Origin of the sequence: Cupriavidus sp. D384 (genome assembly GCF_001652915.1) — a bacterium.
In the GTDB taxonomy this organism is placed as follows: domain Bacteria; phylum Pseudomonadota; class Gammaproteobacteria; order Burkholderiales; family Burkholderiaceae; genus Cupriavidus.
On record NZ_BBQI01000024.1, the window covers coordinates 1 to 114,952 of the forward strand.

Annotated in this window: 100 protein-coding genes, 1 tRNA gene and 2 pseudogenes (1 of these 103 cut by a window edge); 56 read left to right on the forward strand and 47 right to left on the reverse strand. The window is 65.9% G+C overall.

All coding sequences use genetic code 11. The annotated features are described in order from the left end of the window. Positions 1-175 precede the first annotated feature (175 nt). The 3 genes from rarD (at position 176) to A9J21_RS09330 (ending at position 3,708) form a co-directional block, all read left to right on the forward strand. Positions 176-1,081: an EamA family transporter RarD gene (gene rarD / locus A9J21_RS09320; RefSeq protein ID WP_066734428.1), complete on the forward strand. Its 906-nt coding sequence runs from the start codon at positions 176-178 to the stop codon at positions 1,079-1,081. 116 nt (positions 1,082-1,197) lie between these two features. Further along, positions 1,198-2,370, forward strand: coding sequence for a DNA polymerase IV (gene dinB, locus A9J21_RS09325; RefSeq protein WP_066734431.1), 1,173 nt, complete (start codon positions 1,198-1,200; stop codon positions 2,368-2,370). A 141-nt stretch (positions 2,371-2,511) separates the two neighbouring features. Further along, entirely contained in the window at positions 2,512-3,708 is a 1,197-nt protein-coding gene (locus tag A9J21_RS09330; RefSeq protein WP_066734434.1) for an MFS transporter, read from the forward strand. A gap of 62 nt (positions 3,709-3,770) precedes the next feature. On the opposite strand, the gene A9J21_RS09335 is transcribed toward A9J21_RS09330, so the two are convergent. Further along, positions 3,771-4,463: an aspartate/glutamate racemase family protein gene (locus A9J21_RS09335; protein WP_066734437.1), complete on the reverse strand. Its 693-nt coding sequence runs from the start codon at positions 4,461-4,463 to the stop codon at positions 3,771-3,773. Between the two features lie 167 nt (positions 4,464-4,630). Between A9J21_RS09335 and A9J21_RS09340 the strand changes: the two genes are divergently transcribed. After that, positions 4,631-6,463, forward strand: a complete 1,833-nt coding sequence (locus A9J21_RS09340; RefSeq protein ID WP_066734439.1) for a diguanylate cyclase — start codon at positions 4,631-4,633, stop codon at positions 6,461-6,463. A gap of 33 nt (positions 6,464-6,496) precedes the next feature. On the opposite strand, the gene A9J21_RS09345 is transcribed toward A9J21_RS09340, so the two are convergent. Then, positions 6,497-6,991, reverse strand: a complete 495-nt coding sequence (locus A9J21_RS09345; RefSeq protein ID WP_066734440.1) for a hypothetical protein — start codon at positions 6,989-6,991, stop codon at positions 6,497-6,499. A 472-nt stretch (positions 6,992-7,463) separates the two neighbouring features. Between A9J21_RS09345 and A9J21_RS09350 the strand changes: the two genes are divergently transcribed. The 6 genes from A9J21_RS09350 (at position 7,464) to A9J21_RS09375 (ending at position 13,773) form a co-directional block, all read left to right on the forward strand. Continuing rightward, positions 7,464-8,432 (forward strand): tripartite tricarboxylate transporter substrate binding protein, encoded by a 969-nt coding sequence (locus A9J21_RS09350; protein WP_066734443.1) that lies wholly within the window; start codon positions 7,464-7,466, stop codon positions 8,430-8,432. A gap of 339 nt (positions 8,433-8,771) precedes the next feature. Beyond that, a complete protein-coding gene (locus A9J21_RS09355) occupies positions 8,772-9,245 on the forward strand; it encodes a tripartite tricarboxylate transporter TctB family protein (RefSeq protein WP_066734446.1) in 474 nt (157 codons plus the stop codon). 27 nt (positions 9,246-9,272) lie between these two features. Beyond that, complete coding sequence (locus A9J21_RS09360; protein ID WP_066734448.1) at positions 9,273-10,787, forward strand: tripartite tricarboxylate transporter permease; 1,515 nt, start codon at positions 9,273-9,275, stop codon at positions 10,785-10,787. A gap of 111 nt (positions 10,788-10,898) precedes the next feature. Next, positions 10,899-11,312, forward strand: a complete 414-nt coding sequence (locus A9J21_RS09365; protein ID WP_066734450.1) for a PaaI family thioesterase — start codon at positions 10,899-10,901, stop codon at positions 11,310-11,312. A gap of 14 nt (positions 11,313-11,326) precedes the next feature. Continuing rightward, positions 11,327-12,220 (forward strand): patatin-like phospholipase family protein, encoded by an 894-nt coding sequence (locus A9J21_RS09370; RefSeq protein ID WP_066734453.1) that lies wholly within the window; start codon positions 11,327-11,329, stop codon positions 12,218-12,220. 71 nt (positions 12,221-12,291) lie between these two features. Beyond that, on the forward strand, positions 12,292-13,773 hold the full coding sequence (locus A9J21_RS09375) for an NAD(P)/FAD-dependent oxidoreductase (RefSeq protein ID WP_066734455.1): 1,482 nt from the start codon (positions 12,292-12,294) through the stop codon (positions 13,771-13,773). Between the two features lie 10 nt (positions 13,774-13,783). Here the strand turns inward: A9J21_RS09375 and A9J21_RS32265 are convergent. From A9J21_RS32265 to def, 9 genes and pseudogenes are all read right to left on the reverse strand, one after another. Then, positions 13,784-13,939, reverse strand: a pseudogene (locus tag A9J21_RS32265) (helix-turn-helix domain-containing protein); the annotation flags it as partial. A 132-nt stretch (positions 13,940-14,071) separates the two neighbouring features. Next, positions 14,072-14,147 (reverse strand) — tRNA-Phe (locus A9J21_RS09380). A 59-nt stretch (positions 14,148-14,206) separates the two neighbouring features. Continuing rightward, a complete protein-coding gene (locus A9J21_RS09385; protein ID WP_066734457.1) occupies positions 14,207-14,923 on the reverse strand; it encodes a response regulator in 717 nt (238 codons plus the stop codon). A 54-nt stretch (positions 14,924-14,977) separates the two neighbouring features. Next, positions 14,978-17,455 carry a PAS domain-containing sensor histidine kinase gene (locus A9J21_RS09390; protein WP_066734459.1) on the reverse strand — a complete coding sequence of 826 codons (2,478 nt, stop codon included), beginning with the start codon at positions 17,453-17,455 and terminating at the stop codon, positions 14,978-14,980. Beyond that, complete coding sequence (locus A9J21_RS09395; RefSeq protein ID WP_066734461.1) at positions 17,452-18,279, reverse strand: DUF4390 domain-containing protein; 828 nt, start codon at positions 18,277-18,279, stop codon at positions 17,452-17,454. Before A9J21_RS09395 ends, A9J21_RS09390 begins: the two co-directional genes overlap by 4 nt. Positions 18,280-18,290: 11 nt before the next feature. Continuing rightward, the gene (rsmB, locus tag A9J21_RS09400; RefSeq protein WP_066734464.1) at positions 18,291-19,664 is read right to left on the reverse strand and encodes a 16S rRNA (cytosine(967)-C(5))-methyltransferase RsmB; all 1,374 of its coding nucleotides are present in this window, start codon (positions 19,662-19,664) and stop codon (positions 18,291-18,293) included. Positions 19,665-19,827: 163 nt separating this feature from the next. Next, on the reverse strand, positions 19,828-20,688 hold the full coding sequence (gene htpX, locus A9J21_RS09405) for a zinc metalloprotease HtpX (protein ID WP_066734467.1): 861 nt from the start codon (positions 20,686-20,688) through the stop codon (positions 19,828-19,830). Between the two features lie 154 nt (positions 20,689-20,842). Next, positions 20,843-21,847 carry a methionyl-tRNA formyltransferase gene (gene fmt, locus A9J21_RS09410; protein WP_066734470.1) on the reverse strand — a complete coding sequence of 335 codons (1,005 nt, stop codon included), beginning with the start codon at positions 21,845-21,847 and terminating at the stop codon, positions 20,843-20,845. Positions 21,848-21,961: 114 nt separating this feature from the next. Then, positions 21,962-22,468, reverse strand: coding sequence for a peptide deformylase (gene def / locus A9J21_RS09415; protein WP_066734478.1), 507 nt, complete (start codon positions 22,466-22,468; stop codon positions 21,962-21,964). 164 nt (positions 22,469-22,632) lie between these two features. Here def and A9J21_RS09420 point away from each other — a divergent pair, with 164 nt between their 5' ends. The 4 genes from A9J21_RS09420 (at position 22,633) to A9J21_RS09435 (ending at position 28,303) form a co-directional block, all read left to right on the forward strand. Beyond that, positions 22,633-23,808: a LysM peptidoglycan-binding domain-containing protein gene (locus A9J21_RS09420; protein ID WP_066734481.1), complete on the forward strand. Its 1,176-nt coding sequence runs from the start codon at positions 22,633-22,635 to the stop codon at positions 23,806-23,808. A gap of 41 nt (positions 23,809-23,849) precedes the next feature. Beyond that, positions 23,850-25,007 carry a DNA-processing protein DprA gene (dprA, locus tag A9J21_RS09425; protein ID WP_066734484.1) on the forward strand — a complete coding sequence of 386 codons (1,158 nt, stop codon included), beginning with the start codon at positions 23,850-23,852 and terminating at the stop codon, positions 25,005-25,007. A gap of 36 nt (positions 25,008-25,043) precedes the next feature. Next, entirely contained in the window at positions 25,044-25,451 is a 408-nt protein-coding gene (locus A9J21_RS09430; RefSeq protein ID WP_066734486.1) for a thioredoxin family protein, read from the forward strand. 158 nt (positions 25,452-25,609) lie between these two features. After that, on the forward strand, positions 25,610-28,303 hold the full coding sequence (locus tag A9J21_RS09435) for a DNA topoisomerase III (RefSeq protein ID WP_066734488.1): 2,694 nt from the start codon (positions 25,610-25,612) through the stop codon (positions 28,301-28,303). Positions 28,304-28,360: 57 nt separating this feature from the next. Here the strand turns inward: A9J21_RS09435 and A9J21_RS09440 are convergent, their stop codons facing one another. Beyond that, the gene (locus tag A9J21_RS09440) at positions 28,361-29,284 is read right to left on the reverse strand and encodes a LysR family transcriptional regulator (protein WP_066734490.1); all 924 of its coding nucleotides are present in this window, start codon (positions 29,282-29,284) and stop codon (positions 28,361-28,363) included. 189 nt (positions 29,285-29,473) lie between these two features. Here A9J21_RS09440 and A9J21_RS09445 point away from each other — a divergent pair, with 189 nt between their 5' ends. Then, positions 29,474-29,722 carry a hypothetical protein gene (locus tag A9J21_RS09445; protein ID WP_066734493.1) on the forward strand — a complete coding sequence of 83 codons (249 nt, stop codon included), beginning with the start codon at positions 29,474-29,476 and terminating at the stop codon, positions 29,720-29,722. Between the two features lie 131 nt (positions 29,723-29,853). Here the strand turns inward: A9J21_RS09445 and A9J21_RS09450 are convergent, their stop codons facing one another. From A9J21_RS09450 to A9J21_RS09460, 3 genes are all read right to left on the reverse strand, one after another. Further along, entirely contained in the window at positions 29,854-30,291 is a 438-nt protein-coding gene (locus A9J21_RS09450; protein ID WP_066734496.1) for a hypothetical protein, read from the reverse strand. Between the two features lie 235 nt (positions 30,292-30,526). Beyond that, positions 30,527-30,721, reverse strand: a complete 195-nt coding sequence (locus A9J21_RS09455) for a YbdD/YjiX family protein (RefSeq protein WP_066734504.1) — start codon at positions 30,719-30,721, stop codon at positions 30,527-30,529. A gap of 17 nt (positions 30,722-30,738) precedes the next feature. Next, positions 30,739-32,814, reverse strand: coding sequence for a carbon starvation CstA family protein (locus A9J21_RS09460; RefSeq protein ID WP_066734506.1), 2,076 nt, complete (start codon positions 32,812-32,814; stop codon positions 30,739-30,741). A 381-nt stretch (positions 32,815-33,195) separates the two neighbouring features. On the opposite strand from A9J21_RS09460, the gene A9J21_RS09465 reads away from it, so the two are divergent. Both A9J21_RS09465 and A9J21_RS09470 read left to right on the forward strand, forming a co-directional pair. Further along, entirely contained in the window at positions 33,196-34,578 is a 1,383-nt protein-coding gene (locus A9J21_RS09465) for a cache domain-containing protein (RefSeq protein ID WP_066734508.1), read from the forward strand. A 5-nt stretch (positions 34,579-34,583) separates the two neighbouring features. Next, entirely contained in the window at positions 34,584-35,273 is a 690-nt protein-coding gene (locus A9J21_RS09470) for a response regulator transcription factor (protein WP_066734934.1), read from the forward strand. Between the two features lie 127 nt (positions 35,274-35,400). On the opposite strand, the gene A9J21_RS09475 is transcribed toward A9J21_RS09470, so the two are convergent. Further along, a complete protein-coding gene (locus A9J21_RS09475; protein WP_066734509.1) occupies positions 35,401-37,254 on the reverse strand; it encodes a phosphoenolpyruvate carboxykinase (GTP) in 1,854 nt (617 codons plus the stop codon). Positions 37,255-37,774: 520 nt separating this feature from the next. On the opposite strand from A9J21_RS09475, the gene A9J21_RS09480 reads away from it, so the two are divergent. From A9J21_RS09480 to A9J21_RS09510, 7 genes are all read left to right on the forward strand, one after another. Next, positions 37,775-38,788: a D-2-hydroxyacid dehydrogenase family protein gene (locus tag A9J21_RS09480; protein WP_066734512.1), complete on the forward strand. Its 1,014-nt coding sequence runs from the start codon at positions 37,775-37,777 to the stop codon at positions 38,786-38,788. 198 nt (positions 38,789-38,986) lie between these two features. Continuing rightward, on the forward strand, positions 38,987-39,631 hold the full coding sequence (locus A9J21_RS09485; RefSeq protein WP_066734514.1) for an MOSC domain-containing protein: 645 nt from the start codon (positions 38,987-38,989) through the stop codon (positions 39,629-39,631). A gap of 280 nt (positions 39,632-39,911) precedes the next feature. Then, on the forward strand, positions 39,912-41,162 hold the full coding sequence (locus A9J21_RS09490; RefSeq protein ID WP_066734516.1) for an efflux RND transporter periplasmic adaptor subunit: 1,251 nt from the start codon (positions 39,912-39,914) through the stop codon (positions 41,160-41,162). Between the two features lie 4 nt (positions 41,163-41,166). Then, positions 41,167-44,364 (forward strand): efflux RND transporter permease subunit, encoded by a 3,198-nt coding sequence (locus A9J21_RS09495; RefSeq protein ID WP_066734937.1) that lies wholly within the window; start codon positions 41,167-41,169, stop codon positions 44,362-44,364. Between the two features lie 278 nt (positions 44,365-44,642). Then, positions 44,643-45,152 carry a MotA/TolQ/ExbB proton channel family protein gene (locus tag A9J21_RS09500; protein WP_066734518.1) on the forward strand — a complete coding sequence of 170 codons (510 nt, stop codon included), beginning with the start codon at positions 44,643-44,645 and terminating at the stop codon, positions 45,150-45,152. Then, the gene (locus tag A9J21_RS09505; RefSeq protein ID WP_082926321.1) at positions 45,149-45,529 is read left to right on the forward strand and encodes a DUF2149 domain-containing protein; all 381 of its coding nucleotides are present in this window, start codon (positions 45,149-45,151) and stop codon (positions 45,527-45,529) included. Before A9J21_RS09500 ends, A9J21_RS09505 begins: the two co-directional genes overlap by 4 nt. Then, positions 45,526-46,383 (forward strand): ChaN family lipoprotein, encoded by an 858-nt coding sequence (locus tag A9J21_RS09510; protein WP_197497479.1) that lies wholly within the window; start codon positions 45,526-45,528, stop codon positions 46,381-46,383. Before A9J21_RS09505 ends, A9J21_RS09510 begins: the two co-directional genes overlap by 4 nt. Before the next feature lie 55 nt (positions 46,384-46,438). Here the strand turns inward: A9J21_RS09510 and A9J21_RS09515 are convergent, their stop codons facing one another. Together A9J21_RS09515 and A9J21_RS09520 are read right to left on the reverse strand one after the other, a co-directional pair. Further along, positions 46,439-47,917 (reverse strand): sensor histidine kinase, encoded by a 1,479-nt coding sequence (locus A9J21_RS09515; RefSeq protein WP_066734521.1) that lies wholly within the window; start codon positions 47,915-47,917, stop codon positions 46,439-46,441. 1 nt (position 47,918) lies between these two features. Next, positions 47,919-48,611 (reverse strand): response regulator, encoded by a 693-nt coding sequence (locus A9J21_RS09520; protein WP_066734524.1) that lies wholly within the window; start codon positions 48,609-48,611, stop codon positions 47,919-47,921. A gap of 233 nt (positions 48,612-48,844) precedes the next feature. On the opposite strand from A9J21_RS09520, the gene A9J21_RS09525 reads away from it, so the two are divergent. Continuing rightward, on the forward strand, positions 48,845-49,936 hold the full coding sequence (locus tag A9J21_RS09525) for an ABC transporter substrate-binding protein (protein ID WP_231906871.1): 1,092 nt from the start codon (positions 48,845-48,847) through the stop codon (positions 49,934-49,936). Positions 49,937-49,958: 22 nt separating this feature from the next. On the opposite strand, the gene A9J21_RS09530 is transcribed toward A9J21_RS09525, so the two are convergent. Further along, on the reverse strand, positions 49,959-50,672 hold the full coding sequence (locus A9J21_RS09530) for a TetR family transcriptional regulator (protein WP_066734526.1): 714 nt from the start codon (positions 50,670-50,672) through the stop codon (positions 49,959-49,961). 431 nt (positions 50,673-51,103) lie between these two features. Here A9J21_RS09530 and A9J21_RS09535 point away from each other — a divergent pair, with 431 nt between their 5' ends. From A9J21_RS09535 to A9J21_RS09545, 3 genes are read left to right on the forward strand one after another with little or no spacing between them, the layout of a single operon-like run. Continuing rightward, the gene (locus A9J21_RS09535) at positions 51,104-52,363 is read left to right on the forward strand and encodes an efflux RND transporter periplasmic adaptor subunit (protein ID WP_066734528.1); all 1,260 of its coding nucleotides are present in this window, start codon (positions 51,104-51,106) and stop codon (positions 52,361-52,363) included. A gap of 39 nt (positions 52,364-52,402) precedes the next feature. Further along, positions 52,403-55,558 carry an efflux RND transporter permease subunit gene (locus tag A9J21_RS09540; protein ID WP_066734530.1) on the forward strand — a complete coding sequence of 1,052 codons (3,156 nt, stop codon included), beginning with the start codon at positions 52,403-52,405 and terminating at the stop codon, positions 55,556-55,558. Between the two features lie 2 nt (positions 55,559-55,560). After that, positions 55,561-57,039, forward strand: a complete 1,479-nt coding sequence (locus A9J21_RS09545) for an efflux transporter outer membrane subunit (RefSeq protein ID WP_066734532.1) — start codon at positions 55,561-55,563, stop codon at positions 57,037-57,039. A 78-nt stretch (positions 57,040-57,117) separates the two neighbouring features. Here A9J21_RS09545 and A9J21_RS09550 read toward each other — a convergent pair whose 3' ends face one another. The 7 genes from A9J21_RS09550 to A9J21_RS09580 form a co-directional block, all read right to left on the reverse strand. Then, the gene (locus tag A9J21_RS09550; protein WP_066734539.1) at positions 57,118-57,969 is read right to left on the reverse strand and encodes an OmpW family protein; all 852 of its coding nucleotides are present in this window, start codon (positions 57,967-57,969) and stop codon (positions 57,118-57,120) included. A gap of 21 nt (positions 57,970-57,990) precedes the next feature. Then, entirely contained in the window at positions 57,991-59,274 is a 1,284-nt protein-coding gene (locus tag A9J21_RS09555) for a DUF2957 domain-containing protein (protein WP_066734540.1), read from the reverse strand. Between the two features lie 61 nt (positions 59,275-59,335). Further along, positions 59,336-60,724: a DUF2957 domain-containing protein gene (locus A9J21_RS09560; protein WP_066734541.1), complete on the reverse strand. Its 1,389-nt coding sequence runs from the start codon at positions 60,722-60,724 to the stop codon at positions 59,336-59,338. Between the two features lie 226 nt (positions 60,725-60,950). Continuing rightward, positions 60,951-61,847 carry a DUF1571 domain-containing protein gene (locus tag A9J21_RS09565; RefSeq protein ID WP_066734542.1) on the reverse strand — a complete coding sequence of 299 codons (897 nt, stop codon included), beginning with the start codon at positions 61,845-61,847 and terminating at the stop codon, positions 60,951-60,953. Positions 61,848-62,068: 221 nt separating this feature from the next. Next, positions 62,069-63,010: a TetR/AcrR family transcriptional regulator gene (locus A9J21_RS09570; RefSeq protein WP_066734549.1), complete on the reverse strand. Its 942-nt coding sequence runs from the start codon at positions 63,008-63,010 to the stop codon at positions 62,069-62,071. Between the two features lie 213 nt (positions 63,011-63,223). Next, positions 63,224-64,819, reverse strand: coding sequence for a GMC family oxidoreductase (locus tag A9J21_RS09575; RefSeq protein WP_066734552.1), 1,596 nt, complete (start codon positions 64,817-64,819; stop codon positions 63,224-63,226). A 19-nt stretch (positions 64,820-64,838) separates the two neighbouring features. Beyond that, entirely contained in the window at positions 64,839-65,441 is a 603-nt protein-coding gene (locus tag A9J21_RS09580) for a hypothetical protein (protein WP_066734556.1), read from the reverse strand. 371 nt (positions 65,442-65,812) lie between these two features. Between A9J21_RS09580 and A9J21_RS09585 the strand changes: the two genes are divergently transcribed. The 4 genes from A9J21_RS09585 to A9J21_RS09600 all read left to right on the forward strand — a co-directional run bounded on the left by A9J21_RS09585 (position 65,813) and on the right by A9J21_RS09600 (position 70,249). Next, positions 65,813-67,378: an NAD(P)/FAD-dependent oxidoreductase gene (locus A9J21_RS09585; protein ID WP_066734574.1), complete on the forward strand. Its 1,566-nt coding sequence runs from the start codon at positions 65,813-65,815 to the stop codon at positions 67,376-67,378. A gap of 110 nt (positions 67,379-67,488) precedes the next feature. After that, on the forward strand, positions 67,489-68,382 hold the full coding sequence (locus A9J21_RS09590) for an SDR family oxidoreductase (RefSeq protein WP_066734577.1): 894 nt from the start codon (positions 67,489-67,491) through the stop codon (positions 68,380-68,382). Next, positions 68,379-69,380: an alpha/beta fold hydrolase gene (locus A9J21_RS09595; protein WP_066734578.1), complete on the forward strand. Its 1,002-nt coding sequence runs from the start codon at positions 68,379-68,381 to the stop codon at positions 69,378-69,380. Before A9J21_RS09590 ends, A9J21_RS09595 begins: the two co-directional genes overlap by 4 nt. Then, positions 69,377-70,249 carry a metal-dependent hydrolase gene (locus A9J21_RS09600; RefSeq protein ID WP_066734581.1) on the forward strand — a complete coding sequence of 291 codons (873 nt, stop codon included), beginning with the start codon at positions 69,377-69,379 and terminating at the stop codon, positions 70,247-70,249. Before A9J21_RS09595 ends, A9J21_RS09600 begins: the two co-directional genes overlap by 4 nt. A gap of 67 nt (positions 70,250-70,316) precedes the next feature. Here A9J21_RS09600 and A9J21_RS09605 read toward each other — a convergent pair whose 3' ends face one another. Next, positions 70,317-71,147, reverse strand: coding sequence for a MerR family transcriptional regulator (locus tag A9J21_RS09605; protein ID WP_066734584.1), 831 nt, complete (start codon positions 71,145-71,147; stop codon positions 70,317-70,319). Positions 71,148-71,253: 106 nt separating this feature from the next. Between A9J21_RS09605 and A9J21_RS09610 the strand changes: the two genes are divergently transcribed. From A9J21_RS09610 to A9J21_RS09625, 4 genes are all read left to right on the forward strand, one after another. Continuing rightward, positions 71,254-72,189, forward strand: a complete 936-nt coding sequence (locus tag A9J21_RS09610; protein ID WP_066734587.1) for a LysR family transcriptional regulator — start codon at positions 71,254-71,256, stop codon at positions 72,187-72,189. A 132-nt stretch (positions 72,190-72,321) separates the two neighbouring features. Next, positions 72,322-73,302 carry a tripartite tricarboxylate transporter substrate binding protein gene (locus A9J21_RS09615; protein ID WP_066734588.1) on the forward strand — a complete coding sequence of 327 codons (981 nt, stop codon included), beginning with the start codon at positions 72,322-72,324 and terminating at the stop codon, positions 73,300-73,302. Between the two features lie 87 nt (positions 73,303-73,389). Next, positions 73,390-74,364, forward strand: a complete 975-nt coding sequence (locus A9J21_RS09620; protein ID WP_066734589.1) for a M14 family metallopeptidase — start codon at positions 73,390-73,392, stop codon at positions 74,362-74,364. Positions 74,365-74,645: 281 nt separating this feature from the next. Next, entirely contained in the window at positions 74,646-76,658 is a 2,013-nt protein-coding gene (locus A9J21_RS09625) for a methyl-accepting chemotaxis protein (RefSeq protein ID WP_231906867.1), read from the forward strand. A 30-nt stretch (positions 76,659-76,688) separates the two neighbouring features. Here the strand turns inward: A9J21_RS09625 and A9J21_RS09630 are convergent, their stop codons facing one another. The 11 genes from A9J21_RS09630 to rpmH form a co-directional block, all read right to left on the reverse strand. After that, on the reverse strand, positions 76,689-77,270 hold the full coding sequence (locus tag A9J21_RS09630) for an Sbal_3080 family lipoprotein (protein ID WP_066734592.1): 582 nt from the start codon (positions 77,268-77,270) through the stop codon (positions 76,689-76,691). A gap of 222 nt (positions 77,271-77,492) precedes the next feature. Beyond that, positions 77,493-78,053: an OB-fold protein gene (locus tag A9J21_RS09635; protein WP_066734594.1), complete on the reverse strand. Its 561-nt coding sequence runs from the start codon at positions 78,051-78,053 to the stop codon at positions 77,493-77,495. Positions 78,054-78,145: 92 nt separating this feature from the next. Then, positions 78,146-78,733 carry a TetR/AcrR family transcriptional regulator gene (locus A9J21_RS09640; protein WP_066734953.1) on the reverse strand — a complete coding sequence of 196 codons (588 nt, stop codon included), beginning with the start codon at positions 78,731-78,733 and terminating at the stop codon, positions 78,146-78,148. A 101-nt stretch (positions 78,734-78,834) separates the two neighbouring features. After that, the gene (locus A9J21_RS09645) at positions 78,835-79,344 is read right to left on the reverse strand and encodes a hypothetical protein (RefSeq protein WP_231906868.1); all 510 of its coding nucleotides are present in this window, start codon (positions 79,342-79,344) and stop codon (positions 78,835-78,837) included. Then, complete coding sequence (mnmE, locus tag A9J21_RS09650) at positions 79,341-80,768, reverse strand: tRNA uridine-5-carboxymethylaminomethyl(34) synthesis GTPase MnmE (RefSeq protein WP_066734597.1); 1,428 nt, start codon at positions 80,766-80,768, stop codon at positions 79,341-79,343. The genes A9J21_RS09645 and mnmE overlap by 4 nt, the downstream gene beginning before the upstream one ends. Positions 80,769-80,814: 46 nt before the next feature. Further along, positions 80,815-81,588: a CHAD domain-containing protein gene (locus A9J21_RS09655; protein ID WP_066734599.1), complete on the reverse strand. Its 774-nt coding sequence runs from the start codon at positions 81,586-81,588 to the stop codon at positions 80,815-80,817. Positions 81,589-81,682: 94 nt separating this feature from the next. Then, positions 81,683-82,453 (reverse strand): trans-aconitate 2-methyltransferase, encoded by a 771-nt coding sequence (tam, locus tag A9J21_RS09660; RefSeq protein ID WP_066734606.1) that lies wholly within the window; start codon positions 82,451-82,453, stop codon positions 81,683-81,685. Between the two features lie 127 nt (positions 82,454-82,580). Next, entirely contained in the window at positions 82,581-84,257 is a 1,677-nt protein-coding gene (gene yidC / locus A9J21_RS09665; protein ID WP_066734609.1) for a membrane protein insertase YidC, read from the reverse strand. Positions 84,258-84,279: 22 nt separating this feature from the next. Then, positions 84,280-84,579: a membrane protein insertion efficiency factor YidD gene (gene yidD / locus A9J21_RS30850; protein ID WP_082926323.1), complete on the reverse strand. Its 300-nt coding sequence runs from the start codon at positions 84,577-84,579 to the stop codon at positions 84,280-84,282. A gap of 8 nt (positions 84,580-84,587) precedes the next feature. Next, positions 84,588-85,034 carry a ribonuclease P protein component gene (gene rnpA / locus A9J21_RS09670; RefSeq protein WP_156545761.1) on the reverse strand — a complete coding sequence of 149 codons (447 nt, stop codon included), beginning with the start codon at positions 85,032-85,034 and terminating at the stop codon, positions 84,588-84,590. 142 nt (positions 85,035-85,176) lie between these two features. Further along, on the reverse strand, positions 85,177-85,311 hold the full coding sequence (gene rpmH / locus A9J21_RS09675; protein WP_008650850.1) for a 50S ribosomal protein L34: 135 nt from the start codon (positions 85,309-85,311) through the stop codon (positions 85,177-85,179). A gap of 860 nt (positions 85,312-86,171) precedes the next feature. On the opposite strand from rpmH, the gene dnaA reads away from it, so the two are divergent. From dnaA to gyrB, 3 genes are all read left to right on the forward strand, one after another. After that, on the forward strand, positions 86,172-87,905 hold the full coding sequence (dnaA, locus tag A9J21_RS09680) for a chromosomal replication initiator protein DnaA (RefSeq protein WP_066734614.1): 1,734 nt from the start codon (positions 86,172-86,174) through the stop codon (positions 87,903-87,905). 330 nt (positions 87,906-88,235) lie between these two features. Further along, a complete protein-coding gene (gene dnaN, locus A9J21_RS09685) occupies positions 88,236-89,351 on the forward strand; it encodes a DNA polymerase III subunit beta (RefSeq protein WP_066734617.1) in 1,116 nt (371 codons plus the stop codon). A gap of 184 nt (positions 89,352-89,535) precedes the next feature. Further along, the gene (gene gyrB, locus A9J21_RS09690) at positions 89,536-92,061 is read left to right on the forward strand and encodes a DNA topoisomerase (ATP-hydrolyzing) subunit B (protein WP_066734620.1); all 2,526 of its coding nucleotides are present in this window, start codon (positions 89,536-89,538) and stop codon (positions 92,059-92,061) included. Between the two features lie 136 nt (positions 92,062-92,197). On the opposite strand, the gene A9J21_RS09695 is transcribed toward gyrB, so the two are convergent. Then, the gene (locus A9J21_RS09695; RefSeq protein ID WP_066734623.1) at positions 92,198-92,857 is read right to left on the reverse strand and encodes an isoprenylcysteine carboxylmethyltransferase family protein; all 660 of its coding nucleotides are present in this window, start codon (positions 92,855-92,857) and stop codon (positions 92,198-92,200) included. 126 nt (positions 92,858-92,983) lie between these two features. Between A9J21_RS09695 and A9J21_RS09700 the strand changes: the two genes are divergently transcribed. The 7 genes and pseudogenes from A9J21_RS09700 (at position 92,984) to A9J21_RS09730 (ending at position 99,372) form a co-directional block, all read left to right on the forward strand. Continuing rightward, positions 92,984-93,316: a nucleotide pyrophosphohydrolase gene (locus tag A9J21_RS09700; RefSeq protein ID WP_066734625.1), complete on the forward strand. Its 333-nt coding sequence runs from the start codon at positions 92,984-92,986 to the stop codon at positions 93,314-93,316. Positions 93,317-93,427: 111 nt separating this feature from the next. After that, a pseudogene (locus A9J21_RS09705) lies at positions 93,428-94,255 on the forward strand (DUF72 domain-containing protein); the annotation flags it as partial. A gap of 295 nt (positions 94,256-94,550) precedes the next feature. Continuing rightward, entirely contained in the window at positions 94,551-95,249 is a 699-nt protein-coding gene (locus A9J21_RS09710) for a DEAD/DEAH box helicase (RefSeq protein WP_066734627.1), read from the forward strand. A 185-nt stretch (positions 95,250-95,434) separates the two neighbouring features. Beyond that, on the forward strand, positions 95,435-95,875 hold the full coding sequence (locus tag A9J21_RS09715; RefSeq protein WP_066734629.1) for a CBS domain-containing protein: 441 nt from the start codon (positions 95,435-95,437) through the stop codon (positions 95,873-95,875). 327 nt (positions 95,876-96,202) lie between these two features. Then, positions 96,203-97,693: an MDR family MFS transporter gene (locus tag A9J21_RS09720; RefSeq protein WP_066734960.1), complete on the forward strand. Its 1,491-nt coding sequence runs from the start codon at positions 96,203-96,205 to the stop codon at positions 97,691-97,693. Between the two features lie 107 nt (positions 97,694-97,800). Then, the gene (locus A9J21_RS09725; RefSeq protein ID WP_066734634.1) at positions 97,801-98,454 is read left to right on the forward strand and encodes a glutathione peroxidase; all 654 of its coding nucleotides are present in this window, start codon (positions 97,801-97,803) and stop codon (positions 98,452-98,454) included. 132 nt (positions 98,455-98,586) lie between these two features. After that, complete coding sequence (locus A9J21_RS09730) at positions 98,587-99,372, forward strand: MBL fold metallo-hydrolase (protein WP_066734637.1); 786 nt, start codon at positions 98,587-98,589, stop codon at positions 99,370-99,372. Between the two features lie 19 nt (positions 99,373-99,391). Here the strand turns inward: A9J21_RS09730 and gstA are convergent, their stop codons facing one another. Next, positions 99,392-100,018, reverse strand: coding sequence for a glutathione transferase GstA (gene gstA, locus A9J21_RS09735; protein WP_066734640.1), 627 nt, complete (start codon positions 100,016-100,018; stop codon positions 99,392-99,394). A 226-nt stretch (positions 100,019-100,244) separates the two neighbouring features. Here gstA and A9J21_RS09740 point away from each other — a divergent pair, with 226 nt between their 5' ends. Further along, on the forward strand, positions 100,245-101,093 hold the full coding sequence (locus tag A9J21_RS09740) for a fumarylacetoacetate hydrolase family protein (protein ID WP_066734641.1): 849 nt from the start codon (positions 100,245-100,247) through the stop codon (positions 101,091-101,093). Between the two features lie 224 nt (positions 101,094-101,317). Beyond that, positions 101,318-102,565: a M20 aminoacylase family protein gene (locus A9J21_RS09745; RefSeq protein ID WP_066734644.1), complete on the forward strand. Its 1,248-nt coding sequence runs from the start codon at positions 101,318-101,320 to the stop codon at positions 102,563-102,565. 42 nt (positions 102,566-102,607) lie between these two features. On the opposite strand, the gene A9J21_RS09750 is transcribed toward A9J21_RS09745, so the two are convergent. After that, the gene (locus tag A9J21_RS09750) at positions 102,608-103,426 is read right to left on the reverse strand and encodes a helix-turn-helix domain-containing protein (protein WP_066734963.1); all 819 of its coding nucleotides are present in this window, start codon (positions 103,424-103,426) and stop codon (positions 102,608-102,610) included. Between the two features lie 249 nt (positions 103,427-103,675). On the opposite strand from A9J21_RS09750, the gene A9J21_RS09755 reads away from it, so the two are divergent. Beyond that, positions 103,676-104,893 (forward strand): MFS transporter, encoded by a 1,218-nt coding sequence (locus A9J21_RS09755; RefSeq protein ID WP_066734647.1) that lies wholly within the window; start codon positions 103,676-103,678, stop codon positions 104,891-104,893. Positions 104,894-104,957: 64 nt separating this feature from the next. On the opposite strand, the gene A9J21_RS09760 is transcribed toward A9J21_RS09755, so the two are convergent. Continuing rightward, complete coding sequence (locus A9J21_RS09760; RefSeq protein WP_082926326.1) at positions 104,958-106,301, reverse strand: M20/M25/M40 family metallo-hydrolase; 1,344 nt, start codon at positions 106,299-106,301, stop codon at positions 104,958-104,960. Between the two features lie 63 nt (positions 106,302-106,364). Between A9J21_RS09760 and A9J21_RS09765 the strand changes: the two genes are divergently transcribed. After that, on the forward strand, positions 106,365-106,643 hold the full coding sequence (locus A9J21_RS09765; RefSeq protein WP_404851360.1) for a hypothetical protein: 279 nt from the start codon (positions 106,365-106,367) through the stop codon (positions 106,641-106,643). A 176-nt stretch (positions 106,644-106,819) separates the two neighbouring features. Beyond that, positions 106,820-107,809: a tripartite tricarboxylate transporter substrate binding protein gene (locus A9J21_RS09770; RefSeq protein WP_066734654.1), complete on the forward strand. Its 990-nt coding sequence runs from the start codon at positions 106,820-106,822 to the stop codon at positions 107,807-107,809. A gap of 92 nt (positions 107,810-107,901) precedes the next feature. Here A9J21_RS09770 and A9J21_RS09775 read toward each other — a convergent pair whose 3' ends face one another. Continuing rightward, on the reverse strand, positions 107,902-108,657 hold the full coding sequence (locus A9J21_RS09775; protein WP_307188107.1) for a response regulator transcription factor: 756 nt from the start codon (positions 108,655-108,657) through the stop codon (positions 107,902-107,904). Between the two features lie 159 nt (positions 108,658-108,816). Between A9J21_RS09775 and A9J21_RS09780 the strand changes: the two genes are divergently transcribed. Further along, positions 108,817-109,623, forward strand: coding sequence for a response regulator transcription factor (locus tag A9J21_RS09780; RefSeq protein WP_066734656.1), 807 nt, complete (start codon positions 108,817-108,819; stop codon positions 109,621-109,623). A gap of 12 nt (positions 109,624-109,635) precedes the next feature. Here A9J21_RS09780 and A9J21_RS09785 read toward each other — a convergent pair whose 3' ends face one another. From A9J21_RS09785 to minC, 4 genes are all read right to left on the reverse strand, one after another. Further along, on the reverse strand, positions 109,636-110,763 hold the full coding sequence (locus A9J21_RS09785; RefSeq protein ID WP_066734658.1) for a porin: 1,128 nt from the start codon (positions 110,761-110,763) through the stop codon (positions 109,636-109,638). A 389-nt stretch (positions 110,764-111,152) separates the two neighbouring features. Beyond that, positions 111,153-111,407, reverse strand: coding sequence for a cell division topological specificity factor MinE (gene minE, locus A9J21_RS09790; protein WP_008645119.1), 255 nt, complete (start codon positions 111,405-111,407; stop codon positions 111,153-111,155). Between the two features lie 17 nt (positions 111,408-111,424). After that, on the reverse strand, positions 111,425-112,237 hold the full coding sequence (gene minD, locus A9J21_RS09795; protein ID WP_066734666.1) for a septum site-determining protein MinD: 813 nt from the start codon (positions 112,235-112,237) through the stop codon (positions 111,425-111,427). A gap of 50 nt (positions 112,238-112,287) precedes the next feature. Then, positions 112,288-113,136: a septum site-determining protein MinC gene (minC, locus tag A9J21_RS09800; protein WP_066734668.1), complete on the reverse strand. Its 849-nt coding sequence runs from the start codon at positions 113,134-113,136 to the stop codon at positions 112,288-112,290. Between the two features lie 261 nt (positions 113,137-113,397). Between minC and A9J21_RS09805 the strand changes: the two genes are divergently transcribed. The 4 genes from A9J21_RS09805 to kdpA all read left to right on the forward strand — a co-directional run. Continuing rightward, positions 113,398-114,369: a magnesium and cobalt transport protein CorA gene (locus A9J21_RS09805; protein ID WP_066734671.1), complete on the forward strand. Its 972-nt coding sequence runs from the start codon at positions 113,398-113,400 to the stop codon at positions 114,367-114,369. 193 nt (positions 114,370-114,562) lie between these two features. Then, positions 114,563-114,733: a hypothetical protein gene (locus A9J21_RS31915; protein ID WP_197497480.1), complete on the forward strand. Its 171-nt coding sequence runs from the start codon at positions 114,563-114,565 to the stop codon at positions 114,731-114,733. Further along, positions 114,733-114,822, forward strand: coding sequence for a K(+)-transporting ATPase subunit F (gene kdpF / locus A9J21_RS09810; protein ID WP_066734673.1), 90 nt, complete (start codon positions 114,733-114,735; stop codon positions 114,820-114,822). Before A9J21_RS31915 ends, kdpF begins: the two co-directional genes overlap by 1 nt. Beyond that, positions 114,822-114,952 carry the start of a potassium-transporting ATPase subunit KdpA gene (gene kdpA / locus A9J21_RS09815; RefSeq protein WP_066734676.1) on the forward strand. 1,714 nt of this gene lie beyond the right edge of the window, so 131 of the gene's 1,845 nt are visible here — the first part of the coding sequence; its start codon is at positions 114,822-114,824; its stop codon lies off the right edge, out of view. The genes kdpF and kdpA overlap by 1 nt, the downstream gene beginning before the upstream one ends.

Below are 114,952 nucleotides of genomic sequence, written 5' to 3' on the forward strand. Positions count from 1 at the left end.
GCTCATGCGACCGGGTCGTTAAGTCCCGCCCTTCACGCTATCCCGTTCGATTCCTCAATCGAGACCTTAACTGAACGGCATTACGGCTTCGGCCGGGTTTTTTCATGGCGCCACGCGTTGGTCCACACCCCGGTAGAATCCGCCCCACAACCGGACTTCTACCCGGGACATTCCCATGCAACTCGGCATTTTCTACGCCCTGCTGGCGTACATCGTCTGGGGCCTGCTGCCCCTCTACATCAAGTCCCTGCACGGCGTGGCGCCGCTGGAAATCCTGCTGCACCGCATGGTGTGGTCGCTGGTATTCCTGGGCGCAATATTGCTGTGGCGCCGGCACTTCGGCTGGCTGCGCGAAGTGGCGGCAAATCCGCGCCTGATCCTGAACTTCGCGGCCAGTGCCGGGCTGCTGTGCTGCAACTGGTTCCTCTATATCTGGGCGGTGTCGGCCGACCGCGTGGTGGATGCCAGCCTTGGATACTTCATCAACCCGCTGTTCAGCGTGCTGCTGGGCGTACTGCTGCTGCACGAGCGGCTGCGTCCGGTGCAGTGGCTGTCGATCGCCATTGCGGCCGCTGGCGTGCTCTGGCTGACATGGTCGGCGGGACAACTGCCGTGGATCGCGCTGGGGCTGGCGGCATCGTTTGGTGGCTATGGCCTGCTGCGCAAGACCGGTGCGCTAGGCGCGCTGGAAGGCCTGTCGCTGGAAACGTTGATCCTGTTCCCGCTGGCAGCGGCGGCCCTGGGTTTCCTGGTACTGACCGGGCACGACACCACACGCAGCGCAGCGACGGGTACGCAGATCCTGCTGCTGCTGGCCGGTCCTGTCACGGCGGTGCCGCTGCTGTTCTTTGCCGCCGGCGCCCGCCGCATTCCGCTGTCGCTGCTTGGCCTGCTGCAGTATGCGGGGCCGACGATCCAGCTGGGGCTGGGCATCTGGCTCTACCACGAACCGTTTCCGGCGCAGAAGCAGATTGGCTATGCGCTGATCTGGATCTCGCTGGCGATCTACGCGAGCGAGGGTCTGCTGGTCAGCCGGTTCACCAGCAAGAGATCCATCGATACGAAAAATGAGCCTGCATAAAAATATGCAGCAATCATCTGTCATGTGAATAACTGTGGTGGCCGGCCCCTATTCCGGAAACAAGGTCGCCACACTATACTGTACGTTTATACAGTATCGATTCCCTTTCCTCAGCCATGCCCCCGAACGCCTCCCGGCGCATTGCCCATCTCGATATGGACGCGTTCTACGCTTCGGTGGAACTGCTGCGCTATCCGGACCTGCGCGGGCAGGCAGTGGTGATCGGCGGCGGCCGCAATGCGGTGCCGGAGGTGCTGCCAGACGGATCGCGCCGCTATGCGCGCCTGCGCGACTATGTGGGCCGGGGCGTGGTCACCACATCCACCTACGAGGCCCGTGCCCTGGGCGTTTTTTCGGCCATGGGCATGATGAAGGCCGCGAAGCTGGCACCCGACGCGATTCTGTTGCCCACAGACTTCGACGCCTACCGTCGCTACTCCGGACTGTTCAAGGCGGCAGTCAGAGCATTCACCGGACAAATAGAAGATCGCGGAATCGATGAGATATATATCGATCTGACTGATATAGAAGGCGCGCCGCACGACGTGGCCGGCCGTATCAAGGCCGCCGTTCACGACGCCACGGGTTTGACCTGCTCGATCTGCGTGGCACCGAACAAGCTGCTGGCCAAGATCGGCTCCGAACTCGACAAGCCCGACGGGCTGACCATCCTGACGCCTGCCGATATCCCCACGCGCATCTGGCCGCTGGCCGCGCGCAAGGTCAACGGCATCGGGCCCAAGGCGGCCGAGAAGCTGCAGGGCCTCGGCATCGACACGGTGGGAGACCTGGCCGAAGCCGATCTCGCGCTGCTGCAGGCCCATTTCGGCCGCAACTACGCAGGCTGGCTGGTGGAAGTGGCCCATGGCCGCGACGATCGCCAGGTGGTGGTCAGTTCCGAGCCCAAGTCGATGAGCCGCGAAACCACGTTCGAACGTGACCTGCATCCCCGTACCGACCGCCCCGTGCTGTCGGAACAGTTCACCAGGCTGTGCATGCGGGTGGCCGACGACCTGCGGCGCAAGGGATATGTGGGGCGCACGGTGGGCATCAAGCTGCGCTTTGACGATTTCCACACCGTCACGCGCGACCTGACGATGACAGCCCACACTGCCGATGGCGCGATGATCCGGCGCGGTGCCACCGAGTGCCTGAAGCGCATTCCGCTGGAGCGACGCATCCGGCTGCTGGGCGTGCGCGTCAGCGCCCTGCTGCCGGCCGCCGAGCAGGGCGACGATCCGGCTCCGGTGCAGGAAGAATTCCGCTTCGACGACGAGGCGGAGGGCTGAGCGGCACGCTGCCGCCCAAAGCCCCCACGTCATACGGCCCTATCTATCTCCCGGTAGAATCGGCGGCTTCGACGGGCGCAGGGAGAGTGCCCCTCAGCTCTTCGCCCTGCTTCCGCCCCAGATTTGCCACACGCGCGCCCCATGAGCACATCCGCCGCCACCGCCCAACGTACCGCCGCCCCTGCCGCCTGGATCACGCCCTTGCTGGCCGTGGCCTGCGGCATGATCGTCGCCAACCTGTACTACGCGCAGCCGCTGGTCGGGCCGATTGCGCGCGCGCTGCAGCTGTCGCCGGAAATCGCCGGCCTGATCGTGACGCTGATCCAGATCGGCTACTGCGTTGGCCTGCTGCTGCTGGTGCCGCTGGGCGATATCGTCGAGAACCGCAAGCTTGTGCTGACGCTGGTGGGCGGCTGCGCGGTGGCCCTGCTGGCGGCTGCGCTGGCCACGCATGCTGGCGTGTTCCTGGTGGCGGGCTGCGCGATCGGGCTGTGCTCGGTGGCGGTGCAGGTGCTGGTGCCGTTTGCGGCGCACCTGGCACCCGAACATGCGCGCGGCCGGGCGGTCGGCAATGTCACCAGCGGACTGCTGATGGGCATCATGCTGGCGCGTCCGGTATCGAGCCTGGTGTCGGACCTGTTCGGCTGGCACACGATCTTCGCGGCGTCGGCCGTGGCGATGGTGCTGCTTGGCATCGTGCTGGCGCGCAAGCTGCCGCAGCGCCAGCCTGCGCCGGGCGTCAACTACATCCAGATGCTTGGCTCGATGCGCCATCTGCTGCGTACCCAGCCGGTGCTGCGCCGCCGCGCCGCCTACCAGGCCGCCATGTTCGGCGTGTTCAGCCTGTTCTGGACCACCACGCCGCTGTACCTGGCCGGGCCAGCCTTCCACATGTCGCAAACCGGCATCGCCATCTTTGCGCTGGTGGGCGTGGCCGGGGCGATTGCCGCGCCCATGGCGGGCCGCTACGCCGACCGTGGCCACAGCCGGCAGATGACCGCGCTGGCGCTTGCGCTGGGTGCGGGATCGTTCCTGCTGAGCCGGGTCGGTGCGGAAGGCTCGCTACTGTCGTTGCTGTCGCTGACGGTGGCCGCCGTGCTGCTCGACTTCGCGGTGTCGACCAACCTGGTGATCGGCCAGCGCGCAATTTTTTCGCTGTCCGACGAACATCGCAGCCGCCTGAATGGCCTCTACATGGCCATCTTCTTCGTGGGCGGTGCCATCGGCTCGTCGGTGGGCGCCTGGGCCTATGCGCGCGCGGGCTGGCCGCTGGCAAGCTGGATTGGCTTTGCCCTGCCCGCCGCCGCGCTGCTGTACTTCCGTACGGAACGTCGTTGATCGGCCAATTCTGACGGCCTGGCCTGGCCTGCCTGTCGCGGCCGCAAAGATTGAAGTTTCGGCTATGACGCTACCGCGCGGCGCAATGCCGCGCGCGCCAGCAGGCGCGTGGAGTCGAGCGTCGGCAATGACGAATTGCCATCGTCAATGATCAGTGGAATCTCGGTGCAGCCCAGCACCACTGCGTCGCAACCGCTGTCGCGCAGGCCGTCGATCACGCGCTGGAACGTGGCTACCCCTTCCGGCGTGGCGATACCAGGCACCAGCTGGTTCATGATCACGTGGTCGATCACCGCGCGGTCTTCCACCGGGGGCCGCACCGCTGCAAGCCCGCGTTCGGCCAGCGCCGCCGGATAGACCTCGCTGTCCACCAGCCATCGCGTGCCGGTGATGCCCAGCCGATGGAAGCCGCGTTCCAGGGCGGCGTCGGCCACCACGTCGGCGATGGAAAGCCATGGCAGCGGCGACGTCGGCAGCACCAGGCCCATCGCCGCATGGATCGTGTTGTCGGGGCAGATCACGAAATCGGCGCCGGCTGCCGCCAGCTTGTACGCCGAGCGCAGCATCAGGTTCGCCACGCCCTGGAGGTCGCCACGATCGAGGCATGCCACATAGGCGGAAAGCGACGGCGTATGCATCGTAATTTCCGGATGTCCGTGCGCGCCGAGGTGGCCGGCGCCTTCCATGCAGATCGTGCGATAGCACAGTGCCGCCCCTTCGGCGGAACAGGCCGCGATGCCGATGTGCTGTGGCATGAGAACGCTCCTTGATGATTGGCAGGCTTTCATGATGGCACGCGCCACGCGGCTGCACTACACTGAGCCGGCGCGCCACACCGTGGCGTGTCCCGCCGTCGATATTGCAGGCGAAAGTCGCCGTTTCACTACCCGCCTCTGGGCGGGCCTTGCCGGGGAGACGTTCGATGTCATGGCGCAAACTGCTGCCGCGGCCGCGCTGGCTGCCGCGCGCGGCGCTGATGCACCCGCAGCGCGTGGTGATCGTCGGCTTCGGCCTGGCGATGCTGCTGATGCTGATCGTCGGCGCGCGCGACCTGTACCTGTTGCGCGACCGTGTCCTGTCATCGCGCCAGCACGACCTGACATTGCGCGCACTGGGGGGCGAAGCGGTATTTGCCGCCGAACGCTCCAAGCTGGTCTTTGTGCGCGACTACGCGCAGCAATTGATCACCCTCTACGACAGTGGCGTGGCACCGACCGATCCGGCCGTGGAGCGCGCCTTTGCCCAGCGCAATGACCCCGTCTGGCAAATGGAGGTGCCGCTCGGCGATGCACCGGTGGTCGGTGCGGCGCCAGCGCTGCTCGACGAACTTGAAGGTTTCGATCGCCGCGATGCCGATCTGCGCGCCGACCTCTACGCCGCGCGGCAACTGAGCCATGTGCTCGGCCTGAGCCTGCGCCTGCGCGATGGCAAGGATGCCGACGGCACGGTGAGCTATATCTCCAGCAACGGGCTTTACGTCACCTATCCCCCGCTCCCGCCGGACAAGGCGCCGGCACTCTTCAGGCGGTTCAGCGATATCTCGTATTACCGCGACGTGCTGCCCGAGCGCGACAGCTCCCGCGAGATTCGCTGGACGCGTGTGTACACGCAGTTCGAAAGCACGCAACTGCGCACCACGCTGAGCATTCCGGTCTACGTGGCCGACCGCTTTCGCGGCGTGGTAGCCGTCGACGTGGAACTTTGGCGCCTGCGCGATCTTATCGGCGTGCCGGACGACGCCGGCACCACGCGGTATCTGATGGACTATCGCGGCGGCATCATCGCGTCGAGCCAGCACACCGTCCGCATCGATATGCGCTGGCCCGATGATGTGGACCCCGCCTGGCGCAGCCTTCCAGTGCAGGAACTGTTTGGCACAGGGGCCGGTATCCGGCACGTGGATGGACAATATCTGATCTATCAGCCGGTGGGGCAGCGCGGTACGTGGCTGCTGGTGGAGTCTTTCAGCGACGGCGATGTGTGGCGCGCGGTCCTGCAACGTACCAGCGCGCCGCTGTTGTCTATCTGGCTGGCCCTGCCGCTTCTGATGTTTGTAACGCTGCGGGTGGTGACCCTGCTTTTCCGGCATTACGTGGAGGCCGGCGAGATGCTGCAGCGGCTCGCCGAGACCGACCCGCTCACCGGGCTGGCGAATCGCCGGCACTTCGGCGAGGCGTTCGGCAGGGAATCGGCACGGCGACGGCGCGAGTCGGGGTCAGGCGGGGGGAACGGCGACGGAGCCATTGGCGACCCCAATGCCGCCCCGCCGGATGCCTCTTCAGGCGCGCCGTTTTCGATGCTGATGCTCGACATCGATTACTTCAAGCGCGTCAACGACCGATGGGGCCATGCCAGCGGCGACAACGTGCTGGTGGCGGTGGCCGGCGTGCTGCGCCGGAACCTGCGCGAGGCAGACCTGCCCGCCCGCCTTGGCGGCGAGGAATTCGCGGTGCTAATGCCGCAGACCACGCTGGCCGATGCCGTGGCAACGGCCGAACGGCTGCGTGCCGCCGTGCAGGACACGCCGGTGGCACCGGCACCCGATGCGCCGCCGTCTGGCGAGGGCGACGGACGCATTCACTTCACTGTATCGATTGGCGTCGCAGAAGCCGTGAGCGACGATTGCCAGACACTCGATGCCATGTTGGCGATGGCCGACCGCCGTCTATATGCCGCCAAGCAGGCGGGCCGTAACCAGGTATGCGCGGCTGATGCGCCGGCCGGCAATACTGTGGCGCAAACTGTCCAGGGATAAGGCAGTTCATGGACGTCTCCTCCGATGACGCGGTCAGCGCAACAGGAAAGCGATGTCGTCGGCCGTGATGACCGACACTGGAATGCCTTTGCGACGCTGGAACAGGATGTGCTGCTGCACACGGCTGCGCTGCTCGGCGAATGTGGCGGGGTCGATCGGCGTGCCGGCACGCGCGTAGTGTTGCACCAGCAGTTTGTAGGCGCGATGCCGGATCTGCAGCGTCTCGTTGTCGGCGCGCAGGCGCTGCCATTCGGCAGGGCTCAGGTCCAGTGTGTGATTGAGTTCGTCGACAGTACGCGCATGCAGGTCGCGATACATGTCGCGCTCGGCCTCGGCGCGATGCAGTTCGTCGCGCAGCGCCATGATCTTGTGTTGCAGCTTGAGCGTCTGCCCTACGGCCGCCTGCATCCCCTTGGCGGCTTCCAGCGCCTGGTTGGCGGCGGCAACCGTGCTTTTCCACAGGCCGCGATCGGCGCCCGCGTCGAGTTCCGGCGGCCAGGCGTCGGCCGCCTTGATCGTTGTATCCATGATTGACCCCTGAGACTTCTTTTTTGTCACTTCACCCGAAAACCGAAAAAAAACCGGATATCCCGAATCGGCCAGCGCCTCGTTGTGCGCGGGTCCATGTCATCTGTTCTTCATTGTTTCTGGCTGCCGTGCCGCGGCTGCTGCGCGAAGCTGTCAGTGCGGCAGGCAACTGAATCAAATCGTAGTGAGATGTCCGACCTGAGCCAAGTCAAAGATGTGCAGATCTGATCTGGCAGATGCAACGATGCCAAAAAACGACAGGCGAGGCGCTCGGGCGGGCCATAAGACAACGCAGACAAAGCAGACAACACCACGTAAACCCCGAGCTTCAGGCAGACGTTTTGACAGGGTTTTGACAGTTTCCCGCTTCTAGAATTCGGGCCATGGCTACTGCTCTGTCTTCAAGGGACTGCAGTCAATGGCCAGACACTTAAAAGCACAACCAACATTCCAATAAGACAGGAGACACGCGATGCCTCGCACGCTTGCCCGCTTTACCCATGTCTTCGCCGCATCGGCCGCGCTGGCTGCTGCCGTGGTGGCCGCTCCGGCCTATGCCGTCGACAACCTCAAGGTGATGATCGGCGCCAACCCCGGCGGCGGCTACGACCAGACCGGCCGCTCGATCGGCGCGGCCATGGTGGCAGCTGGTACGGCCAAGTCGGCTTCGTATGACAACAAGGGCGGCGCGGGCGGCACCATCGGCCTGACGCAGTTTGTGAACAGCGACAAGGGCAACCCGAACGCGCTGGTCGTGACGGGCGCCGTGATGGTTGGTGCCATCGAGACCAATCACCCGCCGGTAACGCTCAAGAACGCCACGCCGATCGCGCGCCTGTTCGCCGATACCATGGTGATCACGGTGCCGGCCAGCTCGCCGATCAAGTCCATGAAGGACCTGACCACGCAGCTCAAGGCCAATCCGGGCAGCGTCAGCTGGGGCGGCGGCTCGAAAGGTTCGATCGACCACATCCTGGCCGGCCTGATCGCCAAGGATATCGGCGTCGATCCGAAGAAGATCAACTACGTGCCGTTCCAGGGCGGTGGCGAGGCCTCGGCGTCGATCCTGGGTGGTCACGTGACCGTGGGCATTGCCGGCGTGTCGGAATTCCTGCCGTTCATCAAGACGGGCAAGATGCGCGCGCTGGCCGTGACGTCGAAGGACCGCACCGCCGATATCCCGACCCTGAAGGAACAGGGCGTGAACGTCGAGATCTACAACTGGCGCGGTGTGTACGGCGCGCCCGGCATCAGTGCCGAGCAGCGCAAGGCCCTGATCGACGCCGTGGTGAAGGGCACCGAGAACCAGGTCTGGAAGGACGCGCTGCAGAAGAATGACTGGACGCCGTTCCTGCTGACCGGCGACGAGTTCGGCAAGTTCGTGGAAGCCGAATCCACGCGCCTGGGCGCCACGCTGCGTGAACTGGGCGTAGCCAAGTAAGACGCCGCCAGGGACCGGGCGCAGGCCACGCCGTATATCGGCCATGCAGCGCCGGTCCCGCCTTTCGGCAGCCGGTGGTAGTCGCCGCCGATGCAGTGGAAGAATTAGTAGAAGTACGAGAGCGTAGTACGAGACAGCAGTACGGAAAGTCGTAACCCGAGTCGCGGAAGTTTGCTTCACCCTGTCGTTCCCGCCCGGCTGCCGATCCATGATCGGCGCGCACGGAGGACGGCGCGGGGCCCCGGTGCCGCCATCACCTGCGCAACACCGAAAACGAGACCAATAACGTCACCGGGCCCCGTGACCGCGCGGGTGGCAGGACCATCCGAGAGCCCCACCATGAAACCATCCCACGTATCGATCGGCGTCGCCATCCTGGCGTTGTCCGTGTTCTTCTTCGCCGGCATACCGGGCATTTCCGGCGACGAGGGCTATGCCGGCCTGTCGCCGCGCTTCGTGCCCACGCTGGTGGCCATCGGCCTGGCTGTCTGCGGCGTGCTGCTGCTGTGGCAGGGCGTGCGCGGCGGCTTCAGGAACATGCCCGAGGAGGATGCCGAGCTGCCGTCGGCACCGCACAACTTCAAGGGCTTCCTGTGGGTGGCCGCCGGCCTGGTTGCCAATATGGCGCTGATCGGCACGCTGGGCTTCGTGTTCTCGTCCACGCTGATGATGGTGTGCGTGGCGCGCGGCTACGGCAGCCGCCGCATCGTGCGCGATGCGCTGATCGGCCTGGCGCTGACGCTGCCGATGTGGGCGCTGTTCGATTTCCTGCTCGGCATCAACCTGCCGCTGCTGCCCGTCGCGGGCTTCTGATCCACGCCCTACGGGAGAGACACTGACATGGATACCCTGAACCAGCTGATGCACGGCTTTGCCGTTGCCATCACGCCGCTGAACCTGATGTGGGCCCTCGTGGGCTGCTTCCTGGGCACCGCCATCGGCGTGCTGCCCGGTATCGGCCCGGCCCTGACCGTGGCGATGCTGTTGCCGCTGACGGCCAAGGTGGAACCCACCGCCGCGCTGATCATGTTCGCCGGCATCTACTATGGCGCCATGTACGGCGGGTCGACCACGTCGATCCTGATGAATACGCCGGGCGAATCGTCGACGATGGTTACCGCGATGGAAGGCAACCTGATGGCCAAGAATGGCCGTGCGGGCCCCGCGCTGGCAACCGCCGCGATTGGCTCGTTCGTGGCCGGCACGATCGCCACGGTGCTGCTGTCGATGTTCGCCCCGGTGGCGGCCGACGTCGCGCTGCAGTTCGGGCCGGGCGAGTACTTCATGATCATGCTGCTGGCCTTCACCACGGTGTCGGCCGTGCTGGGTTCGTCGCTGCTGCGCGGCATGACCAGCCTGTTCCTGGGCCTGGGCATCGGCCTGATCGGCATGGACTCGCTGTCGGGCCAGACGCGCTATTCGATGAACATCCAGGAGCTGTACGACGGCGTGGATATCGTCGTGGTGGCCGTGGGCCTGTTCGCGGTGGGCGAGGCGCTGTTCAACGCGTTCTTCCCCCAGCCGGAGGGCTCGTTCAACAAGCTCAGCTCGGTGCACATGAACAAGTCGGACTGGAAGCGGTCGGTGCCGGCGTGGATTCGCGGCACGGTCATCGGCTTTCCGTTCGGGCTGATCCCGGCCGGCGGCGCCGAGATCCCGACGTTCCTGTCATATGCCACCGAGAAGAAGTTCTCGAACCACAAGGAAGAATTCGGCAAGGTGGGTGCCATCGAAGGCGTGGCCGGCCCCGAAGCCGCCAACAACGCGGCCGTGACCGCCACGCTGGCCCCGCTGCTGACGCTGGGCATCCCCACGTCGAACACCACGGCCATCCTGCTGGCGGCGTTCCAGAACTACAACCTGCAGCCGGGCCCGATGCTGTTCCAGACCTCGGGCGACCTGGTGTGGGGCCTGCTTGCGTCGCTGTACATCGGCAACGTGATGCTGCTGGTGCTGAACCTGCCGGCCATCGGCCTGTGGGTGCGCATGCTGCGCGTGCCCACCCCGCTGCTGTACGGCGGCATCCTGATCTTCGCGGGCCTGGGTGCGTACGGCATCCGCCAGTCGTGGTTCGACCTGCTCCTGCTGTTCGTGATCGGCTTGCTGGGCATGGCGATGCGCCGTTTTGACTTCCCGACCGCGCCGGTGATCGTTGGCCTGATCCTGGGGCCGATGGCCGAGAAGCAGCTGCGCAACGCGCTGTCGATTGGACAGGGCGACTGGAGCCTGTTCATCAAGCAACCGATCTCGGCCACGATCCTGGCCATGACGGTGGCCGTGGTGGTGGTGCCGCGCGTGCTGCGCTGGCACGCCAACCGATCGACGGCACGCGCCGAGGCGGACAACGCGGCATAAGGCCATGGCTGGCTTCTCCCCTCGCCCACTTCCTGGGAGAGGGGAGCCACATCTCCCGGCCCCCTGTATCATTGGCGCAAACAACATGCCGCGCGCCGAGGAGACCGGGACGTGCCTGCCACTTTCACCATCGCGGATATCGATGCCACGCTCGAACGCGTGCTGGCGCCCTGGGTGCGCCAGCTTGGCCTGCGGGCCGAGGCCGTGGATGCCTCGGGCGTGACGCTGCGCCTGCCCTTCCAGCCAGCGTTTCGCCATGCAGGCGGTGTGGTCTGCGGACAGGTGCTGATGTCCGCTGCCGATACCGCGATGATCGTCGCCATCTCCGCCGCCCTGGGCGAATTCCGCCCGATGACCACAGTCACACTGACCACCAACTTCATGCGCCCCGTGATCGACGGCGATGTGCTGGTGCGCGCCAATGTGCTGCGCCTGGGAAAGACCGTGGTCTTCGGCGAGATCGAACTGGCCGGCCAGGACGGCAGGCTCGCGGTGCAGGCCACCACTACCTACGCACTGCTTTGAAATCCGCGACCACGATGCCGGCGTCCCATCCCCAACCGTTCGACCAGATCGTCTTTGCCGGCGGCGGCAACCGCTGCTGGTGGCAGGCCGGATGGTGGGACACCGTGGCGCCAGAACTGCACCTGCGCCCGCGCATCATTGCCGGCATCTCGGCAGGCGCCGCCACGGCGTGCATGGTCTACGCGCACGATTCGCACCAGACCATGGCCTACTACCGCGACGTGCTGGCGAACAATTCACGCAACGCGTACTGGGGCAACCTGCTGCGGCGTGAACGCGTGTTTCCGCACTACGGCATCTATCGCAACGCCCTGCTCTCGCTGTTTGGCGATAACCGCCTGCACCGGCTGCAGCAGGCGCCCGAGATCCGTATCGGCGTGGCCCATATCCCGCGCTGGACCGGCCCGCGCCTGGCCGTGGCGGCGGGCTTGCTGGCGTACAACATCGACAAGCACCTGCTGAAGACGCTGCATCCGCGGTTGGGCCGCAAGCTGGGCTTCCATCCCGAATTCGTGCTGGCGCAGGACTGCGGATCGCCCGAGGATCTGGCCGATCTGCTATTGCAATCGGCGTCGACGCCGCCCTTTACGCCGGTGTTGCGCCGCAATGGTCACGCGGTGCTCGACGGCGGCCTGGTCGACAACGTGCCGGTCGACGCGCTCGATACCACGCCGGGCAATGTTCTGGTGCTGGTGACGCGGCTATATCCGCGGCCGCGCCGCTTCATCATTGATACGGGCGGCCAGCGCCGCCTGTATCTGCAACCGTCACAACGCGTGCCGATTTCGAGCTGGGACTACACCAAGCCCGAGGCCATGACGCATGCGTACGACCTGGGCCGGCGCGACGCGGAGCAATTCCTGCGCGACTGGCCCGCGATCCAGCAGGACCTGTTGCCGGCGTCATAGCAAAAGCGCCACGCGGCGCCGGTCGATTGTTTGGCATGCGGCGATATTGCCGCGCAGGCAAGGAGGATTGAATGACAAAGCGTCAGGCATCAACCGAGACCGCGACCCAGGCAAGGACCGTGAAGACACGGCGGCGCGCCAGCGAGGCCAGCGCCGAACCCGTTGTCGAGCGCGTGCCGCGCAAGCGTGATGTGCGGCCCAAGGCGCGCGAAGTCGACTTCGTGGTGATTGGCGCGGGCTCGGGTGGCGTGGCTGCCGCGCGCCGTGCCGCGTCACACGGCGCCCGCGTGATCCTGGTGGAGCGCGATGCCATTGGCGGCACCTGTGTCAATCGCGGTTGCGTGCCCAAGAAAATGCTGTCGTATGGCGCAGGATGGGCGTCGATCCTTTCCACGTGCCTGTCGCACACGGGCGGCAAGGAAGACTGGCGCGATGCCATCGTGCGCGTGAATGCCGAGGTGGCGCGGCTCAATGCGTCGTACAAGCAGCGGCTCAACGAGGCCGGCGTGGAAATCTGGCACGGCGAGGCGCAATTCAACGAGCGCGGCGATGTCGTCGTGGGCAATGAAGTCATTCGCGCCGGCAAGACGCTGATCGCCACGGGCGCCAGCCCCATCGACCTGCCGGTACCGGGCGGCGAACTGGTCAGTTCTTCGGACGACGTGTTCACGTGGCAGACCTTGCCCGCTTCGATTGTGGTGATCGGCGGCGGCTATATCGCCGTGGAGATGGCGTCGATCCTGTCACGTTATGGCGTAAAGGTGGATCTGCTGGTGCGCGAAGACCGGCTGCTGCCGAAATTCGACCACGATATCGCCGGCGCGCTTGCTCAAGCGCTGATTGCCAAGGGTATACGCATACATTTCCGCACAGAGGTCACAATGGTGTCGCAGTCGAATGGAGCGTTCGACGTTTGCTACACGCAGGAAGACAATCGTGGCCGCACGCAGACCGTGCGCACGCAGGCGGTGCTGGCGGCAATCGGCCGCAAGCCGAATGTCGATGGACTGGGTCTTGATGAACTTGGCGTAAAGCGCGACGACAAGGGCGGCATCAAGGTGGACAGGCAGTTCCGCAGCAACGTGCGATCGATTCACGCCATCGGCGATTGCATGGCCGACAACGTACACCTGACGCCGGTAGCCATTGCACAAGGCCGCTGGCTGGCCGATCGGCTATTCGGCAGGCGCGGGGACATGGCGGACTTCGATTTCCTGCCCACGGCTGTGTTCTGCGAGCCCGCAATTGGCGCGGTGGGACTGACCGAGGCCCAGGCCGTCGAGGAAGCCGGCGGCAAGGCCGACCGCATCCGCACCGAGATCAAACGCTTTGTCTCGCTGGAAAGCCGCTTCGGCGGCGTGCCGCAGCAGTCGGTGTTCAAACTCGTGTTCAACGCACGCAGCGGCCGCGTGCTTGGCGTGCATCTGATGGATGGGGCGGCACCGGAAATCGTCCAGACGATGGCTCTGGCGCTGCGCCTCGGTGCGAAGGCATCGCACCTGAAGACCACCATGCCGTTGCATCCAACCGTGGCCGAGGAGTTGTTCGGCTGACTAGAGGACGCAGGTGGGTGGCCACCTTCTCGCGTGACGCCTTGCGCAGCGTCGCGCGGTCCTCCTGTTGCGCATACGCGGATTGCGAAATGCCCAGCCGTTCCGCCATGGCGGCCTGCGTCAGGCCAAGATGCTCGCGCCAGGCGCGTACCGGCGGATGCGGGATGCCTGGAAGGCAGTGGTCGCTGGCAGCATGCGTGCTGCAGCTTTTGAGGGGAGATGACGGCGGAAGGCGAGCATGCCGAAAACCGGCGCCAGAAAGCAAAAACGGACGCAGAAGCGTCCGTTTTCTTGAATCTGGTGGCCTGGGACGGAATCGAACCGCCGACACAAGGATTTTCAATCCTCTGCTCTACCGACTGAGCTACCGGGCCAAAGAAGCGAAACTATAACTGGGGGATTGGCCCTCGTCAAGCGTTTTCTGTGCCACTGCTTACTGTTCGGTCGGTTCCGGCTTGTTGCGGCCCAGTTCCACGCCCAGCTGCTTGAGCTTGCGATACAGGTGGGTACGCTCCAGGCCGGTCTTTTCCGCCACGCGGGTCATGCTGCCGTGCTCGCGCACCAGGTGGTACTCGAAATACGCGCGTTCGAACAGGTCGCGCGCCTCGCGCAGCGGCATGTCGAACGAGAACTGCATTTCGCCCTCGGGTACGCCGCGCGACGGATTGCCATTGGTGGCAGCCTCGGCCGGTGCCTCGGCCGGAGCAACAGTCGCGGTGGCCGCTTCGGGTGTGCCTGCGGCGGTCAGCGGCGCGGCCGTGGCGGGCGCGGAGCGTGGGCGCTCGATGCCGCGGGCCAGGCCGGCTTCCACGGCAGACAGCAGCTTCTGCAGCGCGATAGGCTTTTCAAGGAAATTCAGCGCGCCGATCTTCGTGGCTTCCACGGCGGTATCGATCGTGGCGTGCCCCGACATCATGATGACCGGCATCGTCAGATAGCCCTGCGCGGACCATTCCTTGAGCAGCGTTACGCCATCGGTATCCGGCATCCAGATATCGAGCAGCACCAGGTCAGGCGTGGCGTTCGCACGGAAATCACGCGCCTTCTGGGCGTTTTCCGCAAGTTCGACCACATGTCCTTCGTCACTGAGAATTTCCGAGAGCAGTTCCCGGATTCCCATTTCGTCATCGACTACGAGGATGGTTGCCATACTTCCCCTCTTAACCCCACCGCAGCGCTAACCGGAGGCGCCGGCGCGCAAGATTTAAGCCAGTTTAACGAACAGGATCGAGATCTGTGCTCCCGTGATCTCGGTACCGTTCATGCGATTGCGCAATTCAATGCGCGCGCCATGTTCGTCAATGATCTTCTTCACCATCGCAAGCCCGAGACCCGTACCCTTGGCTTTCGTGGTCACATACGGTTCGAACGCACGACTCAGGATGCGTGGCGCGAATCCAGGACCATTGTCCGTAATGGACAACTTGACGGCTTGCCGGTCTTCGCCGGCGGAATCTTTGTATTCTACAGTCTCGGTGTGCAGAGTGATATGGGGCGCCGCCCTACCGGCCGCCACGTTGTCTGCCGCCGCATCCTGCGCATTCTGCAGGAGGTTGTGGATCACCTGACGCAACTGTGTCGGATCGCCCTTTATTTCAGGCAGATCCGCGCCCAGCGCCGCATGAATCACCGGGTGTTCATGCACGGCCGGATCGTCGATGCCGTACAGATGCAGGACTTCGGCCGCCAGGGCGTTCAGCGCCAGTGACTGCATCACCGCCGGCGGCGTACGCGCATAGTCGCGGAAGTCGTCCACCATGCGTTTCATTGCCGCTACCTGGTTAACGATCGTAGTGGCCCCGCGCTTTAGCACTTCGGCGTCGGCATGTTCCAGCTTGGGCGACAACTTCATCTGCAGGCGCTCGGCCGAAAGCTGGATCGGCGTCAGCGGATTCTTGATTTCATGCGCCAGCCGGCGCGCGACCTCGCCCCACGCCACCGAGCGCTGGGCCGAGATCACGTCGGAAATATCGTCGAATACCACCACGTAGCCGGGCTCGTCACGGCTGCCGCCCGGCAGGTGCGCGCCACGCACCAGCAAGGTGAGCGGCTGTTCTTCGTCGCCCTGGGGCAGCTCGATCTGCTTCTGCCAGTGCTGCGAGCCGCCCAGCACCTCGCGCGTGGTCTGCTCGGAGAATGCCTGGCGCACGATGTCGGCAAAGTCGCCCATGCCCGGAATCTGCTCCACGGGCTGGCCCAGCACCCCCGCGAAGGGCTGACGGAAGATCCGTTCGGCGCCGGGATTGGCCGTGATCAGCGTGAAGCGGCGGTCGAACACCAGTACGCCGGCGGTCAGATTCTGCAGCACGCTTTCCAGATAGGCCTTCGATTGCTCCAGCGCCACGCGGTTGTCTTCCACCGCGATGCGCGCTTCGGACAGCTGGCGCGTCATCTGGTTGAACTGCTGCGTCAGCTGGCCCAGTTCGTCGCGGCTCTTCAGTTCGCGCTTGGGCGAGAGGTCGCCTTCGGCCACTTCCTTCGTGCCCTGCAGCAGCATCAGCAGCGGCCTGGCAAGCTGGCCGCCCAGCAACAGCGCGAGCATCACGGCGATGAACACGGCCAGGAACAGCGTCAGCGTCAGCGTGCCGATGTACATCTTGCGCAGGCCCGTGCGTCCGAGCGCCTTTTCCTGGTACTCCTGGTAGGCGCGCTGCACTTCGTCGGCATTGCGGGCCAGCACTGCCGGCACGGGGTGCAGCACCTGCAGGTAGCGTTCCTCGCGCACGGTGTCGCCGACCAGCCCGAAACCGGTGGCCGGGGCATCCTCGGGGCGACGCTCGATGGATAGCCCGGAACCGGCCCACCGGCTGCCCGGCGGCGCCAGCCGCGTGCGGGCCCGTGCTGCTGCGGCGGCGGCCGCCGCGCTGGCGCTGACGGGTGCCTGTGCCGTTTCGTCGGCCGTGGTCTGGGTGGGCGCAGGGCCCAGCGGAATGATGACGCGGATCCGGTACAGATGGCTGCTGTCGAGGTTGACTGGCGCCTTGTCGCTGCCGCTGGGATCGGAGCCGCCTTCCACGGCCGCATATCCACCCGCCATGCGGGCCTGCTCGGCGAGCACGCCCGAAGGAATATCGGGTACCAGCGTGGCGTAGCTGCTCGACGCCGTGGCCAGCACGCGCCCGCTGCCGGTGAAGATCGCCGCTTCCTGAATGCCGTACTGCTCGCGCAGCCGGTTCAGCTGCAACGACGTAGCCATGCTCGACGCGCCCGTGAGCTGGTCGGCCATGAGCCGCGCCTTGCCCTGCAGATCGGCCAGCTGGCTGTCGATGGTGGAGCGGCCCAGGTTCAGCCCCGCCTCCAGCGCATTTTCCACGCGCACGTCGAACCACGATTCGATGCTGCGGGAGACGAACTGCAGCGACACCAGGTAGATCAGCACCCCCGGCAGCACACCCACCACACCGAAGAACACGGCCAGCTTGCTCATCAGCCGCGTACCGAACTTGCCCCGCCGGTATCGCACCCACAGCGTGAACGCGAGCGCGCCTACGGTCAAAACCAGCAACACCCCGACTACGAGGTTGATCTTGAAGAGCAGCGTGAAATAGCGATCGAAGAATTCGGTATTGGCCGATGCCCCGGCCAGCAGGCCCACCAGCACCAGCGCCAGGAAGACGATGATGCCAACCACCACGCGGTAGAGCACGCGGCGGAAACGGCTATCCCACGGATTGCCGTTCATGGCTGGCTGGCCGGCTGGACCAGTTGGTTGGGCGACAGCACGTTCGACACGGTTTGCGCGAACGGCGCGCGCAACTCTGCGGAGGGTGCCGATGCGGCGGGTGGCGCGGACCCCGGCATGGCCGGCGGCGCGGGCGGTGCCACCGGTGGTGGCGGGGGCGGAGGCGGCGGCGGTGCGTCAAGGTTGGTCGGCACCGTGTAGTTGAACCGCTTCCACTCCGAAGACAGGTTCCATTCGCGCGTGTTCACCGCGTTGATCTGGAACGGCTTGGGCAATTGCGACAGATCCAGCCGCATGCGCGTCTCGGCGTGATACGTCTCGCCGGCCTTCACATCCCGGCGTTCGAACACGCGCCAGCCCCGCACCTGCTGGATGAACTGCAGCGCGCTCTTCAGGCGATTGAACGGCAGCTGCAGGCCGCCGGTCGACACGCGATATTGGCGCGTCAGCGGCTGGTACGACAGGCGCACCGATCGCATGGCGTTGACAGGCTTCTCGTCGAACCAGTACCAGCGCGAGCGCGACAGCTGGAAGTCGACAACGAAATAGAGCGAGATGCCCTTGTGCAGGGCGTCTTCGAGCGCGGGCGGCAGATCGAAGTCGAACGATGCGCCCAGCTCGAAGCCGCCGTCCTGGTAGTCGATGCGCGCTTCGGTGGTTTCAATCAGCTGTGCGCCAGCATGGGGCACGTACACCAGCAGCGCCAGCAGCAGCAACGCGGTTGCGTACCACGTGCGCAGGATGCCGGCCAGCGGTGCTGCCGGCCATTCGCGCACCGCGCGGCCGGGGGCACGTAGGACAAGCAGGCGCTGCAGGTTCGGCATTGGTGGAAATATCAGGCGCGTTTCTGGAAGCGGGCGTAGTAGAAGCCATCGTGATCCGATGGCAGGCTTGCCTTGCCGGCGGTCCCGCTGCCGGTTGTCTCAGGCGCCTTGATGCCGGGCAGCAGTTGCCCCGGCGCCTGCAATCGTATCGCATCTGGAAGCTGCGCACCAAACCAGAGCGCCTGCTCCTCGCCTTCCGTTGGGAAAATAGAACAGGTCACATAGACCAGGATGCCGCCAGGTTTCAGCAGCGGCCACAGCTGCGAAACGATGCGGCGCTGCTCGGTCATCAGCCTGGCCACGTCGGACTCTCGACGCAGCCAGCGGATATCGGGATGGCGCCGCACGATGCCCGACGCGGAACATGGCACATCGGCCAGGATGCGGTCGAACTGCTGGCCGTCCCACCAGTCCTTGGGGCGGCTTGCGTCGCCCACGATCACTTCTGCGCGTTGTCCCAGGCGGGCCAGGTTGTCATGGATGCGCGCGGCGCGCTGCGCGTCGCTTTCCACGGCTGTCACGTGGATGTCGGCAAGCTCCAGCAGGTGGCCGGTCTTGCCGCCGGGAGCCGCACAGGCGTCCAGCACGCGCATGCCGTCGGAAACTTCGCATAGCGGCGCGGCCAGTTGCGCGCCGGCGTCCTGCACCGAAACGTCGCCTTCGGCAAAACCGGGAATCTGCGATACCGGAAAGGCCCGAGCCAGGCGCACGGCCTGGTCGCCCACCGCCGTACCGGCCAGCCCGGCGTTGGCCAGATCCCGAAGATACTCCTGCACCGAAATGCGCTTCGGATTGACGCGCAATGTCATTGGCGGCCGTTCGTTGACACTCTCGGCCAGCGCCATCCACTGGTCCGGGTAGGCCAGGCGCAGTTGCGCGAGCCACCACGACGGCAGGTTCCAGCGCGCCTCCTCGTCCTGCATGATCTTCGGCATCAGCGCCTTGTGCTCGCGCAGGAACCGGCGCAGGACGGCATTCACCAGGCCGCGCGCGTGCGCGGTCTTGGGCTCGGAGGCCGCCGCGCTGACGGCCTGGTCCACCACGGTGAATGCGGAATAGCCGCCGCGCCCCACCTTGCTGCCATCGCCTTCCTCGCCCTCGATCAGCAGGGCCAGCGCCACGGCCAGCAGGGAATCGACCAGCGCGCCAGGCGGCCGCGTCACCAGTTGCGTGACCAGGGCGCGCGTGGTGCCGAACAGGCGGACCGAGCGATAGGCCAGGTCCTGGATGGCGCCGCGCGTGGCGGCGTCGCGCACGCGGTCCAGCCGCAGGTGGGTGGCAACGTCTTCGATGGCCTGCGGCAGGGCCGTGCCTTCATGCACGCCGCGAACAGCCGCGGCGGCACCGAGCATCTGGAAGGCAAGGGATTCGTGAGGCAGGCGCATACGGAAAAATCAGACAGACAACGTGGAAAAGAGTGACGCAATGGGCGTCGGGACATGGCGGATACAAGAATGCCCGCCGGTCCCATGGGGACACAGCGGGCAGTTTACCTGTTGTCGCGGGCTGGCCGGTCAAACTGGCCAAATCGCGTGGCGGGCGCCGGCATCAGGCCGGATAGCTGCCCGTCTGCGCCATGTGCATCAGCCGCGAGATGCGCTCCTCGGTGGCCGGGTGCGTCGAGAACAGGTTGGCGATGCCGCCACCCGACAGCGGGTTCATGATCATCATCTGCGCGGTGGCCGGATGTTCCTCGGCCGCCTGGAACGGAATGCCCTGCGCAAAGCGATGGATCTTGTCCAGCGCGCTGGCCAGTGCCTGCGGGTCGCCGCTGATCTCGGCGCCGCCCCGGTCCGCTTCGAACTCGCGTGCACGCGAGATCGCCATCTGGATCAGCGATGCCGCCAGCGGGGCCAGGATGGCCACGGCAATCGCGGCGATCGGGTTGGTACGGTTGCCGTTCTCGTCGCGGCCGCCAAAGAACATTGCCATGTTGGCCAGGGCCGAAATCGCACCAGCCATGGTGGCGGCGATGGTCGACGTCAGGATGTCGCGGTGCTTCACGTGCGCCAGTTCGTGCGCCATCACGCCGCGCAACTCGCGGTCTGACAGCACACGCAGGATGCCGGTGGTGGCGGCCACGGCCGCGTGCTCGGGATTGCGGCCCGTGGCAAAGGCGTTCGGGGCGTCCTCGTTGATCAGGTACACGCGCGGCATCGGCAGGCCGGCACGCTGGGACAGCTCCTGCACCATGTTGTAGAACTGCGGCGCGGTGCTGGCATCCACTTCCTGCGCGTTGTACATGCGCAGGACCATCTTGTCCGAGAACCAGTAGGAGAAGAAGTTCATGCCCAGCGCGATCAGCAGCGCGAACATCATGCCGCTTCGGCCACCGATCATGCCGCCGATGACGATGAACAGCGCCGTGATGGCGGCCATCAGCATGAAGGTCTTGACCCAGTTGAACATGGTTTGGTCTCCAGAGAGATCGATCAGGGCGCGTACCCGCCCTTGCGGGACGCGATGTTCGTTAGATAGGGCCAGGACCGCAGGAATTCAATGCGGTTAACGGGGTTTTACGATGTCGAATGACGCAAACGCCACGTCGGCGCTCCCCCACCACTTACGCTGCCGTATCGCCGACCACGCACCGCGTGCCGGGCGGCAGCGGCATGCCCTGCAGGAACTGCTGCGCCGGCTGGCGGCGGCCGCCAGGCTTCTGCAGTTCGGTCACCTGCAGCGCGCTGCCGTTGCCACAGGCGATGATCACGCCGGCGGCGTCCGATGCCAGCACGGTGCCCGGCGGATGGGGAAGGCTCGTGGCGGCCGCCAGCGGCAGGGCCTGCCAGCACTTGATGACGGTGTCGCCCACCTGGATCGTGGCCCCCGGGAACGGGTTGAAGGCACGCACCTGGCTTGCCAGCGCGGCGGCCGGACGGGTCAGGTCGAGCGGCGCTTCGTCCTTGGCGATCTTCTCGGCATAGGTGATGCCGGCTTCGGGCTGGGGCGTGGCCGGTAGCGGCTTGCCGGCGGCCAGCTGGCGCAGGGCATCGACGATCATGCGGCCGCCCAGTGCGGCCAGCGTGTCGTGCAGGCTGCCGGTGCTATCCAGCGGCCCGATCGCCACCGATTCGCGCGACAGCATCGCGCCCGTATCGAGCCCTTCGTCCATCTGCATCAGCGTGATGCCCGTTTCGGCGTCGCCGGCCTCGATGGCGCGATGGATCGGCGCCGCGCCGCGCCAGCGCGGCAGCAGCGAGGCGTGGATGTTCAGGCACCCATGGCGCGGCAGATCGAGAACCTCGGCCGGCAGGATCAGGCCGTAGGCGGCCACCACCATGACATCGGGGGCGATTTGCGCCAGTGTGTCCACGGCGGCGCCGGCTTCCTCGGGATACTTGCCATGGCGGCGCAACGAGCGCGGCTGCAGCACGGGGCCCAGCCCGGCTTCCAGGGCGAACTGCTTGACCGGGCTGGCCTGCAGCTGCATGCCGCGGCCTGCGGGCCGGTCAGGCTGGGTCAGGACGGCCACCACCGGAAAACCGGCGGCGTGGATGGCCTCAAGGGCAACGCGCGCGAATTCGGGAGTGCCGGCAAACGCGACGCGCAGTGGCTGGGCTTGAGTCATGACAGAAATCCGCGGGTAGAAACGACACCGGCCGCATAGCGGCCGGTACGTGATGTGTCTTGGAAGTTGTAACGATAGCAGACGCCACCCGCGTGGCACGCCGCTGTTACATCCTCACATGCGCGAGCGGACGCGCTTCTGGAGCTTGCTCTTGATGCGGTTGAGCTTGAGCGGGGACAGGTATTCGACGAATACCTTGCCGTTCAGATGGTCGATCTCGTGCTGTATACATACGGCCAGCAGGTCGTCGGCATCGAGTTCGAACGTCTCGCCCTTTTCGTTGAGGGCGCGCACCTTGACGCGGTCGGGGCGCTCCACGCGGTCATAGACTTCCGGCACCGACAGGCAGCCCTCTTCCCAGACCTTGCGGTTGTCGCTGGACCAGACGATTTCCGGGTTGATGAACACCATCAGTTCGTCGCGCGTTTCCGAAATGTCGATCGTGATCACGCGCTCGTGCACGTCCACCTGCGTGGCGGCCAGGCCGATGCCGGGCGCGTCGTACATGGTTTCGGCCATGTCGACGACGAGCTGGCGGATGCGGTCGTCCACCACCGCCACGGGCTTGGCCACGGTATGCAGGCGAGGATCGGGGTAGGTGAGGATGTCGAGTTTGGCCATGATGCTCGGGCGCAACGCCGTGTGCTGTCCACTGCCCGACCGCCGTTGCGGCGTGCGGGGTTTCCATGCAGAATCGGGGCGCTAGTACAAAAATTCAAGGCGCGCCGCAGCAGGCACGCTCTACCTAGGGTCAATCCGGTCGTTCTCCCGACCGGCTCAGGAAAATGCGCGATCTTACCAAAGAACAGGCGGCGTCGGGCCGCAGGCTGCACGCGTTCACCCTCGCCATGCTATGTGTCGCCGGCATCACAGCCGGGGCCGGCATGGCCGTTCAGGCGGCCGATCTGAACGTCTCGGCGGCACAGCTCGCCCAGGCCGACGCGACCGCCCAGCAGGGTATCCCCGTTTCCGAACTGGCGCCGAATGCGCCAGCCCAGTACACCGTGCGCTCGGGCGACACGCTGTGGGGCATTTCGGGCCAGTACCTGCGCCAGCCGTGGCGCTGGCCGGCGCTGTGGGGCATGAACCGCCAGCAGGTTCGCAATCCGCACCTGATCTACCCTGGCCAGATCCTTTACCTGGTGCAGCGCGATGGCCGCGCGTACCTGTCGACCACGGCGCCGGGGGGCGCCAATGGCGATGCCCGCCTGTCGCCGCGCGTGCGCGGCGAGGGTTCGGACGGCGAAGCCATCCTGAGCATCCCGGCGTCCGATATCGAGCCGTTCCTGACGCGTCCGCTGGTTGTGGAAAAGAATGCGATCGACACGTCGGCCCGTATCGTGGCGTTGTCCGATGCCCGCGTCTACATGGGGCGTGGCGATACCGGCTTCGTGCGCGGCCTTGCCTCGACCGATGCAGCGGTCGGCAGCGACTGGCAGGCGTTCAAGCCGGCCTTGCCGGTGCATGACCCGGTCAGCAACGATGTGATCGGCTTCGAAGCCCAGTACCAGGGCAGCGTACGCGTGATGCGCGGCCCGGAAGGCCCGGACGCGGTCACCACGGTCCAGGCCACCCAGTCGCCGCAGGAAATGGGCACGGGCTCGCTGCTGCTGCCCCAACCGGCCCGCGAGCTGGTGCGCTATGTGCCGCATGCCCCTGACAACAACGTCCAGGCCCGTATCGCGGCCGTGTATGGCGGGGTGCAATTCGGCGGCGCCAAACAGGTGGTGGTGCTGAACCTGGGTTCGAATGCCGGCCTGGAGCCGGGGCACGTGCTCGCGCTGTCGCGCCTGGGCGGCATGGTCCAGGATCCGACCGACGGCAACCGCAGCATCACGCTGCCGGACGACCGCTATGGCCTGGCCTACGTCTATCGCGTCTTCCCGGGTATCGCCTACGCGCTGGTCACCGATGCCAGCAACGTGATGAAGGTGGGCGACCTCGCCACCACCCCGCAATAACTGGCCGGCGCGTGCGCAAGCACGCGCTGCCGCGTTGTTCGATGACCGATTCGACTCGCGACCCGGCCGAAGTGGCTGCCTGGGTGCGGCTGACGGCAACACCGGGTGTTTCCGCCCAGGCCGGCCGGCGCCTGCTGGCAGCCTTCGGCCTGCCTCAGGCCGTGCTGGCCCTCGACCCTGCAAGGCTGCGCGATGCCGCGGAGCCGGCGGTGGCGCGTGCGCTCGCCGCGCCGCCCGATGCGGAGGTGTCCGCCCGGATCGATCGCACGCTGCGCTGGCTCGATGCCCCCGGCCATCATCTGGTCACGATGGCGGATGCCGCTTACCCGGCACGGCTGCTCGACCTCGCTGATCCGCCGCTGGTGCTATACGTCAATGGCCGCGCAGAACGCCTGCAGGCGCCGTCGCTGGGCATTGTCGGCGCGCGCCATGCCACGGCGCAGGGCGCGCGCAATGCACAGACATTCGCTTCAGCGTTTTCCGATGCCGGGCTGACCGTGGTGTCGGGGCTGGCCCTTGGCATCGATGCCGCGGCGCATGCGGCCGCGCTGGAGGGGCCCGGCGGCACGGTGGCCGTTGTCGGCACTGGCATCGATATCGTCTATCCGGCGCGGCACCACAAGCTGGCGCACCAGATCGTGGATGCCGGCGGCGCTATTGCGAGCGAATTCCCGCTGGGTACCCCGGGCCTGCCGAACCATTTTCCGCGTCGCAACCGCATCATTGCGGCGCTGGCGCGCGGCGTGCTGGTGGTGGAGGCGGCCGAGCGGTCGGGTTCGCTGATCACCGCACGGCTGGCATCGGAGATCGGGCGCGAGGTGTTTGCGATTCCCGGCTCGATCCACGCCGAGCTATCGCGAGGCTGCCACAAGCTGATTCGCCAGGGCGCCAAGCTGGTGGAGTCGGCGGCTGATGTGTTCGAGGAGTTTGCCGATCTGACGCCCGCGGCACCATCGACGGCGGCCGGAACTGCCACCGGGGCAGCGGCTGGTGCGAAGGCAGGCCAGGCAGCAGCCCCCCTGGCGTCGCCGGTTGGCGACGCGCTCGGGGCGGTGCTGGCCTATGATCCTGTCACGCTCGATGCGTTGTGCGACGGCACGGGGATGGCGGCTGAGGCGGTGTCCGCCGCGCTGCTGCAACTGGAGCTGGCCGGCGCGGCCGAGCGCCTGCCAGGCAACCGTTTCCGGCGTCTGGCATGATCCGCGGTATCGCCTTTGCCTCACTTTTCGACTTCAATGGCCGTTTACTTCCCCGAGCAGGATGCCGCCGCCCTGCGCCAGGCGCTCCGTGCCCGTCCGCAGGGACGGCTGGTGGCATGCCTTTGCGCCGCGTGGTGTGGGACGTGCAAGGAATATTTGCCTGGTTTTGCGGCGTTGGCGGCACGTTATCCGGACGATTGTTTCGTCTGGATCGATGTCGAAACCCACTCTGACTATCTCGGAGAGGACATCGACATCGAAAACTTTCCTACTGTATTGATTCAGCCCATTGCTGGCGGCGCAGCGCAGTTTTACGGAACCGTGCTGCCCCACGTCGATGTGCTGGAGCGGATGCTGATGCGCGCAGGTACCATGGCCGGCGCGGCACCAGACATTCCAGAAGTGCTGCCCTGGTTGCTTGCCGGGGGTGCTGGTAACGATTGAGCATGGTCAGGGTGGGCGACGGCGTTTGCTTGCAAGCCCGTCGGAACCGCGCTTATTATTGGCGCCTCAAAGCCCAGGCGTGCTGTTTACATAGTTTGCTGTGAATTTCAAGAGGCGCAAACTGCCCATCCGGCAGTGGCGCCGCAAGGACCCGTTGAATGTCAAAAGCCCTCATCATCGCGGAAAAGCCATCGGTCGCCGCCGATATTGCGCGCGCCCTCGGGGGCTTTGCCAAGCACGACGAGTACTTCGAGAGCGACGACTACGTGCTGTCCTCGGCCGTTGGCCATCTGGTGGAAATCGCCGCGCCCGACGACTACGAAGTCAAGCGGGGCAAGTGGAGCTTCACCAATCTGCCGGTGATCCCCCCGCATTTCGACCTGCGCCCGATCGCCAAGACCGAATCGCGCCTGAAAGTGCTCAACCGCCTCATCAAGCGCAAGGATGTGACCGCGCTGATCAACGCCTGTGACGCGGGGCGCGAAGGCGAGCTGATTTTCCGGCTGATCGCCCAGCAGGCCAAGGCCAAGCAGCCTGTTCGCCGGCTGTGGCTGCAGTCGATGACGCCGCAGGCGATCCGCGACGGGTTTGCCGCGCTGCGCGAAGACGAGGAAATGATGCCGCTGGCCGATGCGGCCCGATGCCGCTCCGAAGCCGACTGGCTGGTCGGCATCAACGGCACGCGCGCCATGACGGCCTTCAACAGCAAGGGCGGCGGCTTCTTCCTGACCACCGTGGGCCGGGTGCAGACCCCGACGCTGTCGATCGTTGTGGAGCGCGAAGAGAAGATCAAGCACTTCGTGCCGCGCGACTACTGGGAAGTGCGCGCCGAGTTCATCGCGGCCGCCGGCCTGTACGAGGGCCGCTGGTTCGATCCGAAGTTCAAGAAGAACGAGTTCGATGCCGAGGCGCGCGAGTCGCGCCTGTGGAGCGAGGCCGAGGCCAAGAGCATTGTGGCGGCCTGCCGCGACAAGCCGGGCACGGTCACCGAGGAATCGAAGCCGTCCACGCAGCAGTCCCCCGCCCTGTTCGACCTGACCACGCTGCAGCGCGAGGCCAACTCGCGTTTTGGCTTTTCGGCCAAGAACACGCTGGGTCTGGCGCAGGCGCTGTATGAAAAGCACAAGGTGCTGACGTACCCGCGTACCGATGCCCGCGCGCTGCCCGAGGACTACCTGGACACGGTCAAGCAGACCATGGACATGCTGGCCGACAGCTCGCCGAACTACCTGACGCATGCCAAGAAGATCCTGTCGCAAGGCTGGGTGAAGCCGAACAAGAAGATCTTCGACAACAGCAAGATCAGCGATCACTTCGCCATCATCCCGACGCTGCAGGCGCCGAAGAACCTGTCAGAGCCCGAGCAGAAGCTGTACGACCTGGTCGTGCGCCGTTTCCTGGCCGTGTTCTTCCCGGCGGCCGAGTTCCAGGTGACCACGCGGATCACCGAGGTGGCCGGCCATCACTTCAAGACCGAAGGCAAGGTGCTGGTCAATCCGGGTTGGCTGGTGATCTACGGCCGCGAAGCCCAGGGCAAGGACGACAAGGACGCGAACCTGGTGCCCGTGCAGAAGGACGAGCGCGTCAAGACCGACAAGGTCGAGTCGGTCGGCCTGTCCACGCGCCCGCCGGCCCGCTACAACGAAGCCACGCTGCTGTCGGCCATGGAAGGCGCCGGCAAGCTCGTGGACGACGACGCGCTGCGCGAGGCCATGGCCGGCAAGGGCCTGGGCACGCCTGCCACGCGCGCGGCCATCATCGAAGGCCTGCTGACCGAAAAGTACCTGGTGCGCGAGGGCCGCGAACTGATTCCGACCGCCAAGGCGTTCCAGCTGATGACGCTGCTGCGCGGCCTGGGCGTGCTGGAACTGACGCAGGCCGAGCTGACGGGCGAATGGGAACACAAGCTGTCGCAGATCGAGCGCGGCCGCCTGAAGCGTGACGAATTCATGCGCGAGATCGCGCAGATGACGCAGCAGATCGTCAAGCGTGCCAAGGAATACGACAGCGATACGATCCCCGGCGACTACGCCACGCTGGACACCCCGTGCCCGCAGTGCGGCGGCCAGGTCAAGGAAAACTACCGGCGCTTTGCCTGCACGGCTTGCGAATTCTCGATCAGCAAGATTCCGGGCGGACGCCAGTTCGAGATCGACGAAGTCGAGGAACTGCTGCTGAAGAAGGAAATTGGTCCGCTGCAGGGCTTCCGTAGCAAGATGGGCCGTCCGTTTGCGGCGATCCTGAAGCTGGCCAAGGATGACGAAGGCCACTGGAAGATGGAGTTCGACTTCGGGCAGAACGACGAGGAAGACGACGAGCCGGTGGACTTCAGCGAGCAGACACCGGTGGGCCATTGCCCGAAGTGCAATGGCTCGGTCTACGAGCACGGCATGAAGTACGTGTGCGAGAACGCCGTGGGCAGCGAGAAGACCTGCGACTTCACGACCGGCAAGATCATCCTGCAGCAGGAAATCTCGCGCGAGCAGATCGGCAAGCTGCTGACTGCGGGCAAGACGGACCTGCTGACCGGCTTCAAGTCGTCGCGTACCGGCCGTAACTTCAAGGCATTCCTGGTCAAGCAGCCGGACGGCAAGATCGGCTTCGAATTCGAGGCACGCGAGCCCAAGGCGGGCGCCAAGCCGGCGGCCAAGTCCGCGGCGGCGAAGTCGGCCGCCAAGGGCGAGGAAGCGCAAGCCGCGCCGGCCAAGACCGCCGCCAAAAAGGCCCCGGCCAAGAAGGCTGCGGCCAAGACCGCTCCGGCCAGGAAGGTGGCGACGAAGACGGCTGCAAAGACTGCCACTAAAACTGCTGCGGCGAAGAAGGCGAAGCAGACTGCGGAAGCTGAAGAGTAAGCACTCGCAAGCTGTCCCGGCGCCAAACGAAATGGCGAGGCATCTGCCTCGCCATTTTTATTTGCTGGCGATCTTGATGAGGTTCTCGCCGGCCCGCTGCTTGCCTTCGTCGAGCAGGAAGTCGATGAAGGCGCGCACCTTGGTGGGCAGGAACTTGCGGCTTGGGTAGACCACGCTGACATCGCGGCGCGGCAGCTGGTACTGCGGCAGGATGTGCATCAGGCGGCCGGCTTCGATATTGGGCCGGGCCAGGTACGAGGACAGCATCGCGATGCCCATGTCGGCCAGCGCGGCCTGGTGCGCCAGTTCGGCATTGCTGCAGAGCAGGCCCGGGCGAATCGGCACGGTCACCTCCCCTTCCGGGCCGGACAGCGTCCATTCGTGCTCGGCCGTTGGCAGGCGCATGGCGATGGCGCGGTGGTGGGACAGATCGTGCGCGGTGCGCAGCGGCGGATGCTCGCGCAGATAGCCCGGAGAGGCACACAGGATGATTTCGGCGGAGATCAGCGGCCGGGCCACCAGGTGCGAACCGAGGCCCAGGTCCGACAGCATCACGCCGACGTCGCGCCCTTCCTCGACGATGTCGATCACGCGGTCGGACAACTGCACGTCGAATACCACGTCCGGATAGCGCTGGTGAAACCGTTCCAGCGTCTTTGGCAGCAGGTGCAGGCCGAACATGACCGGCGCCACGAGCCGTAGCGTGCCGGACAGCGACTGGCTGCGGGCGGTGACGATCGATTCCGCTTCCTCGACGTCTTCAAGAATCTGCGCGCAGCGCTGCAGGTAGGTTTCGCCGGCATCGGTCAGCGACAGGCTGCGCGTGGTGCGATTCAGCAGCCGGGTGCCGAGGTGGCTTTCCAGATCGGCCACGTAGCGCGTGACCACGGCGTTGGACATTTCCAGTTGCTGCGCCGCACGGGCGAAGCTGCCAAGTTCGACCACCTTGGCGAAGACGCGCATCGATTGCAGCCGATCCATGACATAGTCTCCCGCTTCCGCCGTGAACTTTTACACGGTACGGGTAGTTTATTGTTGAAACCACAATCAATCATTGTGGAGGCGGATATTTATTCATATCAGGGGAATGCCTAATATCCCACTAACCGATGCCGCGACGCAGCAATATCCAGAATGGCGGCATCACCCGAACAAAGTGAAGGATTCGCCATGAAGCGCCAAATCGCCCTGATCGCTGCAGCCGTTGTTGCCTTGTCCGCTGCCCCTGCCTTTGCCAAGGCCGGCAAGTTCGACCCCTACACCGATGGCGCCAAGGCTACCCGCTTCGACCCGTACACCGACGGCGCGAAGGCCGGCAAGTTTGACACGTTCACGGATGGCGCCAAGGCTGGCAAGTTCGATACGTTCACCGATGGCGCCAAGTCGTTCGACGTGTACTCGGACGGCGCCAAGATCTGATTCGCCAGTAATCCGCAAAAAGCCCGTACCAACCGGTACGGGCTTTTTGCATGGGCGTTCGGGACGGAAATCCGCCTGATTGCCCAAAAGAAAACGGGCCATCTGGCCCGTTTCTGGTTTTCCGCCCCGACTCAGTCGTGGTGGTGGTGGCGGCGATGCTTGCTGCGCTTGTAGTAGCGGCGGTCATCGTCATACGAGTTGCTGCGCGACACGTTGCCGCCCAGTGCGGCACCTGCAGCACCACCCAGGCCGGCGCCAACCAGGCCGCCCGTACGGCCGCCCATGGCGTTGCCGGCTGCGGTACCCGCGCCGCCACCCAGGGCGCCGCCGATGATGGCACCAGTGCGTTCGCGGCGATTCGACGTCAGGGCGCCGCCGGCGCCCCCGCCGACTGCACCGCCGATGATCGATCCGGTGCTGCCGCCCAGCGCACCACCTACAGCGGCACCTGCCACGCCACCCAGGCCACCGCCGAGCGCGTTGTTCAGATCACCTCCTGCAAACGCCGGCAGCGTAGCCGCCGAGAGGGCAAGAGCCAGAGTCAGGTTGCGGAGAGGATGGCGAGACATCGTATTTTCCTTATGTGGTGTGTATCTGGAAACGGAGTGTAGAGAAGCAGCCCTACCCTTGCTGTAACCAGTTGTGAGGTGCTGTAACCCGCTGCAGAAACGGTATCCAACCGTTAAAAAGCGATGCTCCGGCGCAACAGCGCGCAATGATACGTCACAAAGCCCGGCTGGCGAACGGGCATGAAAAAGCGGCCCCGCGGGGCCGCTTTCCAGTTTCGGTGGGACGAGGCTGCCGTCAGCAGCACTTGCCCTGCCCGCCTCCGTACCGGGCCTCCTGGCGTTCGCGGAAGAATTCCTCGTACGTCATGGGTGCGCGGTCAGGATGGGTGCTTTCCATGTGGGCCACGTAGGTCTGGTAGTCGGGCAGGCCCACCATCAGCCGCAGCGACTGGCCCAGGTAACGTCCCATGTTTCCGATCTGATCCAGCATGTGTGGCTCCTATCCGGTTAGTTCGAGGCGGCCGACGCCTGGGCCGGCAGCGGTTCGAACGGCGTTTCGCTGTCGGTGCGCTTGCCCTGGTTGCGGGCCGACATGGCGGTCTTGAAGCCGTAGAAGACAATCGACAGCACCACGAACATGAACAGCGCGCACAAGCCGGCGTCCAGGTAGTCGTTGAAGACGATGCGGTGCATCTGCTCCATGGTCTTGGCCGGTGCCAGCACCTTGCCTTCGGCGATCGCGGCGCTGAACTTCGACGCGTGCGTCAGGAAGCTCACCTTCGGGTCGGCGTCGAACAGCTTCTGCCAGCCGGCGGTCAGCGTGCAGATCAGCAGCCAGCAGGTGGGCAGCAGCGTCACCCAGGCGTACTGCCCGCGCTTCATCTTCACCAGCACGCAGGTGCCCAGCACCAGCGCCACGGCGGCCAGCATCTGGTTCGAGATACCGAACAGCGGCCACAGCGTGTTGATGCCGCCCAGCGGATCGACCACGCCCTGGTACAGGAAGTAGCCCCAGGCCGCCACGGTCAGCGCGGTGGCGATCAGGTTGGCCGGCAGCGATTCCGTACGCTTCAGGGACGGCACGAAGCTGCCCAGCAGGTCTTGCAGCATGAAGCGGCCGGCGCGCGTGCCAGCGTCGACGGCGGTCAGGATGAACAGCGCCTCGAACAGGATGGCGAAGTGGTACCAGAAGGCCATCATGGCTTGGCCACCCACCACCTGGTGCAGGATGTGCGCGATACCCACCGCCAGCGTCGGAGCGCCACCAGCACGCGAGATGATCGTATTTTCGCCAACGTCCTTGGCGGTCTGGATCAGCACGTCCGGCGTGATCACGAAGCCCCAGGTGGACACCACGTGCGCCACGGCCTCGGGCGAGGTGCCGATCACGGCGGCCGGGCTGTTCATCGCGAAGTACACACCCGGCTCGATCACCGACGCGGCCACCAGGGCCATGATGGCGACGAACGACTCGGCCAGCATCGCGCCATAGCCGATGAAGCGCGCGTGCGATTCATTTTCCAGCAGCTTGGGCGTGGTGCCCGACGAGATCAGCGCGTGGAAACCCGACACCGCGCCGCAGGCGATGGTGATGAAGAGGAACGGGAACAGGTTGCCCGACCACACCGGGCCACCGCCCTGGGCGAACTGCGTGAAGGCCGGCATTTTCAGTTCCGGCGCCACGATCAGGATGCCGATGGCCAGCGCGATGATGGTGCCGATCTTCAGGAACGTCGACAGGTAGTCACGCGGTGCCAGCAGCAGCCACACGGGCAGCACGGCGGCGATGAAGCCGTAGATGATCAGCATCCACGTCAGCGCCTTGCCGTCGTAGGTGAACAGCGGCGCCAGCACGGCGCTTTCATGCACGTACTGGCCGCCGATGATGGCCAGCATCAGCAGCACGAAGCCGATCACCGACACCTCGCCAATGCGGCCCGGCCGGATGTAGCGCGTGTAGATGCCCATGAAGACGGCGATGGGGATGGTCACCGCCACGGTGAAGGTGCCCCACGGCGAGCCGGCCAGCGCCTTCACCACGATCAGCGCCAGCACCGCCAGGATGATGATCATGATCATGAAGCAGCCGAACAGCGCGATCAGGCCGGGCACGGTGCCCATTTCGGACTTCACCAGGTCGCCCAGCGAACGGCCGTCGCGGCGCGTGGAGATGAACAGGATCATGAAGTCCTGCACCGCGCCGGCAAACACCACGCCGGCCAGGATCCACAGCATGCCGGGCATGTAGCCCATCTGCGCGGCCAGCACGGGGCCCACCAGCGGCCCGGCGCCGGCAATCGCGGCAAAGTGGTGGCCGAACAGCACCGCCTTGTTGGTCGGCACGTAGTCCAGGCCGTCGTTGTGGCGCCACGCGGGCGTCATGCGTTTGGGGTCGAGCTGCATCACCTTGTCGGCGATGAAGCGACTGTAGTAGCGGTAGGCGATCAGGTAGATGCAGAGCGCGGCAACCACGATCCACAGTGCGCTGACGGCTTCACCGCGCGACAGCGCGACAGTGGCAAAGGCAAATGCGCCGAGTACGGCGACGGCCAGCCACAACAGGTGTTGTCCGATGCGATTCATGTTGAAGGGTCTCCTCAGACCGGCTGAAAGAACCTGCGGCGACAGGGAGCCCGGGCAGCGGGGGCGGTGCCGGATGGCGCCACCGACGATCGCGTGGAAAGGGAGTCTCCTGGATGTCTGCGGCGTCCGGTCTGTTCTCGTCTGGACCCGGATCTTGTCGTGCAGGCAGGCAGTGCTTCCAGGGGGCGGGATCGCCTGGGCCAGGGAGCACCTGCTGCGTCGGATTTGCGCAGCGGGCAGGCCCGGGCGCAATCCGGCGTGTAGTATTGACACCCGCCCATGTCGGCACAAGCGCGAAACTACGCAACACCCTTGCGTAGTAGTACGTAGACCGACGAAGTCTAGCGGCCTTCCCGGCATCGGTGTTTACCCCCGGTTCAGATGAAACTCCGTCAAAAGATACTTTTGCTTGCCGTGGCGCCCCTGGCTGTCGCGATGCTGGGCATTGCGTTGGCCGTGCGCTTCCAGGCCACCGCGTTGGCCCGCCACGAGCGCGCGCTGGTGGAGGCCGCCTACCTGCAGAGCAAGGAAACCGAGCTGCGCCACTATGTGGACCTGGCCCAGAGCGCCATCGCGCCGATGGTGCAGTCGGGCCGCACCGACGCCGCCACGCGCCAGGCTGCCATGGAGGCGCTTGCCAGGCTCGACTACGGCCCGGACGGCTACTTCTTCCTCTATGACCTGCAAGGTCGGAATCTGATGCATCCGCGCCAGCCGGAACTGGTGGGCCAGGATTTGTGGCTGATGCGTGACCCGCAAGGGGCGCTGACGATCCAGAAACTGGTGGCGGCCGCCAGATCCGGAGGCGGCTCGGTGCGCTACATGTGGCAGAAGCCGTCGTCGAAACAGACCGTGCCCAAGCTTGGCTACGTGGTGGCCGTGCCAGGCTGGGACTGGATGCTGGGCACCGGCATATACCTGGACGATGTCGAGCAGACGCTGCGCCAGCTCGATGCTCGCGCCGAGACCGATATCCGCGAGACCATGGCCTGGATTGGCGTGATTGCCGCCATCAGCATCCTGCTGGTGGCCGCCAGCGGGCTCGCGCTCAATATCAGCGAACACCGCGAGGCAGACGCCAAGCTGCGCCAGCTGGCCCAGCGCGTGGTGCAGTCGCAGGAAGAAGAGCGCGCCCGGTTGTCGCGCGAGCTGCACGATGGCATCGGCCAGCTGCTGGTGTCGGTCAAGCTGGTGCTGGAAGCCGCCACCAACCGCATCCGCCTGGCGCCGTCCGAAGGTGCGTCGGTGGCGCCCATCCTGGGCATGACGCTGAACCGGCTCGATTCCGCTTTCAATGAAGTACGACGCGTTTCGCGCAACCTGCGGCCCGCCCTGCTCGACGACCTGGGCTTGTACGCGGCCCTGCAGCATCTGGCGCGCGAGATGCAGGCCGGCAGCACGCTGCAGGTGGGCGTCACGCAGACCGGTCAGCCCCACCCACTGGCCGACGAACAGGCAACGGCGCTGTTCCGCATCGCGCAGGAAGCACTGACCAATGTCGAACGCCATGCGCGTGCCTCGCGCGTGGACGTCGAACTCGAATTTTCTCCATCGGCCACCCGCCTGACCGTGCGCGACAATGGCACCGGTTTCGACGTGGCACGCATGCAGCACGACCCGCAGCGCGGCATCGGCCTGCGCAACCTGCGCGAACGCATGGCGGCGCTGGGCGGCCAGTTCGACATCATGTCGATGCCGTCGGGCACGCGGCTCGTGGCGATGTTGCCGGTGGTCAACCCTCCTTCCGATATTCCGCTGTCATGACCAATATGACCGTTGCGCACGACGACGATCCCGTCCGTCCTCCTTCCAATGCCCCGGCCAGGGTCCTGCTGATCGACGACCATGCGCTGGTGCGCGATGGCATGCGCATGCACCTGACGCTGCAGCCTGGCCTGGAGGTGGTGGGCGAAGCCGACGATGGCGAAGCCGCGCTGGCGTGGCTGGCCGGCGCCGGTCCCGCAAACCTGCCCGAGCTGGTGATCACCGACATCGGCATGCGCGGCATGGGGGGCATCGCGCTGGCCGGGGCGCTGCACGACACCTACCCCGAAGTGGCAGTGCTGATCGTGTCGATGCACGACAACCTGGAGTACGTGCGCCAGGCCATCCGGGCGGGCGCACGCGGCTACGTGCTCAAGGACGCGCCGGCCGACGAACTGATGGCCGCCATCCAGACCGTGCTGGCCGGACGCGTGTTCTACAGCGCCCGCATCGCCCGCGGCATGGCCGATCATGCCATCAGCCCGCTCGACGCCCTGACGCCACGCGAACGCGACATCCTCCACGGCATCGGCCGCGGCCAGTCCAACAAGGACATCGCATCGCGCCTTGGCGTATCGGTGCGCACCGTGGAAACCCACCGCCTCAACCTGAAGCGCAAGCTCGGCATCGAAGGCCGCGCGGAACTGGTCAAGTACGCGGTCCAGCAGCTGGGTATCGAGAACGATCCGGTGTAGTTGCTTAACGCAGGGGCCGCCTCCCCCGCGCCTGCCCCACTGACTTGCCCCGGCACGGCAAACAAAAAAGCCGACCGGCAAGGCCGGTCGGCTTTCGATGCAGCGTGCGCTTGCCGGGGCGGGGCGATCAGCCCAGGCGCTTTGCCAGTGCCGACTTGGTGTCCACCAGGGCTTGCGGCAGGTTGTGCTTGAGCTGGGTGAACAGTTCGTCGTGCAGGGCCAGTTCCTTCTGCCAGGCGTCCTGGTCGATCGAGGTGACCAGGTCGAACTGCTCGGTCGTGAACGACAGGCCGTCCCAGTTCAGGTCGGCGTAGCGCGGCGACGTGCCGAAGACGTGGTCCACGCCCTCGCCCCGGCCTTCCACGCGGTCGATCATCCACGACAGCACGCGCATGTTTTCACCGAAGCCCGGCCACACGAAGTTGCCGTCGGCGTCCTTGCGGAACCAGTTCACGCAGTAGAACTTCGGCAGCCTGGCGCCCGAGGCTTCCAGCTTCTTGCCCAGCGCGAGCCAGTGGCCGAAGTAGTCGCTCATGTTGTAGCCGCAGAACGGCAGCATTGCGAACGGATCGCGGCGTACCACGCCTTGCTGACCAGCGGCAGCGGCGGTGGTTTCCGAACCCATCGTGGCGGCCATGTACACGCCTTCGGTCCAGTTGCGGGCCTCGGTCACCAGCGGCACCGTGGTGCTGCGGCGGCCGCCGAAGATGAAGGCATCGATCGCCACGCCAGCCGGGTTGTCCCAGTTGTCGTCGATCGACGGGCACTGCGAAGCCGGTGCGGTGAAGCGGGCGTTCGGGTGGGCGGCCTTGGCGCCGGTTTCCTTTGCGATGGCAGGCGTCCAGTCCTTGCCTTGCCAGTCGATCAGGTGCGCCGGGGCTTCCTTGGTCATGCCTTCCCACCACACGTCGCCGTCGTCGGTCAGCGCCACGTTGGTGAAGATGACGTTTTCCTTCAGGGTCGCCATCGCGTTGTAGTTGGTCTTCTCGCTTGTGCCCGGGGCCACGCCAAAGTAGCCGGCTTCGGGGTTGATCGCGTACAGGCGGCCGTCCTGGCCCGGCTTGATCCAGGCGATGTCGTCGCCGATGGTGGTGATCTTCCAGCCGTCGAAGCCCTTGGGCGGGATCAGCATGGCGAAGTTGGTCTTGCCGCAGGCCGACGGGAACGCGGCGGCCACGTGGTACTTTCTGCCCTCGGGCGAGGTCACGCCCAGGATCAGCATGTGCTCGGCCAGCCAGCCTTCGTCACGACCCATCGTCGAAGCAATGCGCAGTGCGAAGCACTTCTTGCCCAGCAGTGCGTTGCCGCCGTAGCCCGAGCCGAACGACCAGATTTCGCGCGATTCCGGGAAGTGAACGATGTACTTCGTCGGGTTGCACGGCCAGGCCACGTCCTTCTCGCCAGCGGCCAGCGGCTTGCCCACGGTGTGGACGCAGGGCACGAACTCGCCGTCGGCGCCCAGCACGTCGTACACGGCGCGGCCCATGCGCGTCATGATGCGCATGTTCACGGCCACATACGGCGAATCGGACAGTTCCACGCCGATGTGGGCGATCGGCGAACCCAGCGGGCCCATCGAGAACGGCACCACGTACATGGTGCGGCCGCGCATGCAGCCGTCGAACAGGCCGCTCAGCGTGGTGCGCATTTCGGCCGGGGCGGTCCAGTTGTTGGTCGGGCCTGCGTCTTCCTTCTTCTCGGAGCAGATGAAGGTACGGTCTTCCACGCGCGCCACGTCGGACGGATCGGACAGGGCCAGGAACGAGTTCTTGCGCTTGGCCGGGTTCAGGCGGCGCATCGTGCCCGCGGCCACCATCAGCTCGCACAGGCGGTCGTATTCTTCCTGCGAGCCGTCGCACCAGTAGATCTGGTCAGGTTTGGTGAGAGAGGCGATTTCTGCAACCCAGGCGACCAGTTTCTGGTTCTTTACCCAGGTCGGCACGTTCAGTGCCGGGGTGCCTTGCATGGTGGGGTGGTTCATCTGACTGCTCCAAAGCAAAAGGGAAATCTGTCATGTCCGACCAGGGCGTTGCCGGTGTTTCGGGGGAAGGCGGGCGCCGGCGCGGCATGCCGCGTTGGGCATGGCGCACTCGCTGGATGACCGTCACATCCCGTTACAACTCGGCGACGACCGATTCCGCGCAAATGGTCGCGGGGGCCCCTGCGGCTGCGCTACAGTTGCGCTTTGCCCGCTTTTGGCGGGCGGCAGGGTCCGGTCGGGCATTGTCCGGCGGCGAACAGGGGGCGGGAGCTTGGCTCGACCGCACTGTTGCGCCGCGGAGGCGGGCAAGAATACCACTGTACGGACACCCTGTTTTTTGCTGCGCAGCATTGTCTCCCCTGCCGGAATGCCAGAATCGACCCGCGCAACCTGGCCGCGCGGGGGTGGCCCGCCGGGACTGTCATCTGTCAATGTTGCGTCAGGGAAGTCAACAATACTGTCGGTCGCGCGCTGATTCTGTGGCCGCGCGCACCAAGCCCCCTAGGTCAAAGAGTCATCCATGAAGATTGCCGTTCTCGACGATTACCAGGACGCCGTACGCAAGCTGCCGTGTTTTTCCCTGCTGGAAGGACACGACGTCAAGGTCTTCAACAACACCGTCAAGGGCGTGGGCCAGCTTGCCGCGCGGCTTTCCGACGTGGAAGCGCTGGTCCTGATCCGCGAACGCACGCGGGTGACGCGTCAGTTGCTTGAAAAGCTGCCCAAGCTCAAGATCATCAGCCAGACCGGCCGGGCCGGCAGCCATGTGGACCTGGAAGCCTGTACCGACCGTGGCGTGGTGGTGTTGCAGGGCGTGGGTTCGCCCGTGGCGCCGGCCGAACTGACCTGGGCGCTGATCATGGCCGCCCAGCGGCGCATTCCGCAGTACGTGGCCAGCCTCAAGCACGGCGCCTGGCAGCAGTCGGGCCTGAAGTCGACCACCATGCCGCCGAATTTCGGCGTGGGCCAGGTGTTGCGTGGCCAGACGCTGGGCATCTGGGGCTACGGCAAGATTGGCCGCCTGCTGGCCGGCTACGGCCGCGCCTTCGGCATGAACGTGCTGGTCTGGGGCCGCGAGGCATCGCAACAGGGCGCCCGCGAGGATGGCCTGAACGTGGCCGAATCGGTCGATCAGCTTTTTGCCGACAGCGATGTGCTGTCGCTGCACCTGCGCCTGAACGACGAGACGCGCGGCATCGTGAAGCTGGCCGACCTGCAGCGCATGAAGCCCACGGCCCTGTTCGTCAACACCAGCCGCGCGGAGCTGATCGAGGAAAACGCGCTGGTGGCGGCGCTGAACCGGGGCCGTCCGGGCATGGCGGCCATCGATGTGTTCGAATCGGAGCCGATCCTGCAGGGCCACGCGCTGCTGCGCATGGAAAACTGCATCTGCACGCCGCATCTGGGCTATGTCGAGCGCGACAGCTACGAGCTGTACTTCCGCACGGCCTTCCAGAACATCCTCGACGTGCTGGGCGGCAAGCACGACAGCATCGTCAACCCGAAGGCGCTCACGCCCGCGTTGTCGCGCTGAATGCGGCCGGGGGCTTCCCCGGCGCCATCCACCCAAAGCAGCCACCCCGACGCACGCCAGGCCGACGTGCGTCTGTTTCCCCACATTCCCCCCCCTCAAACAAGCGGACGAGCCGGTACACTCGGTTCAAAACGTCAGCGCGCGGCCATGCGTACCGGAGCCTGCGCGCAGGCCCCGCAAACGCAAGGAGGGCGTCCCGTGGCCGAATCCGATCCGCGTCCCAATCCCGCAGGCGCTGGTGGCACGGCCGTCGGCCGCGTACTGGCGATCAATGTTGGCGTGGCCTTGCCGCTGGTAGTGGCCGGGGCCGGCACCGAGGCCGTGGTCTTGTCGGCCATCCGCAAGCATCCGCTGAGTACCCTGCATCACCCGATTGCCGTGGGCGTGCATCGCCTGGGCCTGGCCGGCGACGAGCAGGTCGACCGCACCATTCACGGCGGTGTGGGCCGGGCCGTGTATGCCTATCCGATCGAACACTACACATGGTGGAATTCGCGCCGCCGCGAGGCCGGCGTGGAAGAGGCCGAACGGCCGCTGGCCTTTGGCGCGATGGGCGAGAACCTGACCATCCAGGGGCTGCTCGAAGCCGCGCTGTGGGTGGGCGACCGCCTGCGCGTGGGCGAGGTCGAACTTGTGGTGGAATCGCCACGTCGGCCCTGTTACAAGTTCAACGCCGTGATGGGGTACGCGCAGGCTGTGCGGGACATGACGCAAAGCGGTTTCTCGGGTGTGTACCTGAGCGTGGCGCAGCCGGGCGTGATCCGCGCCGGGGACAACATGCTGCTGACGCCGGGTCCGCGCCAGATCCCGATGTCATGCCTGAACCCGCGTCACGGGGCATGAAGCGCCACCTGTGGCCCGCATCGCCCCCGGGCCCGCGTTAGTCCCAAGTTGAGTCGTCACGCTTTTCTGATAATGTTTTGCTTCTGATACAAGCAATTCGGCCGACCCTTCCCCGCTGGTCCAGACATCCTCCCCTGTTGGTGCTGTAATGGCTTGTAATACATCGCACTTTGCCTAGAAAGGGCAATGCGGTACTAGTAGTGATTTGCGCGGGCACGACCGGATCCAAGAAGCCGGGGCCATTGGGGGAGCGCGCCATGCGGCATTTGAGGGTCCTCACATGAAAACAGACGGGATCGACCAGCCGAAAGGCTTCGTCGATGGCAACTGGAGCGCGTCCACTTCGACTGGTCGCGGCCGCATATCGCCCTGGGTGGCCATTGCAGGGCTGGTAGTACTGGCACTGGCAGGCTGGTTTGGCTGGAAAACGTGGCTGGCACCGAAGCCGGCGGCCAAGGGACCGGCCGTTACCACGGTGAGCACCGCCGTGGTCAGGCAGTCCGACGTGCCGGTGGAGGTGAACGCCAACGGCACCGTGACGGCCATGCAGACCGTGGATGTGCGTCCGCAGGTTTCCAGCACCGTGCGTACCGTTCATATCAAGGAAGGCCAGTCCGTGAAGCCGGGCGACCTGCTGTTCACGCTGGACACGCGCATGGACGAGGCCAATCTTGCCAAGGCACGCGCCCAGCTGATGCGCGACCAGGCCGACCTGTCCGATGCACGCCGTACGCTGGCCCGCAGCCAGGAGCTGCTGCAGCGCAATTTCATCTCGCGCAGCGCGGTGGATACCGCCCAGGCCAAGGTCGACGGCTTTGAAGCCACGATCCGGGCCGACCAGGCCGCCATCGAGGCCAGCCAGGTTGCCACCAGCTATGGCCAGATCCGCGCCACCATCGGCGGGCGCACCGGCGTGATCAACGTGTTCCCGGGCTCGCTGGTGACGCCGGCCAACACCACGACCACCCCTGCGATGGTGACGATCGCCCAGATTGCACCGATCACGGTCATGTTCACGCTGCCCGAGCGCCAGCTGGCCGCGCTGCGCGAAGCGCTGCAGGCGGGTCCGGTCACGGTGTCGGCTCAGCCGAACGACGGCAACCCGGCCCCGGTCAGCGGCAAGATCACGTTTGTCGACAACACGGTGGACCCGCAGTACGGCAGCATCCGCGTCAAGGCGATGTTCCCCAACGACGAGCACCGGCTCTGGCCTGGCACCTATGCCAATGTGAACGCGACCGTGCAGGTGCTGAAGAACGCGCTGAGCGTGCCGCCGCAGGCCGTGGTGACGGGGCCTGAAGGCCGCTTCGTCTATACCCTGCAGCCCGACAGCAAGGTGGCGCGCGTGCCGGTGAAGGTGGTGGTGACCACCGCCGCCGCCGCCGTGGTGGAAGGCCTGCAACCGGGCGCCCGCGTGGTGACCGAGGGCGCGCAGAACCTGCGCCCGGGCACGCTGGTGCGAGAGGCTGCGCCGCGCGGGGCTTCGGCGCCCGCCGCCGCGGCACCGGCATCGGCCAATGGCGGACATTAAGACCATGTCGCTGTCCGAGCTCTGTATCCGCCGGCCCGTGATGACGGTGCTGCTGTGCCTGGCCGTCATCGTCACGGGCATCGTGCTGTACCCGACCATCCCGATCGCGGCCCTGCCCAGCTTCAACTCGCCCGTGATCCAGGTCACGGCCACGCTGCCCGGCGCCAGCCCCGAGACCATGGCCGCGTCGGTGGCGACGCAACTGGAGAAGCAGTTCGCGACGATCCCGGGCGTGACGGTGATCAGTTCGTCGAATACGCTTGGCAATTCGAGCATCACGATCGAATTCAACAGCGACCGCAATATCGACGACGCGGCCGTGGACGTGCAGGCCGCGCTGTTCCGCGCGCAACGGTCGCTGCCGATCGAAATGACGGTGCCGCCGTCGTACCGCAAGGTGAATCCGGCCGATGCGCCGGTGATCCTGCTCGCCATCAACTCGCCGTCGATGAGCCTGGGCGATCTGAACGCGTTCGGCGACAACCTGATCTCGCCCACGCTGGCCACCCTGCCCGGCGTGGCACAGGTGCAGATCTTCGGCCAGAAACGCTTCTCGGTGCGCGTGCGCGCCCATCCCGATGCGCTGGCCGCCCGGGGCATGACGCTTGACGAACTGGCTACGGCGCTCAACCGCGCCAACGCCAACACGCCGGTGGGTACGCTCGATGGTGCGCGTCAGACGCTGACCATCCAGGCCAACCGCCAGATGACCAACGCCGACGCGTTCCGCAACATCATCGTCGCCAGCCAGCCCAGCGGCGCCGTGGTGCGGCTGTCCGACGTGGCCGACGTGGAGGACAGCGTCGAGACGATCAAGACCGGTAGCTGGCTCAACAACGAGCGGTCGATCGTGCTGGCCGTGCTGCGCCAGCCCGACGCCAACACGGTGGCCGTGGTCGATGCCATCAAGGGCGCCCTGCCGCGCCTGGTGCAGCAGATGCCGGGCTCGGTCAACGTGAGCGTGGTGAACGACCGCTCGAACTCGATCCGCGAGTCGATCCATGATGTGCAGTTCACGCTGGCGCTGACCGTGGCGCTGGTGGTGATGGTGATCTTCCTGTTCCTGCGCCGCGCGGCCGCCACGCTGATCCCCACCGTATCGCTGCCGATTTCGCTGATCGGCACCGTGGCGCTGATGAAGGCGTTCGGCTACAGCCTGGACAACGTGTCGCTGCTGGCCATCACGCTGGCCGTGGGCCTGGTGGTGGACGACGCCATCGTGATGCTGGAGAACATCGTGCGGCACATCGAGGAAGGCGTGCCGCCGCTCAAGGCCGCGCTGGTGGGGTCGCGCGAGATGGGCTTCACGATCCTGTCGATCTCGATCTCGCTGGTGGCGGTGTTTATCCCGATCTTCTTCATGCCGGGCGTGATCGGCCTGCTGTTCCACGAATTCGCCGCCGTGGTGTCGCTGTCGATCCTGGTGTCGGCGCTGGTGTCGCTGACGCTGATCCCGATGCTGTGCGCGCGCTTCCTGTCGGCCGAGAACGTGCCGATCGATGAGTCGCAACACACGTATGGCGATCACGCGCCCGGCGCGCCGGCACATCATGTGCAGCAGAAGCAGACCATTGGCCTGCGTGCCACGCAGTGGTTCGAAGACCTGTTCGAGTGGACGCTGCACAAGTACGCGCACGGCCTGGACTGGTGCCTGGCGCATCGGCGCGTGGTGCTGGTGGCCGCGGGTTTGACGTTTGTGCTGACCGCCGTGCTGTTCGTGAAGATCCCCAAGGGCTTCTTCCCCGAGGAAGACATCGGCCAGATCCAGGTCAATGCCGAAGGCCCGCAGGACATTTCGTTCGAGGCAATGTCCGAGCGCCTGCGCGACGCGGCCGAGCGCATCCGTGCCAATCCGGCGGTGAAGAGCGTGGTGGCGTCAATTGGCGGCGGGCCGTCGCCGGCCATCAACACGGGCCGCATGTTCGTCGAGCTGAAGCCGCTGGGCCAGCGCCCGAAGATGCCGCAGGTGGTGGAATCGCTGCGCAAGGATGTGTCGGGCGTGCCCGGCCTGCAGGTCTATTTCTCGCCGGTGCAGAACCTGCGCCTGGGCGGCCGCCAGAGCAAGAGCCGCTACCAGTACACGCTGCAGAGCGTGAAACCGGGGCAACTGCAGGAGTTCAGCGACAAGCTGATGGCGAAGATGCGCGCCGAGCCGGTGTTCCGCGATGTGACCAGCGATTCGCAGCAGTCGGGCCTGGAGGCACAGCTGACCATCGACCGCGACAAGGCCAACGCGATGGGCGTGCAGATGCAGGACGTGCGCGCCGCGCTGTACACGGCGTTCGGCGAGCGCCAGGTGTCGACGATCTACACCCCCATCGACAACTACTACGTGATCCTGACCGCCGCCGACGTCGATCGCGTGGACGAGACCGCGTTCTCCAAGCTCTACGTGCGCAGCAAGACCGGGCAGATGGTGCCGGTGTCGGCGTTCGCCACGACCGAGCGCCGGGTGGGTCCGATTGCGGTCAACCACCAGGGCCAGCTGCCGTCGGTGACGGTGTCGTTCAACCTGGCCCCGGGCGCGGCGCTGGGCGATGCCTCGAAGCTGATCGACCGCTTCAGCCGCGACATCGAGATGCCGTCGTCGATCTTCACCAGCTGGGGTGGCGACGCGGCCGTGTTCCAGTCGTCGCAGGCCACGCAGGTGGTGTTGCTGGTGGCGGCCATTGCGGTCATCTACACGCTGCTGGGCGTGCTCTATGAGAGCTACATCCACCCGCTGACGATCCTGGCCGGCCTGCCCTCGGCGGCCATCGGCGCGCTGCTGACGCTGTTTATCTTCAACGTCGAACTGTCGCTGATTGCAACAATCGGCGTGCTGATGCTGATCGGCATCGTCAAGAAGAACGCGATCATGATGATCGACTTCGCGCTGGCGGCCCAGCGCGAGCAGGGGATGGCGCCAGGCAAGGCGATCCGCCAGGCGTGCCTGCTGCGGTTCCGCCCGATCATGATGACCACGTTTGCCGCCGTGATGGGTGCCCTGCCGCTGGCCCTGGGGCTGGGCGCTGGCGCCGAACTGCGCCAGCCGCTGGGCCTGGCCGTGGTGGGCGGCCTGCTGTTCTCGCAGGTCATCACGCTGTTCATCACGCCGGTGATCTACCTGGCGCTGGACCGCTACTCGGGCACCGGCCCGCTGCAGATCGACTCGGAAGGCAATCCGCTGGAAGAGAAGCAACCCCAGGCAGTTGCGCACTGACTGACCTGCCAGTGCATCCCCCTCCCGCGCGCGGGAGGGGCGCCCGCTCCAGTGCCGGGTTTCCCCCTTCGCGCACCTCCTTTCCCGCCTTCCCCGGCGTCCTCCGCGAAACACCACAGGCCCCGACAGCCGTTGGTAGTGACGTGCCGGTGATATCTTGGCGGGCTCGGCGGCATTGCCCTGGCGGCGAAACGTCAAAGAATTTATGGAAAGAATGTTCATGGCGAGAAAGGCCCATCAAACATTCATCGTATCGATATAAGTAACTGCGTTCGACCATGACCCCTACCCTGCTCGAAACCCTGATGTATGACGTCGGCCAGCTGTTCCTGTATCCGACGCTGGTGCTGATCGGCCTGCTGTTTCTTTACGCCTTCTGGGCACTTGGCGATTTTGCGATGCAGGCCTGGCTGCGCGGTCGCAACAGCATCGAATCGGGGCGCGGCTATCCGCTGGTAGCCTGGGCGCGACGCAACAAGGTCAGCCACCCCGACGCGCTCGACGTCGCGGCCCACCGGCTGCTGGAGCGTCCGCGCATCGCCACCCGCGTGGCGCCGATGCTGGGCCTGGTGGCTACGATGATCCCGATGGGACCGGCGCTCAAGGGGCTGTCCGGTGGCAATCTGGCGGATGTGGGCGAGAACCTGACCATCGCGTTTTCGGCCGTGATCCTGGCGCTGATCGCGGCCAGCATCACGTTCTGGGTGGTCAATGTGCGGCGCCGCTGGCTGGCCGAGGAACTGGTCTGGCTGGGCCAGTCGCACCCGCAATGGGAGCCCGAGGCATGAAGTTCCTGGAGGAAAGCGAGGCCGACGATCCGATCCTGTCGGTCGTCAACCTGATCGATGTGTTCCTGGTGGTGATTGCCGCGTTGCTGGTGACCATCGCGCAGAACCCGCTCAATCCGTTCACGCACCAGGATGTGACCATCATCTCGAATCCGGGCAAGCCGAACATGGAAATCGTGTCGCGCCAGGGCGAGAAGATCGTGCGTTACCAGGCCAGCGGCCAGATGGGGTCCGGCGACGGCATCAAGGCCGGCGTGGCGTATCGCATGAAGGATGGATCGATGGTCTACGTACCCGAGACGCCGGCCGCCGCAAACGGCGCCGCCCTCACCGGGGCCACCCAGGCCCAGACGCAACCGGAGCCCGCCAGGCCATGATGCGCACACCCTTTTCCTTGCTTGCTGTCATGGCGGCCGTGACGCTTGCCACCGGCTGCGCATCGACCACGCCCAACGCAACCCCGGCGGCGATCAGCCAGAAGTTCCCGGACAAGTCATACGTGCTGCTGGGCGAAGTCCATGACAGCGCGCCCGCCCAGCAGCAGCGCCTGCAGGCGCTGACGCGTGCAGTGGAAGCGGGCTGGCGTCCGGCCATTGCCATGGAACAGTTCGACCGCGAACGTCAGGCCGATATCGACCGGGCGCGGCGCGAACGGCCGCACGATGCCGACTATCTGATCGAGCAGGCGGCTGGCAGCAAGAGCGGGTGGGACTGGGCGCTGTACAAGCCCGTGGTGGCGCTGGCGCTGCAGTACAACCTGCCCTTGCGCGCCGCCAACCTGTCGCGTGCCGATGCGGCAAGGATCGTGCGCGGCGGCTATGGCGATGTGTTTGCGAAGGACCAGCAGGCCGCACTGGGGCTTGATGGCGCGTTACCGGCCGATATCGTGGCCGCGCAGACCGCCGCGCTCGACGCCGGCCACTGCGGCCATTTCCCGCAGGCCATGTTGCCGGGCATGCTGAACGCGCAGGCCGCGCGCGACGCCGTGATGGCGCAGACGCTGCAGCCGTACGCCCGCCAGGGTGCGGTGCTGATCGCGGGCAACGGTCATGTGCGGCGCGATATTGGCGTGCCGCGCTGGCTGCCCGGGCAGGGCGAGCGTGTGCTCAGCGTCGGCTACATCGAATCGGATTCGCCCGGCAAGGGCTTCGACGTCGTGGTGCGCGTACCGGCCATGGAGCGCGAGGACCCATGCAAGGGGGCGGTGATAGGCAAACCGATGAAGCAGTGAGCGCCTGGCCGCATTGTCCCCCGGTCTGAACAAATGGGCGCGGGGCAAGGCAGCGCTAGGTATCCGCCAGCGCGAAACTCAGCTCCGCGCGCAGTCCCCTGCCCTGCGTGGCATCGCGCAGCGTCACCTTGCCGCCAAACCTGGCCGCCATCTCGCGCGTGATCGCCAGTCCGAGCCCGGACCCGGGTTCGGTGTTCTCCACGCGCCGGTAGAAGCGGGCGAACACCTTTTCGCGTTCGTTCTCCGGAATGCCGGGGCCGTCGTCTTCCACCACCAGCAGTGCGCGGCCGTCGCGTTGCGCGGCGGACAGCGTGATCCGGCTGCCGCGTCCCGAATACTGGATCGCGTTGTGTACCAGGTTTGCCAGCGCCTCGCGCAGCAGCGCGGCGTCCGCGCGTACCGGCAGCGTCAGCGCGGCAGGGCGCTCCCATCCAAAATCCTGCTGCTTGCCGCGCGCCAGGGGCAGGTAGTCCAGCGCGACGTGCTCGGCCACCGTGACGGCGTCGATGACGCCGGCTTCGTCGTCCTGCGCGGCGCCATCGCGCCCCGGCTGCCGTACGCGGGCCAGCGCCAGCAACTGGTTCGTCAGGCGCGCTGCCTGTTCCAGTTGTGTGACGATGCCGCCCACGGCTTCGGCGGCGGCTTCGCGGGCCGGTTCGTCATGACGCATCTGCAGCTGGCGCTGCGCGAATTCCGCCTGCGTCTTGAGAATCGCCAGCGGTGTGCGCAGCTGGTGCGCGGCGTCGGCAATGAACTGCGCCTGCGATTGCGCCATGGCTTCCGAGCGCGATACGTGCAGGTTGACCGCGTCGACCAGCGGCCGAACCTCCACGGGCACCACGTCGAAGGCCAGCGGCGCGAGATCGTCGGGCGAGCGCGCACGGACATCGTCGCGTACCCGCTGCAGCGGCTTTAGCACGTAGGTGATGCCGCCGACCAGGATCACGGCCGACAGCACGATCAGCGCGATATCACGCAGCAGCGCGCTGCGCCAGACATTGCCGATCAGCGCGGCGCGCGGCTCGGCGGTTTCGGCCACCTGGATGATGACGCGCATGTTCGCGTCGGGGCGGTAGATGGGACGCGCCATCGTGGCGACGCGCACCGGATCGCCGTGGTAGACGGCGTCGTTGAAGCGCGGCACGTTGTTGACCAGCGCGCCCTTCGGCAGCGGCAGGTCGTCGTAGCCGGTCACGGTCTCGATGCTGCCGCCGCGCTCCATCGACACGCGATAGAACACATGGGTCTGCGCGGCTGTCTCGAACATCTCCATTGCCGCATCGGGCAGCGTGAGCTGCACGCTTTCGCCGGCCATGCCGATGGCGTTGTCGATGGTGCGGATCGAGCCATAGAGCGAGCGGTCGTACGCCGTGTTGGCGGCATCGCGCAGGGTCCCGTAGGTGAACCAGGTGTCCACGCCCATCATCAGCGCAAGTGCCGGCACCAGCAGGATCAGCAGCTGGCGGCGCAGGCTGCCGCGCAGCCACAGCCGCACCGGCAGGCGCGCGCGCTGGCGCAGGTGGCGGCGCCACATGTCAGGCTCCGGCCTTGGGCGGTTCCGTGGCTTCGGGTTCCAGCAGATAGCCGAAGCCGCGCAGCGTGACGATGGTGACGCCGTGGCCGCTCAGCTTCTTGCGCAGGCGGTAGACCAGCACCTCGATGGCATCGGGGCTTACGTCGGCATCGAGCGAGAACACCTTGTCCAGCAGCTGCGCCTTGGTCAGCGGCTGGCCGCTGCGGGCCAGCAGCGCGCCGAGCAGCGTCGATTCGCGCGGCGTCAGCGACAGCGGGGCACCGCCCAGCGTGAAGCTGCGGGTCTCGCCATCGAATACCAGCGTGCCGCATTGCAGGCGCGGATGCGCGCGGCCGCGGCTGCGGCGGATCAGGGCCAGGATGCGGGCTTCGAGTTCGGCGATGGCGAACGGCTTGGGCAGGTAGTCGTCGGCGCCCAGGTTCAGGCCGCGCACGCGTTCGTCGAGCGTGTCCTGGGCGGTCAGGATCAGCACCGGTGTGCGGTCGTCCCGGCCGCGCATGGACTTGAGCACGGCCAGGCCGTCCTTGCCGGGCAGGCGCAGGTCCAGCACCACGGCGTCGTACTCCTCGGCCATCAGGCGCGCATCGGCCTGCAGGCCATCGGCGACGTGCTCGATGACGAAGCCGCCCTGCTCCAGTGCGCGTGCCACCCAGCGGGCCAGTTCCACTTCATCTTCCACCAGCAGGATGCGCATGCCGGACCTCCTCTGCCCGCTCTTGTCGTGTGTCTCGCGGGCCGCCCGTGCGTGCCGCGGGCGCCTATAATACCCCCGCCCTGCCCGCAGGTGTCTGCTGGCTGCCGTCCCATCGTCCGCACACCATCTTCCTGTCCGCCGTGCCTTCCGCGCCTTCCGTGCCTGCCGCACCCGTGTCCCTGCCGGAACCGTCCAGCGCCATGCGCCGCCAGCTGCTGCTGGCAGGCGGGGCCATGGCCGTGGGGATGCCGGCGCTGGCGCAGCCCGCGCCGCGTGTGCCGGACGGTTATCCGGGCGATTACGCCGACGTCATTGCACGCGCGCAGCGCGAGGGCGGCGTGACGATCTATGCGTCGACCGACCTGGAAGTGGTGCAGCCGCTGATCCGGGGCTTCGAGACGCGCTATCCCGGCGTGCGCGTGCGCTACCAGGACCTCAACACGCTGGAACTGCACGACCGCTTCCTGGCCGAGACCGCGAGCCTGGGCCCGGCCCAGCCGAGCCGCGATGCCCCCTGTGCCGACGTGCTGTGGAGCACGGCCATGGATCTGCAGATCAAGCTCGTCAACGACGGGCATGCCCAGCGCTACGACTCGCCCGAACGCCCGGGCCTGCCCAGCTGGGCCGTGTGGCGCGACGAGGCCTGGGGTACCACGTTCGAGCCGGCCGTCATCGTCTATAACCGCAAGCATTTTGCGACGGCGCATGTGCCCGGCAGCCGCAGCGGGTTGGCGCGTCTGCTGCAGGAGCATGCGCCGAAGTGGCGCGGCAAGGTGGTCACATACGATGTGGAGCGCTCGGGCGTGGGATACCTGCTGGCGCAGCAGGACGCGCGCATGGGCAGCGAATTCTGGTATCTGGCGCAGGCGCTCGGGCGTGCCCAGGTGCAGCTGTCGGCATCGACGGCCGACATGATCGAGCGTATTGCCAAGGGGGAACTGGTGCTCGGCTACAACCTGCTGGGCTCGTACGCGCTGTCGCTGATGGAGCGCGGCGCCGGCATCGGTGTGATCGCGCCGCGCGACTACACGCTGGTGATGTCTCGCGTGGCGTTCATCGCGCGCCGGGCGCCTCGGCCGAATGCGGCGCGGCTGTGGCTGGATTACCTGCTGTCGCGCGAAGGCCAGGCGCTGCTGGGGCAGTCCACGTCGCAGCTCTATACCATCCGTACCGATACCGACAGCGCACACACCGCCAATGCGCTGGCTGAGCGGCTTGGCTATGCGCTCAAGCCGATCAGCGTGGGGCCGGGGCTGCTGGCCGCGCAGGACGCCCTGCGCAAGAAGGCCTTCCTCGCGCGCTGGCGCCAGGCGCTCAAGGGCTGAGTCGGGCTGAGCTGGCGGGAGACTATTCGGCGACTGCCTGCGGCTGGCGCTCGCACAGTGCCGCCATTTCCTGGTCCAGTGGCGCCATCGGGCGCGGCACATAGCCCACGCGCAATGCCGGAGACAGGCGCAGCGTGTCGATGAAGGTGTCCGCCAGGCGCTCGGCCTCGCGGCTCAGGTCGAAATCGGTCGGGGAAAACAGCCAGTGGGCCAGTACGCCGCCAATTGCGGCGTGGAATGCCATCACGGCCAGGTCGAGGTCCAGGTCCGCCGGCAACTGGCCGCGTTCCATCGCCAGGCGCAGGTGCTCGCGCATCTTGACCGTGCCGTCCTGGTGCGACGCGCGCTGGCGTTCGAAGATGGCGCCGTTGTCCTCCACCATCTCGCACTTGTGGAAGATGATCTCGAACACGCGGCGCCACTGGGGATTGGTGACGGTCTGACGGAACACGAAGGCGCAGATATCGCGGATGCCGCCGAGCGGGTCTTCCTGCAGCGCCAGCCGCTCCGGCGCGCACAGCGCTTCCACGGGCAGGTTGACGCGGTCGGCCATGGCGGCGAACACGTCGCTCTTGTTCTTGAAGTGCCAGTAGATCGCGCCGCGCGTGACACCTGCCGCCTCGGCAATATCCGCCAGCGACGGGCGTGCCACGCCTCGGGCGTGAAACACGGCTTCCGCCGCATCCAGAATCCGGTTGCGCGTCTCGAGCGCTTCTTCCTTGGTACGTCTGACCATTTCCTCTTTCCCCGGGGCCAGTGGGTGGCCGCCCGGGTCTCCTGATCCCGACGCGCAAATGCGCCGAAGGGCTTCTCTTTCAAAATTGCTCAATCGCACCGGCGGCCGCATCGTACCTTGAATGGAACAATCGTGCTCACAGGGGCGGAACATTCCAATGCACACAACAGGTGCCATGTGTTGCGAACAGCGCTAAATTCGTAACCGGGACTTACATACATGCGCGAATGTATCTATACTACTCGCCTGTCCGGACTTCGGCCAAGCCGTTTTTTGCGCGGCTGCGGTGACCCGTCACCCGCTCGCCCTGGGTCCGTCTGACTCAAGCACCACTTTTTTAGCCGCCGCGCCCCGCCCCCGGGGCGCGCCTGCTTCCAGCCCAACGTTGGGGGCGGTGCGGCAGATCTCAAATTTTCATCATGGGGTTATCGATGAGGAAGTCCCAACGTATCCGTTGCGCAGCCGTTGCCGCCGCCGTTACCGCTGCGGCGCTGGCGCTGTCCGCCTGTGGCCAGAAAGCCGCCCAGGGCGGCGCGATGCCGCCGCCGGAAGTGGGTGTGGTCACCGTCACGCCGTCCGCCGTTGCCGTTGTCAATGAACTGCCGGGCCGCCTCGAAGGCGTACGCACGGCCGAAGTGCGCGCCCGCGTCGAAGGCATCGTCCTGTCGCGCAATTACACCGAAGGCGGCGAGGTCAAGGCCGGCCAGGTGTTGTTCCGCATCGATCCGGCCCCGTACCAGGCGCAACTGGCCTCGGCCAAGGCGCAGCTGGAGCGAGCCGAAGCCAACGCGGTGTCCGCGCGCCAGAAGGCCGAGCGCTACAAGCCGCTGGTGGCCGTGAACGCGGTCAGCAAGCAGGAATATGACGAAGCCGTGGCCGCCGCCGGCCAGGCCAATGCCGACATCGCCGCCGCCAAGGCCGCCGTGACCACGGCCCAGATCAACCTGGGCTACACCACGGTGACGTCGCCGATCTCGGGCCGCGTGGGCCGGGCGCTGGTGACGGAAGGCGCGCTGGTCGGCAAGGGAGAAGCCACCAAGCTGACCACGGTCGAGCAGGTCGATCCGATCTGGGTGACGTTCACCCAGCCGGCTTCGGAAGTGGCGCGCCTGCGTGCCGCCATGGAATCGGGCAAGGTCAAGGGCGTGAACGGTGGTGCCAAGGTGCATCTGTATCCGGAAGCGGGCGACAAGGAATACGCCGCCACGGGCAAGCTGCTGTTTTCGGACATGACCGTGGACCCGACCACCGGCGCCATCACGCTGCGGGCGGAATTCCCGAACCCGAAGCGTGAACTTCTGTCGGGCACCTTCGTGCGCGTGAAGATCGAGCAGGGTATCGACGAGAACGCACTGACCGTGCCGCAACGCGCGCTGATCCGTAGCGCCCAGGGCGCCAGTGTGCTGGTGGTGGGCGCCGACGGCAACGTGGCCGCGCTGCCGGTCAAGGCGCCGCAGGCCGTTGGCGACCGCTGGGTCGTGACCGAAGGCCTGAAGGGTGGCGAAAAGGTGATCGTGGAAGGCCTGCAGAAGGTGCGCCCGGGCGCACCGGCCAAGGCCGTGCCATTCCAGGCACCGAAGACGGCCGATGCCCCGGCATCGGCGCCGGCCGCCACCGCGCAGGGCGGCAAGCCCGCCGCGGACGGCAAGGATGCCAAGGCCGACGACAAGTCGGCCGCCAAGCAGGGCTGATCGGGCCCTCGACCAAAGCCATAAAAGGGAGCCAGTTTCATGGCGAAGTTTTTTATCGACCGGCCGGTGTTCGCGTGGGTGCTCGCGCTGATCATCGCGCTGGGCGGTCTGTTGTCGATCGTGCAGCTGCCGATTGCGCAGTACCCCAATATCGCCCCGCCGATCATCACGGTGACCACCACCTACCCCGGTGCGTCGGCCAAGACGATCGAGGACTCGGTGATCACGCCGATCGAGCAGGAGCTCAACGGCGCACCCAACCTGCTCTATTACGAATCGCAAAGCGAATCGTCGGGGCTGGCCACGATCAACATCTCGTTCGCGCCGGGCTCGAACGCCGACCTGAACTCCGTGGAAGTGCAGAACCGCCTGAAGCGCGTGGAAGCGCGTCTGCCGGCGGAAGTGCGCCAACAGGGCGTGCGGGTCGACAAGGCCGGCAACAACTACATGATGTTCATCACGGTCTCGTCGAAATCGGGTAAATCCGATGCGATCGAGCTGGGCAACTTCGTGTCGGCGCAGGTGGTGGATTCGATCCGCCGCGTGCCCGGCGTGGGTGCCGCCGACCTGTTCGGCACCGAGTACGCCATGCGGATCTGGCTGGATCCGGCCAAGCTGACGGGCTACAACCTGACGCCGCTGGATGTGACCGCCGCCGTATCGGAGCAGAACATCCAGGTGGCCGTGGGCGAACTCGGCGGTACGCCGTCGCCGCGCGGCACCGAGCTGAATGCCACGGTCAACACCGAAAGCCGGCTGACCACGCCCGAACAGTTCGCCAACATCCTGCTGCGCGTGAATCCGGACGGCTCGTCGGTGCGCATCAAGGACGTGGGCCGCGTGGAGCTGGGCGGTGCCGACTATTCGACGCTGGCCCGCATCAACGGCAAGCCGGCATCGGCCATCGCCATCAAGCTGTCGCCCACGGGCAATGCACTGGCTACCGCCACCGCGGTGCGCGCCAAGATGGAAGAGTTGCAGCGCTTCTTCCCGCCCGACTACGAATTCAGCGTTCCCTACGACACGTCCGCGTTCGTGAAGATCTCGATCGAGGAAGTGGTCAAGACGCTGCTGGAAGCCGTGGTGCTGGTGTTCCTGGTGATGTACCTGTTCCTGCAGAACTTCCGGGCCACGCTGATTCCCACGCTGGTGGTGCCGGTGGCGCTGCTCGGTACGTTCGGCGCGATGCTGGCGTTCGGCTTCTCGATCAACGTGCTGACCATGTTCGGCATGGTGCTGGCCATCGGTATCCTGGTGGACGACGCGATCGTGGTGGTCGAGAACGTCGAGCGGATCATGAGCGAGGAAGGTCTCTCGCCGCGCGAAGCCACCCGCAAGGCCATGAGCCAGATCACGGGCGCCATCGTCGGCATCACGCTGGTACTGACCGCCGTGTTCATCCCGATGGCGTTCTTCTCGGGTTCGGTCGGCAACATCTACCGCCAGTTCTCGCTGTCGCTGATCTCGTCGATGGTGTTCTCGGCCATCCTGGCGCTGACGCTGACGCCGGCCCTGTGCGCGACGCTGCTCAAGCCGGTGGAAGCGGGTCATCACCACGAGCGGAAGGGCTTCTTCGGCTGGTTCAACCGGACGTTTGCCACGGCATCGACCGGCTACCAGGGCATCGTGGCGCGCATTCTCAAGCGCTCGGGCCGCTACCTGATCGTCTACGCGGTGATCATCGCCGGTGTGGTGCTGCTGTTCCAGCGCCTGCCGTCGTCGTTCCTGCCTGACGAAGACCAGGGCTACATGATCACGGTGGTGCAGCTGCCCACGGGCGCCACGCAAGAGCGCACGATCGGCGTGCTCAAGCAGATCGAGGACTACTACCTGCAGAAGGAATCGAAGGTGGTGGACCAGATGATCACGGTGGCCGGCTTCTCGTTCTTCGGCCGCGGCCAGAACGGCGGTATCGCGTTCGTGCGCCTGAAGGACTGGAAGGAGCGTCCGGGTGCGGACCAGACCGCGCAGGCGCTGGTGGGCCGTGCGTTCGGCGCGCTGTCGTTCATCAAGGACGCGATCATCTTCCCGCTGAACCCGCCGGCCATCTCCGAGCTGGGCAATTCGTCGGGCTTCGACTTCCGTCTGCAGGACCGCACAGGCCAGGGCCACGCCAAGCTGATGGAAGCGCGCAACATGATGCTCGGCATGGCCGCGAAGTCGCCGGCACTGGTGGGCGTGCGTCCGGAAGGCCAGGAAGACGCGCCGCAGCTGCGTATCGACATCGACCGCGAGAAAGCGCGCGCGCTGGGCGTGGCGGTGGCCGACATCAACCAGACGCTGTCGATCTCGTTTGGCTCGTCGTACGTGAATGACTTCATCTACGAAGGCCGCGTGCGCCGCGTGATCGTGCAGGCGCAGGGTTCGGATCGCCTGCTGCCTGACGACCTGGGCAAGCTGCGCGTGCGCAACGCGAACGGCGACATGGTGGCGTTCTCGGCGTTCTCGACGTCGCAGTGGATCATGGGCTCGCCGCGCCTGGAGCGCTACAACGGCATGCCGGCGGTGAAGCTGGCGGGCCAGGCCGCGCCGGGCAAGTCCACTGGCGAGGCGATGCGGGTGATGGAGGAGAACTTCGCCAAGCTGCCGCCGGGCTTCGGTTTCGAGTGGTCGGGCCAGTCGTATGAAGAACGCCTGGCCGGCTCGCAGGAACCGATCCTGTACACGCTGTCGCTGATCATCGTGTTCCTGTGCCTGGCCGCCCTCTACGAGAGCTGGTCGATCCCGGTCTCGGTGCTGCTGGTGGTGCCGCTGGGCGTGATCGGCGCGCTGCTGGGCGTGACGCTGCGCGGCATGCCCAACGACGTGTACTTCAAGGTGGGCCTGATCGCCACGATCGGTCTGTCGGCGAAGAACGCCATCCTGATCGTGGAATTCGCCAAGGACCTGCAGGCGCAGGGCCGCAGCCTGGTCGACGCCACGCTTGAAGCGGTGCACCTGCGGTTCCGCCCGATCCTGATGACGTCGATGGCGTTTATCCTGGGCGTGCTGCCGCTGGCCATCTCCACTGGCGCGGGCTCGGGCAGCCAGCGCGCCATCGGTACCGGCGTGATGGGCGGCATGATCACGGCAACGGTACTGGCGATTTTCCTGGTGCCGGTATTCTTCGTGGTGGTTCGCAGCCGGTTCAAGGGCAGCAAGGCCCAGCACGAACGTGAGCAGGCACGTCTGGAAAGCAGCCAGAAGGAAATCTGACAATGACCAAGACTTTGACCACATTGCTGCTGGTGGCCGGGGTGATGAGCGGCTGCACGCTGGCGCCGCACTATGACCGTCCCGCCGCCCCCGTGGCAGGCAGCTATCCGGCCGCGCCGGAAGGCTACGCCACGGCCGAGGTGAAGAGCGGTGAAACGCGCAAGGCCACCGATATCGGCTGGCGCGAGTTCTTCACCGATCCGCGCCTGCAGACGCTGATTGCCACGTCGCTGGAAAACAACCGCGACCTGCGCACGGCCGCGCTGCGTATCGAGGAAGCGCGTGCGCAGTACCAGATCCAGCGGGCCGACCTGCTGCCGACCGTGAACGGCAACGCCAGCTTCCAGCGCGGCCGCTTCTCGGGGGCCACATCGGGCGTCTCCCAGTCGTTCACCGGCAACATCTATCAGGTGGGCCTGTCGGTGACGCAGTGGGAGCTGGACTTCTTCGGCCGCGTACGCAGCCTGTCGAATGCCGCGCTGGCGCAGTACTTCTCCACCGAGGAGGCACATCGCGCCGCGTATATCTCGCTGGTCTCCGAAGTTGCCAAGGCCTACCTGGCCGAGCGCGCCGCCGCCGAGCAGTACGACCTGGCGCGCGAGACGCTGGAGGCGCGCCAAAGCACGTACGAGTTGTCGAAGAAGCGTTTCGATGCCGGCGCCACCTCGGCGCTGGACCTGCGCGACAATGAATCGCTGGTGGCGCAGGCACGCGTGTCTGCCGCGCAGCTGGCACGCCAGCGTGCCCAGGCGCAGAACGCGCTCGAAGTGCTGGTAGGCAAGCCGATCGCCGAGATCCCGAACCTGCCGGCGCCGATGCGCCTGTCGGACGAACGCATCATCAGCGACATTCCCGAGGGCCTGCCTTCGGAACTGCTGACGCAGCGTCCGGATATCCGCCAGGCCGAACAGGCGCTGCTGTCCGCCAACGCGAACATCGGGGCCGCCCGCGCGGCCTTCTTCCCGCGGATCACGATGACGGCCAACGCCGGCAACATCAGCACGTCGTTCACCAACCTGTTCGATCACGGTGCCGGGGTATGGTCGTTCTCGCCGCAACTGACACTGCCGATCTTCGACTACGGACGCAACCTGTCGAACCTGGACCTGGCCAACGTGCGCAAGAACATCCAGATCGCCAACTACGAGAAGACGATCCAGACCGCGTTTTCCGAAGTGGCCGATGCGCTGGTGGCGCGCGGCACGCTCGAAGAGCAGGTGGCGGGCCAGGAGCAGCAACGCAATGCGGAAGCCGCGCGCTACGAGCTGTCGCGCCTGCGTTTCCGCAGCGGCGTGGCGAGCTACCTCGACGAGCTTGATGCGCAGCGCCAGCTGTTCTCGGCCGAGCAGGCGCTGGTGCAGGCGCGCCAGCTGCGTCTGACCAACGCGATCGACCTGTATCGCGCGCTGGGTGGCGGGCTGAACGAAACCGGGGCGGTGGCGCAGGCGGCGCCGCAACCGGCGGCGCAGACCACGCAGTAACGCACCGCCGCAAGCGGAAGCAAAAAGGGCGAGGCCGTGATGGCCCCGCCCTTTTTTATGGTGCGCGCGATGCGGTGTTCAGAACTTGTATGTCGCCGCCAGGAAGAACACCAGCGGATTGGGCCGCAGTGTGGTCTTTGACGTCGACAGCACGGTGCCGTCCGAAGCCTTGATCGTCATCGTCGATTCCGACTTCAGCGGAATGTACGTCACGGCGCCGGTGACGCCCCAGTGCTCGTTGAAGTTGTAGGTGCCGCCGATATTGAACACCGGCGCCCACGACGACGAGGCATCGGCGCTGACCGATGTCTGCCCCGGGATACCGGCGCCCGCAGCCAGGATGGCGCCAAGGTTGTTGTTGACCGACTGGGCGAACGCCGGGTTCACCTTGATATCGGTGAAAAAGTTGTACGACACGCCGACGCCCACAAACGGCCGGAACGTCACGCCTGGCGAGCGGAAGTGATACTGCACCATGGCCGCCGGGCTCCATTGCCGTGCCTGGGTGATGATCGGATTCAGCGACGGATCGCCCAGGCTCTGGCGGCCCAGCGCACCGGCCGGCCCGGGCGGGATCAGCTCGCCGTGGCCGTAGATCTTGAACGTGGGCGGAATGCCGCCCACGGCGGTGATGGCGATGTGGTCAGTCACGAAATGGCTGAACGTCAGGCCCAGTGTGTCGGCATTCGACGACGACAGGCCGCTGCCCGGCGCCGAGAACGACGAAGGCAGGCCCAGCGGGTAGTTGATCGGCACATCCACGACATTGGTGGTCAGCGGCCCGCTGGTGCCGAACGTCTGGATGTGGAACCAGCCGGCCGACACCACGTTGTCGCCCGCCTTCTGGGCGTGCGCGGGCGCGGCAAGGCACGCGGCAACGGTGGTTGCCGCGGCCAGAAGATGTTTCAGGGCAAGTCGCTTGTTCTGCATTGTCTGTCTCCCCGTTTCTTGTTATTCGACGAACGCGCCGATCGTGAAGTACGGGCTGCCGTTGCGGTCCTCCAGGAATCCGAATACGCCGCCCGTGAACATCAGCTTGCCGGTGATGCCGGGCGTGCCTTCCTTGCGCGTGGTGGTGATCACGCCTGCCGTGGTCTGCGAGAAGTCGAGCTTCAGCGCAATGGCGCGCGTGGCGTCCGATGCATGGAACGGGTCGAGCATGGCGGCGTCTGCGCCAACCAGCGCCGTGGTCTTGTAGTCGAAGTTGCTGTCGACGCCCACGTACTCGCCGTTGATGGCGCCCTGCGTGGCGGACACGGCCGGTGCCATCATGCCGATGCCGATCTCGTCGTCGGCACCCAGCGGCAGCTTGTCGGCGCTGGCGTAGCCGACGCGGATCATCACCGGCACAAGTTGTCCGCGCAGCTTGCCGACAATCAGGTAGGCGCGCCCCATCACATTGCCCAGCGTCGGCGCCTGTTCGCCCTCATAGTTGGTCGACAGCAGCGTGCCATTCGATTGCGCCGCGAACTTGTTGCCCTTCTGCTTGCAGGTGCCCCCGGCCTTGTTGTCGCAGACCGTGTACGAGCCGTCGGCCGCCAGCGACATCCTGTAATCCTGCGCCACCTGCGCGAAGTTCTTTGACGGAATCTCGTGGAAGCCCGAGCCGTTGTAGAGGCCGGCGATCTTGCCGAGGTCGGTCTCGGTCTGTGCGAAGCCAATGAACTGGAAGTACGGGAACGTGGTGTCGGGCACCGCGCCCGCGCCCAGCAGGCCGTTGAACTGGATGCGGGCGCCGGGGATGGTGCCGCCCATCACGCCCTCGCCCAGGAACAGCTTGGCCGGCCGGGCCGGGTCCAGGCTGGCGCCCTGCAGCACGAACGCACACTGGTTCAGCTTCTGTGTCGGCAGGCCGGTTTCCTGTACCAGCGTGCCGGTCATCACGTTCTTGCCGTCGGTGGGGTCCGAGCGCGTGGGCGACACCGTGCCGGCGCTGCGCGGCACCGACGAATCGAGGAACGTCACGGCCCATGTCTTCTGAGTGGTGTCGATCTGCACCTTGACCAGTTCGCCGGAGCCCGTGCCGCCGATATATGGCGTCGAGTAGTCAACCGATGCGGGGCACAGGCGCGGGGTCACCGCGGCGGGCGTGCTGCTGCCGCCGCCGTCGCCGCCACCGCCGCCGCACGCGGCCAGCAAGGCGGTGGTGACAAGGGCCAGCGCCAGGCGCGGTACCCAGGGCCGCTGCGTGGTGGCGCCGGCGGCGTACGGACGAAGCGATTGCGGCAGCTGCATGATGAAGTCTCCTTGGTGCTTTCTTATGGTGTGAGGCAGGGATCCGGGCGCGCGTCGTCCGCTAGCGGTTTGCCACCGCGCTGACGCGGAAGGTCGGGCTGGCGGCGTTGCCGAACAGGTGGGCGTACACGGGGCCGGTGGTGATCAGCGCGCCGGTCTGGCCGCTGTTGTCGACGGTGGTCACCACGCCGGGCCGCGTGGCCTGCGTGAGATCCATCTGGAAGCCACCGATCGGCGTGAGCGACGGGTCTTGTGGATCGAGCCAGGCCCCGACGTTGTCATGCAGCGACGACGCGACGTACCTGAAGTCGCTGCCCGAGCCGACGTAGCCGCCCTTGAGTGCGGTGGCGGTAGTGGCGGTGGTTGGCGACAGCAGCGCGATGCCGGATTCGTCGTCGACGCTGAGGATGATGTTGGTAAGGTCCGAGAAGTCGACGCGCGCGTAGCCCACGCGCACCAGCAACGGCACCAGCTTGCCTTCGAGCTTGCCCACGATCAGCACACCCTTGGCCAGCGTCTGGTTGCCGGCCGCGAACGTCTGGGTGAAGAAGAACGGATACGGTTTCAGGCCGCTGGAGTCGAAGCTCTCGAAAGCGCCGTCGGTGCCTGCGCGCAGCTTCCAGGCCTTGCCGGTGGTCACGCAGTTGCCCGAAGCCACCGTGCAGGTGCCGTCGGCGTTGATGGTTTCCACCTTGTTGGCGACCGTGGGCACGAAATGGTCCGTCGAGACCGGATCTCCACCCGACGGAATCAGGTGGTAGCCCAGCACGTTGTAGCTGCCGGCCACCTTGCTGAAGTCGGTCTCGGTTTCGGCGAAGGCCAGCACCGGATACATCGCGAAGGTCGTGGCCGGAATGGCGCCAAAGCCGGGGACGGCGTCGGTGCCGCCGAGGCCGTTGTACTTGATCGTGGCACCCGGGATGCCGCCGCCGGCAACGCCATTGCCGACAAACAGGATCGGGGGATTGGCCGGATCGATGAGCGCTTGCGACTTGCCGTCGGATGCCGTCGCGGTCTTCAGTTCGTATGCGCAGTTGTTCTGGGCTTCGGTGGGCAACGGCCGGGTGGGATGCGACATCGTGCCGGTGACGGTGACGCCGGCGCGCGTGGGGTAGATATCGGCAGTGGTCTGCGGGACCGGCGATTCCAGGAACTGGATGCGATACGTGCCCTTCGTGCTGTCGAGCTGGATCTTTACGAACTCGCCCGCGCCCGACCCGCCGGTGTACGTGGTGTTGAAGTCCAGCACGCTGGGGCAGATCGCGGCCACCGGCTGGTTGACCGTGGGGCCCGACGGCGTGCACGTTCCATTGGTGGCGCATTGCTGCGCGGCGGCTTGCGGCGTGGTACCGCCAGGGTCGCCGTCGCCACCGCCGCAGGCGGAGAGCGCGATCGTCAGGCTTACCCCAGCCAAGGCAAAAGCGGTGCGTCGAAAGTTCGACTGTTTCATGGTGGTCTCCTCGTTCTTATGACGGGCGCACCGGCACTGGCCGAGGTGTCGCACGGTGGTCGGAATCTCGCGTTTCAAGCGCCTTGGCGCAATAGAGCGCTCGTTCCAAACATTGCCGCTGTGCCGTCTGCCGTTGTCCGCCAAGCGCCTCGCGCTGCTGTTCAAACCGCGTGCGCGGCCCGTTGTGCGCACATTCAAACGGGGGTGGCGCCTGGCGCCGGCTGCATCAGAACTTGTATTCGCTGTTGGCGGGGTCGAATGCCGACGCATCGAACGTCTTCTTCACGGCCTTCTCGAAGACGATCTTCTCGGTCATGTTGCCGTCGGTATCCCATGCCGTTTCGGTGCGCGGCCATGGATGCCTGAGGTCGAATGTCAGTTGCACCTTTTTGGCGTAGTACTTCGGCGCGCCTTCCGGCAGATCCCAGGTCAGCGCCACCATGCGTGTGCCCTGTTCCTGCACGATCTCTGCGCGCGTGTATTTCTCTGACAGGCCCGCGGCGCGCAGCGTCCTGGCGTCGCGCTCCAGCATCGACAGCACGAACTGGAAGCCGAGATCGCGCACGGTATGGTTCGATTGCGATTTCGCCAGCGTGCCGTCGATGGCGGTCCAGATCGACGTGAAGCCCATGATGCCGCCCAGATGGCCGTACATCTCTTCCTTGCGGCGGGTCTCGTCGTAGATGATTTCCTGGCCGGCCTGCACGCCGTTGGGCAGCCACTTCGCGTAGAGCTGGCGCGGCAGATGGCGGTAGCGGATCATCATGCGTGCGGGCTTGTCCTGCCACTGGCCATTAAGGCGCTCCTGGCGTGTCATCCAGTATTCGTATTCGGGATAGCGGTTGATTTCCTGCCGCGCCCACGTCAGCAACGCCTCGGGCTGCAGGGCGTCGAACACGGCCAGCACCTGCGTGTCGGACATCGACGCCAGTTCGCCGCTGGCAATCTGCCTGGCGAACAGTGCGGTCTGTTGCGAAGTCGGCAGGCCGTCGTAAGGCGTGGGCGCGCGCGCGGGCTGTGCGGCCGGTGCGCCCTGGGCGTGAGCTTCGAACAGGCTGCCGGGCGGCGTGGCGAGGAATCCGAGGATGCCGCCAAACGCGGCGATCACGAACATCTGCTTCATTGCGAGTCTCCAGTGTGTTTTGCATTTCTTCGGGCAAGACGGGGCCCTTCCGGCCGTGTGGGACACGGCAGGCTGGATGCGCACCGGAACCGCGGCGCGCAGCGGGTCACACCTCGCGGTTGGCGTGGTGGATCGACAGGGTGGGGATGAAGGCGACGGTTACCGTCGCGGCTCGCCGCAGCGCGCGTCGCGGTCCCGGTGGAGACCGCGACGGCGTGCCGCTATGTCCTGGGGCGGGTACGCATCCAGTCGTCGAGCGGATTGCTGGGGAAGGTGGCGCAGTGCTCGCGGCGCACCGCCATGCTGGCGGTTGGCGGACGCGTCGTGGTTTCGTTGCGTGCGGCACGCGCGCTGCGCCGCGCACGGCCCATTGCCGCGGCCGTGGCGGCGGCAAGCTCCTGGGCTTCGCTTTCGGCCGTGGCGGCCATCGCCGCGATGCTGGCCTGTTCGTCGGCGTGCTGGGCCTCGCCGATTTCGAAAACCTCCTGCAGGGCGCCCAGCTCCTGCACCGCTGGCGACGGTGCCTTGAGGGCAGCCACCACCATCGACGTCAGTTGCGCCAGTACCTGCGCGTCGCTCATTCGCTTGCCCTGCGTGAACGCCGGCATCAGGTTGCCGAGTTCGTCGCCGGCCAGCACGCCCGCCAGCGCCTTGAGGGCGAAGTGCAGGCGCCAGCCCAGTTCCTGCCGTGGCACGTCGGGCAGCGCCCGTGCAAATGCCTCGAAGAAGCGTCCGAACACCGGTGCGTAATGCCCCATCAGCCAGGACTGAATGAACGGTGAGGTATCGGAATACACGCGCCCAAGCAGGCGCAGGAACGACGGGCCGCCAATATCGGGCTCGCGCGCCATCTGCAGCGCGGGCACGAACAAGGCCCCCATCACGTGTTCGCAACGGATGGCGTTGCCGGGCCAGCGTGCCTCGCAGGCATCCAGCAACGCAAGCCGCCGCGTGTTGAGCGGATCCAGCCGGCGGCTCAGCACCGACTGCATCATGATTTCCTTGCTGCGGAAGTGATAGTTGACGGCGGCCAGATTGACGATCGCTCGGGACGTTACCTGCCTGAGCGAAGTCGCTTCATAGCCAACCTCAATGAACAACTTCTCGGTCGCATCGAGGATGCGAGCCTTGGTATCTCCTGCCGTGGTTTTCCCGGTCTTCATGGGGGCGTCTCTCGCTGAAATACCGCTGTGGACCCCTGCAAAAAAAACTACAAATCCACGACCGTCCGCTCCTTGCTCTGATGGCATACGGATGCTTCAAACGGTTGTAGGGAGCCTATCCAGCGCTCCGAGCGTTTCACAAGACCATTTTTCGAAGACTTGCTCTAAATTGCAAGCCCCTGCCGCGCACCGCGTTGCCTGGCAGGAATCCGGTCACGTCATGATGGTCTTGCGCATCGCAGAGGCATTCTGCGCCGTCAATGCGAACACTGACAACTGGGGATTGGCACCAATGCTTGTCGGAAATGCCGAACCATCGAACACGTACAGATTCTGCAGATGATGATGGCGTCCGGCACTGTTCACCACACCGCGCGCAGGGTCTTCGCTCATCGCGCAGCCGCCCATCAGGTGGGCGCTGAACAGCAGCACGCGGAATTTCTTCAGGGGCAGATGGCCGATGGCCTCGCGCGCCTGCGCCCAGGTCGTGTAGGAATTGCCATCGAGATGGGCTGGTCTCACGCGCCGGGCGCCGGCCGCAAACTGGGCCTCGGCCATGCTCAGGTAGGCACGCCGCACGCCATCCCATACGTAGTCGCTCACTTCATAGTCCAGCACGGGGCTGCCGTCGTCTGCAATTTTTACGCGTCCGCCCGGACTGTCCGACACGAAACCATCGCGCAGCAGGGCCAGCATGGCGTTGGTATACGGCAACGCGGCCATCTCGCGTTGCAGTGCCTGGCCCAGGCCATTGAAAACGCCGGCACTGATGCCCGGGAACATCGGCGGTACTTCGAGCTTGTACCCCATCGGGCCTGTCGCACCGTCGCGCCACTGGAAATGGTCCGAAGCCACCGATTGCGGCGCTCCATAATATGGATCAATTTTCTCCGGCATTTCGGCGATGCTTAAATTCACCGGATGAATAAACGTGCGCTGGCCGATCCGCTCATGCGGATCGGGGATGCGCGACCGCAGCAGCAGTGCGGGCGTGTTGATGGCCCCGCCGGCGGCAATCACGTACCTGGCCCGAACACTGACGCTGACGCCGGTCGGCGTGTAGCCGTCCTGTCCCAGGGCATCGCCGGTCAGGCCGCGCACGGCCTTGCCGTCATGGTCGATGGTGCGCACGCGCAGCCGGTGCACCAGCGTGGCGCCGCGCGCCAGCGCGTTTGGAATGGTCGACACCAGCATCGACTGCTTGGCGTTGACCGGGCAGCCCAGCCCGCAATAGCCGGAATTCCAGCAGCCCTTCACGTTGCGCGGAATCACGTGCCATTCCCAGCCCAGCCTTTCACAGCCACGCCGCAGCACCGCGTTGTTGGGATTCGGGTCCATCGCCCATGGCGCCATGCCCAGGCGTTCCTCGATCTGCGCGAACCACGGGGCCATGTCCGCCTCGCCGTGGCCAGTGACTGCGTGTTCGGCGGCCCAGTGCGCCAGGGTCTGCGGCGGCGTGCGGAAGCTCGATGACCAGTTCACCGTGGTGCTGCCGCCCACGGCGCGGCCCTGCAGGATGGAGATGGCGCCATCCGACGTGGCGCGTGCAGCGGCCTCCTGGTACAGATCGCGATAGGCGCGCGCTTCGTCCATGTCCCGGAAGCTGTCGGACGTATGCAGCCCGCCCTCTTCCAGCAGCAGCACCGTGAGCCCTGCGTCGCTGAGCACCTCGGCCGCGATACCACCGCCTGCGCCGGTGCCGACGATGGCGACATCGGCTTCGAGCGTGCGGGGCGCGGTGAACGTGGCGGCGTCGAGCACCTTCCAGCCGGACGCGATGCCGGCGCTGTAGATATCGTTGATCGGCATGTGGAATTCCGCTGCGGGCCTAGCTGTGAAGGGCGCGGTAGACCGCGGGATTGGGGCCGGGATAGCCGCTGGCCGCCCAGGTGTCAGGCAGTACGAAGTAGGCCACGCTGGTCAGCTTTACCAGCACCACGCCGCCGGCATTCAGCGTGGCAAAGCGGCTGCCGCGCCAGCGCGCCAGGAAGGCGGTCACCTGTTCGGGCGTGGCCTGGTCCCACGAAGCCCGTACGCCAGCCAGGGCCCAGCGCAGCGGCGTGCTGGCAAGCAGGTCCAGCAGCTTGCGAAGTTCGTGCTGGCCGTTCTGGCCCATGGCGGCAATCGTGCTGTCGACGTTCCTGATGGCAGCGTCGATGCGCTGGCGACGCGCGGTGGTGTCCAGTGTCTGGAGGTCGATCGCCACGGCCGGCAGCAGCGCGGCAAACAGCGCGACATCGGCGGGCCGCAGGAAGGCCATGCCGGATTGCGGCGGTGTGTCCGCCGGCGAGCAGCCGGTCAGCGCGGGCAACAGCGCCGAGCAGGCAATGGCCGCCGAGAAGCCCGCGCCCACTTTCAGGAACAGGCGGCGCGACGGATCAGGCGATGGATGCGGCTCGGGCGGTGCGGCAGCGTGGGCAGGCGTGGGCATGGTGTCTCCGTGACGGGTTTTTCGGTGCGGCTCTGGCGGCCGATGGCGTGGCCGCGCAGCGCCGGGTACGTCCCCAGCGTGGCGGCGTTGCGATTCTGCCGAAACGCCCAAAACTATTTCGCACTGGCGCATGGGTTTCAAACGCACGACTGACCACCGCGCCCGCTGCCGGTCTTTCGGCACGAACGCCGTTTAATGTGCCGTATACGACACTGGAAATGCGCCAAAAATAGAGCAATCCTTCAAACCGTCGCATTGACCGGCCAGATACCGGTGCCTACGATGACATCGTTCAATGTCACGATCAACGGTGTCAATGAGATAGTCGTGGAACGACGATGACTCGTTGCCCCGCACTGGAAAGCGGCCCCATGAATGCATCCCCGGACCTGCAGGCTCATCTTCCGACCGAAGCGGAGCAGGCATGCGATATCGCCATCATCGGCAGCGGATTTGCCGGGCTCGGCATGGGTATCCGCCTGAAGCAGTCCGGCGTCGATGACTTCCTGATCTTCGAGAAGGCCGATGCGGTGGGCGGCACCTGGCGCGACAACCACTACCCGGGGTGCGCCTGCGACGTGCAATCGCATCTCTATTCGTTCTCGTTCGCGCCCAACCCCGACTGGTCGCGCATGTTCTCGACCCAGCCCGAGATCCGCCTCTACCTGGAACACTGCACCGACCGCTTTGGCCTGCGTCCGCACCTGCGGCTGGGCCATGAACTGGCGCACGCCGAATGGGACGCGCCCGCCGCGCTCTGGCGCCTGCAGATGCGCGATGGGCGCCGCGTGCGCGCCCGTGTGCTGGTCGCGGGCATGGGCGGCCTGAGCCGGCCGTCGATTCCCGATATCCCCGGGCTCGATCGCTTCGCCGGCACCGTGTTTCATTCGCAGCAATGGCGCCATGACTATCCGCTGGCCGGCAAGCGCGTGGCCGTGATCGGCACTGGTGCCAGCGCCATCCAGTTCGTCCCGCAGATCGCACCGCAGGTGGCGCAGCTCGACCTGTATCAGCGCACGCCGCCGTGGATCATGCCCAAGCCCGACCGTGAAGTGACGGGCACGGAGCGCTGGCTGTTCCGCCATCTGCCCTTCACGCAGGCGCTGATGCGCACCAGCCTGTACTGGATGCTCGAATCGCGCGTACTTGGCTTCGTGGTGCATCCGAAGCTCATGAAGGCCGTGGAACGCGTGGCGCGCCGCCATCTGAAAAAGCAGGTGCGCGACCCAGCGTTGCGCCGGACGCTGACGCCGAACTACACGATCGGCTGCAAGCGCGTGCTGATCTCGAACGACTACTATCCAGCGCTCTTGCGCAGCAATGTCGATGTGGTGACCACCGGCATCGATCACGTCGAGGCCGATGCCGTGGTGCTGCGCGACGGCACGCGCCGGGCCGCCGACGCGATCATCCTTGGCACCGGCTTCCACGCCACCGATCCGCTGCCGCGCGGCGTGATCGTCGGCCGCGATGGCCGCGACCTGCTCGATGCCTGGCGCGATGGCGCCGAGGCGTACCTGGGCACCACGGTGGCCGGCTTCCCGAACCTGTTCCTGATCGTCGGCCCCAACACGGGACTGGGCCACAGCTCGATGGTGTTCATGATCGAGTCGCAGGTGCGCTACGTGCTCGATGCGCTGCGCCAGATGCGCCAAGAGCGCGTGCAGGCCGTGGACGTGCGCCCGCCGGTGCAGGCGGCGTTCAATCGCGGCATCCAGCAGAAGCTCGGGCACGCGATCTGGGCCGCTGGCGGCTGCGCAAGCTGGTACATCGATCCGCGCAGCAACAAGAACACCACGCTGTGGCCGGGCTTTACGTTCCAGTTCCGCCGCGCCACGCAGTCGTTCCGCATGAGCGACTACGAACGCTGGCCCGTGCGCCACACCAGCGTCGAACCGCTGGCGGACGCCGCGCATGCCGGGCCGATCCGCGCCTGAAGCCAGCCGTTGTCCGCTCCCACCCCGCAAGTCACCAGACGCAAGACGCAAGACGCAAGACGCAAGACGCAAGACGCAAGACACAAGACACAAGACCAGAGGAGACACGCATGAAGGATTTCCGCAACAGGGTTGCCGCGATCACGGGCGCCGGCTCGGGCATGGGCCGCTGCCTGGCGACGCAGCTCGCGCAGGCGGGCTGCCACGTGGCGCTGTCCGATTGCAACGAAGCCGGGCTGGCGCAGACGCTGGCCGACGTACAGCGCCTGGCGCCGGACGTGCGCGCCACCATCGCCACGGTCGACGTGGCCGATCGTGCGGCAGTCTATGCCTGGGCCGATGCCGTGGTGCGCGACCACGGCCATGTGAACCTGATCTTCAACAACGCCGGCGTGGCGTTGTCGAGCACGGTCGAGGGCATGAGCTACGACGACCTTGAATGGATCATCGGCATCAACTTCTGGGGCGTGGTGTACGGCACCAAGGCCTTCCTGCCGCACCTGAAGGCCAGCGGCGAGGGCCACGTGATCAATACGTCCAGCGTGTTCGGCCTGTTCGCGCAGCCGGGCATGGGCGCCTACAACGCCAGCAAGTACGCGGTGCGCGGCTTCACCGAAGCGCTGCGCCAGGAACTGGACCTGATGGACTGCGGCGTGTCGGCCACCACCGTTCACCCGGGCGGCATCAAGACCAATATCGCGCGGGCCAGCCGGGTATCGCCCAGCGTCAACGGCCTGCTGGTGCGTGACGCCCAGCAGGGACGCGAGGAATTCGAGAAGTTCTTCATCACCACGGCCGACAAGGCTGCGCGCGTGATCCTGGACGGCGTGCGCGCCAACAAGCGTCGCGTCCTGATCGGGCCCGATGCTGTGGCCGCCGATGCGATGGCGCGCCTGCTGCCGGCTGCCTACCAGTCGCTGGTGGTGCGCGAGACGCGACGCAAGCGCAAGCAGCTTGTACCGGATGCCGCCACGGCACCGGCACGCGGCGGAGAGCGCGCATGACGCGCGCCGCGCTGTCGCGCGAGGCCGCGTTGCAGTCGCCGCCGGGCACGTTCACGCGCTGGTTCGGCCAGGGCCGTGTGGGCCTGGTCAGCCTGTCGCGCGACACGCTGGCGCGCCGCCATGCGCTGCCTGCGTCGCGCTGGATCCAGGTGATGGGCGCGCTCGTGCATTACACCGAGGAAGGGGTGCCCGAGGGCGAGCCGCTGGTGCTGATCCATGGTTTCGGCGCATCGCTGCACACATGGGAAGGGCTGATGCCCGCGCTGCGCCAGCGCTATCGCGTGATTCGCCTGGATCTCGCGCCGTTTGGTCTGACGGGGCCGCTGCATGATGCGCGCGGCCGCATCGCGACGATGGATATCGACGCCTACCGCAGCTTTATCGACGGCTTCCTGGCCGCATTGAACCTGTCGCGTGCCACGTTCATCGGCAACTCGCTGGGCGGACTGATCGCATGGGATCTCGCCGCGCGCCGCCCGGCCATGGTGAACCGGCTGGTGCTGATCGACGCGGCGGGCTTTCCGATGAAGCTGCCGATCTATATCGACCTGTTCCGCCACGCGGCGGTGCGCTGGTCGGCGCCGTGGCTGCTGCCCGAGTGGATCATCCGCGCGGCCACGCGCGATGTGTATGGCGATGCGACGCGCGTGCCCGAGGCCACGTTTCGCCGCTACGTCGATTTCTTTTACGCAGCAGGCAGCCGCGAAGCGGTGGGCCGCATGGTGCCGAAGCTCGATTTCGATCAGCTCGACACGGAGCGGCTGCGCGGCGTGCGTCAACCCACGCTGGTGCTGTGGGGAGACCGCGACCGCTGGATCCCGCCCGCGCATGCCGCGGAGTTCGCGGCGCGTATCCCCGACGTGACGCTGCACCGCTATGCGGGTCTTGGCCATGTGCCGATGGAAGAAGACCCGCAGCGCGTGGCGGCCGACCTGCTGCGTTTTCTGGACGGTGCCCGCGTGGTGCCAACCCCCCAGCCTCAGGAGTCCACATCATGATGCCAGTCCGCCGAGACGTGCATCCCCACCTCCCGCCGGAACGCATCTGCGACTGGCACGAGCGCGGGCAGCACGTGACCCATTTCATCAACGCCCTGTCGATCTTCTTTCCGGCCGGCGAACGCTTCTTCATGGACAGCGTGCGCAACTACCGCGACCGCGTGACCGACCCCGAACTCAGGCAGGCCGTGGCCGGCTTTATCGGGCAGGAAGCCATGCACACGCGCGAGCACATCCTCTACAACCGGCTGCTGGACGATGCGGGGCTGCCCGCGTCAAAACTCGACAATGCGGTGGCGAAGCTGCTGAACCTGCTACGCAGGATCCTGCCAAAGTCGTGGCAGCTGGCCCACACCATCGCGCTCGAACACTACACGGCGATGCTGGCCGGCGGCATGCTGTCCGACCCGCGCCACATGGGCGAGTCCGCGCCCGGCTACCGGCAGGTGTGGACGTGGCACGCGCTGGAGGAAACCGAACACAAGGCCGTGGCCTACGACGTCTGGAACACGGTGATGAAGCCGGGGCCGTATCGATATTTCCTGCGTACGTTCACGATGCTGACCACCACCGTCACGTTCTGGGCAATGGTGTTCGTGTTCCACGTGCGGCTGGTGATGGCCGACAGGACGTGCCGCAACAAGCTGTTGGGCTTCGGCCGCGTGGTGAACTTCCTGTGGGGATCACCCGGCGTGCTGCGCAAGATGATTCCGGAATGGTTCGATTACTTCCGCCCGGGCTTCCATCCGTGGGACGAGGACAACCGTGCCGAACTGAACCGCATCATGCCGTTGATCGCCGAAATTGAAGATACGGCTATTCGCGCAGGAGCGAGTACGCGCGCGCCGTCGATTCGCAGTGCCGTGTAACTGACGATTGCCGAGGGGGATTGGCCTCTCCCGTGCGCGGGAGGGGCATGTCGTCATCGGGCTGCGGTTATTCGGCAGGCTTGTCGTTCAGGTGTTCGAGAATCGCCGCCACCCGATCACCCAGGTACTTGTTCGCCGAAATTTCCAGCGACCGCATCATCTCGGTCTCCAGCGCCACCAGTGCCAGCGGGCGAATGCGCCAGAGCACGTCGACGATGCGCGGCACTTCCGACGGCGGTGGCAGCTGCCCTTCCCCGAACTTGTCGAGTTCGCGCACCACCATGCCGACGATGCGATCCGACACGGCCTGGAAGTGGCCGCGTGCATGGTCGATGATGTCCAGCACGTCTTCGAGCGGAAAACCGGCGCGGGCCATCTCCGCGCCAGCCGCCAGGGCGCGCGGGCTGCGCGCCAGATAGCCAAAGCCGTCAGGCTCCAGCAATCCCAGCGAGATGGCCTTTGCCAGCGCCGGGCGGGAAATGGCGCGGCCGAACAGCCGGGCCAGTGCCAGGTACGAATAGTGGCGTGGCGCCTCGCTGGTCCACGGGCTGCTGATCGCGGTCTCCAGGCCCAGGATCGAGCGCAGGTCGTGGCCTTCGACAATGGCCTTCAGCAGCTCCATGATGTTGGCCAGCGTATAGCCGCGTGCCAGCAGATGATGGATCAGCCGCAGCCGCCCAAGATGGGTCTGGGTGTAGATGCCCACGCGCCCGCGCCGCTCGGGCGGATCGATCAGGCCGCGGTCCTGGTACGAGCGGATATTGCGTACCGTGGTGCCGGCCGCGCGCGCCAGTTCGTCGATCGTGTATTCGGGAAAGGCGGCGCGGTCCGATGGCGTTGCATCGGACGGGCCGGCAGCGGAGGAGGATGGGCTGGCGCCGCGCTTGGGGGAAGACATGGCGAAAATTCTAACCGAGGCGGCGCAGCGGCATGGGCTTGGAGCAGGTCGCCGCAGCGCATCGTGACAGCGACGTTACAATGCGCCAACAACGTTCCCGGTCCTCATGCATATCCGTTGGCTCGAAGATTTCGTCTGTCTGGCCCAGGCTGGCAGCCTTGCGCGTGCCGCGGAGCTGCGCAATGTCACGCCGCCGGCGTTCGGACGTCGCATGCAGGCGCTGGAAGTGTGGGCCGGCGCACCGCTGATCGATCGCAGCGTGTTTCCCGTGCGGCTCACGCACGAGGGCCGGCAGTTCCTGGAGGCCGCCCAGACCGCGCTGCGCACCCTCGACGACACGCGCGTGGCGCTGCGTGCCGCGCACCGGGCCGATGCCAGCACCATCACCATTGCCACGGGCAAGACCCTGGCCCGTTCGATGGTGCCCGCGTGGCTGGCCGGGCTGCGCGATGCATTGCGTGACGATCCGGTTGGTGCGGGCTTCCGGACGCGGCTGTCCACGCACGCCACGCACGACGCGCTGGAGATGTTCACCGAAGGCGACGCCGACTTCCTGCTCTGCTACAGCCCGCACGACCTGCCGATCATGCTCGACGATGCGCACTACCGTTTCCACGCCGTGGGTGTCGAGCGGCTGGTCTGCGTATCGGCTGCCACGGCGCGCGGCGCGCCCGAATTCCGGCTCCAGAAGCCGAAGGCCGGTGCGCGTCCGGTGCCGGTGCCGATGATCGCCTACGCCGAGACGCTGACCATGGGCCGCATGGTCAACCAGGAAATTGCACGCCGCAAGCTGGCAAGCTGGCTTGATGTGATTGCGGTCAGCGACTTCGCGGAGTCGGTCCACGAGATGGTGCGCCAGCGCATGGGCCTGGCCTGGCTGCCCGCGCGGCTGATCGCCGACGACCTGCACGGGGGCCGGCTGGTGCGGGCCGACCTGCACGGTGGCGACAGCGCCGACCTGGCGCTGGACATCCGCCTGTACCGGCCGCGTGCGCCGATGCGGGCGCTGGCCGAAGCGTTCTGGCAGGCCGCCTCAAAGTAGTGCGTGTGCGCCCTCGCGCACCATTCCCGACCATTGCCGAAACGGCAACCGCTATTGCCAAAGCCGCATGCCGCAGCAGTGCGCGCTCTCTACCATCGCCGGAAAACATTCACAGACCTGCCCGGAGAAATCATGAACCCGATGCTGCGCGCGCTTGCCGCCGTTTCCCTTGCCAGTAGTGCCCTCGTTTCGGCCAGCGCCCTGGCGGCCGGTGGCTATCCGGCCAAGCCGATCACGCTGGTGGTGGGCTACACCGCGGGCGGCAGCGTCGACCTGGTGGCGCGCACCGTGGCGCCCGAACTGGGCAAGCGCCTGGGCCAGAGCGTGGTGATCGAGAACCTGGGTGGCGCAGGCGGCACCATCGGCGCGCAGAAGGTGGTCAAGGCCGAGGCCGACGGCTACACGCTGCTGATGGGTTCGGGCAGCGAGGTGTCGATTGCCCGCCTGACCAATCCGGCCGTGCGCTACGACGGCGAGAAAGACCTGGCGCCGATCACCTTTGTCGGCACCCAGCCGATGGTGCTGGTCGGCAAGCTGCAACTGCCGGCCAAGGACGCCAGCGAACTGATGGCGCTGGCAAAGGCCAAGCCGGGCACGCTGTCGTACGCGTCGTCGGGCGTGGGTACGCCGCTGAACCTGGCTGGCGAACTGATCAAGCAGCAGGGCAAGGTCAATATCACGCACGTGCCGTACAAGGGCGCATCGGCCATGGCCACCGATCTGCTGGGTGGCCAGATCGACCTCGCGGTGATGGTGCTGTCGTCGGCGCTGCCCCATATCCAGGCCGGCCGCGTGCGCGCCTACGGCGTGACGGAGGCCAGGCGCGCCAGCGTGGCGCCCAACGTGCCCGCCCTGGCAGAGACCCCGGCGCTGAAGGGTGTGGATATGGGAGTATGGTTTGGATTGATGGCGCCTGGTGCTACACCGAAGCCAGTTATCGATCGGCTGAATACTGAAATGCAGGCCGTGCTGGCACTGCCGGACGTGCGCAAGAAGCTGGCCGAGGCTGGTGTCGAGGTGCAACCGGCCAATCCGGCCCAGTTTGGCAGCTTCGTGAAGCGCGAAACGGCCAAGTACAAGACGATCGTGCAAGCAGCCGATATCAAGGAATAAAGGCGAGGAATGATGGCTGCGTATTTTCACCATCATTGATAGACGCCAACTATAGTTGCCTCGTCAGGGGCAGCCAAGGAAGTCCAGATGACACAGAGTGCCCCCGCCTTCGACGCCTATCCGGTTGAAGTCGAGTTTCCCGATATCCGCCCCTATGCCGAAGGCAACACGGGCATCGCCTACGTGCATACGTTCGACAGCGGCCTGCCGGGTCCGCATGTGATGATCAATGCGCTGACGCACGGCAACGAGGTGTGCGGCGCAATTACGGTGGCGGGTCTGCTCGATCACGGCCTGCGCCCCCGGCGCGGCCAACTGACGCTGGCGTTTGCCAACGTCGATGCCTATGCCACGTTCGACGCGGCCAGGCCTGACGCGTCGCGCTTTGTCGACCAGGACTTCAACCGCGTGTGGACGGCCGCTGTGCTCGACGACCCGTCGCGCGATTCCTCCGAACTGCGCCGCGCCCGGGCCATGCGCCCGGTCATCGACACCGTTGACCTGCTGCTCGACCTGCATTCGATGCACGAGAAAAGCCGTCCGCTGATCGTATCGGGCCCGCTGGACAAGGGCATCGCGCTGTCGCGCGCCGTGGGGGCGCCGGCAGACATCATCGTCGACGAGGGCCATCCCGAAGGCCGCCGGATGCGCGACTACGCCGGTTTTGGCGATGCCGCCAGCCCGCGCAACGCACTGCTGATCGAATGCGGCCAGCACTGGGAAGCCGGTGCCGTGGACGTGGCACGCGACAGCACCGCGCGTTTCCTGCTCAATGCCGGAATCATCGACCAAGCGGACCTGCCGGCCGGGTGGCTGCGGCCGTTGCCCGCCGCCCAGCGCGTGGTGCGCGTGACCGATCCCGTGGTGGCCAGCAGCATGGACTTCCGCTTTGCGGGCCCCTACACGGGACTGGAAACGTTTGCCGACGCCGGCACCGTGATCGGCTGGCGCGATGGCGAGCCCGTGACCACGCCGTACGCCAACTGCGTGCTGGTGATGCCGTCGCTGCGCCAGCTGCGGCCCGGCGTGACGGTGGTGCGCCTGGGCCAGCTTGAAAGCTGAGTCGCAGCGCGCACAACGAAAGACAACAACAAAAACACTGAAACTGGTTGCAGAGGGGTGTTTCAGCGGCAAGCACCGGCAAGCGGCCCCCACAAGAGGTTGCGTCCGGTGCCCGTTTTTCCTGTCATGCCGTGATATATGTCGGCGATAGCTAGATTAAGCATTTCTTTAATTCAAGGGCGTTGTCGCGTCATCCGATAACTGCGATGTGACGATCTGCCGTCAGAGCAGACGTTGCCCGTGCGTCACAACGGCGCATGGCGTTATTCACGGAGCGCCCCTTGTCTTCTACCTCTTCCCTTACCCTGCCCCAGCAGGCAGCGGCGGGCCGCGTGCGCGCGCTCGCCGGCAGCTGGAGCATCGGCACGCGCATTGCGCTGGTTGTGCTGGCTGTTCAGATCATTGCCTTCTGCGCGTTCTCGCTGGCGCTGTCGCTCAGCAGCATGAACCAGCTCGAATCACAGGCCCGCGACGCCATCAGTGCCGAAAGCCAGACCCTGCGCGAACTGGTGGCCCAGCTCGATGACACCATGCTGCAGGAGGCCGACCGCTTCCTGCTGAACTTTGCATCGGTGCTGCCCGGCCCGTACGCGGTGGACCCGTCCCAGTCCATCGAAGTGGCCGGCAAGCCCACGCCGGCCTTTCGCAGCGGCGACCTGCTGCTGAACAACAGTTTCGAAGTGCCGGATCGCTTTTTCGCCAATACCGGCGGCGTCGTGGCAACCGTGTTCGCGCGTACCGGCGATGACTATATCCGCGTGACCACGTCGCTCAAGAAGCAGGACGGACAGCGCGCGGTGGGTACGCTGCTGGACCGCTCCAGCCCGGCCTACGCGGCGGTGGCGTCGGGCAAGTCGTACCGGTCGCTGGCCTGGCTGTTCGGCAAGCCCTATATGAGCAAGTACGAGCCGGTGCGCGATGCCGGCGGCAAGATCGTTGGCGCGCTGTATGTGGGCGTGAACGTCGAGGCCGAACTGGCCGCACTGAAGAATCGCATCCGTCGCAAGACGATCGGGGCCGATGGTCAGTTCATCGTCATCGACGCCAAGGCTGGCGCCGACCAGGGCAAGGTCATGGTGGACCGCTCGGGCTCCGAAGGCACGGTGCAGATCGACGCGAAGGATGCCGACGGCAAGCCGTGGATTCGCGACATGATTGCCGCCAGGGACGGTGCCGTGGTCGGCACGGTAGCCATCGGCAACAGCGCTCCCGCCGAGCGGCTGACCGCGTTCGTGACCTATCCCGACTGGCAATGGCTGATCGCGGGCACGGTGCCGATGGCTTCGCTGCGCGATGAACTCGTCGCCAGCCGCAACCGCTTTCTGGCGTTCGGCCTGCTGGTCGCGCTGGCGGTGTCGGCCGCGTTCTGGTGGCTGCTGCGCCGGATGGTCAGCCATCCGCTGGGCGAGGCCGCCGACGCGGCAGGGCGCCTGGCCTCGGGCGACCTGACCACGCGGCTGGATACCCGCCGCAACGACGAGATCGGCCAGCTGATGCGCGCCATCGACGGCGTGGGCCAGGGCCTGACCGGCATCGTCGACAAGGTACGCGGCAGCATTGGCGCCATTGCGGGCAGCACCAGCCAGATTGCCAGCGGCAACGCCGACCTGTCCGCGCGCACGGCGTCGCAGGCCGGCAGCCTGGAGCGTACCGTTGCCAGCATCGAGCAACTGTCCGCCGCGGTGAAGCAGAACGCCGACAATGCGCACGACGCCAACGCGGCCGTGGCCAGCGCCGCCGATGCAGCGCGTTCGGGCGGCAGCACCGTGGGTCGCGTGGTCGGCACGATGGCCGATATCCATCGCAATGCGCAGCAGGTGGTGGACATCATCGGCATGATCGACGGCATTGCCTTCCAGACCAACATCCTGGCGCTCAACGCCGCCGTGGAAGCGGCCCGCGCGGGCGAGCACGGGCGCGGCTTTGCCGTGGTGGCGGGCGAGGTGCGCAGCCTGGCGCAGCGCAGCGCCAATGCGGCGGGCGAGATCAAGCAGCTGATCGAACGGACCGTGGCCGATCTGAAGAGTGGCAACGAGGCCGTGCAGCAGGCCGGCACGGCCATCGACGATGTGGTGCGCCGCGTGGAAGGCATTGCGGCGCTGATGGGCGACATCAGCGTGGCGTCGCGCGAGCAGTCACAAGGGCTGGCCCAGGTCAGCGGCGCGGTGGCCGAGATGGACGGTGTCACGCAGCAAAACGCGGCCCTGGTGGAAGAAGCGGCCGCAGCGGCCGAGAGCCTGCATCACCAGGCGCAGGAACTGCGCCAGGCGGTGGAGGTATTCCGGCTGGCCTGACCAGCCCTGCCGGAGTCGACCCTGCGGCCGTCAGGCCGCGGGGGCTGCGGCCGGTGCCGGGGCGGGCGACGCCTGTGCCGGCGCCGGCTGGGGCTTCAGACCCGGGAACAGCCGGTCGACCAGTTCGTCGATCTTGGCATCGGGCTGGATCAGGTGGCTCAGGTTGATGCCGCCCGCGCTGCGGTTGGCGTTGAACACGGCCTTGCCCACGCGTTCGCCGTTGCGGAACACGGTGATGTCGGCCGACACCAGGAACGGCGTGACGAAGGTCTGGCGCTGGGCCGTGTAGACGGCCGTCATCGGGCACGATGCCACCGACGAATGCGGCGGCAGCATCTTGACCTCGAAGTTGCGCGCCCGCAGCGAATTGGCAAAGTCGTCGATATAGGCGTTGCCATTGACCTGGTGGGTGATCACGCAGAACAGTGCGCCATCGGCGCCCACTACGCGGTTGCCGTCCACGCGGAACTGCGCCGGGCCGCCATAGGCTCCGTTCTGGTAGCCGGCGATCGGGTCGACCTGGTCTGCGCGGTCGACCGGCGTCACGCTCTGGTAGGTGGAACAGCCCGTGGCCAGCAGGGCCAGCGTGGCGGCTATCGTTGCTCTCTTCATCTTGGATCCTGGATGCGCGTCGGCGAGGGTGCCGGCCGTCCGGATCCGCTTCGGGCCAGGAGCTTCGAGAGGCGGGTCAGGGACGCATTGCCGGCAGCATGCCTGCGTAATGTAGGCGTGCCGGCGGGCAGTCAATGCGTGGAACAGCGGGGGACAGATGCCGCAAATCGCGAAAGTGATTGATGAAGCATCTGCGCGGTATCCGCTGGCCGATCTGCCAGATCAGTTGGCGCCGCCCCGGATCAGGCACTCGGACAGCAGCGGCGTGCCGCCTTCGGCCTGCCCGGCGCCTGTGCATTCCACGGCCACCTTCTGGCCGCGCCGGACCATCGTGGCACGCGCTTCCACTTCGCAGGCGCGGGTGCCCGGGCCGCAGATCTGCTGGCGCAGCAGCGCCGCGCGGACCACTTCGCCGGGATTGTCGGTGCGGATTTCCAGCATCAGGTTGTCGCCGTCGCGGCGCACGCCGCTGGCTATGCCTTCGACGATGAAGTAGCGGCCGCGATAGCGGTCGTCTGCTGCCACCGCGTCGTTGCGATAGTCGTCTGCCAGGCCTTCGGCCTGATACTGGGGGAGCCGGTCGGCGGGACGGTTCGGATCGATGCTGATCGGGTCGAGCGTGCCGTTGCGCGGGATGCCGCGCGGCAAGCTGGCGGGTTCGTCGGGGGCGGCGACGGTGGCAACCGGCGCCACGTCGTGCTTGTCATTGCCAACGAACCACAGCAGGAAAAGGACGACGACGGCAACAACGGCGATAAGGGTTTGTCTGGTGCGGCTCAACATCGGGCGGGCTTCTGGGGCGACTGGATCTTCAGGGACTTCGCAAGGGACTGCTGGACGGCGAAGTCCGCCAGTGTAGCGCGCCTGACGCCGCGTCAGCCTTCCGGGAGCAGCCGGGCCCGCGTGGCGGCCAGAATTTCGTTCGAGAGCGGCGTGCCTTGCGTGGCCCGCGACAGGATCAACGCGCCGGCCAGCGTAGCCATCTGCGCCAGGGCGGCACTGCGGCGCGCGTCGGCAGCGGCGTCGGGCTGCACGTCGGTCAGGATGTCGACCAGCGCTTCCAGCCCTTGGTGGAAGGCGGCACGCACCGGCTTGTCGTCGGACTCGCGCGCCACATCGTTGGCCAGCGCCGCCACCGGGCAGCCGGCACCGGCATTGTTGCGATTGCGGGCGGACAGGTAGCCATCGATCAGCGACGACAGTGCGGTGGCATGGTCAGGCGCCTCGCCGACACGCTTGCGCCAGCGCGCCTCGGACTCTTCGAATGCCCGGGTGCAGGCGATGGCCGCAAGCGCATCCTTCGATTCGAAATGGCCGTAGAAGCCGCCATGCGTGAGCCCCGCGGCGCCCATCAGGTCGGCCACGCTGATGCCGTGGAAGCCCTGCTCGCGAAACAGCCGCGAGGACACCTGCTCAATGATGGCGCGGTTCTTCTCCGCTTCCGCTTTCGATACGCGCGGCATGATCTGCTCCAGATGGCGATGTGGCCGATGGTCCGCCACATCGTCATGCAAGTCAACGCGCGGGCATGGAGGCTTCCTTCGCTTGCGATGCCGTCGACGCATCACACGATGGTCGGCCCCTGGCTGCCAAGCGCAGCAAGATACTGCGTCGCGCTGTACGGCGTGGGCTGTCCACGCTGTGCGAGGAAGTAGTGGCGCACGATCTCGCCCTGCTGTTCGAGCTTGTACTGTCCGAGCGCCTTGCCCGGTTCCAGCCGGTACCGGTACTGGTTGAAACCGCAGAAGTGCCGGACCTGCTCCAGCCCACCACGCAGCAGCACGTTGATGCCTTGCTGGTGCTGCCAGACATGTGTCATCTCGTGGATAAACAGTCCCTGCAACGCCAGGCCAGCCACACTGAAGTCATCCAGCCCGCGCAGCTTCCGGCCCAGGTAGATATGGCCATTGGGCGTGATGATGTAGTTGTCACCCTGCCAGAAGACGTAGTTGCGATGGTGCACGCGGACGGCGGCGTAGTCGATGGTATCGGCGAAGACCGAGCGGGCGATCGATTGCTCGCCGGGAGTGAGGGGGCGCCCGGCAAGCGCCCCCGGAGGCTGCAGGCCGCTCACTTGCCGATACAGAACCGCGTAAAGATTGTCCCCAGCAGGTCGTCGCTGGTGAATTCGCCCGTGATGCTGTTCAGGTGGTCCTGTGCAAGTCGGAGTTCTTCGGCGAACAGATCCAGGGCCTGGGCGTTCTGTTCGGCGCGTTCCACGGCGCAGTCCAGGTGCGATTGGGCGTTGCGCAACGCGGTGAGATGGCGCTCGCGTGCCAGGAACGTGCCCTCGTTGCCAGACTGCCAGCCGATCAGGCGCAGCAGTTCCCGGCGCATCAGGTCGATGCCGGCGCCGGTGCGCGCCGAAATCCAGATTTCGGTGGGGTTGGGGCCGTTGGCCGCCACCACGTGCGGGCGGTTGCCGCCGAAGCCCATTTCGCCAGCCGATGGCGCCATGTCGATCTTGTTGACCACGCGCACGATTGGCGACCCGGGCGGGAGCTGGCCGCTCAGGCGATCGTCGATGTGATCGTCGATTTCCGAGATGCCGTGTTCGAGGTAGTCGGCCGCGTCCACCAGATGCAGCACGATGTCCGCGCGCCGGATTGCGTCCCAGGTGCGTTCGATGCCGATGCGCTCCACCTCGTCGGCAGCGTCGTCGCGCAGGCCGGCGGTGTCGATGATATGGAGCGGGATGCCGTCGATCTGGATGGTCTCGCGCACGCGGTCGCGGGTGGTGCCGGCGATCGGCGTGACGATGGCCAGTTCCGCGCCCGCCAGCGCATTGAGCAGCGACGACTTGCCAACATTCGGTTGCCCGGCCAGCACGACCGACAACCCTTCGCGCAGCAGCGATCCCTGGCGCGCCTGCTTGAGCACGCCGGCCAGGCTTGCGCGAATGCGCGTGAGCTGGCCGCGGGCGTCGGACGCTTCCAGGAAGTCGATTTCCTCCTCGGGGAAGTCGAGCGTGGCTTCCACCAGCATGCGCAGGTGGATGACCTGCTCGACCAGCGCGTGGATGGCCCGCGAGAACTCGCCTTCCATCGAGCGCGCGGCCGAACGTGCGGCGGCCTCGGTGCTGGCTTCGATCAGGTCGGCCACGGCTTCGGCCTGGGCCAGGTCGAGCTTGTCGTTCAGAAAGGCGCGGCGCGTGAATTCGCCGGGCTCCGCCACGCGCAGGCCGATATCCTTGCCGGCTTCCAGGCACCGCGCCAGCAGCATCTGCATGACCACCGGGCCACCGTGGCCCTGCAGTTCGAGCACTTCTTCGCCGGTGTAGGAATTGGGTGCCGGAAAGTACAGCGCCAGGCCGTGGTCGATGACCTTGCCGTGGCCGTCCAGGAACGGCAGGTAGGTGGCATGGCGCGGCTGCAGCGCGCGGCCGCAGACAGCGCGCATGACGCTGCCGACATCGGGGCCCGATACGCGTACGACGCCGATGCCGCCGCGGCCCGGGGCGGTGGCGATGGCGGCAATGGGAAGCTGGGTTGCAGTCATGTGCAGTATTGTCGCAGATCGCCCTGCGGGCCGGATTGGCTGCGGCTCATGCCGGCGCGTCGCCGGGTGGTTCGACGGACAGGCACTCGCACATCAGCCGGCGCGCCACGGCGCCGTCGATCACGGCGCCCAGTTCCGACTGCCGCGCCACCAGCTTCTTGCGCAGGCGCTTGCGATAGCGGCCAGGCAGGACATCGGACAGTGCCTCGATGGCATAGCGCAGGCGCTTGTTGCCGATGCGCAGCTTGTGGACATGCTCGGTCTTCCCGTCGCGGGCAATGCGGGCCCGCTCGCGAACCTTGTCGCGGGCCTTGCGGATGCGCTTCGGTGCGAAGTTTTCGAGCCGGCCGCTGGCGTCCTGTGCGGCAAGATGCAGCAGGTCGCGTTTCAACGTGGGCAGCGGTGCCTGCCGGTAGCGTGACAATCTTGTCATCATCTCGGCGTGGGCAATCGTGCGCCGGGCCTGGGCGGTCTCGATCAGTCCAACCAGCAGCGCGTCTTCGGGCTGCTTCACCAGCGCCGGGGCCAGGGTCTCGGCGATGAAGACGTCCCAGTCGCGCACATCGCCAGCGGCGTCGGCCACATCGTGCAGGGCCTGCTTCCACCGCGCCTTTACCTGGCGGGACAGCACCGGGCCGAACGCCCACGCCACCGCGCGCAGATGGCGGACGGCAACGCGCAACTCATGGACATCCTCCACCTCGTCGCGATGCTGGAGTGCGTCCAGGCGATCGCGAACCGCCTCCAGGCCCGATTCGCCCAAGGCAACGAACGCGGTGGCGGGACGCATCTTCCGGTGCAGCACGGGCTGACGGCTCATTGCGATGTTTCCGAAGTGGAAAGAGAGTAACTGCGCAACGTCCGTCTAGTGTAGGCGATGGCGCACGCGGCCGCCGTCCGCCGCCGTCTGATTCCTAACGCGTAGCCACGATGAACACGCGCGGGAACGGCAGCAGCACGGTGCCGTCGGCCATCGCCGGAAACACCTTGGCCAGCCTGGCCTCGTACTGCCGCAGGTACTCGGCCTTCTCGGCGTCGTCCAGCGGTGCCAGGAAGGGCCGCAGGCCGCTGCCCTTGAACCATTCGACGATGGCGGCCGGGCCACCCTTGAGCGGATGCTGGTAGATCGTGCGCCAGATATCCACACGCGAGCAGTGCGGCTTGAGCAGTTCGTAATACCAGCGTTCCGATGCCAGCGCGGTGCGGGCATCGGCGGCGGCGGCGAGCTTGGGGGCCCAGGGGCCTTCCAGCGCCGTTTCGCGCATCAGCAGGTGCGGCGGCTCGTTGAGGTTGTCGGGCATCTGCACCGCCAGGCTGCCGCCCGGCGCGAGCTTGCCGATCAGCGACGGGAACAGCCTGGCGTGATCGGGCACCCACTGGAACACGGCGTTGGCCAGGATCACGTCCCAGGGCCCGCCATCGGCCCATTGGGTGACGTCGGCGATATCGAAATGCAGGTTCGGCAGGCGCTTGCGCGCGGCGGCGATCATGTCGGCGTCGCTGTCCAGGCCGGTTACCTCCGCGCTGGCGTACCGGGCGGCCAGCACTTCGGTGGAATTGCCCGGCCCGCAGCCGATGTCGACCACCCGCGTGGCGCTGACGGTGGGGATGGCCCCGACCAGATCCCGCACCGGGCGGGTCCGTTCATCCTCGAATTGCACGTACTGGCTGGCCGACCATGTCATGGCGTATCCCCTTGTCCTGTTAATGAGCTTAAGTCTTATATAAGACATAAGACTGCAAGGATACGCCGAAAAAGAAAAACCCGGCTGGCAGCCGGGTTTTTCGGGGGTCGGGTTTGCAACCGGGAGGTCAGCTCTTGGCTACCACCGCGGCCTTGCCCTTGCCGAGCATGCGGTTGATCTGCCACTGCTGGGCGATCGACAGGATGTTGTTCACAACCCAGTACAGCACCAGGCCGGCCGGGAAGAAGAAGAACATGAACGAGAACACCAGCGGCATGATCATCATGACCTTGGCCTGGACGGGGTCCGGCGGGGTCGGGTTCAGTCTGGTCTGCACGAACATCGACACGGCCATCACGATCGGCAGGATGTAGAACGGATCCGGCACCGACAGGTCATGGATCCAGCCCAGCCACGGCGCACCGCGCATTTCCACCGACGACAGCAGCACCCAGTACAGCGCAATGAACACCGGAATCTGGATCACGATGGGCAGGCAGCCACCGAGCGGATTGACCTTCTCGGTGCGGTACAGCGCCATCATTTCCTGGTTCATCTTCTGCGGGTCGCCCTTGTAGCGCTCGCGGACGGCCGTCATGCGCGGCTGCAGGTCCTTCATCTTGCCCATCGACTTGTAGCTGGCAGCCGACAGCGGGAAGAACACCAGCTTGATCAGCACGGTCAGCGCGATGATCGACCAGCCCCAGTTGTTCAGGAAGCCGTGCAGCTTTTCCAGCAGCCAGAACAGCGGCTTGGCCAGGATGGTCAGCCAGCCGTAGTCCTTCACCAGTTCCAGGCCCGGCGTGATTTGCTCGAGCATGCGCTCTTCCTGCGGGCCGGCGAACAGGCGGGCATCGGTGCTCACCGTGGCGCCCGGAGCCAGCTGGCCGAGCGGCTGCTGGATACCCACGCGGTACAGGTTCGGATCGATCTGCTCGGCGTAGAAGCTGTGCTGCTTGCCGTTCTGCGGAATCCAGGCCGAAGCGAAGTAGTGCTGCACCATCGCCACCCAGCCATTGTCGGTGGCGGCCGGCACGGAGGCCTTGCCCTTGGCGATGTCGTCGAACGTGATCTTGTGGTACTTGTCGGCGTTCGTGTAGATGGCCGGACCCGTGAACGTGCTGTAGAACTGCGACTGTTCCACCTTGGTGCCGTCACGTGCCAGTTCCAGGTACAGCGTCGGCGAAACCGGCGCGGTGCCGGCGTTCGTCACGTCGAAGCGTGCGTCGACCACATAGCTGCCCTTGCGGAACGTATAGGTCTTCACGAACTTCACGCCGCCCTTTTCGGCGGTCAGCACGACGTCGAGCTTGTCCTGGCCCGGTGCCAGCGCACGGGCGCCCGGAGCGGCCGTGAACACCGTGGTGTGGTTCGGCAGGTCGCCGCCGATCAGGCCCGAACGGGCCAGATAGGTGCGCTGTGCGTCACGTTCGAACAGAACAACCGGCTTGCCGTCCTTCTCGTGCTCGTTGAGCAGTTCCAGGCGCGACAGGATGCCGCCGGCGGTGTCGATCTCGGCACGCACTTCGTCAGTGGTGACGATGACCTTCTCGCCAGTGGGCTGGGCAGCTGCCTGCGGCGCGCCCGGCACGGCGCCCGGTGCCGACGCGCCAGTGGCGTTGGCCTTGGGCACGTCACCCTGCGCCGTGGCGCCGCTGGCGCCACCAGCCGGGGCGGCCTGCTGTTGCGTGTTGGCGCTCGGGAAGAACATCGACGCGTGGCCGTTGGCGCGCTGCCAGTTGTCGTAGAGCAGCACGAGGGACATCGAGAAGATGACCCACAGGATGGTGCGTTTGATATCCATGTCTCGCTATGGTCTGGGGGAATCAGGGTCTGGGGAGCCGGACCGAGATGGACGGGCGGCCGGATGCGGTGGCTGCGGGAGGCACCGCGGAGGCCTTTCCGTGTACTACAGGCTCGGGCACGGGATCATACCCGCCCTTTGCGAAAGGATGGCAACGGCAGAGTCTGCACGCGGTCATCCACGTGCCACGCGCGGGGCCATGGCTGATGATGGCGTCGCGGGCATAGTCGGAACAAGTGGGCAGGAAGCGGCACTGCGAGCCCAGGTAAGGACTCAGGGCGATCTTGTAGATGCGCAGCAGGGCAAGCAGGATTCGCTTCATGATGATGGTCAGGCTGGCGCGGGCGGCGCGGCAGGTGGGGCCGATGCAGGCGGCTCGCCGTTTGCCGGGACGGTCGGCGCAGGTGGCAGTGGCCTGGCGGCCACATCCAGCAAGCTGCCGAGTTCGGCCTGGCAGGCACGCCGTATGGCCGACCGGCTGGCAAAGTCCGCACGCGGAAACTTTGCCTGCAACCGCAACAGGATATCGCGGCCCGCGAATTGGTCCTGCCGGCTGCGAAACAGTTCCCGCACCATGCGCTTCACGAGGTTGCGCTCGGCGGCGCGGGGCGCGAACTTCTTGCCCACGACGATGCCGAGCCTCGCCTGCGGCTGGCCATTGGCCCGTACGTACAGCACGAAATGCGTGCTGCGACGCCGGGGCCGCAATGCAAAAACGGATGAAAATTCATCCGTCTTTGTCAGCCTCGCGGCTTTGGGGAAGGCATGGGTCGACACGCTGTTCAAAGCTAGCGGACAAGCCGGGCTTCGGCGGCGGCGGTCCTGGCCATCCTGAGTGCGAGGCGCTGGGCCGGACGGCAGCAGCAACGCGGACGGCGAACCGTCACGCTGCCTGCCTTCCGGGCCGGTCGCCCGGCCCTCAGATTGCCAGGCGCTTGCGGCCCTTGGCGCGGCGAGCGTTGATCACGGCACGGCCGCCGCGGGTCTTCATGCGCACGCGGAAACCATGGGTACGCTTGCGGCGGGTAACGGAAGGTTGGTAGGTACGTTTCATGTTGCACTCTCTGGTTGATCCGGGCTTTCCGGGCGCCGGCCGATGCCGGGGCGCCTTGGCCGCCGCGTATGGTTCGCATGGGGCTGCCGCAATGCGGACGCTCGGTATCCACCGAGGTTGCTGCGGCCATGCCGACGATTCTGGTTCTGTCTTGCTGCCGGCCGCCGCTGGCTCAGGCCGAGTGGGCCGGAAGCACTGGCGGGGATCAGGCCGCTTGCCTGATGCCGCACATGTTTACATGTAGCGGTACGGGCCAGACCCGGCGATGCGCATACGTGATCCCCTGCCGCATCGCAGAACCCGCCATTTAACCGATTTTCGTCGCAAGTGTCAAGGCGCCGGATGGCCACTTCCGGCATGCGCGCCACATGTGAAGCGCAAGCCGCCATGAACGCCGGTGCACCATTGTCCACAACAATCGGTGGGTAACTCTGTGGGTATTCCCGGTCACCTATCGGCGGTACCTCCGGGGGTCAAGTCCTTGTTTCCGATGGATTATCGGGTCGCCAAGCCCCTTGTCTGGCGCGGCTTCCGCTCCGGTTGTGCACACAAATCCACTGAATTTTCACAACTTGTCCACAGGGTTATCCTTTGTGGATAACTTGGACCGGGGGGTACAATCCGGGTCCAAACACTACACGGGCCGCGTGGCGCACGCACAACCCGGGACTGCCTGCCTCGGTATACCGCGATGTATACCCATTTGAAACGCCGTTGCGATGCACTGCATTCGTGGACGGTGTATTGCCTTTCGCGTTTGGAAAATGACGCGCAAGGCATGTGCAGGGTCCCGGAACGCAAGCGCCGCGTCTACCCGTGACGTGCCATCGGCGCGATGGCACGGTCACTCAGAAGAACACATGCAAGATTTCTGGCAGGCAGCAGCCGCGCAACTCGAGCGCGAACTGACGCCCCAACAATTCAAAACCTGGATCAAGCCGTTGGCGCCTGTCGCCTTCGACGAGGAAGCGCATGCGCTGCGGATTGCCGCGCCCAACCGCTTCAAGCTCGACTGGGTCAAGAGCCAGTTTTCGGGGCGGATCACCGCGCTTGCGTGCGAATACTGGGAAACACAGGTTAGCGTTCACTTCGTCCTGGACCCCGCGGCCTCGGGCCGTGCGGCCACTTATACGCAACAGGCCATGCAGCAGGGCGGCCACGATGGCATGACGCCCGCTGCAATGGGTACGGGCGGCGCGGGCTATCCCGGCGCATCGGCGGGCATGCCGGGCGGCATGGCCGGCCAGGGGTATGGGCATGCTCCGGCCCCCCATCCGCAACCGCTCCAGGCGGGCGGCTATCACGAGCATGCCGGCCAGCCGAACGGCGGCCAGCCCGGCTACGGCGCGCCATCCAGTCAAATGCCCTACCCGGCCGGCCCGGGTGCCATGCCGCATCGCGGCGCGGCGCCGACCGGGCATCCGCTGCAGGCCGGCGCCAATGTGCCGATGCAGGACATGGGCGACATCGATGTGGCCCAGATGGATGCGTCCGAAGCCAGCGCCCGTTCCTACCGCGTGCCGGTCCAGCAGCCGGCCGTGGCAGGCGCGCAGCCGACCGACACGGTGCACGAGCGTTCGCGCCTGAACCCGATCCTGACGTTCGACAACTTCGTGACCGGCAAGGCCAACCAGCTGGCCCGCGCCGCGGCCATCCAGGTGGCGAACAATCCGGGCAAGTCGTACAACCCGCTGTACCTTTATGGCGGCGTCGGCCTGGGCAAGACCCACCTGATTCACGCCATCGGCAACTTCATGCTGATGGAGAACCCGCGCGCACGCATCCGCTACATCCATGCCGAACAGTATGTGTCGGACGTGGTGAAGGCCTATCAGCGGAAGGCGTTCGACGAGTTCAAGCGGTACTACCATTCGCTGGACCTGCTGCTGATCGACGATATCCAGTTCTTCTCGGGCAAGAACCGCACGCAGGAAGAGTTCTTCTACGCGTTCGAGGCGCTGATCGCCAACCGCGCGCAGGTGATCATCACCAGCGATACCTATCCGAAGGAAATCACCGGCATCGACGACCGGCTGATCTCGCGCTTCGACTCCGGCCTGACCGTGGCGATCGAGCCGCCCGAGCTGGAAATGCGCGTCGCCATCCTGATGAAGAAGGCCGCCGCCGAAAACGTGAGCGTGCCGGAAGAGGTGGCGTTCTTCGTTGCGAAGCACCTGCGTTCCAACGTGCGGGAGCTGGAAGGCGCGCTGCGCAAGATCCTGGCGTTCTCGAACTTCCACGGCAAGGACATCACGATCGAGGTTACGCGCGAGGCGCTCAAGGACCTGCTGACCGTGCAGAACCGCCAGATCTCCGTGGAGAACATCCAGAAGACCTGCGCCGACTTCTACAACATCAAGGTCGCGGACATGTATTCGAAGAAGCGGCCCGCCAACATCGCGCGGCCGCGCCAGATTGCGATGTACCTGGCAAAGGAACTGACGCAGAAGAGCCTGCCGGAAATCGGCGAGCTGTTCGGCGGACGCGACCACACCACGGTGCTGCACGCCGTGCGCAAGATCGCCGACGAGCGTGGCAAGGACGCGCAGTTGAACCACGAGCTGCACGTGCTGGAACAGACGCTCAAGGGCTGATTCGCGGGTTTTGAAGGGCGGCCTTGCCGGGCTGGCATACTACTGGGTGCGCGTCCGGCGGCAAGCGGGCGCCAAAGCAACGGTTGCATCGCGGGAAACCGGCCTCAGATAAGGCTTTGCGGTGAGTCGGGACGAATTGGCGGACGTAGACGCCCGGAGCGTGGCATTTTGTGCACAGCCCGGCGCCCCGCCGGATTCGCCCCGCTTCACCGCAGCGGCTTATCCTTGGTACAATCCGGCATTAACTCTTTGATTCCAAAGTGGAAATTGGATATGGGAGTTTTACCTGATTCCGCGGTCGCCGACGACAAACGACGAAGGATAAATTCAATGCAATTGGTCAAAACCTCGCGAGACAATCTGCTGCGTCCGCTGCAAATCGTGAGCGGCATCGTGGAGCGCCGCCACACCCTCCCGATCCTGGCCAACCTGCTGATTCGCAAGTCCGGCTCGAACGTATCCTTCCTCTCGACCGACATCGAGATCCAGATCACCACGCATGCCGAATGCGGCGTGGGCAGCGACGACGTAGCCACCACCGTGGCCGCGCGCAAGCTGCTGGACATCCTGCGCGCGATGCCCGACGGCGACGTGGCACTGTCGCTCAACGACAAGCGCATGACCGTGCAATCGGGCAAGAGCCGCTTTGCACTGCAGACGCTGGCCGCGGAGGAATTCCCGACCGTTGCCGAAGCCGCCGAATTCAACGCGAGCGTGAGCCTGCCGCAGAAGACGTTCAAGCATCTGCTGGCGATGGTGCATTTCGCGATGGCCCAGCAGGACATTCGCTACTACCTGAACGGCATGCTGCTGGTGGTGGACGGCAAGAAGGTCATGGCCGTCGCCACGGACGGCCACCGCCTGGCGTACTGCGGCGTGGAGCTGGAAAACGAAGCTGCCGGCGTGGGTTCGCGCCAGGAAGTGATCATCCCGCGCAAGACCATCCTGGAACTGCAGCGCCTGCTGGAAGACACCGACGATCCCGTCCAGGTGCAGCTGGCCGCGAACCAGGTCAAGTTCTCGTTTGCCAACGTGGAGCTGATCAGCAAGCTGGTGGAAGGCAAGTTCCCTGACTTCCAGCGCGTGATCCCCAAGGGCTACAAGAACGCGTTCGCGATCGACCGCGTGCAGCTGCAACAGGCGCTGCAGCGTACCGCGATCCTGACCACCGACAAGTTCAAGGGCGTGCGTTGCATTCTGGATACGCACGTGCTGAAGATCAGCTCGACCAACGCCGACCAGGAAGAGGCGCAGGAAGAACTGGAGCTCGACTATTCGGGCGACGCGCTCGATATCGGCTTTAACGTGACCTACCTGCTCGACGTACTCGGCAACCTGAAGAGCGAACAGGTGCAGGTCAGCCTCGGCGACTCCAATTCGAGTGCGCTGATTACCGTGCCGGAAGACGACAACTTCAAGTACGTCGTGATGCCGATGCGCATTTGATGGCCAGCACCGAGTCGCCATCCATACACAATCGGGCGCACACCGCAGCAGGGGCCGGGTCCACGGGATCCGCCCCTTTTGCCGTTTTTAAGTAACCCGCAACTGCGGACGTTCCGCACCCGCCGCCGCCCGGCGCAGGTTCGGATTTCTCCGCATTTGCCGTGAGTATCGTGAGTAGGAAAACATGACCGATCAGCAGAAACCGCAGCAGGAAAACACTTACGGCGCCTCTTCGATCCAGATCCTGGAAGGCCTGGAAGCGGTGCGCAAGCGTCCCGGCATGTATATCGGCGATACGTCGGATGGCACCGGCCTGCACCACCTGGTGTTCGAGGTGCTCGACAACTCGATCGACGAAGCCCTGGCCGGCTACTGCACCGAGATCCAGGTCACGATCCATACCGACAACTCGATCTCGATCGTCGACAACGGCCGCGGCATTCCGCCTGCCGTCAAGTTCGACGACAAGCACGAGCCGAAGCGCAGCGCGGCCGAAATCGCCATGACCGAGCTGCACGCCGGCGGCAAGTTCAACCAGAACAGCTACAAGGTGTCTGGCGGCCTGCACGGCGTGGGTGTGTCGTGCGTGAACGCACTGTCGAAGTGGCTGCGCCTGACCGTGCGCCGTGACGGCCAGGTCAACCTGATCGAATTCGCCAAGGGCGAGGTGCAGAACCGCATCATCGAGACCGTGGCAGGCCCGGACGGGCAGCCCGTGGAAGTCTCGCCGATGAAGATCGTTGGCGCCACCGACAAGCGCGGCACCGAAGTGCACTTCCTGGCTGACGAGGAAATCTTCACGAACGTCGAGTTCCACTACGAGGTGCTGTCCAAGCGCATCCGCGAACTCTCGTTCCTGAACAACGGCGTCCATATCAAGCTGCTGGATCAGCGTACCGGCAAGGAAGAGGATTTCGCGTTCTCGGGCGGCGTGAAGGGCTTCGTGGAGTACATCAACCGCGCCAAGACCACGCTGCATCCGAACATCTTCTATGCGAACGCAGAGAAGGACGGCATTTCCGTGGAAGTGGCCATGCAGTGGAACGATGGCTACAACGAGCAGGTGCTCTGCTTCACGAACAACATTCCGCAGCGCGACGGCGGTACCCACCTGACCGGCCTGCGCGCGGCGATGACGCGTGTCATCAACAAGTACATCGAAGAAAACGAGATCGCCAAGAAGGCCAAGATCGAAACCAGCGGCGACGACATGCGCGAAGGCCTGGCCTGCGTGCTGTCGGTGAAGGTGCCCGAGCCGAAGTTCAGCTCGCAGACCAAGGACAAGCTGGTCTCGTCCGAAGTGCGCCTGCCCGTGGAAGAACTGGTCGGCAAGGCGCTGACGGACTTCCTGCTGGAAACGCCGAACGACGCCAAGATCATCTGCGGCAAGATCGTTGACGCCGCGCGTGCCCGTGAAGCTGCCCGCAAGGCGCGTGAAATGACGCGCCGCAAGGGTGTGATGGACGGCATGGGCCTGCCGGGCAAGCTGGCCGACTGCCAGGAGAAGGACCCGGCGCAGTCCGAACTGTTCCTGGTGGAGGGCGACTCCGCAGGCGGCTCGGCCAAGCAGGGCCGCGACCGCAAGTTCCAGGCGATCCTGCCGCTGAAGGGCAAGATCCTGAACGTGGAGCGTGCGCGTTTCGACAAGATGCTGTCCAGCCAGGAAGTGCTGACGCTGATCACTGCGCTGGGCACGGGCATCGGCAAGGAAGACTACAACCTCGAAAAGCTGCGCTACCACCGCATCATCATCATGACCGATGCGGACGTGGACGGCTCGCACATCCGCACGCTGCTGCTGACGTTCTTCTATCGCCAGATGCCGGACATCATCGAGCGCGGCTATGTCTACATCGCGCAGCCGCCGCTGTACAAGATCAAGCACGGCAAGGAAGAGCGGTACATCAAGGACGATACCGAGCTGAACGCGTACATGCTGAAGCTGGCGATGGAAAAGGCCGGCCTGGTGCGTCCGGACGGCAGCGAGATCAATGGCGATGCGCTGAGCGAACTGGCCCGCCAGTACCAGCTGACCGAAGGCGTGATCGGCCGCTTGTCGCGCATCGTCGATGCCGAGGCACTGCGCGCGATCGCCGACGGCGTGGCGCTGGATCTGGACAGTGCTGCCGCTGCCGAGGCATCGGCTGTGGCGCTCAAGGCCAAGCTTGCCGAAATGCACGCCAAGACGCTGATCGGTGCCGCCGTGAACGATGACGGCACGGCCGACGTCTACGCGCAATTCGACGAGAAGACCGACAAGCACCGCCTGATGATCGCCCGCCGCCACCACGGCAACGTGCGCCTGTCGCACCTGGATGCGGACTTCGTGCACGGCGCCGACTACGCGGCGCTGTCGCGCGCGGCCACCACGTTCCAGGGCCTGATCCCGGACGGCACCAAGGTCAAGCGCGGCGAAGGCGAAAAGCAGCGCGAGCAGACCGTGGCGGATTTCCACCAGGCCATGCAGTGGCTGCTGACCGAAGCCGAACGCGGCGTTTCGCGCCAGCGCTACAAGGGTCTGGGCGAAATGAACCCCGAGCAGCTGTTCGAAACCACGCTCGACGTGACGCAACGCCGCCTGCTGAAGGTACAGATCGAAGACGCCATCGCAGCAGACCAGATCTTCACGACGCTGATGGGCGACGAAGTGGAACCGCGCCGCAACTTCATCGAGAGCAACGCGCTGGTGGCGCGGAATATCGACGTTTGAGTGGTTGGCAGACGCATAAAGAATCCCGGCTCCGGCCGGGATTTTTTTGGCGCTTCTACGATGCCCTTCTGGGGTGGCCCGCGCTGATCAAACGATGTCTAGCGCGCGTACGAACTTCCGGTCGCGCCGGCTGCCTTCACCACACTCCTGGCAACATCCGCCAGGTCCGCGCGCAATAGCGCGCGTATTCGTCACCGAACTGCTCATGCAGCAGTGTCTCCTCGGCCCGGATGCGCGCGACCAGGGGCCATAGCATCAGCACTGTCAGCAGCACGCCCAGCACTGACCGGAACACCAGCACCCACCCCAGGGAACTGACCACGAATCCCAGGTAGCTCGGATTCCGGATCACACCGTAGATGCCGGTCGTCACGAGCGTGTGTCCGGGCTGGATGGCAACCAGCCCGCTGAACCGGTTGCCGAGAACGAATACCGGCCAAAGTCGCAACGTCCCGCCGATGACGAACAGGGCCAGGCCGATCCAGCGCACCGCTTCATCACCGATTGTCCAGAAGTTGAGCCGATCAGTCAGCGCCGGCACGTAGCCCGCCAGCAGTCCGAGCACGCCAAAGGCGATGAGTACCCAGCGGTTGCCGCGATCCTCGCGCTCCCCGGTGCTGAGGTTGCCGCCGGAGAAGATCGCGATAACGGCCATGCCCATGGTGGCAATGGCGGCGGCGGTGCGGGCGGGGTTGGCGAAGTAGGCGCCGACGCCGCCCCAGCCGGCGATGGGCAGCGCCAGGTACGCGAGCGAACCCGCAATGGTGAGGAACGCCGGGCCGGGAGTGGGTCGCATAGGGCCTCCGTCTGCAGTGGGCTTCACCTGGCAGGGTATGCCTGACGCCATGCCAGTGTCGAGCGCGTGACGCGGCGGCGATCAATGGGACAATGCCGCCTGAACCGAATTCGCACCAGACAGACCATGGCTCTTATCGATCTCAAGAACCTCCAGCAAGCCGCCCTTGCCTTTGGCGAGGCGCGCGGCTGGGGCAAGTATCACAGCCCGAAAAACCTGTCGATGGCGCTCAGCGTGGAAGTGGCCGAGCTGGTGGAAATCTTCCAGTGGCAGACCGAGGAAGAGTCGCGCGACATCATGTCGACGACCGAGCGTGCACACGTGGAGCAGGAACTGGCCGATATCACGATCTACCTGACGCAGCTGGTGACGGCGCTTGGCGTTGACCTTGATGCGGCCGTGCGCGCCAAGATGGAGATGAACGCGCGCAAGTATCCGGCGCCGGACGAAGGAAAGTAGGCAGCGGCGCGATACAGCAGGCCGCGCGCGAATCACGTGTCCGCATCCTGACAGCCGCGTGCAGCAAATACGGCTAGACTTGCTCCATCGTCTCTCGCGGAGATCGGAGCCATGGCAGCGCGCAAGCAGGGCAAGTCGTCAGGCAATGTCCACATCGGTATCGGGGGCTGGAATTTTGCGCCATGGCGCGACAATTTTTACCCGGCGGGCCTGCCGCAGGCGCGCGAGCTGGAATATGCAAGCCGTCACCTGACCGCGATCGAGATCAACAGCACCTATCACGGCACGCAGAAGCGCACGTCGTTTGCGAACTGGCGCGATGCCACGCCCGATGACTTCGTGTTCGCCGTCAAGGCGTCGCGTTTTGCCACCAACCGGCGCATCCTGGCCGAGGGCGCCGATTCGATCCACCGCTTTATCGATAGCGGCATCGCCGAGTTGCGTCACAAGCTTGGCCCCATCGTCTGGCAGTTCGCGCCGACCAAGCAGTTCGTGGCCGACGATTTCGAGGCGTTCCTGAACCTGTTGCCGGACGCGGTGGAAGGCGTGTCGCTACGCCACGTGCTGGAGGTGCGCCACGCCAGTTTCATGTGCGACGAATACCTGAAGCTGGCGCGCAAGTTCAAGGCGGCCACGGTATTCACCGATTCGCCAAAATTCCCATCGTTTGCCGATCTGACCGCCGACTTCGTCTACGCGCGCCTGATGAATGCACAGGAAAAGCTGGCGACTGGCTACGCGCCGAAGGATCTGGATCAGTGGGCCGGACGCGTGGCAAGCTGGGCCGAAGGCAAGGCGCCCGACGACCTGCCCGCTGTGGAAGCCAAACCGGGGGCAAAGCTCAAGCCGAAGGCGGTCTATCTGTTCTTTATCAACGGTGCCAAGGAGCGCGCGCCTTCTGCGGCCGGCGCGTTGCTGGATCGGCTGGGCTGGACACCGACCGAGGCGCTTCCCGTGAAGGTGGCGGTGTCGAAGGCGGCGGGCGCTGAAACATCGGCGAAGGTACCGGCAAAGAAGGCCGCGGCAAAAAAGACGCCCGCAAAGACTGCACCGGCGAAGTCCGCATCGACGAAGGCAGCCACGGCCAAGAAGGCCACAGCAAAGACGGCCACGGCGAAAAAAGCCACCAAAAAGGCCACCGCAGCCGCCACCACGCCAAAGCCTCCTGCGAAAACCGCCAACGCCAGGAAGGTAGCTGCGAAGAGATCCGCCAGTCGCGCCGCTGCGTGACGCCATGCGTGCCAGCCAGCCCCCATCCCCCGCCATAGCGCCACGGCGCGACCCGTTTTCGGCGCTGCCGCTGGAACCGATGTGGCTCGACGCGCTCGCGCAATCGGGCCACGTTGCGATGACGCCGCTGCAGTCTGCCGCCCTGCCCTTGGCGCTGGCCGGACACGACCTCATCGTGCAGGTTCGCCAGGGCGGCGGCAGTGCCACGACGCTGGCGATCGCCCTGCTCCACCGGCTTGATCCGCAGCGCTTCGACGTGCAGGCCCTGGTGCTGTGTCCCACGCGCGACCGCGCCGAGGTGGTGGCACGACGCATCCGCCAACTCGCGCGGGTGGCTGGGCAGGTCAAGGTGGCACTGCTCTGCACCGGCATGCCGATTCGATCACAAATCGATAGCCTGATCCATGGCGCGCATATTGTTGTGGGCACACCGGGGCGCATGCTTGACCATATCGATGCGGCCAGCCTGGACCTGCGCGCGGTGAACACGGTTGTTTTCGAAGCCGCCGATACGATGCTCGACATGGGGTTTGCCGACGACATCGCCTTCGTGGCCAGCCGGTGTCCGAAGTCGCGCCAGACGCTGCTGTTCCATGCGTCGCCCGATGCCGATCCGCCGCCCGACATCGCACGCCTGGCACGGCAATGGCAGCGCAAGCCGCGCGCCATCCGGTTGGCGGCGATTCAGGGACCCGCGGCGTGATGCCATGCGGCCATCCCAAAGCGGGCAACCAAGATTCGTGAAAGTCACCCTGTAAGGCGGCGCTTTCCTTTGCTAATCTGGTTAGACGCAGCAGACCCCGGGGGGCGCGGGCTTTTGCGCAGCACCGGATATCGATCGCGTCTGGGTAGCGACTGTTTCCAAAACGGCAACAAGGAGTCGGTGACATGAAGACCGCACGGCAGGTTCTGGAAAACAAGGCAAATCACGCCATTTTCAGCATTCCACCCACGGCGACGGTGTACGCGGCACTGCAGCTGATGGCCGACAAGGGCATCGGCGCGCTGCTGGTGATGGAGCACGACAAGATCGTCGGCATCCTGAGCGAACGGGATTACGCGCGCAAAGTGATCCTGATGCAACGCACGTCGCGCGAGACGCTGGTCAAGGAGATCATGACCACGGCCGTGATCTATGTGCGTGCCAACCAAGGTACCGACGACTGCATGGCGCTGATGACCAGGCATCGCCTGCGTCACCTGCCGGTGATGGAAGGCGACGCGTTGCTGGGCATGCTGTCGATCGGTGACCTGGTCAACGACATCATCAGCGAGCAGCGCTTCACCATCGAACAGCTGGAACACTACATCACGGGCGGCTCCCGCTAGCCAGCGCATCCTCGGCCCCGTATCCACCTTTCATCCCCCGGACATGTGAACGGACGTGTCCGGGGCGTCGCTTGGCCTGTCGTTTTTGTCCCATTGCCCCGATCCGGCGGGCAAACTGCCCCAGCGCAAAAATACTAAGCATGCATATAATTATGCGGTTACTGAATAAGGCCGCCTCGATGTCATGCGGCCAGATTTTTTTGTGGTCTTCGCGGCACCCAAGGCGCCGCCCGTCCCTCGTCCGCACCCATTCGCATGTCATCGCCCTCGCCTTCACAGTCCGCCGCGCTGGACGCTGCTCCGGTCATCCACGATCACGCCGCGATCATGCGCGTGATTGGCGGCATCGTGCTCTGTATCCTGCTGGCCGCCCTCGACCAGACCGTGGTGATTCCGGCCGTGCCGGCCATCGCCAATGATCTGAACGGCTTCGGCCACCTGTCGTGGATCGTCACCGCCTACCTGATCGTTTCGACGGTCACCACGCCGCTGTACGGCAAGCTGTCCGACAGTTTTGGCCGACGGCGCCTGCTGATGCTGGCGATTTCCCTATTTATTGCCGCATCGGTGGCCTGCGCGCTGGCGCAGACACTGACCCAGCTGATCCTGTTCCGCGCGCTGCAGGGCGTGGGCGGCGGCGGGCTGATGTCGCTGGCACAGGCGGCCATCGCCGATGTGGTGGCACCGCGCCAGCGCGGCCGCTACCAGGGCTATCTGGCGACGGTGTGGGCCGTCTCGTCGATTGCAGGGCCGCTGGTGGGCGGCTGGGTGTCCGATCACATGTCGTGGCGCTGGCTGTTCTGGATCAACGTGCCGCTGGGTCTGTTGGCGATGGCGATGTGCTATCGCGGCCTGGCGCACCTGCGTGCGCGTGGCGGGCGGCCGCAGGTGGACTGGCTGGGCGCGAGCCTGCTGGCGGTTGCCATCGTCGCCTTCCTGCTGGCGATGAGCTGGGCGGGCGAGGCGTTCGACTGGATCTCGCTGGAAATGGGCGGCCTGCTGCTGCTGACGCTCCTGGCCGTGGCGCTGCTGGCCTGGCAGGAGCGCCGCGCCGCAGATCCGATGCTGCCGCCGCGCCTGTTCCGCAACCGCGCCTACGTGATGGGGGTGGGCGCGTCGGCGCTGGCCGCGCTCAATATCTTCCTGTGCATCTTCGCGCTGCCCCTGCAATTCCAGCTGGTACGCGATGCCGATGCATCGACGTCGGGCCTGCTCGTGGTGCCGTTCCTGCTGTCCACGGTGGCCGGCAATTTCGTGGTGGCGTGGCTGGCGCCGCGCCTGGGCCGCATGCGCGAAATCCTGACCGGGGGCTATGTGGCCGCTGCCGTGGGGCTGGTGTCGATGGCAACGATCACGGCCGCCGTGCCCACCGCGCTGGTGCTGGTGGCGATGACGATTGCCGGTATCGGACTGGGCATGTCGATGGTGGGTACGCTGATCTCCGTGCAGAACGCATTGGAGCGCCGCGACATGGGTGCCGGCACCGGCGCGCTGCTGGTGATCCGCTCACTGGGCAGTGCCCTGGGCGGCGCGCTGGCGGGCACGCTGCTGGCGATGGAATTCCGCGATGCGCTGGCGCGTTCGGGCGTCACCCAGGCGCTGGACCTGGGTTCGCTGCGCCATGGCAGCGAGGCCATGACCCATCTGTCGCCGGCCGTACGCCAGGTGCTGGCGGGCGGCGTGGAATCGGGGTTCCACCTGATCTTCGCGGCGGGTGCGGTGGCGGCCATCATTGCGCTGGTCATCGTGCGGCGCATGCCGGACCTGGAACTGCGCAGCAGCGTGACCGAACACGCGGCCAAGATTCATATGGACTGAAGCGATGCCCGGGCCAGCGGGCGGCCGCCGCTGCCGCCCCGCGTCATGACGTGAATCGCCCGAACGCGTAGACTTTGCGGCATCAACCGAAACCGGAGCCCGTACCCATGTCTCGCGAACGCACCCTGGCAACTGCAGTCCACGTGGATCGGATGCGGCAACACCTTCAGCGCACGGCCCTGCTGGGCGCGCTGGGCCTGGCCGCCGCGGCCGCCACGCTGCCGCATCCTGCCCGCGCCGCTGACAAGCCTGCCACGGTAGCGGCGCAGCCGGCCGGCAACTGCCCGGCTTCGCTGAATTTCCGGTTCCCGCGTCTGCAGGACGAATCGCCCCAGAACCTCTGCCAGTACGCCGGCAAGGTCGTGCTGGTGGTCAACACCGCCAGCTATTGCGGGTTCACACCGCAGTACGAAGGCCTGGAGGCGCTGTACGCCAAGTACCGCGAGCGCGGTCTGGTGGTGCTGGGCTTCCCGTCGAACGACTTCTCGCAGGAACCCGGCTCGGCCAAGGAAATCTCGGACTTCTGCTACAACACCTACGGCGTCAAGTTCCCGATGCTCGGCAAGTCCCACGTGCGCGGCGGCGAAGCCAATCCGATGTACGTGATGCTGTCGAAGGAAACCGGCACCGCGCCGAAGTGGAATTTCTACAAATACCTGATCGACCGCAAGGGCCAGGTCGTGGGCAGCTACAACAGCATGGTCAAGCCCGACGACAAGCAGTTCGTCGCCAAGATCGAAGAGCTGCTGTCCACGCGCTGAGGCGCGTTTGGCCGGGCGTGCGTCCGGCCAGTTCCAGGCGCTTTAAAGGATTCTTGATTCACATCAATTGAAAACACCGCGCAACTGAGTACTTTCGCCGCTTAAAAATAACCACAAGCGGAAGAGGGAGTCATGAGCAAGGTGCTTTACGAATCCAACGGGCATGTCTGCCTGGCATTTACGGACCTGGTCGACGACACGCACGGAGCGGCGGTGCAAAGCAACCAGTTTCTGGTGGTCGACCACGGCCATGCGGCGCTGATCGATCCGGGCGGGCAGATGACGTATAGCGAGCTATACATGACCATCAGCCGCTATTTCCCGCCCAAGCAGCTCGATTACGTGCTGGCGTCGCACGCCGATCCGGACATCGTGGCGTCGGTGGGGCGCTGGCTGACGGCATCCGACAGCCGCGTGCTGATTTCCGAGGTCTGGGCCCGCTTCCTGCCGCATTTCTGCCAGAGCGGCAAGACGGCCGGGCGCATCGTCCCGATTCCCGATACGGGCGTGGTGGTGCCGCTGGGCAAGTCGTCGATCACGGCGGTGCCGGCCCATTTCCTGCATTCCGAGGGCAACTTCCAGTTCTACGATCCGGTCAGCAAGATTCTGTTCTCGGGCGATCTGGGGGCGTCGATGACGTCTTCGGACGAAGCCGGCGGGGAGGTGACCGACTTCGACGCCCACGCGGCACGCATGCTGGGCTTCCATCGCCGCTACATGAGCGGAAACCGCGCGTGCCGGCTCTGGGCCGCCATGGCGCGCACGCTCGATATCCAGTGGATCGTGCCGCAGCACGGGCCGTCGTTCCGGGGCCGCGAGATGGTGGCGCGGTTCATCAACTGGGTCGACCAGCTCCAGTGCGGGCTGGACCTGATCGACGCCAGCCACTATCGCGTACCCACGCAGGTCCTGGGCTGACGGCCCCGGGGGACCGACCTCAGTCGCGCACCAGGCCTTCGGCCCGCATCGCTGCCTGCACGGCCGGGCGGGCGGCCACGCGCGACAGGTATTCCTGCAGCCTGGGGTACGCGTCGAGCGACAGGTGCAGCAGCCGGGCCCATCCGACGATCGTGAAGCAGTACGCATCGGCCACGCTGAACTGGTTGCCCAGCAGGTAGTCGCGCGACGCCAGGTGGCCGTCCAGTTCGGCAAAGCGCTTGTGCAGCTTTGCCTTGCAGGCTTCGACGGCGCTGGCGTCGGTTTCCTTGTGCCACAGCCACGGGCTGAACACCTTGTGCAATTCGGTCGAGATCAGGGTCAGCCAGCCCACGGCCTCGAGCCGGGCCTGCGTGCCGGGTGCGGGCAGCAGGTGGCGCTCGGGCACCTGGTCGGCGATGAACTGGAGCAGGGCGGATGCCTCGCTGTGGCGCGATCCGTCATCGAGCTGCAGCAGTGGCACGTAGCCGCGCGGGTGGATGGCGTAGTAGTCGTTGGTGCCGTTCTCGGGCTCGGCCAGCGTGTGATGGATCAGGTCGACGCGGGCCAGCGTGACGGGCAGGCCGGCTTCGCGCAAGGCGATATGGACAGCCATCGAGCAGGCGGCGGGCGAGTAGTAGAGCTTCATGGAATTCCTTGGGGGATGGGCACGCCGCGGGCTGCGGCGTGCTGTGAGGGCAGTCTAGGCAGCAGGCCGGCTCCCCACAATGCGTGGCGATGCACAGCGGGTATGCAAAGATGCATGGCCTGCATGACGTGGCCGGCGGAGGACGGGCACGCTGCGGCTGCACGTCCGCCTCTGGCTTGCGATATGCTCGCGAGGCTGACCTGACCACCCGAGGAGAGGAGACAAGATGAAGCTAGTTCGCGTAGGAAACCCCGGTACCGAGCGTCCGGGCCTGGTTGATCGTGACGGCCGCGTGCGCGACCTGTCCGGCGTGATCGGCAATATCGGCCCCGGCGAGCTGGCGCCGGCGGCGCTGGCCCGGCTGGCGGCGATCGACCCGGCAACGCTGCCCGTGGTGGAGGGGCAGCGCCATGGCGTGCCCTGGACCGGCATCGGCAAGATCATCGCCATCGGCCTGAACTACGCGGACCATGCCGCAGAAGCCGGCATGCCCCTGCCCGCCGAACCCATCGTGTTCCTGAAGGCGAATACGTCGCTGAACGGCCCCAACGACGCCGTGATGCTGCCATTCGAGTCGCAGAAGTCGGACTGGGAGGTGGAACTGGGCGTGGTCATCGGCACCACGGCGCGCAATGTGGCGAAGGCTCATGCGCTGGAGCATGTGGCGGGGTACTGCGTGGTGAACGATGTGTCCGAGCGCGAATTCCAGCTGGAGCGCGGTGGCACGTGGGACAAGGGCAAGGGCTGCGACACGTTCTGCCCGGTGGGACCGTGGCTGGTCACCCGCGACGAGGTGCCCAATGCCCAGAAACTGGGCATGTGGCTGGACGTCAACGACGAGCGCATGCAAAAGGGCAGCACCGCGACGATGGTCTTCGATGTGGCTACCGTGGTCAGCTACGTGAGCCGTTTCATGACGCTGGAACCCGGCGACCTGATCGCCACCGGCACGCCGCCCGGCGTGGGCATGGGGTTCAAGCCGCCGCGCTACCTGAAGGCCGGGGATGTGATGCGCGTGGGCATCGAGGGCCTGGGCGAACAGCGCCAGGAAGTCGTGGCGTACGGCGAACGCTAGATTCTGCGATGTGAAAAATGCGGGGCGAACTCGTGGCTTCGCGAGGTTCCCCGCTGAAACATCGTCTTGCAAAGCGTCGCGTTTTCAAACAAAGCGTCCGTTAAGGGCAACAGTTTTAAGGCCATTTGGGGCGCTTTCGCACGAAATCGGCATTCAGGGTTTTACCTCTGCGGGGTGCGTGAAATACTGTTCCTACATGATGTCTGCCAAATAAGAGCAATGCCATGTCTGAACACGCCCCCGAAATCGAGTCGATATTGAAGACCGTCTCGGTCAGCCTCGCCAGGAACGGTCCCACCCGCACCTTCTGCACCCTGCATGACACGCTCGACTCGCGTGACGAACTGCAGGACATCCGCCGCAGCATCCACCAGCATCCCGAACTCGCCTTCAACGAAGTCCGCACCGCGGAGCTTGTCGCCAGCAAGCTCGAAGGGTGGGGCTACGCCGTGACACGCGGCGTGGGCGGCACCGGTGTGGTGGCCACGCTGCGCTCGGGCAGCGGCAAGCGCAGTGTCGGCATCCGTGCCGACATGGACGCGCTGCCGATCCACGAACGCACGAACCTGCCATACGCCAGCGTGCATGAAGGCAAGATGCACGCCTGCGGGCACGACGGCCACACCACCGTGCTGCTGGGCGCGGCGCGCCAGCTTGCCCGCACGCGCCACTTCAACGGCACCGTCAACCTGATCTTCCAGCCTGCCGAGGAGATTGGTGCGGGCGGCGGAGCCGAGCGCATGCTGGCCGATGGCCTGTTCGAACGGTTTCCGTGCGACGCCATCTTTGGCCTGCATAACCACCCTGGCGTGGAAGCCGGCACGTTCATGTTCCGCGCCGGGCCGTTCATGGCCGCGTGCGACACGGTGACGATCACCATTCGCGGCAAGGGCGGCCACGCGGCGCGCCCGCACCAGTCGATCGACCCGATCCTGGTGGCTGGCAGCCTGGTGATGGCGCTGCAGTCGATCGTGGCGCGCAACGTCGACCCGAACGAGACCGCCGTGGTCACCATCGGCACGCTGCACGCGGGCCACGCACCAAACGTGATCCCGGACAGCGCGCGCATGGAAATCAGCGTGCGGTCGTTTAGCGCCGAGGTGCGCGCGTCGATGGAAGCGCGTATCCGCCAGCTGGTCACCGCGCATGCCGAAGGCTATGGCGCCACGGCCGAGATCGACTACGTGCGCGGCTATCCGGTGCTGGTCAACAGCGAGGCGGAGACCGAATTCGCCCGGCAGGTGGCCGAGGAACTGGTGGGTCCGGAGCGTGCGATCGGCAATTTCCATCGCATCGCGGGCAGCGAGGACTTCGCGTACTTCCTGCAGCAGCGTCCGGGCTGCTTCGTGCGGATGGGCAACGGCGCCAACCAGCCGCTGCTGCACAACGCCGGCTACGACTTCAATGACGACAACCTGACCGTGGGTGCGGCGTACTGGACGCGTCTGGTGGAACGCTATCTGGCGGAATAAGCGTCGATCTGTGCGATCGACAAGCCGCCAGGGCAGGGCGGGTCACTTGAAAAAGGCGCTCGGCGGCACGCCAAACTGCCGCCGGAACATCGTCGCAAACGCGCTCGGGCTGTCGTAGCCCATGTCCAGCGCCACATCCACCACCTTGTCGCCGGCCGCCAGGCGTTCCAGCGCCGCCAGCAGCCGCGCCTGCTGGCGCCACTGGCCGAACGTCATTCCTGTTTCGCGGGCAAAGCGCCGCTGGATCGTCTTGGGATCCACGCCCAGGCGCGTGCCCCAGTCGGCCAGGGTCAGGTCGGTGTCGGGCTCGCCCACGATCTGGTCGCAGATCGTGCGCAGGTCCGCATCGGTGGGGCGCGGCAGGTGTAGCGGCAGCGTGGGCACCAGCTTCACCTCGTCGAGCAACAGCCGCATCAGGCGGCCATCCCGCGAATCCATGGTGTAGAGCGGCGGCACGTCGATAGCCGCCAGGATCAGTTCGCGCAGCAGCGGAGAAATGCCCAGAACGGTACATTGGGTGGGCAGGTCGGGTGCGGCATCGGGACGGATATAGGCGGTGCGCATCTGCACGCGGCCCACCATGCGGATCCAGTGCGTGGTGCCGCCCGGCATCCACATGCCGCGCGTGGGCGGCACGGTCCATTGCCCTTCGGCCGTCGAGACCACCATCACACCATGCATGGCATGGATCAGTTGGGCATGCGGGTGCTGGTGGGGCTTGGTGACATGCCCGGGCACGTAGTCGGCGGCCATGGCCGCGACCGGCATCGGGCTGCGGTCGTACTGGATATAGGCCGGGCGCTCGGCATAGGTGTCGGCGCGGGCGTCCATGGCGGGGTCGCGCGGCGCGTCGGCGGGCAGGGGTTTGCTGCCCGGGGTGCCGCGGTCGACCCATGCAATGCGAGCGGCGGGGGACTTCGGTGATTCGGACGGCTTGCGGCGTTGCGGCGGTCGCTGGGTACCCGGCATGTCCTTTTCTCCAAGGTTGCGGCCTCATTCTCGCAGGACAGGCGCGGATTTGCCAATTAGCATCGTCACTCCTCCCCAATCCCGTCGAAACGGGCAGCGGGAAGATTCCAGAGAAGAGAACCGGCCAATGCGCCCCCGACCATGAGCACAACCGTCAATTCCGCCGCCGCTGCGGCGCCCCGCGAGGAGGGCACGCGCTTCCGCGTGCTGTACGCGATCAGTTTCGCGCACTTCCTCAACGACATGATCCAGTCGCTGATCCTTGCCATCTATCCGATGCTAAAGGGCGGCTTCAACCTGAGCTTCACGCAGATTGGCCTGCTGACGCTGACGTACCAGATCACTGCGTCGCTGCTCCAGCCGATCGTGGGCCTGTACACGGACAAGCATCCCAAGCCCCATTCGCTGGCGATCGGCATGGGCTTCACGCTGGGCGGTCTGCTGCTGCTGTCGGTGGCGCCAAGCTACGGCGTGCTGCTGGTGGCGGCGGCCCTGGTGGGTACCGGCTCGTCGATCTTCCATCCGGAGTCGTCGCGCGTGGCGCGCCTGGCGTCGGGCGGCCAGCACGGGCTGGCACAGTCGATCTTCCAGGTGGGCGGTAATGGCGGAAGTGCCATGGGTCCGCTGCTGGCGGCGTGGATCGTCCATACGCAGGGCAGCGTGGCGTGGTTCTCGCTGGCGGCGCTGCTGGCCATTGCGGTGCTGTGGCAGATCGGCGGCTGGTACGGCCGGCATCTGGCCGAGCGCGCCGCGAAGAAGAAGGCCGCTCCCGGTGCGGTCAGCAAGCTGCCGACGTCGACCGTCGTGCGCGCCATGACGGTGCTGCTGCTGCTGATCTTTTCGAAGTATTTCTATATGGCGAGCCTGAACACGTACTACACGTTCTACCTGATGGAGAAGTTCGGGCTGACGCGCCAGACATCGCAGGTCTACCTGTTCCTGTTCCTGTTCGCGGTGGCGGCGGGCACCATCCTGGGCGGCCCGATCGGTGACCGCATCGGCCGCAAGCGCGTGATCTGGGCGTCGATCCTGGGCGTGGCGCCGTTCACGCTGATGCTGCCGCACGCCAACCTGTTCTGGACGGCCGTGCTGACGGTTGTCATCGGCTTTATCCTGGCGTCGGCGTTCTCGGCCATCCTGGTGTTCGCCCAGGAGCTGATTCCGGGCAAGGTGGGCATGGTGTCGGGCCTGTTCTTCGGCTTTGCGTTCGGCATGGGCGGCATTGGCGCCGCCGTGCTGGGCAAGCTGGCCGACGCGCATGGCATCGAATCGGTCTACCAGTTCTGCGCCTACCTGCCGCTGCTGGGCCTGCTGGCGGTGTTCCTGCCGGACCTGCGGGCGCGGGCCAAGGCAGCCTGACTGCCCATGACCGTTTTGCCCTCTCCCGCCGTGCGGGAGAGGGGGGCAAAGGTGCCGGCGCTTCTTACTTCCCGGCCTTGTCCTGCGACACGTCCATGATCATGCGTGTCAGCAGGTACAGGCGCGGCGTCACCGAGTTCAGATCCACGTATTCGGCGTCGTTCGAATGCGCGCCGAAGCCGCGCAGGCCGAAGCGCTCGATCACCGGGGCCTTGGTGGCTGCCGCGGCAAACGCGGCGTCGGTGCCACCGCCTTCGGCCGTGTCGTAGACCGCCAGCTTTTCACCGATTTCCGCATAGATGCCCTGGGCGTGGGCGGCCAGGGCACGGGCGGCCGGCGTGACCTCCAGCGGCGGCCGGCGGCGCTCGAACTTGACCGCGACCCTGGTGTCGGGGATCAGCGTCTTGCGAGTGCGCTCCTGCAGCGTTTTCTCAAGGCCCTCGTAGTCGGCGGTGCGCAGCACGCGCACGTCGGCCTGTGCGGTAGCCACGGCGGGAATCACGTTGCGGTTGGTTCCAGCCTGCGACAGCGTCCAGTTGACCTTCAGCCCGGTGTCCGGATTCGACAGGTCGCGCATCTGCAGGATCTGGTGCGACATCTCATACAGCGCGTTCCGGCCGAGTTCCGGCGAGCTGCCCGCGTGCGACGACTTGCCTTCCACCTTGAGCGCGATGGCGCCGATGCCGCTGGTCGCCAGCGACAGGCGGTCGCCGGTCACGCGCGTGGCCTCGCAAGAGAACACCGCGTCCTGCTCCGAGCCCAGTTTGGTCATCATCGCGCGGGCACCCGGCGAGCTGATTTCCTCGTCGCCGTTGATCAGCACGGTCAGCGTGCCGTAATCCTTGAAATTCAGCTTCTGCAGGATCGCCACGGTGTGCAGGATCACGGCCACGCCGTTCTTGTCGTCGGCAATGCCCAGGCCGTAAGCCTTGTCGCCTTCGACGCGGAACGGCTGCTGCGCCAGCATGCCGCGCAGGTACACGGTGTCCATGTGGGCGATCAGCATGATCTTGCGCTTGCCCGTGCCCTTGAATGTGGCATGCACCATCTTGCCCACCTTCTCGGGCGTGTCCTCCATGCGGTAGACCTCGGTGGGCTCCACCAGCTTCGCGTCGCCACCCATGGCGGCCAGCCGGTCGCGGATCAGGTTGGCAATGCGGTCCAGGCCTTCGATGTCCTTGCTGCCGGACTCGATCGACACCAGGTCCTTCATGGTGCTGATCAGCGCGGGCTTCTCCTGCTGGGCAAGCTGATAGACGGGCTCGACCGGCGCGGCTGCCGCGGTACCGGCGAACAGCGCGGCGGCCAGCGCAACCGACGACAGGGTGACAAGACGATGACGAAACACGGGGTGGGGGGCAGACACGAAACGACTCCTCTTTTCTTTCTGGTGGTGTGAAGCCCACATGTTGCGCGCGCAACGCACACCGGTCCAGTACCCTGGCATCGGTTTTGCGGCATCATCTCGGTCATGAAGTCAGCCGTGCCCCCGTCCTCCGCATTGCCCGCCATGTCTGCCCGCCCCGCCTGCGCCCACTGCCTTGCCCTGGCCGAAGATCCGCGCCGCCGCGAGCCGCACCCGTGCCTGACGCTGCGCAACACCGCGCCGCTGGTCAGCCAGAGCGCCGCCGGCGTGCCCTTCAGCATGATGTCGTTCACCTGCCGCGAATGCGGCACGGCTTGGCGGCTCTATGACCGGGCCAATGAGCTTTTCGTGTCGTGGGTGCCCGAGCACCCGCTGGTGCGATAGCCATTGCGGCGCCCGCCGGTGCGATAGCCGCCCGCCCGGCATGGGCGACGTAGCCGATCAGCTAAAATAGCGCTTGGCTGGACTTCGCCGACGCATGCCGTCCGGCTGCCAGACGCTGTTCCCTACGCGCCGCACAGGCGCCCATCCCACGTATTTCCCGCTTCCGAAGCCCGATCATGGCCGTTTTCCGCCTTTTGCCGCTGCGCGCCGCCTGCCTCGCCATCACGCTGATGGCCTCCGCTGCTGCCCCCACCCTTGCCGCCGACAACTATCCGAGCCGGCCGATCCGCATGATCGTGGCCTATCCCACCGGCGGCATCAGTGATGCCGTGGCGCGCGCACTGGGCGAGAAGCTCTCGGTGCAGATGGGTACGTCGGTGGTGGTGGAAAACAAGGCCGGCGCCGGTGGCAGCATTGGCATTGACGCCGTCGCCAAGGCCGCGCCCGATGGCTACACGCTTGGTTTCGCGTCGACCAGCCCGCTGACGCTGAACCCGCACGTGGGCCGCGTCAACTATGACCCGCAGCGCGATGTGGCGCCGGTCATGAGCGTGATGTACTCGCCCGTGCTGGTAATCGCCACGCCGAGCTTTACCGGCAAGACGTTCCAGGACCTGATCGCGCAGTCGAAGGCCAAGCCGGGCTCGGTGCGCTGGGCCACGTCCGGCCTGGGTACGGTGGGCCACGTGATGCTGGAGCAGGTCCGCTCGAAGTCCAGGGCCGATATCACGCTGATTCCGTACAAGGGCGCGGGCCAGCAGATGAACGACGCGCTGGGCGGCCAGTTCGAGGTGATGAGCACCAACGCCAGCCCGATGCTGACGCAGCATATGCAGGCTGGCCGCCTGCGGGCCATCGCCGTGGGCGCGCCCAAGCGGCTCGACAGCCTGCCCAATGTGCCAACCTTCGACGAACTGGGCTATCCGAAGGCCAACCTGACGTCGACGTTCGGCATCTTCGCGCCGGGCAAGACGCCGGCGGCCATCATCGACAAGCTCAACGCCGAACTGAACAAGGCGCTGGCCGAGCCCGAGGTGCGGGACCGGCTGATGCGCGGCGGCGAGGTGCCCACCGGCGGCTCGGCGGCGCAGTTTGCCAAGGCCATCCACGCCGAATCGCAAGAGAACGCCCGCATCGTCAAGGAAGCGGGCATCAAGGCGGACTAAGCCGGCTGAGTGGATTGACCGGGCTTGGGGCAGGGCGCACGGTCCTGTCGCCGCCTTGTCGAACCCTCGGCACCTTCTTCATCATATTTTCTTCAAGCCACGTCGAGCCGGCTGCCCAGCCGGTAGACCGTGCGCAGCATCACGCCATTGAAGGGCCATAGCGCCAGCTTGGTCCGGATGCGCGACAGATGGCTGTCGATGGTGCGCGACTGTTCGTCCATGTCGGCACCGCGCCAGACCTTGTCGATCATGGTCCGGCGCGCCACCAGCGTGCCCAGATGCCGGAACAGCAGCAGCGCCAGCGCGTACTCCTTGGGCGACAGCGTTACCAGCACGCCTTTCACCCAGACCTGCCGTTCGGCCACGGCGAAACGGTATTCGCCGCAGACCAGCTGGTCGGGGCCGTTTTCCAGCACGCCGGCCGGCGCAGTGGCCGGCCGCACCGGCTGCGCAGCGGCGCGCCGGGCCAGTGCCTCGATGCGCGCGAGCAGTTCGCCGTCACGCACGGGCTGTGGCACATAGGCATCGGCGCCGGCCATCAGGCAGCGTGCCACATCCGATTCGGCATCGCTGGCGCCAAACATCATCACCGGCAGGCCGTGTCCGAGCGTGCGTCTTACCCAGTCCAGCAATTCCTCGGCATCGGCGTCCGCCACGTCCCGGTCCAGCAGCAGCATGTCGAAGGGCTCGGCATGGATGGCGTCCACCAGTGGCGGCCCGCAGCGAAAGCGTGCCAGATGGTGCCCGCCCCGATGCAGGGCACGCTCCAGCACCATGATGCGGGCCGGATTGTCTTCAAGCGCGGCGATCTTCACGTTGGGGATTCCTTGCAGGTCCTTGCCAGTCATTTACTGCGGCCCATGGTAGGTCGCTGCCCGTTGAGGACGAAGTAAACATTTGTGGCGGACACAAAAATGAGCATCGTCTTATAGGGTTTGTGCGCAACTCCGCATCTAATGGCCGTTGGAATCATTCAATGGCGCTCCGGAGCGGGGGCGCGACGACGCATGACGAAGACAGGACTGAGGGTGGCCTCGCTGGAGAACGACAGTGCCCAGGCGGCGATGATCCGCGCCATTGTGAGCGGGGCGGGCCATGAATGCGTGACCTTTACCGATGGTCGCCGCATGTTGCTGACCTTGCGCAAGGTGACGTTCGACCTGTTGCTGCTGGACTGGGATGTGCCGCACGTGTCCGGGCTCGAAGTGCTGCACTGGGTGCGCACGCACCTGGACCCGCGGCTGCCGGTGATGTTCGTGGCGCGGCGGCCGGCCGAGGCCGATATCGCAGCTGCGCTGGCCGCCGGCGCCGACGACTACATGGTCAAGCCGATCCGGTCGGTGGAATTGTCCGCGCGCGTCCAGGCACTGCTGCGGCGGGTCTATCCGGATACGCGCCAGCGCGACGACGACCGCCTGACCTGGGGCCGCTACGCGTTCGACATCGTCACGCACCAGGCCACGCGCGACGGTGCGGTGGTGCCGCTCACGCCCAAGGAATTCGAACTGGCGCTGCTGATGTTCCGCAATGCCAACCGCGTGGTGCCGCGCGACCACATGGTGACGGCGGTCTGGGGCCGCGAGTTCTCGCCGATGTCGCGCACCATCGACACGCATATCTCGCGCGTGCGCAACAAGCTCGGGCTGTGGGACGAAAACGGCGTGCGCGTGGTGCCGGTCTACACCTACGGCTACCGGCTGGAACTGCTGGACGCGCAGGCGGCCGGAGATGCCATGGCGCAACGGCGCGGGAGCGCCAGCCAGGCGCCGGACGAAAAAAAAGGCACCCGAAGGTGCCTTTCCCAAAACAGTTGACCGAGTGACCGATCAGAAAATGTGGCGCATGCCCACGCCGAAGCTGGTCTGGTTGCCACGACCCGGCAGTTCGGTTTCGGTAGCGCCCGAAACCTTGTTCCAGTCGGCGGCACCGTAGACCTGGGTGCGCTTCGACAGCGAGTACTCGGCGATGAACGCGGCGGTGTAGCGACGACCGTTGTTGTCGTTGATGCCGTTCTTGTTCTCGACGTAGTCGCCGTAGAAGGCGCCGGTCAGGGCCAGGGCCGGCGTGACGTTGTACGTCACACCTGCGTAACCCAGCGTGTCCTTGCGCGGGTTAGCCGGAGCCAGGCCAGCCAGTTGAGCGCCGGTCGGGTTGTTCCAGCGGGTGGTCGTCACGACCAGGGCGTTGTTCAGCGTGTTGTCGATCACGCCCGTCTTGTCCTTGCCACCGATGTAGCCCAGGAAGAACTTGGCCGGACCGAACGTGTACTTACCGGCGGCGCCCCACATTTGCTGCTTGTTGCCGTTGCTGTCACGGATTTCCTGGTACACACCGCCCACGCCCAGGGGACCCCAGTTGTAGGCCACACGTGCGCCGAAGTACGGCGAGTTCGTGCCGGCGCCCGAACCGCTGGCCTTCGTGAAGCTGCCCGGGGTTTCGCCGAAGCCGTAGCTCAGGCCAACGTCCAGACCGCTGAACGAGCCGCTGTAGCTGATCACGTTGTTACGGCGCAGCTGCGTGAGGCTGTAGTACATCCACGAGTTGCCGTTGTAGTTGCCGATGGTCAGCGGATCGTAGTCGCCGAAGAAGTTAAACCCTTCGGTGTACTGACGGCCCAGCTTGACCGCGCCGAAGTCGCCGGCCAGGCCAACGTAGGCTTGACGGTTGAAGATCTGGCCCGACGAGCTCATCGTGCCGTTGTCGAGGTTGAAGCCGTTTTCCAGCTGGAAGATGGCCTTCAGGTTGTTGCCCAGGGCTTCCGAGCCCTTCAGGCCCCAACGGCTCTGGGTGATCGCGCCGTTGTCCACTGCCACTTGGCTGTGGTTTTGGGCGTCGGCGTTGTTGGTGTAGTGAACGCTTGCGTCAACGATGCCGTACAGCGTGACCGACGTTTGCGCGAATGCGCTGCCTGCGCACAGCGAACCAACGGCGAGGGCCAGTAGCGATTTCTTCATGGTGCTCCTTTTCTGTCTTGTGGTCGGATCGCCCCGGATCACGGCGCGTCCGTCTTTGTGGATAACGTTTGCACTAAACGCCGCGAAAATTTAACAAAAGGCGGATCTTTCGGACATAAAACCGAAGCGAAGCCGCGTTCCAAGGAGACATTTGGTGCAATTCCGTTGGTTTGCCGCTACACAATGTCGGAAGGCTCGCGAAATGGTGCAAGGCACCATGCGCCAGGGCGGTGCAAGGCAGGCGGGAAGCGGGAAAGCAGGCGGAAGGCAGCACGCGACACAACCGCCACGCCGGGCGGTTGCTGCGCTGCAATATCCCCAACGAACGTGGGGAAGGGTTATCCCTCGGAAGGGTCAGGCCCCGGCTCGCATCGACGAGCCGGCAAAGCTCAGGCCTGCGGAATCTCGATCTTGACCTCGAGCACTTCCAGGTTGTCCTGGCGCTCCAGGCTGACGCGCAGATCCTGGTCGCTGATCTTCACGTACTTCGAGATAACGGCCACCAGCTCGCGCTGCAAGGCCGGCAGGTAATCGGCCGGCGCCGAATGGCCGGACCGTTCGTGGGCGAGAATGATCTGCAGCCGCTCTTTCGCGACCGATGCGGACTTCTTCTTCTCCCCGAGCAGGAAGGACAGGATCGACATATGGATGAGCCCTCCTTTTACTTGTTGCCGAAGATGCGCGAGAGCAGGCCCGGCTTCTGGTAGTCAGTGAAACGCAGCGGCTTTTCCTTGCCCAGGAAGCGGTCCACCACGTCGCCATAGGCGTCGGCCACGTCGGTGCCTTCCAGATGGATGGCCGGCGTGCCCTGGTTGGAAGCATGCAGCACGGCTTCCGATTCCGGTACCACGCCGATCAACTTGATGCGCAGGATTTCCTGGATATCGGTCAGCGACAGCATTTCGCCGCCGTGCACGCGCTTGGGGTTGTAGCGCGTGATCAGCAGGTGTTCCTTGATCGTCTCGCCTTCGCTGGCGCGCTTGGTCTTCGAGGCCAGGATGCCGAGAATGCGGTCCGAGTCACGTACCGACGAGACTTCGGGGTTGGTCACGATCAGTGCCTCGTCGGCAAAGTACATGGCCATCAGCGCGCCGGTCTCGATGCCAGCCGGGGAATCGCAGACGATGAACTCGAAGTCCATGGCCTTCAGGTCGTTGATGACCTTTTCCACGCCTTCGCGCGTCAGCGCGTCCTTGTCGCGCGTCTGCGAGGCCGGCAGGATGAACAGGTTCTCGCACTTCTTGTCCTTGATCAGTGCCTGGTGCAGGTTGGCTTCGCCCTGCACCACGTTGATCAGGTCATACACCACGCGGCGCTCGCAACCCATGATCAGGTCGAGGTTGCGCAGGCCGACGTCGAAATCGATCACGACAGTCTTGTGGCCACGCAGGGCCAGGCCGGCGGCGAAGCTCGCGCTGGTGGTGGTCTTGCCGACGCCTCCCTTGCCGGAGGTCACTACGATGATTTTTGCCATGGCTCTTGGTCCGGTATGAAAGTTGTTCGTCGTGATGGGCGCGGCGGTGGTTACTTCATCCGCAGCGGTTCAAGAATCAGTTTTTCGTCGGCCAGCCGTACCTGGGCCGATTTGCCGAGCACATCGGCCGGGAGCGTCTGCTCGGCGGTCCGGTAGATGCCGGCGATGGAAATCAGTTCGGGCTCCAGGCACGTGCAGAAGATGCGTGCGTCCGGGTTGCCCTTGACGCCCGCCAGCGCACGGCCGCGCAGCGGGGCGTAGATATGGATGTTGCCTTCGGCGATGACCTCGGCGCCGTAGCTGACCAGGTCCAGGATCACCACGTCGCCTTGCGCATACACCTGCTGGCCGGAGCGCAGCGGCTTGTCGATCAGCAGTGTGGGAATGGCGCGCGGCGTGGCGGCTGCGGCGTTGGCTGCGGCCATGATTTCGGCGATTTCCGATGCCTTGCCGTTGGCCGTACCCGCTTCGGCGCCAGTCGCCGGAGTCGGGTCGGTGTCTGCGGGGGCGTTGTCGGCGGCCTTGTCGGTGCCTTTTTCGGCGTCCGGCTTGTCCCTGGCGGCCTCGTCGCGGCCGCCGCGCCGGCTCTGGCTGTCCAGCAGCGGCAAACCGAAGCCGCCCGCCCAGCCGCGCTGGTCGGGGCGCGCCACCACGCCGATGGCGCGGGCGTTCAGGGTGGAAAGGGTGTCGATCACGCGGTCCAGCGCCAGCGCGCTGTCACCGTCCAGGCGGCGCAGGTCCAGCGCCACCACATCGTCGGAGAAGAAATCGGGGGTTGATTCGAAGCGGGAGAGAAGGTCATCCCGCAGCGCGTCCATGTCCGCAGTCTGCAGGGCGAGAAGGAGGGCGTCGACATTGCCACTGCGCAGCTCGAAACGTGGCGATTTCTTCTGAGACATAGCCGGGTGACCGTGGAAATGGGACATTCTAACGTCGGATTTCTCGGGAACTGTAACAAATCTTGGCCCGCCCACCGGGGGTGGACGATGCGGACCATATGCCCCGCACAGGGGCGCGCGCATGTGGCGGGCGGGGCGGTGCGTACATCGACCGCGCCCCGGATCGCAGGCGAATACGGGTACACCCTGATGTCAGCGCAACGCCTATCGCGCGCTTATGCCGAGCTTGTTACGATTGCGCATCTCGAAAGCGGAGGAGCCATGGGCGCCATCGTCAACTGTGCGGCCTATCGCCATGGCAAGAAGCTTGGCAAGGTGGATTTCGCCGATATCGGCCAGGTGCTGACGGAGCCGGGCACGTTCGTCTGGCTGGGCCTGCACGAGCCGGACCTGACGCTGCTGCGCCGGGTGCAGCAGGCCTTCGGGCTGCATGACCTGGCCGTGGAAGACGCGCTGGACGCCCATCAGCGCCCCAAGCTCGAAACGTACGGCGATTCGGTGTTCGTGGTGCTCAACACCGCGCAGCTGGTGGGCGAGGATGTGGTGGTGGGCGAAACCCACCTGTTCGTCGGCCCGAACTACGTGGTGTCGGTGCGCCATGGGGCCAGTTCCACCTATGCGCCCGTGCGCGAACGATGCGAGGAAGATCCGCAGGGGCTGGCGAACGGCCCCGGCTACGTGCTGTACGCGCTGATGGACTTCGTGGTTGACCACTACCTGCCCATCGTCACGCGGCTGGAGGACGCCTTCGAGGAACTGGAGCGCGGCATTTTTCGCGACGAGTTCGACCGCGACGCCATCCAGCGGCTGTACCACGTCAAGCATCAGGTGCTGCGGCTGCGCAATGCCGTGTATCCGGTGGAGGACATCTGCAGCCAGCTGATCCGGCTGCATGACGACCTGGTGCCCAAGGAATTGCGCGCCTACTTCCGCGATATCGAGGACCACTGCAGCCGCATCGTGCGATCGCTCGACGTGGTGCGCGAGATGCTGACCACGGCGGTCCAGGTCAATCTGGCGCTGGTGACCGTGACCCAGAACGAGGTGGTGAAGCGGCTGGCCGGCTGGGGCGCCATCCTGGCGGTGCCGACCGTGGTGTTCTCGCTATACGGCATGAATTTCAGCTTCATGCCGGAGCTGCAGTGGCACTACGCGTATCCGGTGGTGATCGGCTTTACCGCCACGGCCTGCGGGCTGCTCTGGCGCAAGCTGCACCGGGCCGGCTGGATCTGAGCCCGACGGCAGTCGTTATGGGCACCCCTTGCGCGCGCGGGAGAGGGGAGCCAGCCGATCCACGCCGGGGGCATTCGGCCATTTTTATATGTCGTTTACACGGCGTCTCCGCCTCTCTACCCCGTTTTTACCCTTCGATCCCTAACCTCGTATCCGTGAATCACTCTGCAGGCGCATCGCCTGCACACACATCATGGACGGGATCTATTTCCTCATACTGCTGGCCTTTGGCGCGTTGACGGGCGCGCTGCTGGCCCTGTGCGCCGCGCTGGGCGCGAACCTGCCCACCGGGCGCGGCGGTGCCGACGACACCGGGGCGCTGTCCGGCCAACCGAAGCATTCGGCATCCGACCGGAGGCTGTGATGGACTGGACCGACCTCCTTAGCGGCGGCCTGGCCGTCGTCATCTTCATCTACCTGCTCGTTGCCCTGTTCCGGCCGGAGAAATTCTGATGCCCACGTCAACCTTCTCCCCGGGCTTTGCCCAGTTCCTGGGGCTGCTCGCCCTGTTCCTCGCCGTGCTGTTCGTGGCGGGCCCGTTCCTGGGCCGCTACATGCGCCGCGCCATCGAAGAGGGCAACTA

Coding starts and splice junctions, on each gene's coding strand:
- rarD (WP_066734428.1), top strand. CDS start 176: ATGCAACTCGGCATTTTCTACGCCCTGCTGGCGTACATCGTCTGGGGC.
- dinB (WP_066734431.1), top strand. CDS start 1,198: ATGCCCCCGAACGCCTCCCGGCGCATTGCCCATCTCGATATGGACGCG.
- A9J21_RS09330 (WP_066734434.1), top strand. CDS start 2,512: ATGAGCACATCCGCCGCCACCGCCCAACGTACCGCCGCCCCTGCCGCC.
- A9J21_RS09335 (WP_066734437.1), bottom strand. CDS start 4,463: ATGCCACAGCACATCGGCATCGCGGCCTGTTCCGCCGAAGGGGCGGCA.
- A9J21_RS09340 (WP_066734439.1), top strand. CDS start 4,631: ATGTCATGGCGCAAACTGCTGCCGCGGCCGCGCTGGCTGCCGCGCGCG.
- A9J21_RS09345 (WP_066734440.1), bottom strand. CDS start 6,991: ATGGATACAACGATCAAGGCGGCCGACGCCTGGCCGCCGGAACTCGAC.
- A9J21_RS09350 (WP_066734443.1), top strand. CDS start 7,464: ATGCCTCGCACGCTTGCCCGCTTTACCCATGTCTTCGCCGCATCGGCC.
- A9J21_RS09355 (WP_066734446.1), top strand. CDS start 8,772: ATGAAACCATCCCACGTATCGATCGGCGTCGCCATCCTGGCGTTGTCC.
- A9J21_RS09360 (WP_066734448.1), top strand. CDS start 9,273: ATGGATACCCTGAACCAGCTGATGCACGGCTTTGCCGTTGCCATCACG.
- A9J21_RS09370 (WP_066734453.1), top strand. CDS start 11,327: ATGCCGGCGTCCCATCCCCAACCGTTCGACCAGATCGTCTTTGCCGGC.
- A9J21_RS09375 (WP_066734455.1), top strand. CDS start 12,292: ATGACAAAGCGTCAGGCATCAACCGAGACCGCGACCCAGGCAAGGACC.
- A9J21_RS09385 (WP_066734457.1), bottom strand. CDS start 14,923: ATGGCAACCATCCTCGTAGTCGATGACGAAATGGGAATCCGGGAACTG.
- A9J21_RS09390 (WP_066734459.1), bottom strand. CDS start 17,455: ATGAACGGCAATCCGTGGGATAGCCGTTTCCGCCGCGTGCTCTACCGC.
- A9J21_RS09395 (WP_066734461.1), bottom strand. CDS start 18,279: ATGCCGAACCTGCAGCGCCTGCTTGTCCTACGTGCCCCCGGCCGCGCG.
- rsmB (WP_066734464.1), bottom strand. CDS start 19,664: ATGCGCCTGCCTCACGAATCCCTTGCCTTCCAGATGCTCGGTGCCGCC.
- htpX (WP_066734467.1), bottom strand. CDS start 20,688: ATGTTCAACTGGGTCAAGACCTTCATGCTGATGGCCGCCATCACGGCG.
- fmt (WP_066734470.1), bottom strand. CDS start 21,847: ATGACTCAAGCCCAGCCACTGCGCGTCGCGTTTGCCGGCACTCCCGAA.
- def (WP_066734478.1), bottom strand. CDS start 22,468: ATGGCCAAACTCGACATCCTCACCTACCCCGATCCTCGCCTGCATACC.
- A9J21_RS09420 (WP_066734481.1), top strand. CDS start 22,633: ATGCGCGATCTTACCAAAGAACAGGCGGCGTCGGGCCGCAGGCTGCAC.
- dprA (WP_066734484.1), top strand. CDS start 23,850: ATGACCGATTCGACTCGCGACCCGGCCGAAGTGGCTGCCTGGGTGCGG.
- A9J21_RS09430 (WP_066734486.1), top strand. CDS start 25,044: ATGGCCGTTTACTTCCCCGAGCAGGATGCCGCCGCCCTGCGCCAGGCG.
- A9J21_RS09435 (WP_066734488.1), top strand. CDS start 25,610: ATGTCAAAAGCCCTCATCATCGCGGAAAAGCCATCGGTCGCCGCCGAT.
- A9J21_RS09440 (WP_066734490.1), bottom strand. CDS start 29,284: ATGGATCGGCTGCAATCGATGCGCGTCTTCGCCAAGGTGGTCGAACTT.
- A9J21_RS09445 (WP_066734493.1), top strand. CDS start 29,474: ATGAAGCGCCAAATCGCCCTGATCGCTGCAGCCGTTGTTGCCTTGTCC.
- A9J21_RS09450 (WP_066734496.1), bottom strand. CDS start 30,291: ATGTCTCGCCATCCTCTCCGCAACCTGACTCTGGCTCTTGCCCTCTCG.
- A9J21_RS09455 (WP_066734504.1), bottom strand. CDS start 30,721: ATGCTGGATCAGATCGGAAACATGGGACGTTACCTGGGCCAGTCGCTG.
- A9J21_RS09460 (WP_066734506.1), bottom strand. CDS start 32,814: ATGAATCGCATCGGACAACACCTGTTGTGGCTGGCCGTCGCCGTACTC.
- A9J21_RS09465 (WP_066734508.1), top strand. CDS start 33,196: ATGAAACTCCGTCAAAAGATACTTTTGCTTGCCGTGGCGCCCCTGGCT.
- A9J21_RS09470 (WP_066734934.1), top strand. CDS start 34,584: ATGACCGTTGCGCACGACGACGATCCCGTCCGTCCTCCTTCCAATGCC.
- A9J21_RS09475 (WP_066734509.1), bottom strand. CDS start 37,254: ATGAACCACCCCACCATGCAAGGCACCCCGGCACTGAACGTGCCGACC.
- A9J21_RS09480 (WP_066734512.1), top strand. CDS start 37,775: ATGAAGATTGCCGTTCTCGACGATTACCAGGACGCCGTACGCAAGCTG.
- A9J21_RS09490 (WP_066734516.1), top strand. CDS start 39,912: ATGAAAACAGACGGGATCGACCAGCCGAAAGGCTTCGTCGATGGCAAC.
- A9J21_RS09495 (WP_066734937.1), top strand. CDS start 41,167: ATGTCGCTGTCCGAGCTCTGTATCCGCCGGCCCGTGATGACGGTGCTG.
- A9J21_RS09500 (WP_066734518.1), top strand. CDS start 44,643: ATGACCCCTACCCTGCTCGAAACCCTGATGTATGACGTCGGCCAGCTG.
- A9J21_RS09505 (WP_082926321.1), top strand. CDS start 45,149: ATGAAGTTCCTGGAGGAAAGCGAGGCCGACGATCCGATCCTGTCGGTC.
- A9J21_RS09510 (WP_197497479.1), top strand. CDS start 45,526: ATGATGCGCACACCCTTTTCCTTGCTTGCTGTCATGGCGGCCGTGACG.
- A9J21_RS09515 (WP_066734521.1), bottom strand. CDS start 47,917: ATGTGGCGCCGCCACCTGCGCCAGCGCGCGCGCCTGCCGGTGCGGCTG.
- A9J21_RS09520 (WP_066734524.1), bottom strand. CDS start 48,611: ATGCGCATCCTGCTGGTGGAAGATGAAGTGGAACTGGCCCGCTGGGTG.
- A9J21_RS09525 (WP_231906871.1), top strand. CDS start 48,845: ATGGCCGTGGGGATGCCGGCGCTGGCGCAGCCCGCGCCGCGTGTGCCG.
- A9J21_RS09530 (WP_066734526.1), bottom strand. CDS start 50,672: ATGGTCAGACGTACCAAGGAAGAAGCGCTCGAGACGCGCAACCGGATT.
- A9J21_RS09535 (WP_066734528.1), top strand. CDS start 51,104: ATGAGGAAGTCCCAACGTATCCGTTGCGCAGCCGTTGCCGCCGCCGTT.
- A9J21_RS09540 (WP_066734530.1), top strand. CDS start 52,403: ATGGCGAAGTTTTTTATCGACCGGCCGGTGTTCGCGTGGGTGCTCGCG.
- A9J21_RS09545 (WP_066734532.1), top strand. CDS start 55,561: ATGACCAAGACTTTGACCACATTGCTGCTGGTGGCCGGGGTGATGAGC.
- A9J21_RS09550 (WP_066734539.1), bottom strand. CDS start 57,969: ATGCAGAACAAGCGACTTGCCCTGAAACATCTTCTGGCCGCGGCAACC.
- A9J21_RS09555 (WP_066734540.1), bottom strand. CDS start 59,274: ATGCAGCTGCCGCAATCGCTTCGTCCGTACGCCGCCGGCGCCACCACG.
- A9J21_RS09560 (WP_066734541.1), bottom strand. CDS start 60,724: ATGAAACAGTCGAACTTTCGACGCACCGCTTTTGCCTTGGCTGGGGTA.
- A9J21_RS09565 (WP_066734542.1), bottom strand. CDS start 61,847: ATGAAGCAGATGTTCGTGATCGCCGCGTTTGGCGGCATCCTCGGATTC.
- A9J21_RS09570 (WP_066734549.1), bottom strand. CDS start 63,010: ATGAAGACCGGGAAAACCACGGCAGGAGATACCAAGGCTCGCATCCTC.
- A9J21_RS09575 (WP_066734552.1), bottom strand. CDS start 64,819: ATGCCGATCAACGATATCTACAGCGCCGGCATCGCGTCCGGCTGGAAG.
- A9J21_RS09580 (WP_066734556.1), bottom strand. CDS start 65,441: ATGCCCACGCCTGCCCACGCTGCCGCACCGCCCGAGCCGCATCCATCG.
- A9J21_RS09585 (WP_066734574.1), top strand. CDS start 65,813: ATGAATGCATCCCCGGACCTGCAGGCTCATCTTCCGACCGAAGCGGAG.
- A9J21_RS09590 (WP_066734577.1), top strand. CDS start 67,489: ATGAAGGATTTCCGCAACAGGGTTGCCGCGATCACGGGCGCCGGCTCG.
- A9J21_RS09595 (WP_066734578.1), top strand. CDS start 68,379: ATGACGCGCGCCGCGCTGTCGCGCGAGGCCGCGTTGCAGTCGCCGCCG.
- A9J21_RS09600 (WP_066734581.1), top strand. CDS start 69,377: ATGATGCCAGTCCGCCGAGACGTGCATCCCCACCTCCCGCCGGAACGC.
- A9J21_RS09605 (WP_066734584.1), bottom strand. CDS start 71,147: ATGTCTTCCCCCAAGCGCGGCGCCAGCCCATCCTCCTCCGCTGCCGGC.
- A9J21_RS09610 (WP_066734587.1), top strand. CDS start 71,254: ATGCATATCCGTTGGCTCGAAGATTTCGTCTGTCTGGCCCAGGCTGGC.
- A9J21_RS09615 (WP_066734588.1), top strand. CDS start 72,322: ATGAACCCGATGCTGCGCGCGCTTGCCGCCGTTTCCCTTGCCAGTAGT.
- A9J21_RS09620 (WP_066734589.1), top strand. CDS start 73,390: ATGACACAGAGTGCCCCCGCCTTCGACGCCTATCCGGTTGAAGTCGAG.
- A9J21_RS09630 (WP_066734592.1), bottom strand. CDS start 77,270: ATGAAGAGAGCAACGATAGCCGCCACGCTGGCCCTGCTGGCCACGGGC.
- A9J21_RS09635 (WP_066734594.1), bottom strand. CDS start 78,053: ATGTTGAGCCGCACCAGACAAACCCTTATCGCCGTTGTTGCCGTCGTC.
- A9J21_RS09640 (WP_066734953.1), bottom strand. CDS start 78,733: ATGCCGCGCGTATCGAAAGCGGAAGCGGAGAAGAACCGCGCCATCATT.
- mnmE (WP_066734597.1), bottom strand. CDS start 80,768: ATGACTGCAACCCAGCTTCCCATTGCCGCCATCGCCACCGCCCCGGGC.
- A9J21_RS09655 (WP_066734599.1), bottom strand. CDS start 81,588: ATGAGCCGTCAGCCCGTGCTGCACCGGAAGATGCGTCCCGCCACCGCG.
- tam (WP_066734606.1), bottom strand. CDS start 82,453: ATGACATGGTCGGCCAGCCAGTACGTGCAATTCGAGGATGAACGGACC.
- yidC (WP_066734609.1), bottom strand. CDS start 84,257: ATGGATATCAAACGCACCATCCTGTGGGTCATCTTCTCGATGTCCCTC.
- yidD (WP_082926323.1), bottom strand. CDS start 84,579: ATGAAGCGAATCCTGCTTGCCCTGCTGCGCATCTACAAGATCGCCCTG.
- rpmH (WP_008650850.1), bottom strand. CDS start 85,311: ATGAAACGTACCTACCAACCTTCCGTTACCCGCCGCAAGCGTACCCAT.
- dnaA (WP_066734614.1), top strand. CDS start 86,172: ATGCAAGATTTCTGGCAGGCAGCAGCCGCGCAACTCGAGCGCGAACTG.
- dnaN (WP_066734617.1), top strand. CDS start 88,236: ATGCAATTGGTCAAAACCTCGCGAGACAATCTGCTGCGTCCGCTGCAA.
- gyrB (WP_066734620.1), top strand. CDS start 89,536: ATGACCGATCAGCAGAAACCGCAGCAGGAAAACACTTACGGCGCCTCT.
- A9J21_RS09695 (WP_066734623.1), bottom strand. CDS start 92,857: ATGCGACCCACTCCCGGCCCGGCGTTCCTCACCATTGCGGGTTCGCTC.
- A9J21_RS09700 (WP_066734625.1), top strand. CDS start 92,984: ATGGCTCTTATCGATCTCAAGAACCTCCAGCAAGCCGCCCTTGCCTTT.
- A9J21_RS09710 (WP_066734627.1), top strand. CDS start 94,551: ATGCGTGCCAGCCAGCCCCCATCCCCCGCCATAGCGCCACGGCGCGAC.
- A9J21_RS09715 (WP_066734629.1), top strand. CDS start 95,435: ATGAAGACCGCACGGCAGGTTCTGGAAAACAAGGCAAATCACGCCATT.
- A9J21_RS09720 (WP_066734960.1), top strand. CDS start 96,203: ATGCGCGTGATTGGCGGCATCGTGCTCTGTATCCTGCTGGCCGCCCTC.
- A9J21_RS09725 (WP_066734634.1), top strand. CDS start 97,801: ATGTCTCGCGAACGCACCCTGGCAACTGCAGTCCACGTGGATCGGATG.
- A9J21_RS09730 (WP_066734637.1), top strand. CDS start 98,587: ATGAGCAAGGTGCTTTACGAATCCAACGGGCATGTCTGCCTGGCATTT.
- gstA (WP_066734640.1), bottom strand. CDS start 100,018: ATGAAGCTCTACTACTCGCCCGCCGCCTGCTCGATGGCTGTCCATATC.
- A9J21_RS09740 (WP_066734641.1), top strand. CDS start 100,245: ATGAAGCTAGTTCGCGTAGGAAACCCCGGTACCGAGCGTCCGGGCCTG.
- A9J21_RS09745 (WP_066734644.1), top strand. CDS start 101,318: ATGTCTGAACACGCCCCCGAAATCGAGTCGATATTGAAGACCGTCTCG.
- A9J21_RS09755 (WP_066734647.1), top strand. CDS start 103,676: ATGAGCACAACCGTCAATTCCGCCGCCGCTGCGGCGCCCCGCGAGGAG.
- A9J21_RS09760 (WP_082926326.1), bottom strand. CDS start 106,301: ATGTGGGCTTCACACCACCAGAAAGAAAAGAGGAGTCGTTTCGTGTCT.
- A9J21_RS09765 (WP_404851360.1), top strand. CDS start 106,365: ATGAAGTCAGCCGTGCCCCCGTCCTCCGCATTGCCCGCCATGTCTGCC.
- A9J21_RS09770 (WP_066734654.1), top strand. CDS start 106,820: ATGGCCGTTTTCCGCCTTTTGCCGCTGCGCGCCGCCTGCCTCGCCATC.
- A9J21_RS09775 (WP_307188107.1), bottom strand. CDS start 108,657: ATGACTGGCAAGGACCTGCAAGGAATCCCCAACGTGAAGATCGCCGCG.
- A9J21_RS09780 (WP_066734656.1), top strand. CDS start 108,817: ATGACGAAGACAGGACTGAGGGTGGCCTCGCTGGAGAACGACAGTGCC.
- A9J21_RS09785 (WP_066734658.1), bottom strand. CDS start 110,763: ATGAAGAAATCGCTACTGGCCCTCGCCGTTGGTTCGCTGTGCGCAGGC.
- minE (WP_008645119.1), bottom strand. CDS start 111,407: ATGTCGATCCTGTCCTTCCTGCTCGGGGAGAAGAAGAAGTCCGCATCG.
- minD (WP_066734666.1), bottom strand. CDS start 112,237: ATGGCAAAAATCATCGTAGTGACCTCCGGCAAGGGAGGCGTCGGCAAG.
- minC (WP_066734668.1), bottom strand. CDS start 113,136: ATGTCTCAGAAGAAATCGCCACGTTTCGAGCTGCGCAGTGGCAATGTC.
- A9J21_RS09805 (WP_066734671.1), top strand. CDS start 113,398: ATGGGCGCCATCGTCAACTGTGCGGCCTATCGCCATGGCAAGAAGCTT.
- A9J21_RS31915 (WP_197497480.1), top strand. CDS start 114,563: ATGGACGGGATCTATTTCCTCATACTGCTGGCCTTTGGCGCGTTGACG.
- kdpF (WP_066734673.1), top strand. CDS start 114,733: ATGGACTGGACCGACCTCCTTAGCGGCGGCCTGGCCGTCGTCATCTTC.